Genomic DNA, 115,343 nt, shown 5'->3' with positions numbered 1-115,343 from the left:
AGGAACTTATAAATTGCATATCCGCTCCACACACCCGGGTATTCGTCAAGCCTATCGGGCTTATTGGTCCCCGGATCCGATGAGTAAGAAGCACCCCTGAATTTAGTACGATTGTTGATCATGACAGTAAAATCTAACCTTGGGTCGCGATTATTGTAAGGGTTATTTTTGTCATATAATGGAGATTTGTCAATCGTCGAGCCATCCATACATTCATAATCCTGTACAAGCTCATTGAAAGGAGAGTATTGGTGCCATCCTCCCCAAGTCTCAGGTGTTAGATATTGAAGTAAGGAATGACTATAAGTGTTTTGAATATACTGCATAGACATAATGACTTCATGGCTTAACTCACCTGCATTCAAAAATAATTCACGGTATCTTGGATCTATAACATAGTAACCAAAATTAATGATGGTTTGGTAACTTTGAGCAGCGTCCGTCCATTTTTTCTCTGCCATTTGTAAACGGCCAAGTATGGCCAAAGCCGAGGCAGCAGTCATGTGTCCCTGCTGCGAATCTGAAACACTGGGTGGCATAAGCACAGCGGCAGCCTTTAACTCGGTCTCGCAAAAGGCATATACGCCTGCCTGGTTAGTTTGCGTATTGCTGTTGGACTGCTCAACTGTTTGTACATGCTGTATCAACGGTATGTTGCCGAAATAGAGCGCGAGGTTGAAATAATTATAAGCCCTGATCGTACGCACTTCACCAATCATTACGTTTTTTGCGGTAGCGTCCATAGTCACACCGTCTATGTGATCCAGAAAATTATTACACTTGGTAATTTGATTATAGGCCCCAGAATAGTAGGAACCGACAAAACCATATGAAGCATTCAGGGTGCCGTCAGTAAAATGGTCTGGGATCGATTCTTTTTCCGAGCCATCACCTGCCATCAGATCGAGGTTTACCATTGAAGTACCTGCCCAGAAATTGTAACCGGTATATCCGGCTCCTGAATTATATACACCTGCAAGGGCCAGCTTTGCATCTGATGCTGATTTCCAAAAAGAAGCATCTGATAATGCGGATAAGGGCTGTTTATCTAAAAGATTTTTCTGACAGCTTGAAAATGAGCATGCAATAACTGCTGCTATAATTAACCATGTTTTGCTTCTGCCGAAGCAGAATTTAATATTTTTCATTTGTGTTGAATTAATGATTTAATAAAACAGCTTAAAATTTAAGGTTTAAACCAAAGGTGTATAATTTGGTAAGCGGGTAGTAGGAAGGCCCGTCATTATATCCTTGTGGCACTTCCGGATCAAATCCAGGGAAGAATTTTTTCCATGTATACAGGTTTTGCCCGCCTACAAATAGTCTTAAGCGTGCAACATGTAACTTTTGTAAAACGCCATTGCTGAATGAGTAACCTATTTGTGCATTCTTAAGTCTTACAAAGCTGGCGTCCCTGATAAAGAAAGTAGAAGACTGTACGTTTTCGCTTCCCTGGCTTAAATTGGTAATTTGCGGATATTTGGCATTTGAATTTGGATTGGCAGGAGTCCATGCATTATCAACCTGCCATTGCTGTATATTACCACCATTGTAATAAGCAAAAGTATTATAATAGCTTATTTGCCTTGAGAAACCGGCTAAGCCCTGAAACAGCGCCGATGCATCAAACCCTTTGTAAGAAGCATTTAATGTAAGGCCGAATGAGTATTTGGGATTAGTATTTGCAATGATTTTGCGATCGTTGGTGGCATCTACTTTACCATCGCCATCGAGGTCTTTAAAGCGGATTACTCCAGGTTTGCCGGCAATTGGCTGGGTTGGATAGCTGGCAACGTCGGCTGCATTGGTAAAGATACCATCAGCCACATAGCCGTAAATGGTATTAAGCGGTTGGCCAACAAATAAGCGGGCTCCTATATTTTGCTGTAAATCGCCGGCTATTTTAGTTACAATGCTTTTAGCATAGGAGAAATTAGGCGCTATGCTAAAATTAACCTGGCCAATATGGTCGCTGTATTTCAGATTGGCTTCAAAACCGGTATTGCGCATAGAGCCCGCGTTACTTGTCGGAGGATTTAAGCCCAGCGTAGCGGAAGCCGGTACCACATATAGGATCCCGGTTGTTACCTTATTGTAAAGTTCTATTGTTCCGCTAAGTTTGCCTTTAAATAAATCAAAATCCAAACCAATATCGCTGGTAGTAGTCGTTTCCCATTTGATATTTATATTAGAAAGATTTGTTAGCGCAGCCCCTGGAGCACTAACACCACCAAAAGTATAGTTTTGGCCAAGTGATATTAAGTTTTGGTAAGGATAATTTGGTACTGCCTGGTTACCTAAACTACCTGTTGAAGCACGGAATTTAAGCTGATCTATCCAGGTGAAATTGTCTTTAATAAATGATTCTTCAGATACTCTCCAACCTACTGAAACCGATGGAAAAAACGCGAACCGGTTAGATGTCGGAAACCGCGATGATCCGTCATTTCTAAAACTGGCTTCCACAAGGTATTTGCCTGCAAAATCATAATTAAACCTTCCAAAATAGGATTGCAAGGCATTTTGAGACCCCGAACCGCCATTTTGCTGATTTGTGGAAGCACCCACATCCAGTTGGTACAGTAAATTATTCGGGAAGTTATCCCGTGAGGCAGAGAAGCCCTGGTTAGCCTCATTTTCCTGCTGATAGCCGGCAAGAATAGAAAAATTGTGCTTTTTATAAGACCGGGCATATTTTAATATGGAGTTCAGGGTAACAATAGATCCGTCAGCGTTACTCTGGTTAAGGTTATTAGGCCCGATATAGGTATTTGCATCAAACTGAACTGTTGGATAGAAAGATTGAGATTGATTGTTATAGTATCGATAACCGGCCTGGCCACTCAAGGATAATCCTGGAACAATTGTCCAGGATAAACTAACGCTTCCTAAAAAGTTTTTGCTTGCAAATTTAGAGAAAGACGGGCTTGCCAACCAACCTTCGGGGCTAAAAGCGTCCTGGTGACCAAACGTACCGTCAGATTTTAAACCAGCGTAGGTATTTGGTTCACGGGCAGCATAACCAATAATACCGTTTATGCCGCCACCGGCACCAATTGGCTGTGTATTATTTTTAGAGAAGCCTGATAAATTAACCTTTAAAAGCAGGTTATCTTTCAGTTTACTATCAATATTCAGCAAAAAATTGTAGGTTTTGGCATTAGTTTCTGCCGTGATACCGTTCTGGTTACGGTAGGTTGTGGAGAACAAATAGGTGCTTTTCGCATCGCCGCCTGAAAAACTCAAATTGTGATCTGTTTGAAATCCGTTGCCAGAATTCAAAAGATTCTTTAAGTGATACACATTTGGAAAATTGTCGGGGTCTGCTCCACCCTGGTATTTTGCAACCGTTGCGTCTGACTGGCCGGTTAATTTCGCATAAGTTGCAGAACTAACAAATGTTGGCAGGTCGGTAGCGTTTTGCCATCCAAAATAATTATTGTAATTAATAGCCATTTTTCCACTCTGCCCACGTTTGGTTTCTACCAAAACAACGCCGTTAGATGCACGGCTACCATAAATAGCAGCGGCAGAGGCATCTTTTAAAATGGAAACGCTTTTGATATTATCAGGGTCAATATCATCTAACGAGCTAACAGCTAAACCATCCTGTAGGATAAGTGGCGCACTTCCGGCACCAAATGTACCGATACCGCGAATGGTAATACCGGCAGCATCGCCACCCGGACGGCCACCACCCTGTTGTATCTGAACACCGGTAACCAGGCCGCTGAGCACCTGCGATCCTGATGTGAATGGCCTGTTTTCGATATCTGCGGAGCTTGCGGTTGCTACGGAACCGGTGACGTTTACCTTCTTTTGTGTACCATAGCCCACAACAACAACGTCGTTTAAAGACTGATTCATCTCTTCAAGCACCACGTCAATATTCTTTTGATCATTTATAGGAACTTCTTTAGTAGCATAGCCTACTGATGTAAATACCAGTATGCCGCTATTTCCCAAAACCTTAATGGAATAGGCACCGTTGGAATTGGTTACAGCACCAGTAGACGTTCCTTTCAGTTTGACGGTAACTCCCGGTACCGGCTGCCCTTTTTTATCTGTTACCCTGCCCGTTATGACAATTTCATTTTTAGTTGTTGCCGGCGAGGGCTGCCTTTCTTTAATGATTATCGTATTCTTATCGAGAAATACATAAGTCACAGGCTGATCCTTAAAACAAGCATCTAAAACATCTTTTAAAGGCATGTCCTTAACAGAAAGTGAAACGGGCTTAGTTTCATTCAGCATGTCGCTGTCATACAAAAAATTATACCCGCTCTGCTTGCGCAGGTCCTTAAAAACGTTTTGTAATGAGGTGTTTTTTACATTTATACTGATTTGTTGTGCGTACGATGATGCGCTTACATGCAGACAGGTGGCTATCAATACGATGATGGTAAGTTTCATGACACACAGGAATTTATTTACCGCACAGGAATTCCACCTGTATGGAAATTCAATAGAATCTTTATACATTTGAATAGGGTTTATTAAAATTGGTTAGTCGATCAATTCATGATATATCCTTTAAATTGCCCGCAAAGGCATGCTGACCGGGAGCGCTACAACGCTTCCGGTTTTTATTTAGAAGATATAATGATTTTAATTGGAGATAAAAGTACAGTTATGGCATTACGGTAATCCTCCTTCCTTCAACATTAAAGTGAACAGATCCTGTTAATTCAAGTGCTTTCAGCACGGTTCCTACATTTTCGTAACGGGATACGGAACCGCCAAAATTTCTCCTCATCATCTTTTCGCTAAAAGCAACATCTACATCATACCATCTGGATATTTGCCTCATGATGGTTTCAATACTCTCATTGTTAAACGCAAAGAAGCCGTTTTTCCAGGCTGTTTCATCATCTACTTTTACATCCTTAACCTCAAACAATGAGCTTTGGTTATTTAAGACTCCCTGTTCGCCTGGTTTTAAAACTGCCTCGTGCCCATTCTTGAATAATCTTACCTTTCCTTCCAGCAGGGTGGTTTTGACCACTTTTTCGTTATCGTAAGCCATTACATTAAAATGTGTCCCCAGTACCTGCACTTCTAAGCCATTTACAACTACCTTAAAAGGTTTAGTTGCATTTTTTGCGACTTCGAAGTACGCTTCTCCTGATAACTCAACTTTTCGATCCTTTCCGGAAAAGCTAGTTGGATATTTCAGCGCAGTAGCAGCATTCAGCCATACCTTTGTTCCGTCGGATAACACGATTTGGTATTGCCCTCCGCGAGGTGTAGTAACTGTATTTTGATCCGGTTCATTAATGTCGGGTTTTTTATTGCCGGCAGTTCTATTGTCTTTGTACACCAGCAATCCTTCTTTGGTTTTACTGACCTGAACACCTGCTTGCGTGGCGATTTCCCCATTTTTTATATCGTTAAGCACAACAACAGATCCGCCGGCCATAGTTAGATAGGCTTTATTGCCGCCGGGGCGTATTATTGACTGGTTATGCCTGGCAATTAAAGGCGGATTATTTTTTGAATGGTATTGCAATTTCCATATTAACAATGCCGAAGAAACACAGACAAAGAGAACCGCGGCGATTTTCAACCAGAAAAAGACCGGAGCCCTTCCAATCTTTGTTTTTGATTGACTCCGTTTAAACTTGCTGTAAACATCAGCATATATAGCTTTCTCATTACCGAGATCTGGATCCCATTGGTCATCCGGAAGTATCATATTGTCCTGGTAGTTATCCAGCAATGCTTTTTCTTCTGCTGAACACGCTCCGGATAAATACTTTTCGTATAAAGACAGGTATTCCTCTTTGGTCATCGTGAAATGATAATTGTTGGGTGGCTTACAATCATTAAGTGTAGATTTAACAACCAATTTCACACACTTTTAATTTTATTTTTTTAGAGGTGAATGCTGCGGTTATAATTGATCGCATTATGCTATATTCTTACAACGTCCCGTACCATTAAGGTAACTAAAAATATGAGTGACGACTTTCAAATAGCAATTCCCTTTTAATGCATTTATCCGGCTTAAAAAGTTCAAGAGGAGATAAGAAATGTAAAGTTTTTATTAATTTTATCCAACCAATTATATGTCTAAAAAGCATCTTGAGGATTTTGAATTATGGGAGTTCATTCGTACAGGTAGCGAATCGGCTTTTGACGTGCTGTTTAAACGCTATTGGATAAGTATGTACAAATTAGCTTACAGCTATCTGAAGGATCCGGAGGTTAGCAAAGAAATTGTCCACGATGTTTTTATAAGCATTTGGAATAGAAAGGAAGACCTGGAGATCCACTCATTCCGTAACTTCCTGCTTACAGCTATCAGGTATGAAATATACAATCGTATGAGGTCTGCAAAATTGCAGGTCATTTACACTCCTGACTACGCAAATGCGGACTGTTTGTTTGATCAGAATTCTGGTGATGAGCGTATCCAGCAACAAGAATTGGAGCAAGATTTAAATCAATATCTGGAGCAACTACCCAAGCGGTGTAATCTCATTTTTCAGATGAGCAGGAATAAACATTTAACCAATGACGAAATCGCAACTATCCTGGGTGTATCTAAACGAACTGTAGATAATCAGCTTTCTTTAGCAGTAAAACATTTAAAAACCTGTTATAAAAGTCATTCAAAAACTGCTTTTATGGTCTTATTTGTATTGCTATCATCAGCAATATTTGAAGGGTTTAAATTTATCTTTGCATCTTAGAAATTATTTGATGATGCATTGTAAGCTCTTGTTTGCTAATGAGTTCATGCTGGAAGATTGTGGGGTAAATGACTGTACCATTATTATCTAATTACTGCGATATAGGTGTTGTTAGCTAAAATTGAGTATACAAAGCTAACTGCGAAACATTATTTATCGCCTAAGAATCTCGATGTCTTATGTATTGATTGAGATAACCTTTTTCTATGCCCATTTTTTTGCTTAACCGGTAGCCAATGGCTACATATGCCCTGTTTTGATCAAAAATTCGGCCGTTAACTTTGCTTTTATTCCGAGCATTAATAAAAACCTCATTTTGGAGGCTGATAAAAGGCCCTTGGGTAAAAAGGGTATCGTGCCTGAGGGAGATAACCGCACGTGCAAAATACCGGAAACGCTGCGCAAAATATTGATCGTTTCGCAAGGTAGTATTACCAACAAAACGCTGTTCCAGCCTCAAACGGTGTTGTAATATGGTTGCTTTACCCAGTTTTTGATTAACAATAAATTGCTCCCAGATCCTGCTCTCTGGCCGAAAAGTAGGCGCTCCGTCCGCATTTCTGCCATTGTTAGCAGCGTAGGCATATCCCAAAGCTGCTATTTTATTGTTTGCAAAGTAATAGTTAACAGATGGTCGCAGAAGGATGTTACGCAAATAGTCGTATTGATCGGCTGACCTGAATTGAGCATCAAATGATGCTCCCAGCGTTCGGAGAAACGCTGGGTTGAAATAATGCCCCCCAGCCCGAGACATGGCTCTCCTGCGCTGATAGTTTACAAGGCACCCAAAGAAAACTTAGCAATAAAAAGAATCTAAACTTCATTTTCATCGTCGGTAAGGCTTATTTAGATTTCTTTTCCGGAAGATCGTGCAGGGTTTCTTTTAAGAATTCTACTTTTCCGGTGTGAATATCATAAACGGCGCCTACGATCAGTATCTCGCCTTTTGAATATTTTTTATGCAAAATAGGATCTAAATTCCTGAGGGTATTTACCTGATCAATTACATTTTGTCTTACGGCATTATTCACTGGATCACCTGGCATGTGTGCAATCTTGGCTACAGCAGGTTTAATTTCATTTATTAAAGTAACTATGTGGCCGGGAACATCTTCTGGTCTTTGCACTGCAGCCGCCACAGCTCCACACTCAGTATGTCCTAAAACAACAATTAACCTGGTGTATAATTTTATTACCGCATACTCCATACTTCCATAAGAGGCTGCCGATGATACTTGCCCCGCCGTTCTGATAATAAATAAATCACCTACACCCTGGTCAAATACAATTTCATTTGGCACGCGTGAATCAGAACAGCTTACAATGGTTGCAAAAGGTTTTTGACCAAAGCCTAATTTTTTAATGGTTTCAGCATCCTGCCTCGGGCGGATGGATTTGTTTTCGACAAACCTTCTATTGCCTCCCATCAGCTTTTTTATAGCTACTCTTGGTTCAGTAAATGCCGAATCTCTATTTACAATATAGTGATCCGCCCGCCATTTTAAGGAGCCGGGAGCTGATTGATCATGCTTTTTGATGACGGCTGATGATTGTACGTTCTGTGCATCTGCAAAATAATGCAGCGTAAACAATGCAATGATTACAAGTAGTAATTTTTTCATTTAAATAGGTACTAAAAGAGATTTAATGTGTGTTTTTTGCTAGTTAGGCGAAGAAGTTTAAGGCTACACTTATACTATTGAATTGAGATAATTTAATCCTGAGTGTAGGTATCGATAATTGTAAGTACCGTAATTATTCAAATAGGAGAAAGTGTCTCGTGGACTGGAAAGAATGGTACTCAGCCTGCAATGAAATACCTGCGTAGTTTTTTTCAAAGATAAAGAGCATCCTTTTGAATGTTCTTTATCTTAAAAATCCATCATTATTGAATACATGGAAAAAATTATTTCCCCCAAAAGTTATCTTCCAGCTCCTGGTCATCAGAAAACAACCATACACCTGTTATCTTCCCTTTATTTACTTCAAAAAGGTCTATTCCTGTCATATCGATGTTCCGGTCCTCAATTGTACCGCTGAAGCGAACTGGCAGTGCGGCCATATTGCCGTTGACCATTAAATTGCCGTATGGCTTCAATTCAAAAGTTCCCTGGGTTGCTTCCATCATACCACCGAGCATTTTTCCGATCGCCTCGATTCCTGATTTTACTCCTGAAAATTTGTGGGATCCTGGTTGATGCCATTGTGCGTTGGGACTAAAGAATGAAAAGGCAAGGCCTACATCGCCTTTTCCTAAGGCCTCCAAATAAGCTGAAATTATTTCCTTTGGCATCATAATATTTGATTTTTTTTAATGTTTACTTTGCAAAGTAATGTGATATCTTACTTTTGCACAAGTACTTACTTACCGGTAAGGTACTTACCTATAGGTTAGATATATTGATAATCAAATGGAAGAAACTCCAAAAATAATCATGCAGTCGGATATAAACTGCCCGGTTAGAAAATCTTTAGTATTGTTGGGTGGCAAATGGACGTTGTTAATACTGTTCCAGATAAATGAAAGGACTATCAGGTACGGCGAGTTAAAAAGATGTATTCCTGGAATCAGTGAGAAGGTGCTAATTCACGAATTGAACGTCTTGGTGGCAAATGAATTTGTTGCTAAGAAGTCGTACGCGGAAGTTCCCCCAAGAGTTGAATACCGACTGACCGACAAAGGGTTGAATACTTTGCCAATCGTAGATCAACTTGCAGCTTTCGGACTGCATAACCTTTTCTGATATTTAATTTTTAATAGCTATATATCAATTTCATCGCTCCGCAAATCTCTTCTTATTTAACTTTGCCGATGTAAATTTACATGAGAAACACAGCGGGTACAGTTGGTTCCCCGATATAATTTTAACTAAATCACGCAAACTGAACGCGACAATTACTTTGAAACTAAGACTCGACACGGCTGACTGGTTTTTAAACGGCGTAATGATATTTAGGCACTAAAACTACGTTTGGCTTTTCTATATACAAGGCAGGTCTGTAAGTTACGGAAGTGCCCGGATCCGGAATGAAAAAACGGTGTCAAATTCAAATTCTATTTTAGGTGAATCTTGTGGAGTATACACGCCGAATGTGTTTGTTGGCGACGGGAGCAGACCTTATCAGAGAACTACAGAAATCCACGAAGCTCAAAGAGGATGTCAGTTATAGTTAAACCAAAACATATATTTTGCAAACAATTATAAATAACTATTTTCGTCGAGTCAATTGTAAACGAAACCAGTAAATTTCATTTTGGCGATTTTAATGATTCGTTTCAGTACACTTGTGATGTATTGAACGCAATTAAGATCGTAGTAATTATTGCCAAACCGGAAATAAAAGGCGACCTCTTTTATTCACTTTATGTTTAAAACTTTATAAGCCATGGCGTCCATTTACGGAGCTTTTGATGATCATCAACTTGCTGATCTTTTAACGTCAGATGATGAGGCTGCATTCGTTGAAATTTATGAACGCTATTGGAGTAAGCTTTATATAGTGGCACGAAACAGATTAAATGACTCCTGCGAAGCAGAAGAAGTCGTTCAAGATATATTTTACAGCCTTTGGCGGAATCGAAGGTCGTTCGAATTGATAAAGGGATTTGATAATTATTTTTTATCAGCAGTAAAGTTTGGCGTAATTAACCGGTTATCAAAAAAGGCCCGGCGAGTGACTTATTCTCAGGAGATTGCTGAAAGGGCATCAGAAATTGATGAAAGTACAACTCACCAGCTGGACTTACTTGACCTTCAACAACACATACAAGTATCTTTAAGCAGTTTACCTGACAAATGCAGGGAAATTTTCAACTTAAAGTACGTTCAGGGATATTCACAACGACAAATTGCCGAGGAACTGACAATTTCCGAAAAAACAGTAGAAGCTCATTTATCAAGGGCCCGTAAAAAGCTCAAGGGGACATTTTTTCATATCTCATTATTCCTTATCTCAATTTTTCTTTTGTTCTCGCAACAGTAATATTCAATACCTGCATGTAGGCAGCAATTTTTTTTTGCTGCATAGGGATTTGTGCCTTTGCTTTGTCTATATATAAAACGACATCTTTAATGGCTGCAAAGGAAAACCAGGAACGCATATGGGAACTTGCCAGGAAATGGCAGGATGATAGCATTACAGAAGACGAACGTAAGGAATTCAATGATTGGTATAAATCCTTTGATGACACCGGTATGCCCGATCTCCTGGGTGATAGCCCCGAGGCATTAAAGGAACGAATGCTTCGGTCTGTTATGAAAATGAAAAGCAATTCTGACGGGGCAGCTGCACAAACGACGTTTTTTTCTTATCGCGTTGCTGCCGCAGCAATTGTCCTTCTTTGCTTATCTGTCGGTGCATATTTATTTTTAAGGCCGTCAATAAAATACAGCGCTCACAAGATTGCTTTTATAAAAACCGATGCCAGTCCCGGGCGTAATAAAGCAATACTTACTTTATCAAACGGCGAAAAACTCGACCTTGATCAAGCGCAAAGCGGAATATTGGCCAGAGAAAAAAGCGCTATTGTCAAGAAGACAAAAGATGGGCGGTTAGCCTATAACAATACAGCTTTAGGAGCTGGCCTAAACAATGGCAAAATGTTATATAATACGGTAACTACGCCAAGGGCGGGACAATATCAAATTACACTGCCAGACGGATCGGATGTTTGGCTTAATGCCTGCTCGTCCATTAGTTTTCCGCTTGCTTTTGGGGAAAATGAGCGGCAAGTAAAAATAACGGGAGAGGCTTATTTCGAAGTTAAAAAAAATAAACATTTACCGTTCCGTGTAATCAGCAACAACCAAATAGTAGAAGTACTTGGTACACATTTCAACATTAACGCCTATGTAGATGAATCGGTTGTAACAACAACCTTACTCGAAGGATCGGTAAAGATATCTCAACTTAACCAGTCCGGCGCCAAGTTTCTTAAACCCGGGCAACAATCAACTATTCAACCCGGTAAAGCGGCTATTAATATACAACAAGTAGATACTGAAATTGCTGTTGCCTGGAAGAATGGTTATTTCCGCTTTGAACATGCTGACCTGCAATCATTGATGCGGCAGTTTTCCAGATGGTATGATGTTGATGTAAGTTATGAGGGCGCAATAAGTGATGATTTTTTTGAAGGGCAGATACCGCGAAGCTCCAAATTATCTGAAGCATTAAAAATATTGGAATTGGGAGATGTCCACTTTAAAATAAAAGACAAAAAATTAATAGTGCTGCCTTAAATGACCTTTTTAATCAAACAATTGTTAAACCAAAAGCTCAATGATATGAAGAAATAGCTATACAATTACCCACATGCCTAAAAAGAGCCGAAAGTGCTTCCAACACTTTCGGCTAATTACGTCGGGCCAGTCAAAAAACGAATCCATTACTAACCCAAGCTTAACAAAAGTATGAAATTTAAACTATGTGGCAAATTAGCTGCCATTGGGTGGATTTTTCCATCTAAAATCATTCTGGTGATGAAACTCACTACACTCCTTTTAATTATTGCCTGTGTGCAAGTATCCGCCAAAGGATACGCGCAAATGGTTACGCTCTCAGAAAAGAACATCCAAATAGCTGAAGTGTTTACCAAGCTGCATAAGCAAACCGGTTACAGTTTTTTTTACAAATACAAGTTTGTCAAAAATATAAGGGTATCTGTTGAATTACAGGATGTAAATATTGAACAAGCCCTAAACGCGATTTTAAAGGACCAGCCGCTCACCTATTCTATTGTCAATAAGACTGTGGTTTTAAAAAGAAAGGAAGGAACTGATGCTACAAAAGACATCGGTATTCCGCCTGTAACAATAAAAGGTAAAGTCCTCGATGAAAACGGAAAAACCTTGCCAGGCGTCACAATTAAAGTCAAGGGATCGAATACTGGGGTCGTCACCGATTCAGAGGGTTTATTTACGTTCACGGTTCCGGAACATGCTACCATTGTTGTATCCTTTATCGGGTATGAGTCGCAGGAAATTGCGTTAAACGGAGAACTAAACTTGACTGTCAAACTTACGCCTTCCCTTAAATCCCTCGATCAGGTTATCGTGATTGGCTATGGCGCTCAAAAGAAATCGGACATTACCGGCTCAGTTGCACGTGCCGATTTGGAGTCATTCAGACAATCGCCCAATACTAATTTAGTACAGTTGTTGCAAGGAACGGTGCCCGGTTTAAATATCGGACAGGTATCATCTGCGGGCCAGTCGCCTACGATTCAAATCAGAGGACAATCTACAATTTCCGGATCCCAAAATGTTTTGATTGTTCTGGACGGAATTGTTTATAGTGGCGATATATCAAGCATTAATCCAAATGACATCGCTTCCATCGATATCTTAAAGGATGCAAGCAGTAAAGCCATTTACGGTGCATCAGCAGCAAACGGCGTATTGTTGATCAGCACAAAAAAAGGGAAAGCAGGCAGCAAGCCGGTTATTAACTTTTCATCTTCCTATGCTACACAGAACCCAGCTAGCCAGTTACATCCTTTAGACAGGAATGAGTTTATACAAAAAGTAAAAGATATCAATTGGCGACAAGCTTATTTAGCGCCTGATTACCTTACACCAAATCCGGCCTTCGATCTCCGGTCAAAATTAGATGCTACGCAGGTATCGGGTTATGACAATGGAACCGATTACAATTGGTACAAAGCAGCCACTAATCCGGGCCTGTTGTATGACCAGCAGCTAAGTGTGAGTAACGCTACCGAAAAAACCAATTTTTTCATTTCCGGCGGCTATACCAAACAAAAAGGCTTTGTTATTAATGATCAGTTCAACAGGAAATCGGTAAGAATCAATCTGGAAACGAAAGTTTTCGATTGGCTTACTGTCGGAGCGCAGGCATTTACTTCACTAGCTGATTATTCCGGTAACCCACCAGATTTACGAAGCATCATGCTTTACAGTCCTTTGAACACTCCATACAGCCCTGCCGGAGCCATCAATTTGACACCCAATGCATCCATTAATAATCCCTTTTTAAGTACCTATGGAAGTGATTATAACCACAGAAATACACTGTCAGGTAATTTTTACGGGATTTTCAATATTCCTCAGGTTAAAGGACTTACCTATCGTTTGAACTATGGTAACGGATATTATTGGAATCAACATTACATGGCTAACCAATACTCCGCTAATTTTACAGGGGCGGTTTCAAAAGTTAATGATGCCACTTACGATTATACTTTGGACAACATTCTAAATTATAAACGAACTTTTGGTACTGATCATTCAATTGACTTAACCATGGTTTATGGCGCAAGAGAGCGTAAGTATGAAACCACATCTGCTTCAGGCGCGGGATACAACAATATATCGTTGGGTTATAATAGTTTACAACAAGGACTTATCCAGCAAATATCATCCAATGCTTATAGCGAGACTTATAATTATCAAACTGCCAGGCTGAGTTATGGCTATAAAAGCAAATACCTGTTAACATCTACGATCAGGAGGGATGGATTTTCCGGCTTTGCCAGTAATAAGAAATTTGGTGTTTTCCCATCAGTGGCAGCTGCATGGGTAGCCAGTAATGAGTCCTTTCTTAAAATCAACTGGCTTGATAATTTAAAGTTACGGGTGGGTTATGGCTCCAATGGCAATTTAACCAACCGTTATGCTTCTTTGGCTACTGTATCTCAGGGCGCTGCTTATGTTTTCGGCGATGCCGGCAGTACCTTATTTGGCCAACAGGTAGCTACATTAGCCAACAACAACCTATCATGGGAAACGACAACCGGTATTAACATTGGTGTAGATTTTTCGTTATTCAATGGACGGATAAGTGGGGCTGTGGATTACTACAATACCAATACCAATAATTTGCTTTTTAGTGTTAACATCCCTACAATTACAGGATTCTCGTCTATCAATACCAATGTTGGGGAAATAAATAATTCCGGTGCTGAATTTACATTAAATACAATAAACGTTAAAGTAAAGGATTTTCAATGGAGCACTGTACTAAATTATGCAACCAATAAAAACAAGATCAAAAAATTACTGGGCTCCGGTGACCTTGTATCCAGCAACCTGTTTATCGGACAACCTTTGGGTGCTATCTACAACTATAAAACCGATGGTTTATGGCAAATTGGAGAAACGCCCCCGGGCGGTTATTACACAGGCGGCAATAAGCTGGTGGATGTCAATGGCGATGGTAAAATAACATCAGATGACCGGGTAATTTTAGGGCATACCGAACCCGCTTACAGGTTTAGTATAGGCAATACGTTTTCTTATCAACAGTTTTCGTTATTTGTATTTATCAACTCTGTACAGGGTGGAAAAAATGGCTATTTGGGCTACAATAATCCATGGAGCGATGGTGGTATTCAGCAGGGAGATAATGCCATAAGAAATAACTGGTTTAAAGAAGTCAATTACTGGACACCTTCAAATCCAAATGCAACTTACCGCATCACGGGCAGTGTGCCTGCTATCGATCCAGGCATCTATCAGAATAGAAGCTTCGTAAGGCTCCAAGAGGTTTCACTCAGCTATAATTTCAGTAGCGCACTGATCAACAAAGTGGGAATAAAAAATCTGCGTGTTTTTCTGAGCGGTAAGAACCTTGCAACTTGGACGAAGTGGAAAGGATGGGACCCTGAAACCATCCAGGGCTTTGCTTATGGAGCATCCCCGGTTATTAAAGCGTATTCCGCAGGATTAAATGTTACCTTTTAATTATTAAAACATGAAAAATCTATATAAAATTTTGATGTGTACTGTGTTACTGAGTACAATATCATGTAAGAAGACATTCCTCGATGAAAAACCACTCGATTTTGCAAGTACGGTCAATTCATTTAGCACTTTAAAGGACTTTAACGCTTCTGTTTATAACTTATATAATTTAGTTCGTACCGAGTTTTATACTTACGATGAACAAAGTCCATTTGATTACATCTACGGATTGGACCTGGTATACGACGGCCAGCCAAGCGGCCCTCAGCGGTTTAGTGATTACGCGGTTTCAACCAATCCGAGTAATGGTTATTTAACAATCCATTGGACTAACCTCTATAAAATCATTTCAGAAGCGAACACCATTTTAAACAGGTTGCCATCCTCATCAGTAACTGGTGCGGATGCTAATATTGTTCAGGCGAATGCCAGGTTTTTTCGAGGTTTTGCCTATCGGACACTGGCCTATTTATACGGTGGGGTTCCGTTAGTGTTGAAGGAAGTGACTTCGCCTAAGACGGATTTCGTAAGGGCGAGTCAGGCTGATGTTTATAAACAAGTGATTGACGACCTGATGTTTGCCGCTGCCAACCTGCCGGCAATTTCGGCAGTGCAAGATGGCCAAATATCCAAAACGGCAGCTCAGCATTTGTTAGCTGAAGTTTATTTAGCCGCAGGGCAGTTTAATAATGCGGTTACAACGGCCAGTCTTGTAATCGATGATGGAAATATGGCTTTAATGAAAACAAGATTTGGGTCGCAAAGCGCAGACCCGGGAGATGTTTATTGGGATTTATTCAGGCCGAAGAACCAAAATCGTAGTTCGGGTAATAAAGAGGCTATCTGGGTAATTCAATTTGAAAACGATGTGCCGGGAGGCTCTTCATCCGCTACGTCTATTAACGGTAGCTACCGTTTGGAAAGACAGCACGCACCTTTAATCAGGGATCTTACATTAAGCGGTGGCGCAAAACCGTTTTTATGGCCGGTATCCGATTATACCGGTGGAAGGGGCATCGGCTGGGCCATTTCTACAAGATATTTTACCAATTCCATCTGGACCAGTGATTTTAGTAATGACATGAGAAACTCAAATTATAACTTTGTCCGGACTTTCACCTACAACGACCCGGCTAAACCCGCGTATTTTGGCCAGAACGTTTCGACAGAAAATCCGCCAGCGGGAGTTACCGTCCCAAGCAGGGCATTTTACGCCTATCAGTCCAAATGCACAACTCCGGGAAAACACCCGGATGGATTATTCATCAATAAGTCCACGTTTTTACTGAGTTCTGCAGCAGGCGGTACATATTGTAATCAATATATGTTTCGTCTGGCCGAGACCTATTTAATACGTGCCGAAGCATACCTCGGTGCCGGATCGTTGGAAAACGCTGCAAAAGATATAAATGTTGTCAGAGCGAGGGCAAATGCCTCACCCGTATTATCTTCTGCGGTCAATATTAATTACATATTAGATGAGCGGATGCGCGAATTAGGTGTTGAAGAAAAGCGACGGCTTACTCTGGCCCGGCTTAATCTGGTTTACGATAGGACCGTAAATGTAGCGCACAATCCGGTTGCTGCCAATATCAAACCAACCAACAATCTTTGGCCGATACCTCAAAGTGAAATAGAAAGAAACAAAGACGCCAAATTAATTCAAAATCCTGGCTATTAGTGTAATACTAAATAAAACAAAGCTTATTTTAAATGGATAATTTTAAGATAAAAATTAAGTATCTGACACTAATTGCATGCCTGTCCATAATGATTGGACAGGCATTTGCGCAGTCAGCTGTTCAGCCACTTCCATACATTCTGGACATGGTGCATAATAACCCCGGGGAAGTACCTTATGTAACAAAGTATAATGATCCGGTTTACATGAAATCGCAGGGTTTTAATGGAATGGTAACCCATTGGTTTGTCAATTGCGCCATTACTTATGATAATTACGAAAAAGGCATTGTTCCTGAAAATAGTAAAGAGCGGGAATGGATAATGGCGAAAGCTGCGGAAATCGATAAAAAGTTGAATGCCTGTAAAAAGGCCGGTATGTGTGTTTATCCATTTACCGACTTCATTGTTTTTCCAAAATCTTTGTGGACAAGATATGGCAGCGAAATAACGGGACAAGGTAAGGTAGCCGGGACTGGCGGCATGGACGAACGGTCGAGAAAGCCCGATATGCAAAGCAAAAGAACCCAGGATATGCTCCGTGCACAGATCGCCGGCATTTTTGAACGGTTTCCTCAACTGGACGGTTTGACACTTCGCTTTGGCGAAACATATTTACAGGATGCCCCTTACCATATGGGAGGCGGGCCTATACGTGATGGCAAGAGTGGTATAGAAGACCAGGTGACCTTGATAAACATTTTACGGGATGAGATTTGTGTAAAGCGCAATAAGAAGCTGTTTTATCGTACTTGGGATTTTGGATATAATTTCCATAATAACCCCGATTATTATCTGGCAGTTACCGATCTAATAAAACCGCATCCTAATTTAATTTTTGTCATTAAATATCAGCAGGACGATTTTCACCGCATGACACCATTTAATCCTACACTCGCCATCGGCAACCATGCACAAATAGTGGAGGCGCAATCAAGGATGGAAGCTTATGGGAAAGGTGCGCATCCGTATTATACGGCCAAAGGCGTAATAGACGGCTGGCCGGAGACGAAATATGAAATCGTTTTTGGGCGACACGAATTCAATGGAAAGCTTAACGATCCAGACAAACCGCGGGGAATAAAAGATATTTTGGGTAAAGGACTATTAAAAGGAGTAATGACATGGTCAAATGGAGGCGGATGGGACGGTCCGTATATCACTAATGAGTTATGGGCAGATTTGAATACATACGTGCTTTCGCAATGGGCGCAGCATCCCGAAAAGTCCGAAGAAGCCATCTTTTATGAGTTCGCTAAAAGGCTTGGGTTAACTGGTTATGAAGCCGATCTGTTCAGACAGTTAAATCTATTGACCATAGAAGGGGTGCGGAAAGGACAATTGAACAGTTATACGTCTAATGCCGTTTGGTGGAGTCGTGATCAATATTTTTCAGCGGCAGAAAACAAAAATATAGTCGATGAAATCATTAATAAAAAGAGAGAGAGAGAAATGTTGGCTGAAAAAGCAGAGGCTTCAGCCATATGGAGGCAGATTGAAGCGTTATCGAAACAAATCCATGTAAACAATGCAGCTGATCAGGAAGCTGTTGAAGTGTCCTGTACTTATGGCCGGATAAAATATGAACTGATCGAGCAGATGTGGATATTGATGATAGAAAACGGCATCGCAAAACGGAGCGGCAGTTTCAATATAGGGATAATTAAGCAGGCCATTAACCGTTACGACCATTTATGGTCGGAATGGAAGGCTCTAAAATCATCCAGTAAATATTGCGCTACTCTTTATACCGATTTGGCTTTTAGAAATCAGCAAAACGGAAGTATTGGAGAGCTGGTTGACAGTTTAAGAAAGGTTTTATGACGATCGTTATGTTTATGCTTATCGTATCAGCTTTAATATAGGGACACTGATACACGTTACACAGTTGATATTTAGTGAATTACTGAACTCCTTTATAAAACTCTGCCAAATAAACTTCTCGAGAAATTTATTTCAATTCAAAGAATATGGAATGGGTTTAATATCTGTTATTGCATTCCTCCGGTGTTAGTGACTTTAATGGTTTTTAAAAGACGATTTACTGATTTAAGGACGGGAGTCAATCTATCATTGGTTGCCTCCGACTATAGGGGGCTTTGAGTAATCCATTCAATTCGAACAGACATTTTCATAATTAAAAAGAATTGTTTTTCCCTTTTTTCGTATATTTGCATATAGCATTTGCAGCTATATACTTATAAATAAAATGTGGTGAGTAATTCGGTGAGTACGAAATTGAAAACAATTCAAGATATCAAATTAGCGCAGAAAATTAGGGTTAAAACAAATCCCTCCCTCTCCGCTTAACCAATTAAGGCCCGGCAATAGCTGGGCTTTGGTGTTTTATAACCTCGACAAAAAATCCGGATATGTTCTAAATCTCTTCGCCCATTTCAAAACACGTTGACAACAGCACATATAGACGTGAAAATCATTTAATATTAGCGGTTGCAGTCGGTGAGCTTTATGTTACACCGGTAAATGAAAAACATTTTCTTTTCCTACTTTAGCAGCAGCGCTTATTTTAGTGCATGTTATGGCGAAAATAAAAAATGCCCTTTCTTATTACACAGAAATCAACGATTTTCTGGCTTCTATTCCATGGCCCGCACGAACAACCGATCCAGACTTTTACTGTTTGAGGCTAAAACCCCTCGATCAGGATCTGCAGGTATACCGCCCGCCTTTTAAACGTTCATTTTACTTTTTCGCGCTGCTATCCAATTCCGGCAAGGTTGAGGTTAACTATGGCGATCAGACGGTTCATAACCCGGATTCCTATCTCGTTTTTCATTCTCCCAACCTTGTATATAGTTTTGCTCATAACAATGCCTTGAAGGGGTATATAATCTATTTTACGCAGGAGTGTTTCTCATTCTTCAAACCTGACTTCCATCAACAGTTCTCTTTATTCGACCCGCTGCATACTAACCTGTTCAAGTTTGACCACGCTGTATTTGACCACCTCGCACCACATTTTGAAGCTGTATTTACTTCTTATGAAAAATCGGCCAGGGAACAACATATTGAAGCAAAGATAAAGTTACTTGGCCTGCTCTATTACCTGGAAGACTTTGCGTTAGAAAACAAAAAGGATATTCCCCGGGCTACAGCGCAGCAAGTATTGTTGCGTAAATTTACTCAGTTGATTGATAACCACTACATCCATAAGCGCACCGTGCAGGAATACGCAGATCTGCTCTCTGTCACCGCTAACCATCTCTCCCGATCTGTAAAGCATGTTTCTGGCAAAAATGCGCTTACTTTTATTGCCGAACGCCTGGCCGGCGAAGCCAGATCGCTTATTCAATACACCGACTTTTCGGTCGCTGAAATTGCCTATCAACTCAACTTTTCAGACCCAACTAATTTTGGCAAATTCTTCAAAAAGCAGGCAGGTGTGTCGGCTTCAGAATTCCGGAAACGACGCAGGAATTAAATTGACCAGTTTATCCAAGTTTTCGACTAAATCGTCTGCATCAGTTTTAGTTTTTTTGTTCTCGCAATCGTTAACATTAAAAATTTAACTTTATGGACCATAATTCGGCTGTGGATGTTTACATAGCTAACTCAGAAGATTTTGCAAAACCGATCCTTGAGCATTTACGAAGGCTTATTCATGAAAATTGCCCGGGTGTTAAAGAAACAATAAAATGGAGCTTGCCTCATTTTGATTACAATGGTGACAATATGTGTGTAGCGGCTTCCTATAAAAATCATTGCTCTTTCACATTCCTGAAGGCGGAACTGATGACTGATCCGCGCCTAAAGGCGAATAAACACTTAAAGCCGGTCCAAAGATTTTTGGGTAAGATAACAAAGCTATCGGATCTGCCGCCTGATGATGAACTTATAGCTATGCTTAAAGAAGCCATACAGATAAACCAAAAAGGTATTAAAATAAAGAGAGAGAAGCCGGGATCTGATAAACCAAGGGTTTTGGAAATACCCGATTACCTGCTTGCCGCGTTAGCATCTAAGCCCGAAGCAAAAGAGATTTTTGAAAGTAAATCTAACTCTTTCCGCAAGGAGTATATTGTTTGGATTACCGATGCAAAAACCGACGAAACACGACAAAAAAGAATCAATGAAGCGTTAGAATGGATTGCTGAAGGAAAAGGCAGGTTTTGGAAACACCAAAAATAGACATTTAAGCGATTGCTCCTCAACGCCTGAGCGCCTCAATCATCCCTGCTGCGTTCTTATTTTCAGGATCGATTTCCAGTGCTTTTTTATAGTTAAGCAAAGCCTGTTCTTTATCATTCTTGCTTTGAAAAGCTTGCCCGATAAGTTCATATGCATAAGATTTATCTCCAGCCCTTGCAGGTAATTCGGCTGCCAGGCGGTAGATGCGGATGGCATCATCATAGTGCGCACGGCGGCCTACATATTTTCCGGTGCTAATGAGATCGCCTATCTCGAAGCTAAAATCATATTTGTCCTGATGATATGCTTTCAGTTCATGATAGTAAGCTAAACCGCTGTCAGCGCTGGTCAGCATCTTCTCCCTGATCTCCAGGTAAAAAGATTTCTTAGGCACGATTACCGGTTTGTTTTGCAGAACATTCATCAGTGCGGTTTTAAGTGGGAGCACTTTCATCTGCTGGTTATTTGTCATCATCACAATGGTGATGCTATCGGGCAGCCAGCTGTAAATAGTAGCCTCATAGTTGCTGTTGGAGCCCTGATGCTGATGCCAGATGAGTTTGCCATTCTCAAAACCGGTTGAACCCAGACTGCTTTCTCCGCCCGGAAAATTAACTGCCAGTTCGGCTAAAGATTTCTCTGACAAAATCCTGTAATGCTCCAGCGCTTGTGTCCATTTGTACAAATCGTCTATAGGCAGACGCACCCAACCGCTCATTACCTGGCCGTAAGGTGTATTTTGTCCGTTGTTGTCAAAAGCCTGCGCCATCCCCGGCGAACCTACAGGATAATCTACCACTGTATGGCTCATACCTGCCGGTTCAAAAATGTTTTTTGCCAGGAATTGGGCATAGCTATTTTTGCTAACCTTTTCAATAATGCGCATTTGCAGGTAAACATTGGCGTGATTGTAGATGTAACCGGTGCCCGGAGCAAGCGCAAGTTCTTTTACAGACCGGAGATAGTTATATAAGGCCGAATCTGTATCGCCTACTGTTGACTGCGGCAGCGGAATGCCGCTGGTATAATTAATAAGATGCCTGATCTTTACCTGCCTGGCCCAGCTCGGAAATTCGGGAAAATAGAGGGATAAGGGATCATCCAGCGAAAGCTTGCCCTTTTCTTTTAGTATCATGATACCCGCACCGTTAAACTCTTTGCTAACCGAACCGATATCAAACCGCAGGGAATCATGCAGCGGGGTAGTTTTGTTGCCGTTAGCAAAACCCAATGAATGGCGGTAAATGATATTGCCGCCCTTTGCAACCAGGATGTTGCCATTATAAATGCCTCGTTGATAGGCCAGCTGCATTACAGAATCTATACGTTGTGTTAAAGACTGGGCTTCGCTTAAAACAGCGTTCGTGCCGATAAGGAGCAGGATAATTAATCTCTTCATATGGTGAATTAAAGACGTTTCATTTTTCAAAACGTTACCGTTCTGCTCAACTTTCCGGATAAGTTTATATCAACATGTGTTGGGTTTTAAGTCATAAATATTTTGCGATTAAAGAGACAACTAAACTGCAAGCTATACCATCGCATCAGGCGGAGAGATACAAGCACAAAAAAAGCCGCCCACAAGCGTGGGCAGCTCCTCAATCAACTATTATCTGGTATCTCATTTTACATCCCAGAAGATCTTTGTTGTACGTGTATCTTTTGCTTTTACATCATTATAATGACTGTTAAGGCCAGTTTCGACACTTGGATATACTAAACGGGTTGGTGGCGTAGTGTAATTGGCCAACTTACCGGTGCTTGGGAAATTCAATACAGGATATTTTGTACGCCTGTATTCGCTCCAGGCCTGGGTGCCTTGCATAAAGCCAAAATGCGCCCATTTCTGTGTCCATATTTTGGCCAGCTTTTGGGCTTGCGTACCGGTATAAGCAACTGGGGCCGAACTTAGTAAAGTCGCAATATCAGCTGCGTTTAAAGTTGGTTTACTACCGGTACCTAAGCTGTTCAGATAAAAATAATAGTAAACAGACTGGCTAATCGCGGTTTCGTATGCTGCTTTAGCATCACCACCGCCCCAACGCTCAAAAGCCTCAGCTTTCAGGAAGTTAACTTCAGGCGCAGTTATTACGATACCCGGAAGTTTGTTATTGGTTAAGAAAGTGGTTGAATCAACTACTGAATATTTTGCAGCTTCGGTTGATGCCTGTTCGCTTGTAAAAGTTACAGGCATTGCCTGGTATGTTTTGTTGCCGTTTTTATCGTACAATACCGGGATTCTTGGATCATTAGCCGGTAACAATACGGTATTTAACAGGTAGTCCGGCGCATAGTTACTGCCACCTTCGGTAAGCGCGTTTTGTAACGACCCGGTGTAAGTAGTTAATGGTGTTAGTAAAACGTCAGTAGCCGCCGGGCTGTAAGCTGCAATGTTACCGCCATCAATCAATGGATACGATGTTGGATCAGCAAGCATTTTGGCTACTTCGGCTTTTGAACCAGCTTCATCATAAAAAGACATACGCATCAGCATACGTAAACGGATAGAGTTAGCATACCTTCTCCATTTATCAACACTTCCGCCTAACAAGATATCCTGTTGTGTAAATGCCTTGCTCGACTGGCCAGATAATGTAGCTGTTTTAAAATAGGTTGATGCAGCATCCAAACCTGCAATGAAACTTTTGTAAAGCGCTATCTGGTCATCAAATTTAGGATTTTTCACAGCAGCGCTTGTCTCAAGGCTTCCTGCCTCGCTGAATGGGATATCCCCCCAGCAATCAACCATTTCTGATGCCTGATCAAATAAAACCACCCGGGAAGCATTCATGAACACGTCATTAGCAGCCTTTTCAGCAGCCGCCATCTGGTTATAATTGACTTCCATGGTTCGATATAAAGCCATAACGCCGTTGGCCGAGCCATTTGGATGATAAAAATCCTCCCATCGGTTACCCATATAGCCATCATTAGGCTGATACACCGTATTTGTATTAGGCAGGAAACAGGTTTGTGAAAAATCCGCTGTTGCAGTTAATACAAATGTTCTGTAATGCCAGTATTCAGCCCTTACCCTGGTGTTGTTCAACATGCCAGTAAACATATAAGGAATAGTCACACGGGCTGTTTGTTCGGGGTTGTTAAATTTTTCGTCGATGCTTTTTTTGCAGCTACCCAATGATAATGCAAGCAAAAACGCGTATCCTATATTTTTAAAATTCTTTTTCATAATCAATGACTTATACTATTAAAAATTCGCGTTTAATGAGAATCCAAAACTCCTGGTAGCAGGTGATGAACCTTCATCAACACCTTGCCTATACCATGTGTCGCCAATAGGGGCTTCGGGATCAAGGTTTTTAAGCGTGCGGTATACGTACAGTAAGTTTCTTCCTACTAAAGAGATTCTTAAATTGTTCAGATGCAGCGCCTTGCTTACACTTACAGGCAACCTATATCCAAATACAAGTTCACGCAATTTTACGTAGTTGTTTTTAAACACCGCGTTTTCGTTTACAGAGTTTTCGCCCCAATCATAAGTATTCAGATAATATGAAGCGGCATCAACAATAGTGGTGTTTTTTTGTCCGTTTTCATTTACGCCTGGCAGTATAACACCATCATTATAGGTTTTACTGCCGCCTGGCGCAGTGCCTAAATGTTTATTGCCACTGCCATCAATGTAATACGCCAAACCACCATGGGCTGCATCACGATACTGTAAGGTACTTTCGTACATACCTGCAGCTGTACCGTATTTTAATGGGTTTGATACCATTTTACCGCCCCAACGATAATCAACCAACACATCAAGAGAGAAGCCTTTGTAGTTGAATGTGTTGGCAATACCACCTACAATTTTAGGTTGGATATTACCTACATTTACATATTTTGATTTGTCAATAGTATACAAACCATCGCCGTTTACAATCTTGTTGCCGTTAGCATCTTTAGCAACCGGGTAAACCAGGATATTACCTATAAGTTGGTTGGCCTCGGCTACTACTGCTAATGCAGACTGATCACCGTAGTAGAAGGTAAGCTTGTCAAATCCAGGAGCCAGGTTGTTTGTTTTAGAACGGTTTATAGCAAAGTTCAAACGAACATCCCAGTTAAACTTACCAGTAACAGGCTTACCGTTTAAAGCAACCTCAAAACCATTGCTATGTAAAGTAGCAGCATTTGCCAGTAAGTTGGCAGCCCCAGTAGATGGCGCAACATTTAACGCCATAATTACGTCTTTAACCTGATTACTGTAGTAAGTGAAATCAAAACCCAAACGGTCTCTCAGGAAACGGGTTTCCACGCCATATTCCTGCTCATATTTCATCTCAGGCTTTAATTGCAGGTTACCATAGGAAGACGCATAGGTTAGTTGTGTAACAGAACCGAGTTGCGTTTGCAATGATGATTGATTGTACAACACGTTTGCCACATACCTTGGCGCCCTGTTGCCAACCACACCATACGATGCCCTTAATTTTCCGTAGCTCATAAATTCAGGCATTTTAAACGCATCCGAAAATACAAAGCCCGCGTTTACTGATGGATAAAAATAGGTGTTGTTCTTTGTTGGAAGTGTTGAAGCCGACTCATTACGCGCAGTACCCTCTAAAAACAAATAATTTTTATAATTAAAGTTTAAGACACCAAAGAAAGCCTGACTTTTTAAAGCCCCACGGGTTGCGCTTGTATTTTGCACGCCGTATGAGTTTGATAAAGAAAAGAAGTTTTCGGTTACTAAACCGCCATTGGTCCCTGATGACTGATCACGGTAAGTTTCGCTGCGCGAGGTATAACCACCGCTAACAGACATACTCAGGTCTTTAGTCAATTTTGGCGAATAGGTTAATAATAAGTCGCCGTAAGTAATTGAATACTGAGCTTTGGAAACACCATAATAGCCCGTGCTTGAAGCACCATTAAATGCAGTTGGATACTCGTTATATTGTTGCGAGTCGGTGTTGCGACCGGTATAATCACTACCTATACGTCCACGGAACTTTACGTTTTTCAGCACATCCCAGTTTAAAGTAGCGCTGGTGATTAAACGGTTTTCAGTTTCATCCTCGCTGTTCTTTAACTGTGTCCAGAAAAAGTCCATAATATCCGCACCACTCATATTGTATTTGAAAGCCTCGGCCGGGTTCCTCGCTGCGTTGGCAAGGGTTACGTATTTATAACCTTCAGATGTTTGGTAGTTATCCAGCAATACATCTGCTTTTTCCGAACGGTTTAAGAAGCCACCAAAGTTGGCTAAAACGCGGCCCAACTGGTACGGGCGGTTATGAGTTAAAGTATTTACGTAGCTCGCAACGATATCTGCGCTGATCTTATTACTTAACTTAACAGTGGTATTTAAGTTAAACGAGTTTTTTTGTTGTTTTTGACCGCGCTGTATGCCTGTATAATCCAAACGGGTTGCAGATAAACGGTAGTTAATATTATCTGTTTGGTTTGAGATAGCGATGTTGGCGTTTGAGCTATAGCCTGTTTGGAACAGATCTTTGTAGTTATTAGGCTGTGGGCTGTAATCCCTGATCTCGCCATCCCACCATCTGATTTTCTGACCTTCCATTTTAGGGCCGAACTGCGCATATGAGCTAAAACGCGGCCTGTAACCGCTTGGCGAATTAGGATCAGCTAACCAACCATCTTCAGTAAAACCACCTGCAAGATTGGTAGCACGGTCATAGCCAGGGCCATAAACGTTTTGAAATTTTGGTGTAAAGGCTACCTGCTCGGCAGTACCTACATAGTTGAAATCAACACCAAGGCCTCTTGATCTTGAACCTTTTTTGGTAGTGATCACGATAGCGCCGCTCATAGCATCAGATCCGTAAAGCGCTGTAGCACTCGCGCCTTTTAACACGGTAAGGGTTTCGATATCCTGTGGGTTGATATCGAGGATACCGTTACCCCTGATCCGCTGATCAGACCAGTATCCACCATTATTTGAACCACCGGCACCTGCTTCGCTGTTGTTACGGATAATAACACCATCTACAACATACAGTGGTTGCGTGTTATAGTTAAGTGAGTTGATACCGCGGATCTGTACGTTTACCGCGCTGCTTGAACCACCCGGGGCCGTAGTGATCTTAACACCAGGAGCTTTACCGTACAATGCCGAAGCAAAGTTAGTATTACCGGCCTCAGTTAACTGCTTCGCTGTAATGGTGGTAGTAGCATAACCCAGGGATTTTTCCTGGCGTTTGATACCAAATGAGGTAACTACCACTTCATTTAATTCGCCTTTACCTGCAGCCAGTGTTACGTTGATCACAGCATTGTCGCCCACGGTAACTTCTTTTGGTGTATAGCCTACAGATGAAAATTTAAGCACTGCGCCTTTCGCCACTTTAATGCTGTATGCACCGTTTATGTTGGTTTGCACACCGGTTGTTGTGCCCACAACTAACACTGTTACACCCGGTAAAGGCCCTGCGTCATCGCGCACCACTCCCGTAACATTGGTTTGGGCAAATAAATTTGCCGAGATAAAAAGGGGCAGTAGCAGGACCACCCACCTTTTCAAGTTTAGATAAAATTGTTGCATGAAAATTGATTAATTGAGTTAAAAAAAGACCTTGAATATGTTTATGTAGGCTCAGAAATATTGGCCTGCGGATTAAGTTTATACAGATTTTCAATCACCGTGGTTACGCCTCCTAACAGTTGCGCGTTGTTGCCCAGGTTTGAAACCGCTAATTGGGTGTAGGTGGTTAAGTGGGGAATGCAGTGCTCGTTCATGGCCTGCTGAATGGGGCTGAGCCATAATTTACCGATAACGCTCCCCTTTCCGCTTAAAATAATACTTTCGGGATTCATTAAATGCAGCAATATGGCCAAGCCCTGACCAATAAAATAAGCTGCCTCGGCAATGATTTTTATTGCAAAGGCATCACCTTTAAGTGCTTCATCAATGATATTATCTGCCGATACGGTATCATATTTTAGGAGGCTGCTAACCTGCCCGTGTTTCAGGCCTTCAGCAGCTTTAGCTTCAATAGCCAGCAAAGAAGCTTCTGTTTCCAGGCAGCCCTGCTTACCGCATGAGCATAGCTTTCCGTTTTTATGAAGCGGCAAATGGCTAAACTCTCCCGCAAAACCACTGTGCCCTTTAAATATCTCTTTATTGATGATCATCCCCAAACCAACGCCCCAGCCCAGGTTGATGATCATGGAATTATTACGGGCAATAGGGAGCCCAAATTTTTGCTCGGCCAGGGCTATGGCCGTCGAGTCGTTTTCAATAAACACAGGTAGTCCGGCTTGTTTGGCAATGTAGGTTACCAATGTTTCTTCCGGAGCTTTAAGAAAGCTCAGGTTATTACCCAAAAACGCGTCAATAAACCCAGGCATGGTAATCCCTATAGCCAAAAATTTATCTTGTGGCAATCCTGAATTAACAACTACAGCTTTGATACAGGCTATCAATGAATGGATAGCATCCTTGTTATCGCCCAGTTTTAATTCAAACTCCTGCACCTCTCCCACAAACTCATTATTCATATTGACAATTACAATTCTTGTCAAAAACTGGTTCATAGCTACCGAAAGGATAAAACCGGTATCAGCTATCAATGAATAAGTTGCGGGCTTTCTGCCCCCGCTTGACGCCCTTATACCTACTTCCTTTACAATATCCAACTTCATCAAATCGGCTATCCCTTTGGTCACATAAGGAATGCTTCGGCCAGTATAAATACTCAGGTCGTTAAGGGAAGCTGTTTTACTGTAATACAGCCCTTTGATGAGGTCAATATGCTTAAGAAACATGCGGCAGGGGTTTATATCTGCATATTTAAATAAATTAATTTAATAAAGAAAGAAAACTTTTTATTTTTTTTAAAAAGTATCTTAATAGATTTATAAAAGCAATAATTACTTTTGAAAATGAGAAGAAATCTATCACGCCTTTTTATGGTATTTTTTACCATGTTATACAGTGGTTACGCGCAGGCGCAACACCGTGTAAATCCTGATGAGATCAAAGAAAAAATGCAATGGTTCGCCGATGGTAAGCTGGGCATATTTATTCATTACGGCATTTATTCTGTAAAAGGGATAGATGAAAGCTGGAGTTTTCATAACAAAAAGATCAGCTATCCTGATTATATGAACCAGCTAAAAGGCTTTACGGCAAATCAATATCATCCAGATGAGCTGGCGGAACTGATTAAAGAAAGCGGTGCGCGCTACGCAGTAATGACCACCAAACATCATGATGGTGTAGCTTTATGGAACAGCAAATACGGTCCGCTGAATGTAGTAAAAAAGACTCCCGCCAAAAAAGACCTGTTAAAACCGTTGTACGATGCCTTGCGTGCGCGTGGTGTAAAAGCAGGAGCTTACTTTTCGCTGATAGATTGGAGCCACGCCGATTATCCGGGCTTTTTGAAAGATAGCAGCAGGTACCAGGTTAATGCGCAGCCGGTGAAATGGGCAAAATATTTAACCTTTATGAACGGACAGCTGGATGAACTGGCCAAACAATATAACCCCGACCTTTGGTGGTTTGATGGCGATTGGGAACATAGTGCCCAAGAATGGAACGCACCAGCAGTGCGACAAAAACTGTTAAGCTACAATCCCAACGCGATCATAAACGGACGCTTGCAGGGTTTTGGCGATTATGATACCCCTGAGCAAAACTTCCCGGTATCAAGGCCTAATTACAAATGGTGGGAACTTTGCATGACTATCAATGACAACTGGGGCTATCAACCACAGGACACGAATTTTAAAACCCCTTATGAGATCATCAGCATTTTTACTGATGCCGTAAGCTGCGGTGGAAATTTACTACTGGATATTGGCCCTAAGGGCGATGGCAGTATCCCTCCGCAGGAAGTGAACATGCTTAAAGAACTGGGTGCATGGAACAAGAAAAACGGCGAAGGTGTTTTTAATACCATAGCAGGCATGCCACAAGGGCATTACTATGGTGCAAGTACCCTTTCAAAAGATTCGACCACTGTATACTTGTTTGTTCCGGCTAAAACAAGTGCGCCGGTATTGGTGAAAGGCTTAAAAAACAACATCAAAAAAATAACGGTTCTTGGGAGCGATACGCCGCTAACGTATAAAATCGTCGGCAAAATTTCATGGAGTGCGGTACCGGGCTTATTGTACATCCCAATTCCCGAAAGCCAGCAGGATAAATACATGTCGGTAATAAAAATTGAGCTTAACGGCAAGCTTGACCTTTATCATGGCAAAGGAGGATTTCTCACCAATGAGTAACAGGAAAGCGAAAGGCAGAAAGCCTAAAGCTTAAATATTCGTACGCCAGTTCTTTACTGATCCTGATATCAATTTATCAAAAGCCTGTAATCAATTGCAGGCTTTTGTTTTTTAATCTACTCTCAATCGGGCCCCAACCCACCATTCATTATGCGGATAAACCGTATCAGGAAAAAAAAATTAAATTTTTTTTTCCATTAAAACAGCTCCCCCAATCGCGAAGTGCCATTGCGGACAAAGCGTATCGACATCATCACATCTTGCTTTTAATCAATACTTTACAATAATTTTGTTTCATCAAACCAATTATCCGGCACCTTCTTAAAACAACGGTAAAACCTAATGCAAGGCAATAACACGCCTCGTAACCTTAAGCTTTTTGTTTTATAAGTTATGCCGGTGAAACCAATTGTAAATTAAAAACCAATTTATGAACAGCAAACCAAAAACTACCTTTGCAACCCTGCTGGGCCTGGCCTTTTTTGTGGCGTTATTTTTTTCTTATTGCACTAAAAAACAAGTCTCGCCGGCGGCGGCAAGCAACGATGCTACCTCACCGGCATTAAAAACCCAGGCTACCGGCTTTATCCATCCCGGCATTCTCAACACGCAGCAAACGCTTGATTATGTGGGGCAGCAAGCCAATTCAAATGATGCGAACCGGCTTGCGGCTTACCAGTTTGTACTCAACTATTGCAACAACCACAGCCCCAGCGGCGCCTACAAAGCCACTGTACAGGTTGCCGGCGGCGTTACCACGCCCGATGAAATTGCTTTTAAAGGCGATGCCTTGTTAAGCTATGCCCTGGCACTACGCTGGGCTAAAACCGGTAACGCTTCATATGCAACTACCGTAAAACAAATACTCGATGGCTGGGCCAATAGCTTTCAAAACTTCAGTGTAACCGGCTCACAGCCTAACCAGGCTTCGCTTGAAGCTTCATGGGCAGCGCCTACCTTTGCAGCAGCAGCCGAAATCATCAAATATTATATCCCGGCCAGTGGCGTTGGCGGCGGCTGGACTACAGCCGAAAATACCCAGTTTGTAAACTTTCTGAACAACATGAAAGATAATTACATCAATAACGTGCCCAACTTTAACAACAACTGGAACGTATCTGCCGGATATGCAAAAATGGCTATCGGTGTGTTTGAAGATAGCCAAACTGTATACCAAAACGGCATTACCGCTGTAAAAACTGTATTACCCAATGTAATTGCCTCAGATGGCTCGATGAACGGCGAGATCTGCGGATCGCACAATGATTATGTGCATTATCAGTACTCACTTACCGGATTGAGCTATGCCGCAAACATAGCAGGCATCCAGGGGGATTTGTCTATTTACTCGGCCAGCAGCAGTCGCCTGTTAACCGGGTTTAATTACCAATACAAGCTGATGCACGGGACAGTATCGCCGCCATGCTCACCTAACGGTAATGTAAACAACCCCATCTGGCCGGGAATTGAAGTGGCTAATCGTCATTACGGCACTACCGAAACCAGTTACATCGCCAGCAATTATGTATGCGACAGTAACGGCCTGCCTAATGGAGATATCGGTTTCCTATCCTGGACAAACTACACCCATAACAATGTGCCAACCACATTTTAATAAAGCATTCGCTTAATAAAAATTTTATCCCGGCCGCTCCGTTTATGACTGACCTCATTTAACGGAGCGGCTTTTTTTGCTTTATACAGATTGACTTCTGCATTAACGGTGAGGAGCATCCGCAAAATATATAACTGAAATTATTCCCGACATGCCGAAATTAACCCGGTCTGTTTTTGTATGGATCACTTATAATTATAAAGCTTAATCCGCTGGATCCCATATTCGCCCAACGGGATCCTTAAGTGCCTTCCCTGGTGATCTTCATCGCCATTTAAACGGCGTCCCGGCTGCCACTTTCCGTTAACAAATATCCCTTCGTCTACCTGTAAAATACCTGCACGTAGTCCATCTTTTACCGGCTTAAAACTGATGACCAAACCTGTGCCGGCTACATAAAACTCATCATTAGCCAAAGCTGTTATAATACCTCCGGTTAACGGCCAGTTTGCATCCTTTGCTTTGGGCGACCAGCCCAGGGCTAAATCATGCGAAACCGTGAGCATGTAATCGCCCATTTGCAGCCGTATGGTATCCGCATCCTTACTTAACAATACACCATCCATAGTTCCCTTGCGTTTAGCCTTACTAATCTCACCTGATAACTGATGAATGATATTATACGATTGGGAAAGTGGCTCTCCTGCCGTTATGCTATCGGTTTCGATAGAAAAAGGAGAAAAGCCCAGCGCTTTGTAATGGCCAATGGCATAAAAAGCTTTGGCATCCATTCCATCCTCAAAACGATGCTCGGGGATAAACAGGGCATTATCAGGCCGGGTATAACGGTCATTCCAGTACTTAAAGTTAGGGTTATAAAAATCGGGCGACAGCAAGTCAATATCCGGTGCTGCTGCTTTCCATACGTCAATCAAATGCGGCAAGGGGCCTGCAGAAGGGTACTGTCCCGGCTTTTTACCCGGAGCGTTAAGGGCTGCGTTCACATACATTGGCAGCGGGTAAACGGCCTTGCCTGCTTTAGCTACAGCGTTAGCGTATTCGGCAAAGTAACAGGCCATAAACAGCTCGTCGGTAGCCGGGCTTTTGCCAAAAACCGATTCCCAGTTACCAGAAGTTTTACTCCCTCCGGCCTGCCATATTTTTTGCATTTCGGGTACAAGCTTGTCTTTGTGCGAATTTAACCAGGAAATTAGCTTTGTCGGGACTTGCCGGTTAAAAGCTTCATCGGCCAGTTTCGAATGATCGCGGGCATCCGGCAGCATACCTATCTCATTTTCAACCTGCACCATCAGTACAGTGCGAAGCTTACTATCGGTTTGCTTAATATGCCGCATTAACACACTAAAAGCTTTAATATCTGCCTGCAAAGCATCTTTGGAGAACGGCGTAATAATCTCTTCAGCACCACCCACACTGTTGGCAACGCGCGGAAAACGGTTTTCATTGGTTTTAACCCAACCTGGCGCATAACAGCTCATGCTGTTTTTCCAGGTGCCAAACCAAAGCAGCACCAGTTTCATGTGGTACTGCCGGGCACTTTTAATCAAATCATCAACCAGTGTAAAATTAAATTTGCCCTCTTGTGGCTCCAATAGTTCCCAATAAACCGGCGCTATCACTGTGTTAAGGTGCATTTTTTGCAGTTTGGGCCAAATTGGGGTCATGTAGGCCGCGCTTGAGGCGCTCGAGTTTCCAAGTTCACCGCCTGTCATTAAGTACGGCGCTCCATCTACCAATAATTCAGCATTACCGCCATAATATTGTAAATGTGGTATTGCTTTTACGGTATTTTGTGCCTTAGGTTTAAAGGCTACCAAACAGCACAAAACAAATATCAATATGCGAGCCTTCATAACTCTTTTTGAATACGCGGATATAAAAAACAATCTTATCTGTTACTTACGTGCATACGCCCATGCCAAAGCCTTGAGCATGGTAACAGGTTTACCCGATAAATGAGTAACATCATCAATAATGATATGCTTAAAAACAAGATTTTCATAATGACGGCTTTCCAATAACGCCACCAATTGTTTGTTAGGCACAACCTGTCCCGGAGTTTCCAATCCGCCCACTTCCATAAATACATTTACGGGCAGGCTTTTATGTTTGGCTGCATATTGCTTTTCAGTTTCAAATACAGCTCCGTTACCATAACCCAATGCAGGACTGCCTATCAGGATATTTTTAAACAGCGTGGGCTTTTCAAACAAGGTGTAAGTAGCAAATAAGCCACCCATTGAATATCCATAAAGCGTACGGTTTGTAGGGTCTGCCTTTAAACCGGCATCTATCGCTGGGATCAATTCCTTCTCAATAAAAGCAAGGAATGCCGGCGCACCACCGCTTTCGGCCACATTGGGAAATGCAACCGGTGTGAAATCACGGTTACGTTTGTTGCCGGGCGTACCAATCAGGCCGCCATCGCCAATGGCCACCAATATAGGTTCAGGAATATGATATTCGGCCATCAATAGTCCCAAATACTCCAGCGACGGTGAAAAGTCGTTATCACCATCAACCACATACAATACCGGAAATTTTTGTTTGGCGGTATCATAGCCTGCCGGGTAATGAATATAAATATCATAATCATTACCGGCCAGTTCGGAGTGCATTTGCCGGTGTTCGGAGTTGGGGATAGTAACCGGCTTAACCTGCTGCGCAAAACCATGCGTCCCCAACAAATCAAGCAATAGCAGTAACAGGGTTAAAGCTTTAAGGATTTTCATATCGATGAGGTTACAAAAACGGATCGATCAGCTTGATAGAACCATCGGCATTATGCTGTAGTTCGGTTACCTTCACGTTGCGCAGGTGTGTTTTGCCCGATAGTTGGGTATCATGATAAAATATATACCATTTACCTTTTATCTCGATAATGGAGTGATGCGTTGTCCAGCCTTCCACCGGTTTCATAAATATGCCCTTATAAGTAAATGGCCCAAACGGACTATCACCTATCGCATAGCAAAGCAAATGCGTATCGCCGGTTGAATAAGTGAAGTAATATTTACCATTGTATTTATGCATCCATGAACCTTCAAAAAAGCGACGGTCGTGATCTTTGGTCAACAGCGGCTTGCCCAGGCTATCTAAAATAACCGCGTCTTTTACTGCACCATCAAAAGTTTTCATGTCGGGTTTTAACAGGGCTACTTTACAGCTTATCGCCGGGGCATCTTCCTGTTTTGAATCGGTTTTTGAGCCGTCTGCCTCATATTTCCCGGTAATCCAGCGCTGAAGTTGCCCGCCCCAGATGCCGCCGAAATACATATACGTTTTGCCGTCGGTATCGGTAAATACAGCGGGGTCAATACTGTAGCTGCCAGCTATTGGTTCAGGTTCGGCTTTGAACGGGCCAATCGGGCTTGCAGCAGTCGCCACGCCGATATGGAACACATCTTTTTTATCTTTTACCGGGAAGTACAGGTAATAGGTACCGTTTTTAAAAGCTACATCAGGCGCCCACAGCTGCCGACCAGCCCAGGGAATATCCTTGATATCAAGTGCCACACCATTATCTGTAACCTTGCCGCCAATACTATCCATCGACAGGATGTGATAATCTTTCATGGCAAAATGGTCGCCGTTATCATTTTCGGGAATACCCGCATCGATATCATGCGATGGATAGATATAAATTTTGCCGTTAAATACATGGGCCGATGGATCGGCCGTGTAAATGGAACTGATGAGCGGCTCGGAAAGATACTTTACTTTTTTGCCTGTATCTGCTTTTGTGCTATCGGCTGTATCAGCTGTTTTTTTTGTTGATGAATCACATGCGCTCAAAATGCACAGTGGTGCAAAAAGCGCGAGGATTAATTTTGCGGTGGTAAATTGCTTGTTCATCGGCATTTGGTTTATGGTGGTGATTAATTGGTCATGTAATTATTGCCCCCTATGCCCGGCACATAATAAAACTTCATTTTTTTATAATAGTCCAGCGGGTGCTGCGGCTTAGGGTAGATAGCCGGGACAGGCATTTTTGAAAATGTTTGGAAATATAAAACACAGGCATCGCGCCAGGTTATTGCCTCGCTTAACTGAACCTGCATCAGTTGTTTTACTTCCGTAAAACGTTCGGCATCTATCCTGCCCTGCATTTTATCCCAGGTAAGGCCCATTTGTTTAACAGAATCGGCCCCCATATAGTAATGATTAACCAGCTCATCCCACAATGACCTGCCCGAGCGCATTTTATAGGTCCAGTTTAAATGGTGAAACCATAGCAGGTATTCATCAGGGCAGGTTTGCAGGTTTTCCCAGTGTGCCTTAACTTCAGGTGCATATTGCGAGAGTGCATCGCTACCCGTGCCTGTACGGTCAAAGCCTATCCCTGCCGAATCGGCTTTATGGTAATAAGTGGCATTCCAATCAGGCCTGCCGGCATTATCAACCCAGGGACCGGGGCCATAATGAGTTGATACCCCCATAATATGGTGCAACCCGAGCGGCGTCATGTAATTAACTGTATTTTCCCTCGATTGCAGCATGAAGTTTTTTACTGGCGATACAAAGCTATCGTCATTAGTAAAAGTCATTTTGAGCCAGTCGCCGGCAATTACTGCCGGTGATTGACTGGGGTTCCAGGCCATACGGCCAAAGGCGTACCAGTTGGCCTGTGCAAATGGATGACCGCACCAGTTTAAATCAGTGCCAATATTAGCCACGCCCGCCATGCCGGTTATCAGTTTTTTGTTAAAATCACCCTTGATCACCCGCGCAACGGTTGTACCTTTTCCAGGCGTATATGTATCCGATTGCAGGCATTCAGCAAATAATGGCGCTTCATAAACCAGGTGCGTTGAAAAACCGAGATATTCCTGTGTTAACTGGAACTCCATCATCAGCGGGGTATTGGACATAGCACCAAACAATGGGTGAAATGGTTCTCTTGGCTGAAAATCTATCGGACCATTTTTTACCTGGATAATCACATTATCCCTAAACTTTCCATCAAAAGGTTTAAATTCATTATAGGCCTGCTTAAAGCGATCGTCGGGTACCTTATTATCATAAACAAAGGCACGCCACATCACTATGCCATGATGAGGAGCTAAAGCATCGGCGAGCATATTTGCTCCATCGGCATGGGTACGGCCATAGCTTTGCGGGCCGGGTTGTCCCTCCGAATTAGCCTTCACTAAAAACCCGCCGAAATCAGGGATGTAGCGATAAATTTCATCAGCCTTATCGGCCCACCATTTTTTTACCGCGGGATCAAGCGGATCGGCAGTTTTTAGGCCCCCCAGCTCAACCGGGCTGCTGAATTTTACCGACAGGTAAATCCTGATACCGTATATTCTGAATACCTTGGCCAGCGCCTGCACTTTTAACAAATATTGGGGCGAAAGGATCAGTGCATCGGCATTTACATTATTGACAACCGAGCCATTGATCCCTACCGAAGCATTGGCCCGCGCATAATCAATATAACGTTGGTCAACCACACCTGGCAGCTTGTGCCAGTTCCAAATGGATGAGCCCGCGTAGCCCCGCTCCACGGTACGGTTCAGGTTATCCCAGTGATCCAGTACCCGGTACATCATCCTCGGGTGATCTGAAAGATCAAGTTTATTAATAGATTGATTGGTTTGGATCAGCTTTAAAAAATTAAAAACACCGTACATAACCCCTGCATCGGTGTTAGCCGTTATGATGATACATTTCTTTTGATTGACAAGGGCAGTTTTGATAAGATACCCTTCGCTGCCGATGCTATCGTGGGCAGTTATCGAAAAAGCCTTTAGTGACCGCGGCGTACCTATTATAATAGTTTGCCCATTGGTTATGCTTTTAGTATCTCGTGGCTTTAGGGCCAGCATTCCATCAAGTCCAGTTAAGAGCTCGGTCCTTGCAGCTTTAAGCGGGTCAGACTGTGCCGGGAAGATCATGTTTTTCAACTGTTGCCTGTAAATGTTTGCCAGTTGCTTGTTGCTCACCTTATTATATTCAAGCCATAATTTATAGCCATTATCTGCATAAACTTTATTTATCGCCGCCATGAAAAGCAGCACCAGTAAACACACGTTCTTTAATGGATATTTGGCCATGGCGTTATTAATTCCAGCTTTATAAACCTGTAGGCGTTTATAAAAACACATAATTGATCTGTTGAAAAATTCATGAATGAAACGGGTAAATCCCGCTTCATTTAGTATGGTTTATAAAGTTTTAATTTTATGCAATCGATTGCAAGATAAAAACTTTTATGACTTTTAACAATAGGAATTTAATTATTGATTCCTTATTTAAGCTACCTTATTTATTGCAGCTATTGCTCGTCGTACAGTATGCGTTTAATCCCCATCTCCAATCCGCGTAACTCGGCCAGGCCCTTCAACCTGCCAATTACCGAATAACCGGGATAGGTATTATAATTAAAATCATCAAGTAGTTTATGCCCGTGATCAGGCCGCATGGGGATAGCTATATCGCTCCGGCCTGCATTTTTACGGGCTATCTGTTCATTGATAATGGCTTTCATCACGGCATACATATCAACGCTGCCTGTTAAATGATCGGCTTCATAAAAACTGCCATCCGACTGCCGGGCCACGTTGCGCAGGTGTAAAAAGTGGATCTTATCACCCAGGCGGCTTATAATTTCAGGAAGATCATTTTTGCCCGATGCACCTAACGAGCCGGTGCAAAGCGTGATACCATTGGCAACTGAAGGATAACTATTTACAATATCAGTAAGATCATTTAAGGACGATGCTACACGGGGCAGCCCCAGGATAGGAAACGGGGGATCATCAGGGTGGATACACATTTTAATGCCCAGTTTTTCGGCATATGGGATTATAGCCCGTAAAAAATAAAACAGGTTTTCCTTTAATGCTTGCGTGTTTACCTCACTGTATTTGTTAAGGTGTTCTTTAAACTCCGCAATGGTAAAAACCTCGTCTGTACCAGGTAAGCCGGCCAATATTGTATTGGTTAACAGCGTTCTGTCTTCGTCACTCAGCCCATCGAGGTAATGCTTTGCGGCTGCCTGTTGTTCGGTGGTAAATTCGTTAAAGGCATTCTCCCGTTCTAAAATATACAAGTCAAAGGCTGCTAAAGCCGAAGCGTTGTAAAGCAATGCAGAAGCACCGTTTGCTAACCGATAATCAAGATGCGTGCGGGTCCAGTCCAATACGGGCATAAAGTTGTAACACACCGTAAAGATTTCCTCCTGCGCTAAATTTTGCAGTGTTTGAATATAATTATCAATATACTGGTCACGTTCCGCACTACCAATTTTGATACTTTCATGAATATTCACACTCTCTACAACCGCCCAGTTAAAGCCCGCACTTTCAATTACCGCTTTCCGCTGCCTGATTGCTTCACTGTTCCAAACATCCCCGCAAGGTATATGATGAAGCGCGGTAACTATCCCGCTTGCTCCCGTTTGTTTTATTGCACTTAAAATTACCGGGTCGCCGGGGCCAAACCACCTGAAAGTTTGTTTTAAATCTGGTACCATATTATTTAAAAACGAATTGCTATCAACGCGATAAATTTATGCAATCGATTGCATAAATTTTAAATAATGTGTAATAATTTTATACTTTTATCCCTGAACAATCTGGCTGCGGTTATTACCGAACATGCAACATCGTTTATATATTTTAGATTAACTATATGCCGGACAGCGGAAAAGAGATAACCATATATGACATTGCCGAAAAATTAAAGGTTTCGGCAGCTACGGTTAGCCGTGCGCTTAAAGACCACCCGCGGGTTAATAAAAATACCAAAAAGAAGATTATCAAAGCAGCCGAAGAAATGGGTTACCGCTCCAATTCGTTCGCCAGCAATTTACGCCGTAAAAACAGCAACATCATCGGCGTTATTGTGCCGCGGCTCAACAGCAGTTTCATGTCGGATGTTATTGCAGGCATCGAAAAAGTGGTGAACGACAATAACTACAACCTCATCATCAGCCAGTCGTTAGAAACGATGAAGAAAGAGATCAGCAACGCCAGGGCCATGCTGAATAACCGGGTTGACGGCCTGTTGGTTTCATTAGCTTATGATACCACCAGCATTGAGCATTTTGAACCTTTTATCAAACGCAATATCCCGGTGCTTTTCTTCGACAGGATTTTTGAGCACGAGCAGTATCCGCAAATCTATATCGATAACTTCAAAGCCGCTTATGAGGTAACTAAGCACCTGCTTGAACAGGGCTGCAAACGGATAGTACATATTACCGGAAATCAGTTACGCAATGTTTACGCCGAACGCCTGCGCGGGTATAAAAAAGCTCTTGAAGAACACCAAATTGATTTTGATGGGCAATTGGTGATCATCAACGACCTGAGCGCTAAAGAAGCTGCGGTAGCGGCAGAAACCATTTTACAAATGGATCCGCTGCCCGATGGCATATTTACAGTTAATGATGTCAGTGCCGTTAGCTGTATACAAGTACTGAAAAAGGCAGGCATCAAAATTCCCGAACAGATAGCAGTTGCGGGCTTCAATAATGACCCGGCGGCCTGTGTGATTGAGCCCAATCTCACTACAGTAAATTATAAAGGCTATGAAATGGGTGAGGTTGCCGCCAATATGCTTATCAATCATTTGGCAAACAGGCAGGATCTGCAACAAACGCATAGCCTCATCCTCAGATCGGAATTGATAATACGTGAATCCTCCAGAAGAAAATAACTTAAAAAATCCATGAACTCAAAGACCAAACTTGCTATCGTAACCGGCGGTGCCTCGGGCCTTGGCCTTGCTACCACCAAAAAATTCACAGAGCAGGGCATCAAAACCATCATCATAGGCCGAGACGAGGCAAAACTTATTGCGGCAGTAACACAGCTTGGCGATCTTTGCAGTTACAGGCAATATGATCTGAGTGATACAACCGGTATACCGCAACTGGTAGCAGAAATAGAAGCTGAATTTGGCGCACCTGATATTTTGGTTAATAATGCCGGCATTAACCATAAAAAAGCTTTCGCCCAGGTAACCGATGAAGAGTTCGCCAGAGTGATCCAAACCAATCTTACTTCGGTATTTGCGATAAGCCGCGAGGTAGTAAAAATCATGTTGAAAGCTGGCAGTGGGAGCATAATTAACATCAGTTCGATGGCTGCACAATACGGCATACCGTATGTTATTGCCTATACCGCATCTAAAACCGCCATCGAAGGTATGACAAAAGCCATGGCTACCGAGCTTTCGCCGCAAGGCATCAGGGTTAACTGCGTTGCTCCGGGCTTTATAGCTACAGATATGTCGGCAAAGGCGCTGGATAATGATCCTGCCCGCAAGCAAAAAGTGATGGGCCGTACCCCAATGGGCAAATTAGGTGAACCTGCCGATGTGGCCGAAGCCGTTTATTATTTAGCGACAGATGCCGCCAAATATGTAACCGGGGTTGTTTTACAGGTTGATGGTGGTAATTCGATAGGGTTTTAATAAATTCGGCATGACGTGAAGGAGACGTCATTTCCCGCTTCCTGCTTTTCCATAATGCATCAATTTATTGGCCCAGGCGATAAAATATTTTACGTTTGGGGCATCGGTATGCCCACCATCATGCTGACGCCAGGCGAGCTCGCCGTTAAGCAAACCTGTATTAACCGGCGGCATTTTTTCGGTTTTATAATCGTTTGAAACGCCGAGGTCATTTGCACCAAGCAGTTTAAATACAGAACCCGCAGCCACAGTTGCCATGTAGCTCCCCTGCTGATCGAGCCATTTGGCGTCTCCTTGCCCGGGGATACCATAGCTTATAAAAGTATACCGCGGGGCACACAAGGCAATCAGCTCATGTGCATCTACTGGAAGGTCTTTCGCGGTTTTAGCACCGAATACAGCATCCGATGCGCCATATTTCATAAAGTTACCGGCCATCCAATAATATTCGCCACCGGTGAGGCTTTCAACCGCTTCCCCAAAGTTCCGGCGATGCAACTTGGCCCCTCCCTCACCCGACGAACCTATCAACCCCATGGCAAACCTTTGTTCAAAAGCAAGTGTTACCAGCGCTGCCTTTCCATAGCGGGAAACACCTTCAATACCTACATATTTGGCGTCAACCGCAGGTTCTGTTTCCAGGTAATCCAACGCGCGTGCCGCTCCCCACGACCAGGCACGTAAAGCTCCCCAATCCTCCGGCTTACGGGGCTGGCCTTTGTTCACCAAACCGATGATCCCTTTGGTTAAACCTTCCCCGTTATCCGCCTGGATAGACGACGGATCTATAAGTACATACCCCCATCCATTGGCAATTAGTTGCGTGGCAGTCGGTGGGTCGCCTTTCATCCCTGGAAAACCACCGGGACCAAAGGGAGATTGTTCGGCAATAGGATTATAAGCGGGATATTGCTCAAAAATAGTTTTAAACTCGGGATGTTCTTTTAAAAGAAGTTCTTTCAATGCAGCGTTGATTTTTTCCACATCAGCAGCGGGAGGCTGCGCCGGCGCCGGTAGCGCGCTTCGGCCAAACATCATCAATACCGGTACCGGTCCTTTGGTATTTGCGGGGAGCACTAAGGTCATTTCGATATTGACGTTGATAAGCGGATAAGCCGTATTATCAACATGGCCTATCAGTTGTTTGGCAATCACCGGATAAAAGCCAACCCGCTCTTTATCGGTTATTTTAACCGTCCAGGTTACCTTGGGTACATTAGCAGGGATGCGGCCATAAACCTCACGCTCCATATCCTCCACAATTTCGGGGCGGCGCTGTTTCCACCACATTTCGGCTGTAGTTACCTTTTTACCGTTCTTTAGGGCAAGGGCGTCAGGCAAATCAGGATAAGGGTTAGCCAGCGCTTCATCATAATTAGCATGATTAGGGGCCGATTCATCGCCGCTGGGTCCATTACGCAAGGTTTTAATTCCTAACTGCTTCATCATATACTGATGGTCCTGATCAGCAGTGAAGTTTACCGGGGCCGGGGTTTGCGCTTTCGCCGCAATGGCCCATGTGAGTAAGAAAAAGAAGGCAGTACTTTTCATCGCCCCTGGTTTCAAATTAGTTTATGGTTATTGCAGTTTACCGGTTTGGAAAGGTGATGCCGGCAAGCCTTCTTTATTATAAAGGTTCGCGCCATCCGGGTTATCGGCCCAGGCATACCTTACGTAAAGCGGTGCAGGGATTTTATCGCTCCAAACCAACACCTTACCTCCATTAATAATTGCCTTTGCCCAAACAAACTTTTTATCAGCCCCGGCGATGGCAAATTGTGACAGTTCCTCGCCATCAATAGCGACAAGCCCCGCACCTGTATTTTTAAAAGCAATCTCAATCTTATTCCCCTCAATTTTAGCCGATTGGTAAATCGGGCCGGATGGTACTACATTCACATCGCCATAAGCAACATTTTCGGCAGCGCGGGCAAGCCTCTCACCCACTGTTTTTTTATTAAGAGGGTGGATATCATTCCACTCGCCGGCATCAATGGTTACCGCCATACCAGTATTGGGCACTTCAAGGGCCTCAAGCTGACCGGCGCGTAATTGCGCCCAGTCGCTTTCTGTTGGCGAATACTGTACCTCGTTAAAGTTTGGAAGCTGGGCGTAAATAAAGGGAAGATTACCTTGTTGCCAGCGATTCCGCCAGTCGGCAATAAGAGCCTTTAACAAGGTTCCATATTCGGATGCGCGGCTGGAATTACTTTCGCCCTGATACCAAACTATACCTCTAATAGTATAATTGATAGCGGGCGCTACCATGGTGTTGTAAAGCCCGGTAGGTTCATTCTGGGCCGAAAATTCCGGTTTCATCCTAACGGGTTCAAACACCTGCCCAACTTTGTACTGCCAGTCGCCGCGAAGGTCGATGGTATCACCGGCTATTGCCAGGTAGTACCGTTTATCAGGCACAAAACCACCTTTGCCCGATGTATTGGTAATGCGAACCACAATAATATTTTTGCCCGGCTTTAATAAACCGGCGGGTACCGTGTAACGCCTTGGCGGATACTGATAGGTAATGTTCCCCACCTGTTTGCCGTTAACATAGGTTTGATCGGCATCTATTATCCTCCCTAAATACAGTTTGGACGCTTTACCCTGTACCGATGCGGGCAGTGTGATTTCTTTCCTGAACCATACCACGCCGTTCAGGCCTTTTACACCCTGATCGGCCCAGTAGCCTGGCAGCCAGAAACGGTGCCAGCTATGTGGCTTGTAGGTGGTATCATGCCATGGTTTAACCTCATTTAAGCCTTTATCTGCGTTAAGCGGTTCCACTGGTTCCGGGTGTTTTTTCAACACGCTGTCCATAAATGCCGTATTGCTGAACCGGGCAATCCTGTTATGATATGATTGAATGTTTTTTAAGCCCTCGCTGCTGACCCAGGCCTCAATAGGTGTACCGCCTACGCTTGAGTTGATGATGCCTATGGGCACATGATATTTTTGATAAAGCTGTTTAGCGAAAAACCATGATGCGGCACCAAAACCTAAAACAGTTACAGAATCTGCCTTAACCCATTTACCAGGTAACAGATCTGAGTGTTGCCTGGTTACGTCAGACTCCGTTTTAACGAAAAAATTCCTGATCTGCGGATAATTGGCTTTTGCTATTTCATCAGGATATTTTTCCTTAACCCGCTCCATAGGCAAAACCATATTCGATTGCCCCGAACAAAACCATACATCGCCAATTAAAATGTCCCGGATAGTAATACGATTATTACCGGTGATTTCCATAGTATACGGCCCCCCGGCTTTCATTGGCTGAAGGGCAATTTTCCAGGAACCGCTTTCGTCAGTAACGGTGCGGTATGTTTTATGCTGAAAATTAACGGTGATCTTTTCGCTTGCATCGGCCCATCCCCAGATCTTTACTTTGGCATCGCGCTGTAATACCATGCCATCGACAACCAGTTGCGGCAGGCGCACTATTCCATAACACGGTAATATTAAACAAGCGAACAGCGCGACAAGTAATAGCTTCACCGACCCCATAACTCCGAAATATTTATTGATGGTTTATTTGACTAAGTAACAAATAAAAAAAGATTTGCGCAATCGATTGCACAAATCTTTTTTATTTTAATTCCTGATTAGTCAGTAAATGATCATAAATGTGCTCATAGTCCTTCAATGCAGTAGCAATGAACATTTTTTTGTTTAAAATCGCATTTATCAAAACCGGCAGATGGCTAAAACAAGAAATATCAAACCAGAGCAAAAGATTTCGTTCAGAGAGCGCTTGTCGGCATTAAGCAATCTCCCGGATTTTTTCAGGCTGGTATGGCAAAGCAGTCCGGGTAAAACAACAGCAAGCTTTTTGTTACGCATTATGCGTTCGGCCATGCCGGTTGCCTTGTTGTACGTAGGTAAGCTGATCATAGACCAGGTGGTATTGCTCAACCACCACGGCGGAAGCCAGCATGAATTATGGAAACTGGTTATCATTGAATTTTTGCTGGCTGTGGCAACCGACGGCCTAAACCGGATGATCAGCCTGATGGACAACCTGCTGGGTGATCTTTTTGCTAACTATACCTCCATGCGCATTATGCGTCATGCGGCCACGCTGGACCTGGAACAGTTTGAAGATTCTGTTTTTTATGATAAGTTGGAGCGGGCCCGGCAGCAAACCGTTGGGCGTACCATACTTTTATCACAGGTAATGAGCCAGATCCAGGATTTTATATCCATAGCTTTCCTGCTTACTGGCTTACTGACTTTGAACCCATGGCTGATCCTCTTGCTGCTCATATCAATCATCCCTTCGTTTCTGGGCGAAAGCTATTTTAATAGCCAGAATTACGCACTTACGAGGAGCCAAACACCTGAAAGACGAGAGCTGGATTATGTACGCTACCTGGGCGCTAGCGATGAAACAGCTAAGGAAGTCAAGATCTTTGGCCTGTCTGATTTTATTATTAACCGCTTTAAAACGTTATCAGATAAATTTTATGCCGATAACAGCAAACTGGCCGTACGGCGTTCGGCCTGGGGTACCTTCTTTTCTGTCTTAGGCAGTGTTGGCTACTATGCCGCGTATGGTTTTATTATTTATCAAACTGTTACGGGCAAGTCTTCTGTAGGTACGCTTACTTTCCTGGCGGGCTCATTCCGGCAATTGAGCAGCCTGATGGAAAATTCGCTGAACCGGTTTACATCAGTTTCACAGGGTGCTATCTACCTCAACGATTTCCATGAGTTTTTTGAGATCAAACCAAAGATCAAAGTTGCTGCTTCTCCTTTACCATTTCCAAACCCAATAAAGCAAGGGTTTACTTTTGAGGATGTGGGATTTAAATATAACAATGCCGAATCATGGGCCAACAGGCACCTGAACTTCACCCTGCACCCCGGCGAAAAGATTGCGCTGGTAGGCGAGAACGGAGCAGGCAAGACTACGCTTGTAAAACTACTGGCCCGCTTATATGACCCAACAGAAGGGCGCATCCTGCTGGATGGTGCAGATTTGAGGGATTATGACCTCACGGACCTCCGGTTAAACCTGGGCATTATTTTCCAGGATTATATTCGTTACCAGATGAGCTTTTCGCAGAATATTGCGGCAGGAAACATTGATGAGCAGGACAATACCGAACTAATCCGTAAAGCTGCCCAGGAAAGCCTTGCAGACGCGCTTGCAGCCAAACTTCCGCTGGGATACGAGCAATGGCTGGGCAGGCGGTTTAACGAAGGTGTTGAATTATCGGGCGGCGAATGGCAGAAAGTTGCACTGGCAAGAGCCTATATGAAAGATGCACAGGTGCTCATCCTTGACGAGCCAACTGCAGCGCTCGATGCCCGGGCGGAATATGAGGTATTTCAGCGCTTTTCATCATTAACCCAGGGTAAATCGGCTGTGCTTATTTCACACCGGTTTTCAACAGCAAGGCTTGCTGACAGGATCATCGTGTTAGAAAAAGGCAAGATCCTTGAAGCAGGCACACATCAGGAACTCATGGCTAACAACGGCCGTTATGCCGAATTATTTAGCTTGCAGGCTGCGGGATATCAGTAAGGGATGATATTTAAGCAAACATCCTTTGGGCTTTGAAGAAGAAATGACAAAAGATGGCCCGTCACCCTGAGCTTGTCGAAGGGTCGCGCGCAGAGGCCAGCCCACCATGCTTCGAGGGCCTCAGCATGACACCCCTTTTTAAGTGTCATGAGAGAGATGAAAGCACCATCTTCGCCCTGTATAGCAACTCCACTTATCGAAAAACCCTTTCGCCACCGCTCATAACAACCATGCTTATATCTACAACTTCCTTTGCCCGCTCATTTTAGCAACAACCAGGTTGCCCACTTTATTTCCCTGAATAATACCATTATCAATAGCATCCATAAAATGAATACCACCCCAAAACCTGGATATAGCAGCTTCTTTAGCAGCCTGGGTAAACGAACTGAAATGCCTTGGCGGGATACCATAATTTACTTCCACATCATCGGTATATTTAAACTTATCGCCGAAATAATGCGTAAGAATAACTGCTGCAGTCGTTGAAACCACCGAATGCCCGCTGATATATTCCGGAAACGGAGGGGTTTGCAACAAGGGTTTCCAATGCGGGTCTATATACCTGCGGATGGCCGTTTCGGGCCTGATGCGGTTGGTGCGGTATTTATCTTCCCAGCAGCAAATAAAACCATCCAGCAGGCCTATGGCTACAGCGGTATTGATCTGCACCGTTTTAGAGAAACCGGTTTTGGCCTGCTTACAGGCAATAGCCGTTATCCCCATCCAGTGTGCTCCCGGCGAAATCTTTTTTAGACCGATAAGCATGTGCCCGTCATTTTGAACGGCAAAAGGGTTACAATCCCAAAAATTGGCAATATCTTTTTCTTCCTGCTTTAAAGCATTGCCACTTTTGGCGTAGCTCATCTGCAGGTATTTATAAAAAGCTGAGTTTTTATCCGTTGAAAATGGAATGGGCGCATCAGGCACAAATTGTGCGGCCGAATCAAGCGTCATAGGCCGGATAGTGTTAAAATAAGGCTCAACCGGCAACATGTAAGCAGGCGGGGTCAGGTCCCAGCTACCGGGTGTTTGCTTAAGCTTATAGCGTGGATAGTTACTTATTTTCCGGTAACCATCGGCCCTGGCATAAGCCAGGATCTGTTTACTGATTGTTTTGGCATAGCTTTTTGAACTGTCGATAACCTCGCTGCTGAAGCCAATATTTTTGCACGAATCAATAAAGGAAGACTCGTAGCCCAGCATCAACGTACCCGATGGTAACAGCTTGGCGGCTGTTTCAAACATGGCGAGCACCGCACTTAGCTGATAATTATAACTGGTATTTTGTTTGGGGTGTTTGATATCCGGATATTGATTCAATACACCGCGCATACTATGGATCTGTTTGTCGTTTTCGGCAACTACCTCATACCCGGCAAGGCAGGTATAAGCAAAAAAACGGGCGGCCAATGGCGGGTTAGTAACATCATGGATCATTACGCTGGTCATATGGCCAACAACTTTGCTCACGTCCTGGTTGGTTAGTTCGGGTTGCTTTTTCGGGCTGCAGCTTATCATCGCAAATAAGCCAGAGGCAGGTATTAGCATTAACAGTTTTTTCATTGCCTTTGTATTATTGCTTGTATGCCTTTAGTTTGCCCTTATCAAGGGCAAACAGTAAAACATTATTTAATGGAAGCACGCTCCTGACATCTCCCCTGATGTTAAAGCCCGATTGCTGCTGGTTTATGTATTGGTAATTACCCCTGCCATCCCCCTTAAGCAATACGCCATAGTTAGCATCATATTTACCGAAACGGATGCGGGCCTTGTTGATGTTGCCGCAAAGCAAAAGATCCTCCTTGCCATCATGATCGTAATCAAATGAAGTAATGGTAAAAACCGGCGAATACTGGGCCTGTAAGGGTAATACCGCCTGTTTTAATTTTCCTTGTGCATTACTGATAAAACATGCTGTAGCCAGTTCATTGGCTGTCAGTTTTTTTACATCTTTCATTTCTTCGGCAGTAAAGATCTTGTCTATTGTAGCATCGGCATAGCTTTTATAATCGGGGAACCGGCTGCGCATGACACTCATCTGGTCAAGCAATTCATCACGGCTTACAAAGGGGTAACTTTTATGCTGAATGTAAAAACAAAGCATCGGGTCAACGGAGCCGTTATCATCAAAATCTTTATAAAACATCTCCGCAGGCTCGGCATCGCTTGCTTTACATTGCGTATTTAAACCAATGTTTCCGGCTATAACATCCGGATGGCCGTCATGGTTGATGTCGCTTACCTGTAAACAGTTCCACCAGCCGGCATATTTTTTATCAAAGTATTTTGTTGTGGCATCGGTTAGCTTAGTGCCGCTATTTTCAAAAACCGTGATCGGCATCCATTCGCCGGCCAGCACCAGGTCGGGCTTTTTATCACCGTTCATGTCAACCCAGGCAGCATCGGTCACCATCCCTATATTTTTTAACGCCGGGTTATATTTTGCGGTTTCATTAGTAAAATGCCCCTTGCCATCATTGATCAAAATATAGCTTTCGGGCGCTTCGGGATATTGCCCCGGGATTACCCTGCCGCCAACAAACAGATCTGGAAAACCATCACCATTGATATCGGTTGCTTTTACACAGCTTTTACTGCTCATCATTTTGGGCAAAGCTCCATTAGCTTTGCTGAAGTTTCCTTTACCATCGTTAATGTATAACCTGTCCTGCAGCAGCGCGTCATCCGGTTTATAATCGGCATAGCCACCAGAGGCTGCATACAGGTCGGGCTTACCATCGCCATTGGCATCAAAAAATAAAGCTGCGGCATCGGTACTGTTTTTATCGGCTTCAAAGGCGGCAAGAGCTTTGCTGATAAATTTCCCATCCTTTTGCTGCAGGTGCAAAACACCGGCTTTGCCATCATGCGCGCCGGTGTAAATATCCTCAAGCCCATCGCCATTTGCATCGCCTTTGGTAAGGATGGAACCCGAAAATGATATCGAATTAACCATTAATGGCTGCCGTTTAAAATCATTGGTGGTATTATCGCTTTCGCTGCCTGCGATAGGGGCAGGTACCTCTTTAAATATTGGATTGATCTGTTTTTGTACAGGACTGCCATCTGTGGCGTCCTTTTCATTTAAAACAACCTGTTTGTCAGCTTTTACTTTTTGAAGCACCTGCGATTTGCCGCTTTGCCAGGTAATCCTTAATGAATCTACCTGCTTATCTTTTCCCAATCCAAAGTGCAGTACTGTTGACACGGTTGACTGGTAACCACGGTTTGGCATCTGCTCCAGGTATTGTGTTTTATTGCCCGAATAAATGCTCACCTTAGCACCTACTCCCTGCGTGTTTGCCCCATTGCCATTTAATTTTACAGCTAAATAATGGTTGTCATTTTGTTTAGCCGCCTGGTTTTCATAAACAAAAGCAGGCTGATTGATATTATTTACCACCAGGTCAAGGTCACCGTCATTATCCAGATCGGCATAAGCGGCGCCGTTACTGTTTGATGGCAGCGTTATGCCCCATTGCTCGCTTGTATTGGTAAATGTGGTATTGCCATTATTTTTAAACAGGTAACTTTTCATTTGCGATGATGGCATCTGGCTTACAATATCCAGGAGGTCCTGCCGCATTACGCGCCTGTCTTTAAGGTTATCGCCCATAAACTTTAAAAAGTCCATGTTGGTATAGTCGCGGGTATAACCGTTACTTACAAACAGGTCTTTCCAGCCATCATTATCATAATCGGCAAAAAGGGGCGACCAGCTCCAATCCGTATTGGAGATGCCTGCCAGCTGTCCTATCTCGCTAAACGAGTTATTGCCGTTATTGATCTGCAGCATATTACGCATATACTGATAATAAAAGCCTACCCTCAGGTTCAGGTCGAAGGCTTCATAATTATCAATACCGAACAGCAGTTTTTGCCGCTTGTTATCTTCGGGAAGCATATCCAGGGTGTAGATATCGGGTTTGCCGTCATTATTAATATCGGCTACATCATTCCCCATAGAGTAAAACGAGCTATGGCCTATTTGTTTCTGGAGCTCATCGGCAAAACTGCCCCTGCCATTATTAATGTACAACCTGTCGGGAATACTATAATCATTGGATACATAGATATCCGGCCATCCATCGCCGTTAATATCGGCGATACCTGCTGCAAGGCCGTATGATAGCGGTGTATTGATAATGCCTGCACCGACGGTAACGTCAGTAAAATGATTATTGTCATTCCGCAGCAGCCTGATCCCCGATTCGTTATCCCTTTTGGCCGACATCTCCTTAACAAAGGCATCATCCATAATACTGATCCGGCCTGGGTTGTGGTTAATTAACAACAGGTCGAGATCACCGTCCCGGTCATAATCAAAAAAGTATGCCTGTGTACTGAATGATGGGAAATCAAGGCCAAAATCAGCGGTCTGGTCTTTAAACATGGGAACTCCTGCGGCATTGTTCCCCTGGTTTATAAACAGTTGGTTAACCCGCTTCCCGGCCCGTACTTTACCCGAATAACATATGTATATATCCAGCTTACCGTCACCGTTAACATCGGCCATGGTTACACCTGTTTTCCAGGGACCGGGCCTGCCTGCTACTCCGGCATCAGCAGTGATATCCTTAAACTGCATATTGCCCTGGTTCAGGTACAATTTATTATCGGTCATATTGCCGGTAAAATAAAGGTCCTGCAGGCCATCGCCGTTTAAGTCTCCAACTGCCACGCCACCACCATTATAAAAATACTCGTACATCAGCACGTTGGTGTTCAATCCTTCGGTTAAGGTATTGGCAAAATCAACATGGGTTTGTTCCGGCTGCAACAGTTTAAACAAGGGTTGTTGTGAGTTGGCAGAGGGCTCATGACTGCACCCTGCAAATAACATCAGCGTACATACAGCAGGAAACATCAAAAACGATCGTTCTTTTCGCGTTTTAAGCGGGAGGGGGAACCGGAATATCTTCATTGTGGTTTATTGTGGCTGCGATAAATAGGCATCGCAAATTTGATGTCAATATAACAATTATTCTACATGCAAAGCATTTTTAGAAAAATCGCTTTAAGAAGCTATATATAGTGACTCTGCAAATTGGAATTGCCCTTATTTATCCTATGATAAAGCCAAAGCGTATCATGATCCTCCTATTCAAGGGGCAGCCGAATATGATATTGTTTACTAATGCTGTCATAAGTAGCCATATGCGCATTAGTATTCCCCTGTTTATCAACAAAGGTTTCGCCCCAGCTAAAGGGCTCCCAAATAAAAGTGCCTTTAACTTTATTACCAGGTAATGAAAAAGCTATATCATTTACCTCGCGTTTGCGCTGCGAATATTCCACCACTATCACATCCTGTTTATAACGGGCGGTGAGGTCGGTAAGGTTGTTGCGTAAACTATCCGGTGTGCCATGCCACTCGGGATAATATGATTGGCCAATGATATCGAAATTAACGCCGCGTTTGAGCATGTTATCTACAAAGTATCTTGATTCTGCATTTTGTCCGCCGCAGGCAATATGCAGCATTACCCTGATATTGCTGCTCACGCTTTTGACACAGTTAATGCCAGCCTTTAAAAAGCCAGCCAGGGTATCCAGGTTTTTGACACGGCCGTTGGGCCATAAAATGCCGTGGTTAATTTCGTTACCTACCTGCACCATATCGGGCAGCGTGCCCTGCTTTTTTAGGGCCAGCAAGGTAAGCCGGGTAAATGCCTTTATAGAATCCTGCAGTTGCTGGTTGTTGAGCCTTTTCCAGACGGCGGGTTTGTATTGCTTACCGGGATCAGCCCAGTTATCACTGTAATGAAAATCAAGTAAAAAGCCCATTCCGGCTTCTTTAATACGCAGGGCCATCTTTTTGGTATCTTCCAAACCACAATAGCCTTTTGCCGAGTACCCGCTATCGGCCTTAGGATTATTGAATATACGAAGCCGTACATAGTTAAAGCCATGATCTTTCAAAATGGTGAAAGGGTCCTTGTTTACGCCGTTATCATAAAACTTATGCCCCTCAGCTTCCAACTGCGGGATAAATGAAATATCGGCGCCCATGATCTGCTTAAACTTAAGCGGAACGTTTTTGGCCGGCGAATATTTGTAGGACGATAAAGCCCCGGTGCATACCAGGCTAATTGCTATTGATAGCAGTTTGTTTATTTTAATTTTCATGTACCCCGCTTTGATAATCAAAAATACATAGTATATTAATCATAGCCCGGTAAAGGTTATCGAAATTAACCTACATCAACAAAATTCACACGCACATTATTTAATTTCATATCGTAAAAGGAATTGCCATTAATGGCGCCAAATGCAATTATTATGGATTTCACAGCCTATCAGCAGCTATTTTTCGATATTTTGAACAGCCCTAATCCGCCGGCTCCGTACGACAATCCGGATTATTTAAATTATACAAAGCTCAATTGGTCGCGCCAGCAGCGCTGGCTAAAGGTTGGCGTACTGAACCCGGATCTGACAAATGCCATCGAAAAGATCAGTAAACCACAATTATGGACGGTTATTACCGAGGCCTGGTGCGGCGATGCTTCGCATACCATCCCGTTCCTGCATCGCCTTTCGGAACTAAACCCGCTTATTAAAGTTGATTATCAGCTAAGGGATTCGCCGCCATTTTTGATTGAAAGTTACCTTACCAATGGCACCCGGTCAATCCCCAAGATCATTATTGCAGATGAACGCAATCAAGACCTTGCGACATGGGGGCCACGACCGGCCGAATGCCAGCGATTATACCTGCAAATGGTGAAAGACTATATTGAAATGAGCGAAAAAAAGATAGCATTGCAGAAATGGTATAACGAGGATAAAGGTGAAAGTTTTCAGTTGGAGTTTTTAGATATTATTAACCAGATAATATGATTCTGGCAAAAAAGTATTCTTCAAATAACTAAGAATTACTTAGAGGCTGTTTAAAAATGAGAAATATTCATTGCCGTTGGTTTTAACCAACGGTAAAAAGCTGAAAAGTGGCTTGGCTTTAGCCCAATTGTGCAAAAGGATTTTGGCTGAAGCCCCTTTATTATTACTCATTATTCCGTTGGTTAAAACCAACGGCAATGATTTTAATATGATACATAAATAATTCGAATCAAATTTAAACAGCTTCTTAGAGATAAAAAGTCGTCATTGCGAGGTACGAAGCAATCCCCGATTTACAGAGTCGACCTGTATAGCTTGGGATTGCTTCGTACCTTATAATGACGTGATTGTAAGTTATTGATTATTAAATATATTTTTCTTGATGGATTTTATAACATGGGCGTTGCCTGCGGCCCGGGCTTTCCGTTGCAAGTCCTCGCCTTTCCAGCCCGCAACCCCTTTGCGCGCTCCGGGCTTTACACTGCAATCCCTAACGCGGCCCACGCGCAACACCGTTAAAATATATTTTACATGTCATTACTTTTTTTTCCAGGGTTTCCCTGATGGGTACTCGCAATTCTTTATATCATATTACTATTTTACTTTAAGTTCTTTGCCCGCTATATCTTCCCAGCGGTAATAGTGAAAAGTTTTATCGGTACTCATTACCACAAAAATGCCATGTTTAAAGGTATCATTTAAAGGAGTAGCAGTTACGTCACTGCCATCACTTTGTCTTGCGGCTACGTTTGCTATCTTCAGCAACTTGTGTTCAAAAGGGTTTGCTTTGGTACCTTCCCTGCTGAAAACCTGGAAACGGTTGGCACCCTGATCGGATACCAGAATGTAACCTGTTGTATCGCTCAACTTATAAATCGAGATCCCTTCATGATCGGCTTTAAAACCCGAAGTACCGAAGATCGCCAGTTCCTGGTCTCCTTTTTCAGGGTCGGCATAATACTGGCGAACGCCTACCTGTTCGTCTGAATAGTAGATGTATCCCAGCTCATTATCAACAGCAATTGATTCAATTTCTTTTTTGCCACTGTATTTGCCAAACTTACGTACCAAGGTAGCTTTTACATTACCAGTGCCATCATCCTCAAGCAGATACTGCCAGATATAGCCACCGGTTTGCGGGCCATTTTTGCGACCTGCGATGGCATACATTTTTCCATCTTTTGCAGTATAGATGGAGATACCCATTAAATCCCGGTATTCAAAGCCGGTTTCGCCAACAAAGGCATCGATACCGCCATTATCTACGGGTTTCATATCAGGCAATGAATAGATCCGCAGTTTATGGGTCATGCGTTCGGTGGTAATAGCAATATCGGTGGGCTTGCCGCCAAGCATTAAACCATAGGCCAGGTCAACGTTGTTTGGCCGCTTTAAGCCACGAACAACCTTATCCTTAATGATCTTGCCCTGTAGGTCGAATACATAAAGAGCACCTTCGCTGTTTTTATCAGTGCCGATGATCAGGCTTTTAGCCGGATCAGCCGGGTTGATCCATATTGCCGGATCGTCGGTATCATACAGTACAGGTTCGGTAACAACTACCGGTTTTATTTCGGGTGCTGTGCTGCCCGGGATGGTAAGCCCTTTGTTGCCTATCTGGCTTTGGCCGCAGGCGGTATTACCTATGGCAACAGCAAGTAGTACAAATGTTAATTTGCTCAGTTTATTCATCTTTTATTATTAATAAAAAAATGATCCTGCAGAAGTATGCAGGATCATTGCCATGAGTTAATTTATTTTGCTCCGAAAGCGCCGATGTAATTAGCCGGGGCAGGAGATACGTAATTTATCCCGTTTACGGTGATACCCGCAGCATGGTGACGGGTGAAGTTGGTTATACCATGATTTAAAGCAGGAGAACCGCTTTGCAAATGAAAATCCCAGTTTACATCATAAACTGCGTTCAGTACCGGGGTAGATTCAGGATAGTTCACAAATTTAGGATCGTTATCGCCTGCTTTTGTGCCTCTGACCTCATTAACACCACCAATAATATCTTTTGATGGCTGAAACTGGTTTACCGTAGTTTGATCGTAGCCGTAGTAAAGGTTATTGCTGATCACGGTACGTTTATCTTCAGTTGATTTGGTGTCGCGTTTGATACCAAAACGGGTGTTTGCAAACAGGTTGTTGTAAATATCGGCATGTACGTTGTTTTCCAGCCAGATAGAACCGCCCTTTGCCGATGGCCTGCGCCAGCCGGTATTTACCATGGTGTTATTATAACAGATGATGTAAGCCTGCGGCGTACGGTCGCCCGAGTTTGATAACTTCAGTGCATTGGTATTGGCGCTGTAAACCAGGTTAAAGCCAACATCAGCCAAACAGCCTGATTTAAAGTTCATGGCCTCGCCTCCAGTTATCCCTGTAGTATAAAAAGTATTGTTGGCAAAAATGATCTTACCACCCTCAATATAAGTACAATCTTCCTGAAAATTACGCACAGTTGAGTTTACTACAATCAGTTTACCATTCACATTTGAAAACCACAATGCAGGCAAATTTTCACCAGCGGCAGCTTTATAAAGACCTTGTTTTACCGAAGTTGAAGCATCAGATGTAGTGTTACCGCCATACTCTAAAATAGTATGATCGAGCACCAATTCGGCGCAGGTTTTAGCGGCAAGGATACCGCCCCACATTTTACCGAATTTTTTGGCCTCGGTACGATATGCCGGGTTTACGGTTATCCTAACCGGGTTTTCGGCGGTACCTAATGAGTACAGATTCCCTTTTACTATAAATTCAGGTTTAGCAATGGTATCCATCAATACGGTTACACCCTCTTCAATAGTAAGTGATTTACCTTCGGGAATAATAATATCACCCTTAATGATCTGCGTGCTGCCTTTAGCCCAAACGCCAGATACTTCACCGCTTGCCGATCCATCGTTTGAGCTGGTATCAACATCAAGGTTAGCTTTCCTGCAACTGCTAAAGGCTATGGCCGATAACAGCACTGCCGCGAATATTTGTTTTAGTTTCATTATAATGCCTTTTATTTATGGTTGATAAATTATTTTAAAGTTTGTATCGAACACCAATCAGGTAAGTTTGCTTATAGTAGTCGCTGCGGATTAAGGTTTGCCCGTTTGCTACGATGTTATCATCTTTCAGCGTAGCGTTTTCAGGGTTGGTACCTTTCAGGAACAACTTAGCCGGTGTGTTAAGCAGGTTGCCCGCTTTGATAAATACGCTCAGGTTGTTTTTAAAACGTTTTTCGGCTGATGCATCCATCTGGATAAAGCCGCGCTGCCAAAGGTCATTATTCACAAACTGCGATACAGTGTTGATGCGCGGACCGGTATAAGCTCCGGCAATTTGTGCATCCCAACCCTTCTTAGTGTCTTTATATAATAATGACAGGTTGGCGATATGCTCTGACTGACCATATAAAGGTCTGGTTTGATTTACCGTAGTCAGGTGGGTATCACCATTTACATCGGCGATATAAGTATCTTTGATGGTAGTGATGCGAGAATGGGTATAAGTATAATTGCCTTTTACGCCAAACTTGTTAAAAAACTTAACCAAATCAAGCTCTAATCCATAGTTTTTAGCTGTACCGAAATTGCCCGGAACATAATAAGTATCCTGGCCGCGTGTAGCATCCGCCTGGAAACTATACTCTATCGGGTCCTTAATCTGTTTGTAAAACGCGCCGGCTAAAAATTGCATGCTTGCGTCAGGGAAAAGTTCATATCTTAAATCGTAATTATCTGCAATAGCATGTTTCAGATCGGCATTACCACGTTCGTCATAATCCTCACCCGGCCTGGTTCCTGGTATAATCTCATAAAAACCAGGTCTGTTAATCGATTTGAAATAAGAGGCATGCAGTTGCTGTTTATCGGTTAAAAAGTATTTGAGCGTTAGGCTTGGCAATACATCAGTGTATGTTTGATTACCCGTAGGGCGTGGTTCACCCTGGGGGAAAAGCATGTGATAACCCTGATTAGTGTGCTCAACGCGTGCACCACCAACTACCTGAATAGTTTTTGTAGTAAATTTAAACATACCATAGCCGGCACCTATCTTTTCAGATGCATCATTAGTTAATGAATTGGCAACTGCACCCGCCTGATTTGTAACGTTAAAATTCAGTTGGGTGTAATTCGTAAAATCGGTACCATACAATGCGCCTGGATTGGCGGCAGCAAGGTTATAATTGTTATAGAAACTGCTGCGCTCTTTATCGCGGTATAAACCACCAGCAGAGAAATCGACATTAACACCGCCAATTGGTGCGGTATAGGTGAGGTCTAAATAACCTGCTTTATCTTCGTCTGTATTGCGTTCCCAGCGGTGGGTAAGCGAAGTACCGTTAGTGAGATATGTGCGCCTGTCGACAAAGTTTTCGCGTACACCATTAAGGCTGATGGTGGTATTATTAGGCACTTCGTTTTCGGCCGAAGAATAAACCGCCGACCATTGTACCTTAAGTTTATCGTTAAACAATTTATGATCCCCACGCAGCGTTCCGCTGTAAATTTGTTGCTCGGTAAAACGGCTGCGGGTTGAATACCCTAACTGAGCATTTCCTTTATCCGGGTCGTAATCAGTTGAAAAACTGGTGGATTTTTCGTCGCGGACCTGGATACTGGTTAAGTTAACATAGGTATTAAAAAAGCTCAGTTTATTGCGGCTATCTAACAGGTAATCAATTTTTGAAAATAAGCCGTAACGTTTTTGCTGTTCAGAATATTCCCTGTCATCCCGGCTTGTAACCGCGGCATACTCAGCCGTTGGATTTACTTTAGTGTTGTAGAATACACTGTTGCTACCCCGATAGGTATTTTGATAACTACCGGCTACCAACACACCCAATTTGTTATTAAAAAAGCGCTGACCTAATGATAAGCTACCAATAAGGTTTGGCGCAGGGTGTTTAAGCGAATAGTTTAAAGTTCCGGTACCAAAATCAGCCTGAGTTGCCTGGTAAGTTTTACCATTGAGTTCATAAGGCGATTTGTGGTTAATGCTTGAATAATCATAGCTCATAAACTTACGATCCAATAGCAGCTGACTGTAACCGCCCGCAATGTTAGCGTTAATTTCAAAACCCTCAGGGGCATCCTTCATCACCATGTTAACCACGCCCCCAACAGCGTCGCCTTCCAGGTTTGGGGTAAGGGTTTTATATACCTCTAACCTTGATAAAAGGTCTGAAGGGAAAATATCAAGCGGTACATAACGGTATTTGTTATCAGGGCTTGGTATTTTAACACCGTTTACCAGGGTATAATTATAGCGTTTATCCATACCACGTAAAATGGCATATTGGCCATCGCCGTTTGTGTTACGTTCAACCGATACACCTGATACGCGGGAGATCACATTAGCCACTGTTAAATCGGGAGATACTTCAATAGCCCTGCCCGATACGATGTTCATTACCTGTGTGGCCTGCTGCTCAATTCGGCGGGCAGTCCTTTCGGTTGATCCGTTCTTTTGAGATACAACACTGATTTCCTGTAATTGCTTATTCGACTCCTCGAGGTATATTTTCAGATGCGGGCTGTCTTCTTTAGTTATTTCAACCTGTTGCGTTGCTGTGGTATACAAGATGTAAGATACCCTAACAGTGTAAGAGCCTTTTGGTACGTCCTTTAATTCAAACGAGCCGTCCAGCCCGGTGGTAGTAGCAATCTTCGTTCGGTCGAGGCTCACGGTAGCACCTACCATAGGTTCGCCGGTTTTGCGGTCATAAACATGACCTTTTAACTTTGTTGCGTTAGCGGCGGTAACGCACAAAAGCATGAACAAGAATGTTTGTAAGTATTTTTTCATTTTGCGACGATTAATGCAATTGTGATTTGCTTTTTTGACGGCGCAAAAGTGTTTAAACCCACAATACATCTGCTAAAATATGCCGTTACAAAAAGGAAACAGCGTTACACGGGGCGTATACGCAACAGCAACTAAAAAATACAATTAATTGATTTTCAATAAAATAATTAAAACAAAAACCTCCATTATCATTCAGTTACCGTTACATTAAACTAATGTTAAGCCCCAAAAAATGAAGAAATTAACAATAACCAACTTATAGGGCCTGTATAAAAGTGGTAAGATTTTCGCCCTGGTCAATGTTGAGTTTCTTGCGTAAACGGTAACGGGCAACCCGTAAACTATCAATAGAGATGCCCAACAAACCGGCAATATCCTTCGAATCCATGTTGACTTTAAGCAGGGCTATCAAACGCAGATCTGTTGAGGTAAGATCTGTACTGCGTTGTTTCAGCTTTTCAAAAAAGCTTTGGTGAACTTGTTCAAAAGCTACCGTAAACTCTTTCCAGTGCTGCTCGTGATTAAAGCTTTGATTTATTTGCTGGATAATTTGCTGCATCTGCCGCTTCTGATCACGCTTATCTTCTTTCACCATATCCTGCAACGTATTGCGCATGCTCTCTAACAACTGGTTATTCTTGATCAGGTTTAAGGTGTGCGATGACAGCTCCTGCCCTTTAAGTTCCAGCTGTTGTTTAAGGCTTTCCTCTTCCAGTTGTTTATTCTTGAGCTCCAGCTCCATCAAATCGCGTTGGGCTTCAAAAATCGACCGGTTTTGCTCGGCCAGGACACGCTGGTCGCGTATTTTGAGGCGTTGCCTGCTGAAGGTTACAAAACCGAGAACGACAAGCAACAGGGAAATGGTAACGCCGGCAATGGTAACTATCTGGTTAGTTTTCCGGATGTTATTGAGCCGGGTAATTTCATCGCTCTTTTTATCCATATCATACAACACCTGCAAAAATGAAGTTTGCTTAATGCTCTCCCTCGAATACACCTCAAGCGAGTATTTACGGCTCAATTCAAGGTAATGATAGGCGCTATCCATCCGGTTAAGCAGTTGATACGACTTACCGAGGTCACGACAGGAAGCAGCTAACTGGTACAGGTTTCCTGTGTTTAATGACAGCGCATAAGCCTTGCGCGATTGCCGGATCCCTTCTTCATATTTACCGGTTTTCCGCAAAATATCGCCAATGTTATTGATCACCTCAATACTGGCAACTTCATTATTGTACTTGTTATAAATCTCTAATGATTTTCTGAAGCAGGAATATGATGAATCATAATTGGCCAGATCCTCATGGATACTGCCAAGGTTCTCGTATATTTTTGCTTGCCCATAATCATCTCCTATGCGCTGATAGCGGTTTAGCGCCAGGCGCTGGTAATAAAAGGAGCTGTCATACTTATGATGCTTTTCATACAAATGCCCTATCGCTCCAAAGATCTCGGCCTGGCCTTTTTTGTTGTTGGTTGCTTTGTAAAGATTGAGTGCCTTGTTATATAACTGAAATGACTTGTCAGGCTGCCTGTTGTAATAATACAAGATGCCCATCTTGCCCCAATTGTCGGCCAATAAATCCTTGTTGCCTACTTGCGCGAATACCTTATCGGCGTGTAAATAAAAATCAAGGGCTTGCGCGTAATGCCCCTGGTCAAAACAGATCTGCCCCATTTGCTGCAGACTCAAGCCGGCGGTAAGATTATCATTATCCTGAACAGCATCGGCGTGGAGTTTTTTCAGAATGATAAGCACCGAATCGGGATGTTGCTGTGAGAGCAATTGAAGCTGCTGAAACCGGTCGGTTTTGTTTGATTGTGCCTGTGCCGCTGTACCAGATATTAATACAAACAGGTAAAATGTTAATTGAATAAGCCTGGTGTAGAGTTTAATCATATCTGAAAACTAAGCGGATTGTCATTGCAAAGAAATCTTCTTCTGATACCTGCGTACGAAAAGACAAACAAAAGAAGCATTTCAATATGAACTTAATGTTAACTAACAATCGTGTGTTAACTATTTTACATTCATATAATCTGCAGCGGAAGTTTTTTCAATTCCTTCCTTCGGGAGGGGCGTGGTGGGAATGCGTAGTGGCAGGGAGGGGTTTATCCGCTATTTAAAAGGAGTAGGCAAGGCAATGAAACCCCTCCCTACACCCTCCCAGGGGAGGGAATCACACAACCCGACGCTTTTATTTCTTTCAAACAAATGAGACCAGCAAGCACTTTTACTCGTCGTCCTGAGTTTCTTTCAGCTCATCCTCTTTTTTGCCTTTGCCCAAATGGATAATAGGTTTATCCTGGGTACCGGTGATAGTCATCGGGATGCCGAAGATACCGAAGGGCGGCAGCCCCAGCCTGAATTTCAGGTTCAGTTTGCCATCCAAACCCACCTGTCCTTCAAATCTCGGCCTGAAACCTGCAATCCGCATTTTGGTACGTTCTATAGTCATGATGTTATTGGCTATAGTACTTTTGATATCAACCTTTTTTACATCGCCGTGGCCAACACTGTCATGACCGGTTTGCTTGCCAACCGCACTTAATAATTTCAATCCGTATACTTTTACTTGTTTTACAGAAAGTACGCCACCGCCTTTTAATGATGGGTAAACCGGTTTCATATCGCTGTTAAGCTTACCCGCAAGCTTATAATCTAAAGATACAATACCTTGTACATGCTCGGCCGAAGTTGCCATATCATGAAATAACTTAATTTCGCGGTAGGCCCTCTGAATATCAAACTCTTTCGCGTTGATGTGATAATCAAAAAATGCTTTTTGCGGATTGATGCTGCCATAAGTGGCGTCCATCACTACAGGGGCACCTATCAGGCTGAAACCAGTTTGCTTAAGTACGATCTGCCCGTTGGTAACATTCATTGCGCCTTTTGCGTCGCTGATATCCAGTCCGTTATATTTAACTTTTTTTACATCAGCAGCAAAATTAAGATCAAGATTGGAGGGCACCAATATCACACCCGATGATTTGGTTGGTTTGGCAGATGCAGGCACACCTGCAAAAGCCATAAAATCATCGGCAATGATCAAATCGCTCTTCAAATTAAACTCACCTTTTAACGGCGAATTTGGTTGCATGGCATAGCCTATTACATTGGATAAAGCACCGTCAAGCACTACTATTGATTTACCATAGTTAGCCTTAAACTGATCAAACTTCATTTTATCCTGGTTAAAGCTGAATACGCCGTTGGTGATAAAAAATGGTTTCGGGAACAGTTCGGTAGTAAGTTTGATATTTTTTACCTTCATACTGCCCGAATTATCCAGCTTATCATAACGACCGCTGGTTGCATCGCTTTGCTTTCCTTTCAGTTTAAAGTTGGTGCTTACAAAACCATTTACATCATATCCTTTTATGGCAAATACTTTATAAATTTTACCAAGGTCAAGGCTACCTCGAGAAGTTACGTTATAATCAAGGTCGTCAAAATTGCGGAGGTTGGCCCTCAGTAAAAATGGCTGGCCTTCAAAATTGAAGGATACCGGTTTAATATCCACCTTAAGCCCTTTTAGCGAGCCGGTGTTGTTAAAAATATTTACGCTAACCTGTACATTTTGCATAGGGTGCGGATAGTATTTGGTTTGGATATATCCGTTTTTCAGGTTGATCTCCGCATTGGTAACCGGGAAGATGCGCCGGGCCGGAATATACCTGCCTTTACTTTGCAGGTTAGCATCAAAATCACCGCGGAAATCAATACTATCAACCGGGTAAAACTGCCTGATATCATCTAAATGGAATTTAGCATTCAACCCGGCATCAATCAATGCACCAGCCTTATTGCTTAATTTTAGATAGCCTTTGATGTAATTATTAAGTGCATTAATGTTCAGGTTGCGCACATCCACAGTGGCATTGGCAATGTTATGATCCGGACAAGCGGCATCCAGGTCAAAACTGATATTGTTGATAGACTGCGGCAGCTTGCTGTATTTAAAATAGCCATTTCTGAAAGTTGACCTGAGTTTAAATTGGGGAATACTGGTTATCACGGTATCGACCTTTTGCCTTAGTCCAGTTTTCCTGATGCCGGTGGTGTACTTACCTTCGGCCAGTAAATGCAAACCATATCTTCCTTTTACCTGGAATGGTTTAATGCCAAAAACCTTGTACCATTGCTCCAGGTCAATTTCGGTATTCACTTTAGCATAAATGTATGGCGATTTGATTCCCTTTAATTTCAGTACCGAACCAAAGTAGTCCTTACCAATATTGAAATAAACTGAATCAATATTAATTTTTAAACTGTCGGGGTTGAGGCCAGGCAAACTGGCATCCATATTCAGGTACAGGTTTTTAACCGGCGCGGGGGTACTTTTGTTAACGATGGAACCGTCGCGCACTTTCATGCTGATACCCAGGTTAGGCATAATATTTTTTGAGGCGATGTACTTTCCGCTCAGATCAAGCTGGATGATGCCATTACCGCTGATATCCATGTTATCAACATACTTGGCATATTCATCCGGAATGGCGGTAAAAACATCGCCAAGATCATTTTGATCACTCCTGATCTTGAAATCCATATCATAGCCATCTTTCAAAAACTCAAACCTACCCTTAAATTTAACCGGGAGCTTGTTAATAAGCAGGTCGTTTTTTTGAAATGCGAAGGCCAATGATTTGGTATTGATACTGGTAACGAGGTCGGCATTTACTTTTTTCTTGAGCACGTAGGCCTTATTGCCGTAATAAAAATCTACCGAAGCAGCATCAACATGACTATAAAGGTCAAAGATGTCTTTGCTTAAATCGCCGCTGCCTTTATAGTTAAGTTCCCGCGCGTTGATCTGCATGGGCAGTGAGCGGTCGTCATAAACCAGGTGGCTTTTGTCTATCAAAATCTGTTCAATCCCTAATGATGCGCTTGCGGTATCCGCTTTATTATCCTGTTTAGGTGGAGATGATTTGTAAACATTGTAATTGGCTTTACCGGCACTGTCAACCTGGATGTTGATCAACGCATGATCAAGATAGATCTTATTTACATTGATTTTGCTTTTAAACACCGAAGAAAGATCTATAGCCAGCGAAATTTCCTTAGCCGAAATTAGTGTATCATCCTGAAAAGGTATGCTGCCATTCAATACAAAATCATTCAGTGTAAGCGTTAACGACGGGAACTTTTTAAAGAATGATAAGCGCGTACTCGAAAACGAAAGCTTGCTGTTTACGCTGCCGGCGGCCCATTGCTTTATTTTCTGAGTCACTGTTTCGGGAAAAAGATAAGGTAACAGGAACATCAACAGCAATAAACTAACAACGGTGATGGCGCTTATTTTAAGCGTTTTAACCAATATTTTTTTTAAGGGGAGCGGCATAGAAATTATTATAGCTAACGAAGCATGAAAGTAATCATAAAACCTAATTATTAAGTATCAAATTATGATGATTGTAATGTTAGGGAAAGATGAGGGAGGGGGGTAAAAAACCGATTAACAAGCTTGATTTATCTGTGATTGTCGATATATGGTTTAACAGCAATCCCTTCTTTTTCTTTTAATTTAACTAAGAAGCCTGTTTCAAAATCAGATACCATTTGTCTAACTCCGATGCCCTCTATTCCATACCCCCCTAATTTGTAATTATTTTTATCGTGGATCCCAATTAGTTTGACTATTGTACTTCGTATGCCTTCGTTGTCTTTTTCTCCACATTTTAAATTGTATTCTATATCTGAGTTCGAATTTCTTATCTCAAGATTCATATAAATTCCATAGCCGTTTTGCTTATTTCCAGTCGTATCTGTTATTTTAAAGAGTATTTCCGAATCAGCCGCCGCATATTTTTGCATTCCCAATAAAAAGCTATTGACATTACCAAAGAATACATACTTTTTTATCGGTGGGATGGTAGAGCTTACACCAGCAACGAAATAAATACAAGTGCCGATAAATCCCATTAGGGCTAATCCTAATATAACAATTATTACTCTCCGCATTAAAATTGATTTAGTCGTTTATCTTTTGTGGTGGAGTCAGATCTAAATGTATAAAAATATACCAGAACAAAAAAAGGAGCCTGCTATGCAGACTCCTTTTCCAATTATTAAAGTTGGTGGCTTTACTTAGCCGCCAACTTATCCCTTAAAGTTTTCATATAATAACCGCCAATCACACTACGCGCCTGGAAGCCTACCATTTTACCATTGGTAGTTTCATGCCAGTCGCTTAGTGGTACGCGCGATGAAGTTTCGGTAGCAAATTTGTAAACCGGAGCAACTAAAGCGTTGAAATCAGCTCTATTATCGGCCATAGATGCAGTCCAAAGGATCCAATCGCTTTTTGTGTAGGTTTTACGGCTATCAAGCGGCAAACCAAACTCTTTTTGGTGTGCTAAATAGTATTTAAGCTCGGTATCATACACTTTTTGAGGGAATAATTTCAAACCCAACACTTTATCCCAAACCATGTTGTATTTCTGGCTCCAGGTATCTTTGCTGTCAAACACCAGGCCGTAGTGGTCGCCGGCATTGGCTTTTTCTTCCCATTTTTTGGCCATATCTTTAGCCATCGCTTTGTACTTTTTAGCGGTTGCGGCATCACCTAACATACCTGCTAATTCGCCGTAGGCGTCAATGGCTACAATAGCTTTTACCGATAAGTTGGCATTATGCGCCAGGTGACCGGCAAAATCATCAGTACACAATTGGCTACCCGGATCAAAGCCTGATTTGGCAAGGTATTCAGTCCAGATGGTTAATGTTTTCCAGTGCTTTTTAGCGTAGTTGGCATTGCCTTCAACTTTCGCTAAAGCAGCGTTAAGGATGATCATGTTGCCGCTTTCTTCAACCGGCATATCTTCACCATAAGTTTGGCCGTTTGCCAATGGGTAGGTGCCCAAATCGTGCGATGAATAAGGTTTGTTCCATTTACCGCTTTCGCTGAAATAGAAGATGCCGTTCATCATGCCTTTCAACAAATCAGGATTGTATAGCAGGTACATTGGAGCCGAAGGGTAAGTAATGTCAACCGTGTTGATTGAGCCATTGCTAAAGTTCTCTTTAGATAAGAATAACAATTCGCCCTCCGGGCTTTTAACTACCTGGTGCGCGGCAATACTTTGACGATAAGCCATTACACATAACTTAGCATATTTTTCACCACCGGCTTTAACCGCGTCGGCCCAGATCTTAGCATCTGTTTTTACACAAGTGCCCATCACTTTAGCGTAGGCTTTGGTAGCATCGCTCAGTACGCCTTCAATAGTAGCACCCGGGGTATTCCTCCACCATGGTCTTAAATTGGTTTTGAAGTATTGGATAGCATAGATGTCATCATACCCAACCGAAATAAATTTAGATACCGGCGCAGCAGTCACTTTACCAAATGGTAATACTGTGCTTAACATGAATTGTTTACCAGTAACCGTAGCTTCACCTTTTTGGGCGCCCAGGAATGATGAAACAGCATCACCTTCGGGAGTGATGTATTGTTTAGCTCCGGCGGTTGACGAAGCAACATAAACATAGCCCCAGTCAATACGCAGGTTATCACCTTTTTTCTGTAATACCGGTTGTTCCACAGTGCCGGCTTTTAACAGCTTAAGGCCGTTCTGACTGTATTTTGATACCGTAACTTCCTGTGATGGTGTATTTACAGCCAGATTGCTTGATACCCCCTGATAGATCTGAACATCATGAGCTTTCCCATCGGTTGATTTCAATTGGTAAGTGATGTATGATACCGGGGTGGTAAGTAATTTCAAATCGCCCATAACCAATGGCGAAGTGAACGTAACTTTCAGGTTTACCTCACCTGCTTTAAAGTTATATACGGTTTGGGTAGCTGTAACTTTAACGCTGGTTTGCTCAGCCAGTTTAACGGCTTCGTCATCCTTGCTCAACACTTCTTCAGCAAGACCGGCATCAATAAACGAGCCGCCACCGGTGTTTTTACAATGGATAGCCAAAACGTTTTCGCCTGCTTTCAGATTCGATTTTGCACTGGCAGGCAATGCAACAGTTTCAAAATCGCCATTAGCACCACCTTCGGCAGCAATCCGCTGGCCGTTCAGGTATACTTCGGCTTCATCATCATGATAAATTTTCAGCATTAAACGGCCTTTCGGTAATTCGGCAATATTGAATTTGCGACGAACCCAAATGTCTTTACCTCTCCATTCGGTGCCTTTGCTTGCACGTTCATCGCCAAATGGCGCAGCGCTGCTTTTCCAGGCCTGATCATTAAAGCCCGGTTTTTCCCAACCTGCTGCCGGGGCAGTTTCGGCCAGGTATTGGCTGTTGTACGATTTTTCGTCGGTAGCTGCTAAAATGGTTTTATAATTAACGGCCGATGCGCCCATAAAACGGTAGTAATTGCCATCAACCTTAATGAGGCCCAGTAACGATTGGTCTTTCCCGGTCCAGTGTTTGGTGGTTGATTCATTTAACTTATCGGTGTTTGACCAGATGCTGAAATAAGTGTTGTGCGTGATCAGCGGATAAGACGGCATCTTATCTTGTGCCAGCGCTGTTTGTGCAACAAACGATGCTGCCAGTCCGGAAACAAGCAAGTACGTTTTTTTAAAAATGCGGTTCATAAACTACGTTTTACTTTTGGTTTTAATTTATTGTTGGTTTTTTTATTATTTACTCTTATTTCCAGGCTTTGGAAAAACCTGGTGCGTATTTGCCCAGATATGCCAAAGGCTATCCAGTTGGTGCACTTTTTCCGGGTATTTCGATTTCAGATCGGCAGTTTCGGTTTTATCCCGCGACAGATCGTACAAATGCCAGGTAGTATCATTACTCAGCGATACCAGCTTCCAGTTTCCTGAACGCGCATACCTCGCGCCGAAGTGCTCGTTAAACAAATCCTCATGACCCGGAGCATATTTTCCTTTAAAGCTTGGCACCAGGCTGATACCTGTAGTCGGTGGAATGTTGTACCCCTTATATGTTTTAGGATATTTGGCCCCGGCCAGCTCAACAAAAGTGCTCATGAAATCCATCACATGGCCCACATGGTCATTAAAGCCACCTCTATTAGCAGTAATTCCCTTTGGCCAAAAGGCGATCATCGGTGTATGGATACCACCTTCATATGATTCGGCTTTCCAATATTCATACGGCGTGTTGGCTACGTTTGCCCAATGCGGCCCGATTGACGAATAAGTAGTCTCCGGGCCCGGCAAAGCTTCTTTCTTTGTGGCATAAACAATTTTCCGTCCGTCGCGGGTTTCGTTAGGGCGGTCAAAACCCGGGCCATAAGCAGCGCAGTTTTCGGCACTTGCCCCATTGTCCGACAGGAAAACGATAAGCGTGTTATCCAGCTGACCCGTTTCTTTCAGCGTTTTAACAATGCGGCCAATACCCTGGTCCATCCTGTCGATCATAGCGGCATGAACAGCCATAGCCATGGCGTCCCATTCTTTATCAGGATTGTTTTCCCATTGCAGATCACCTTTCCAGCGATCTGACAGCTTTGTTTTTGCAGGGTCGATAAGGCCAAGCTGCACCATCTTTTTGTATCTCGCTTCGCGGATTGCCTGCCAGCCCGCTTTGTAGGTGTCTTTATATTTGGCAATATCCTCTGGCTTTGCCATCAGCGGCCAGTGCGGTGCATTTTCGGCAACGTACAAAAAGAACGGCTTTAACGATTTAGCGTAGCCTTTGATATAAGCTACCGCTGTATCGTTAATAGCATCTGTATGATAGTAGTTTTTGGGGACGGTTTTAATGGGCTTAGTACCGCTAACCAAACTAAAAGGATCGTAAAAATCGACCACGCCCCAAATGGTTCCAAAAAATTTCTCGAACCCGCGGCTGGTTGGGTACTGGCTAATGGGCGAAAAATCGCCAAAATCTTTATGATGGTTTAACCAGGCCATCTGGTCCTGCGCGTTAGGCTGCCCGTTGGTGTTGGACACATGCCACTTTCCCGACATGGCGGTATGGTAACCTGCGGATTTCAAGACTTCGGCAAGGGTTACTGCATTTTCTGTGATATGACCAAGGTAACCGGGTTCGTCTTCGGCGTCGGTCATTTTGCCTATGCCTGCCTGCTGATTGTATAAGCCGGTAAGTAAAGATGCTCTTGTTGGGCAGCAACGCGATGTGTTATAGAATTGCCTGTAGCGGATACCATTTTGAGCAAGGTAATTGATGTTGGGGGTATTCACCTCACCGCCATAACAGCCCAGATCAGAAAAACCCATATCATCGGCCAGGATCACGATAATATTCGGGCGTCTCCTTGCCTGCTCAGGTTGCTTCACGACTTTAGTTTGCCACGCAACTGAAACAAGCGCTATTGCACCGGCACCAACTAAACCGGCATATAGTTTATATTTATTCATAGGTGATCAAAATACCTGCGCCAGTTCGGTTAAATTTACGTTTTAATAAAGCAGGAAGGTTAAAAAATGACCGAGGCTTTTATGCCTGAACATATAGCACTACGGACAGTTTTACACATTCCAAATTAAAGCAATCATTTTACACAAAACGGCTCAATCATTGGTAAAATCGTATCATTTTTGTGATGAATTTTTAAATTAACCGTAAGGCATATGAGCTTATATACATCACTCTCCGAAAGACTAAAAACCCAGCATCTTACCATAGAACAATTGGTTGCCTATATAAGCAACGATAAATTAATTACGCCACCGGTACCCGGCAAATGGAGCGCTTTAGATAACATAGCCCACCTGGCCCGGTACCAGAAAATATTTACAGACCGTATACACCTGATATTGAATAAAGATACGCCTGTTTTTGATCGTTACACCGGAGATCTCGATCCTGAGTTTATACCTTTCAAATCAATGGGTTTAAGAGAACTGCTGGACATGATAAATACGGACAGGACAACAATTATCGATCTGTTGTCGGGGCTTAGCGACAGCGAATTATCGTGCATTGGCGTACATCCTAAATATGGCAGGCTAACCATCTTAAAATGGGCCGAGTTTTTTGTATTACATGAGGCCCATCATTTATTCACTATTTTTCAGTTGGTTAACGGTACCGAATAATTTTATCTAACAAAAAAGGCAGCCCAATGAGCTGCCTGTGGTTTCCATTGAAAATTTTTATTTACTGTGCCAGCTTAACCTCAACACGACGGTTAAGTACACGGCCATCTTCGGTAGTGTTATCAGCTATCGGTTTGCTTTCGCCCCAGCCTTTTACAGTAAGGTTATCGCCATTAACACCGCTGTTTACCAGGTACAATTTTACAGAGTTTGCTCTATCTACAGATAACGACATGTTATGCTCGGCAGTACCTTCGGCAGAAGCATTGCCATTTAAAACGAATTTCGCCGACGGGTCTTTTTTCAGTTCTTTAACAATATGATCTAAAGTTTGGTACGAAGCAGTTTTTAACACTGCTGAGTTAAACTCAAACTGGATATTGCTGAAATTATAATCTGGTTTCTCCGGTGCAGGAGCAGGTGCCGGCGGAGGGGTTGGCGCCGGTTTTGGTGCGGGCGGAGGGGTTGCAGCTTGTTGTGTTGGCTGGGCCGGTGGCGGTGTTTGCACAACCGCTTTTTTGGTTTTGCAGGCTTGGGTAGTGATAGCTAAAACAGCTATTGCAAGAGCTAATAAAGGTGTTTTTAGAGTTTTCATATCTAATGATTTGCGTAAACATAAAAAACGTTGGCATAATGTTTATAGTGCCTAACCATAATTTTATGGCTGGATAACGCTTTTTACATACTGATGTAGATTATTTAATCAATAGTTATGCCATTTGCCTGGAGAACCTGCAAATCCTAATGAAGAATAAATGCGCTAAGCGTTTTTTACTTCAACGTTGTCGTGAAAAAACGCCTCCACCAATCCCCTACACACCAAAAACAATTATCCACTATGCTTATCTTGTCGGCACCATTATAAACCATCGCCATGAAAAAATTATTTGCTGCAATTTTAATTGCTGTTACAACCTTAACGCAATTTGCTTTTACGCCCCTACAATCAAAACCAGATAAATCTCCGGTAGAAAAAGCTGCAGAACAAACTCTCAAAAAGCAAATAATGACCGAGGCCGCCTGGGCCATGCAACAGCAGCCGGTTACAGTTACAGCGTCATCTTCACCCAGGAGTGCGGGCGGTAAACACGACTTTTTTTCGGAAGCCGATTATTTCTGGCCTGATCCCAAAAATCCCGACGGGCCTTACATCAACCGCGATGGCATGACCAACCCGGATAACTTTGTAGAACACCGCAAAGCCATGATCCGCTTTAGTAAGATCATCGGCGCCCTGGCATCGGCCTATAAAATAACCGGAGATGTAAAATATGTTAAACAGGCTGTAATCCACCTTAAAGCCTGGTTTATTGGTTCCGAAACGTTGATGAACCCAAGTCTTTGGTTCGCCCAGGCAGTTAAGGGACAGTTCACCGGCCGTAATTATGGTATCATCGATACTATTCACCTGATGGAAGTTGCGCAAGGCATTATCGTTATGGAAAAAGCCATGGACGCCGAAACTACAGCCGCTGTTAAAAAATGGTTTACCGATTATACCAACTGGCTCATGACCAGTAAACCCGGCATCCAGGAAAGGGATGTTAAAAACAACCACGCCACCTGCTGGGCTATGCAGGTAGCCTCCTTTGCCAAACTTTGCAAAAATGAAGTAGTACTCGATTCGATTCGCGTGCGATACAAAACGATATTGCTCCCCCGCCAAATGGGTACCGACGGCAGCTTCCCCTTAGAGATGGCTCGTACCAAACCCTATGGCTACTCTATTTTTAACCTCGATGCCATGACCATGCTGTGCCAGATCCTTTCAAGCCCGCAGGATAATTTATGGAACTTTGAAACACCGGATGGCAAATCCATCAAAAAAGGAATAAGTTATCTATATCCTTTCGTGGCAGATAAAAGTAAATGGACTTTAAAACCCGACGTAATGTACTGGGACAACTGGCCAATTGCGCAGCCTTTCCTGCTGTTTGGCGCTAATGCCTACCATGAAAAAGTGTGGTTAACAACCTGGCAAAAACTGGATCATAATCCTCAGGTTGAAGAAGTTATCCGAAATTTACCCATCAGGCACCCGCTCATCTGGTTTTAATCGGGTAAGCGACTTCCCCCATCAGCGCTTTTTCCTGTCTATAATAATATATAAACTGTGAGTTAAGCGTATCATCAAAATATTTTTTTGTCGGGAAGGCAAGTTTTCTCCGTATATCATCACACTACAAAAGCACTACCACGCTTGTGATCGAATCGTATTGAGGTTATTATAAGGTATTTATAATAAGATGTTTATATAATTTTACCAATACAAACATCTATTATACCTATTAACGCGCCTTTCTTGGTATTAGTATATGATATTCATAAGTATCATGAATTTGGTTAACAGGTTTGTGTTTTATTGCCCGGCTTATTTATAAACCAAATAATACATCTAAAACCATTTAACAAATTAACTTATGAGATCGAAACTTAACTCTTACCTCCTTGGCCTGATCCTGGCTGCGCTCGCAGTGCTATCATCCTGTAAAAAGGATAACATGAACCAGTTTAAAACCGGCAGCGATTCAAACACCGATAATAGCAGCAAGCTGGTTACTGTTAACAATGCCGTACCTATTGCCTCATTTAAAGTAATAGGCTACCTGCCCAGCTGGCAGGGCGATGTGAATACGGTACAATACAGCAAACTAACCCATATTAATTACGCTTTTCTTACCCCCAACAACACCGGGGGGCTAAACCCGCTCGATAACCTTTCAAAGTTCACCACCCTGGTATCAAATGCGCACAGTCATAATGTTAAAGTAATGATATCTGTTGGCGGTGGTGGCGGCGGAGATGCCTTCCATCCTATTGTAGCCAATGCCGGTTACCGTACCACTTTTGTTAATAATATGGTTAACTTTTGTAACCAGTACAATGTTGATGGCGTGGATATCGACTGGGAGTTCCCATCGGCAGGTACCGAAACCAATAACTTTTATTTATTACTGCAGGAACTATCAACTGCCATGCATAACAGCGGCAGGTTATGTACCATCGCCTCCATCTCGGTTGGGGCTACTTACGTTACCAGCAATATGTTCTCTATCCTTGATTGGATCAACATCATGGATTATGACGACAACAACTTCCAGCACTCTACCTACCAATCGGCAGTTGATTGCTTAAGCTACTGGGCCGGCCGTGGCTTACCGGTTGCCAAAACCATACTGGGCGTTCCATTTTATGCAAGAGATAACCGGTACGATTATTCGACCATGAACTATGTTGATGTTTTATCTATAGGCGGTAGCCCCAACTCAGATACCTTTCAAACTTTTGGCTATAATGGCATCCCAACCATTAAAAGCAAAACCACCTTGGCACTTAACCAGGCAGGGGGCATGATGATCTGGGATTTGGGCGGCGACGCTTCAGGTGCCAACTCCCTGCTTTCGGCCATGAACACTATTATTACCGGCGGTACTACCAATCCTCCGCCAACTCCTCCAATAGGTACAGTAATATCGCTTAAAGGCTTCAACGGCAAATATGTAAGCGGCGAAAACGGCACGCAGGCTATGACCTGCACCCGCACCACTGCCGGCGACTGGGAACATTTCACTGTTCTTGACGCAGGCAACGGCAAAATCTACCTGCGCAGCATGGGTAAATATGTATCATCAGAAAACGGCACACAAGCCATCACCTGTAACCGCACCACGCCAAGCGACTGGGAAAAATTTGACTGGATAGTTACCACCGACGGAAAAATAACGTTACGCGGCAACAACGGCAAATTCATTTCCAGCGAAAACGGAACACAGGCCATGACCTGTAACCGGGCTACCGCATCGGGCTGGGAAGCATTTGGGTTGAATCAGTAAAACTATTAACTGCTTATACCAAAGGCCGGGGCTATGATTTTAGTATCATAGCCCCGGCTGTTTTCAGAGGATTGGTATATTCTTTTAATGTATTTTACTTCGCAAACCTCGGCAGCAGGTTAGTCGCGGCACCCATCATTTTTATTTTGTAGCGATAACCCCCTCCAAAAGAATCCTCCTCTTTTAAAAACTCATGATTTTTTTTACTGATCCAGTAGGTCTCGGTAAAATGGCGGCCATTGTAATCGCTTTCGTTATATAGCTTCCAGCAATCAACTTTGTTACCATCCAATGTAGTAATTAACTCGCTGCCTGTTACTTTGTATAAAACATAAAGCGGTGCAGGGATCCCGGCCTCATAAAAGGGGATAGCAAAACTTTTGCCTTCGGCAAGCGGTAACATCTCAAAGGTTTCAATGTCTAAATTCCAATTAAAGTTGGCGAAGGTAAAATCAAGCTTAAAATTCTTAGCCTCGTTATTGGCAACGGTGTCGGCACTTATTACTTTATCGGCAGCCCAGTTAAAGGCCTTTGTTTTTTTGCCGATGGTTTCTGAATGATAAATCGGCGCGAAATCAGGTACTTTATTAACGGAATAAATGGAACGGTATGATAAGCTATCGCTGCCATACCAGTGTTGGGTTATAGTAAATACCTTTTCACCGTTACGGGTTTCGAGGTTTATATCACGCAGCCAAAGCCAAAATTTCAGGCTCCGGTTGTCCTTTGTATTTTGAAAATACACAAGGTATTGCTTTAACCCGGGTTTAAGCGCCGATGTAAGCAGGCGTTTGTCTTTTACACGGATGGTATCAGTTTGAGCAAATACTTTAGGCGTATGCGATAGCAGCAGCAACAAGCTAAGGCTTACGGCTACTAATTTTTCGGCTAATTGTTCGGTTTTCATGATAATTTGATGGTTTGATAAGGATGCATTTCTGTTAACAATTCAAAACTGCCTTTTATCAACCATCCGATGAAACCGGTTAAACCATTGCCGCGTTCTTTTTAGCCTACTACTGTATTTATTCAATAATATACCTGAAGACCAACTTATTGAACATTTAGTGCCATTTATTGAATAAATGCCGGCAACTATTTAAAACCGGCATCCACAAACAAAAAGCTTAGTAATTTTAAAAATGCAACTATTTAAAACCCGCCCTTCCATTACACAACTCCAGCTCTTGATATGGTTAGCGGTGTCGCTGTTACTGTTTTTTTCTTATCTGCCGATGGATGGAGCAGGCCAATCGGCTGTTTATACCATTGTTAACACTACGTTTTACGCAGCTATCATATATGGTAACATCCTCTTCCTGTATCCTGTATTTTACCAAAAAGAAAAATATATTTGGTATGTATTACTTGTCATCATTTTTTTAGTGGCAACGGGTGTGCTCCGGGGTTATTCAACCCTGCTTATTTATAATACCTTTTTTGCAAAAACACCAGAGCATATCAGTCAAAAAGCCATCATTAATTACGTTTCGGGCGGAGTGCTCATTTTCATTATGAGCCTGATCTTTCGCATAGCAATAGCTTATTTTAAGCTGAAGCAGCAAACGGAAGAGATTATGATTCAAAAAAGCCAGGCCGAACTAAACCTGCTTAAATCACAAGTGCAACCGCACTTTTTGTTCAATACACTTAATAATATTTATTACGAAGCTTACCGTGAGGCTCCCCGTACCGCGGCATTAATTGAGCGGCTTTCGGACATTATGCGCTATTTTGTTGATGAAAGCCCCAAGGATGATGTAGCCATCGGCACCGAAGTACAGTTTATTGAAAACTATATCGCATTAGAAAAAATCAGGATCAGGCATGAGGTGGTTGTTTTTTTTGAAAAGAATTTCAATTCGGATCTGCGCATCCCGCCTATGCTGCTCATGACTTTTGTAGAGAATATTTTTAAGCACGGCATCGACAAATCGAGCGAACAAAACCTTATTGGTATATCTTTGGTTCAGCAGGGTGATTATCTCTTTTTTAAAACCAACAATGCTATCCATACCGAAGTAGCAAGCAAACGCGCTGCCGGTTTCGGCATTGTCAACTTAACCAAAAGGCTAACCATGCTGTACGGTTCAAATTTTGACCTGAAAATTGATAAAAGTAACAACACCTTTGCCGCGTTTTTAAAGATCCCGATAGCATGAATTTAAGCTGTATCATAATTGATGACGAACCTAACGCGGTTAACCTGCTGGAGATCCTGGTGCAGCAAAGTACGCAGTGGCAGCTTAAAGCCAAATGTTATAACGCGCTTGAGGCACTGGCTTTTTTAAAAACCAATAAGGTTGATTTTATTTTCTTGGATATCAACATGCCGCAATTAACGGGCATGGAGCTGGCAGGCTTGCTTCCACCGCAAACCAAAATTGTGTTTACTACTGCCTATTCAGAATATGCTGCCGAAAGCTATACCTATCAAACTATTGATTATCTGCTGAAACCAATCACACTGAAACGCTTCCTGGCAGCCATGCAAAAGATTGAAGCGTATTTTGGCAAGTCCGAACCGGTGATGCAACAAACCCCGGTTAATGAGGGCTATTTCTTTATAAAATCGGGCAAGGTGTTACGCAGGATCCTACTGGACGAGATCTTATACTTTGAAGGCGAAAAGGAATATGTACGGCTTGTTACCAGCCAGGAACAGCTATTAATTTACCGCAGGCTCAAGGATATTGAAGAGCAGCTTTCGGCCCCCTTTGTGCGGGTACACAACTCTTATATTGTAAATACCAAACAACTGGTAAAAATTCAGGACAACCATATTTATATTGCGGATAAACACATCCCTGTAAGCGAAAAATTTAAAGATAGTTTTATGAAGCTTATTAATAGAAGGATATTTTAAATCTTACATGAACATCCTTATTAACCAATCCAGACTTACGAAGTTTCAAAAACTTCGTAAGTCTTCAAAGGCCTCGCGTTAAAATCTGTCAAATTTTCATATTCAGTACAACAGTAATCGATGAATTTACGATACCGTAATCTCGCCTCTCAAATCCGTTTCCAGCCATTCTTTTACCTGCAAGGGATCATCGCTTTGGCCCAGCAGGTACATCATTTTGGTAACAGCCGATTCAAAAGTCATGTCATAGCCGTTGGCTACGCCGATATCTTTGAGGTGTTTGCTGGTTTCGTAACGGCCGAGTTCAACCGTACCTACCTTACATTGCGAAATATCAAGGATTACCTTACCGCTGTCGATAGCGTTTTTAAGCAAATCAATAAACCAACTGTCGGTTGTGGTATTACCGGCCCCAAAGGTTTCCATTACTATACCCCGCACATCGGCGCTTAAAATGTTCTCAACCACTTTAGGGCTTATGCCCGGGTATAACTTCAATACGCCCACATCATTCACCAGGTTATTGTGTACAATTAACGAGCTTTCGTCTTCAGGCAGCCTGATATCGTTCGCACTAAAGCGTAAATGAACGCCCGATTCGGCCAATATAGGATAGTTTGGCGAGCGGAAAGCCTCAAACTTTGATGAATTATATTTAAAAGCCCTGTTACCACGGAACAGTTTATAGTCAAAATAGATACAAACCTCGGGCACGCGGGCGCGGTCATTCTTTTTAGCTTTAGCTATTTCAATAGCCGTCATCAGGTTTTCCTTTGCATCAGTACGGATGGCGCTTATCGGCAATTGCGAGCCTGTGAAAATAATGGGCTTGCCTAAGTTTTCTAACATAAAACTTAATGCCGACGCGGTATATGCCATCGTATCCGAGCCGTGCAAAATCACAAAACCATCATTATCATGATAGTTTGACTGGATCAAACCGGCCAGCTCGCTCCAGATTTCAGGGTTCATGTTTGATGAATCAATGATCTCATCAAACGAGTGTACTTTGATACGGCAGTTAAGCTTTTCAAGCTCGGGCACGTTATCCATTATCTGCTCAAAGTTGATAGGCTTGAGCACCTTTGTAACCGGATCACTCATCATACCTATTGTCCCTCCAGTATAGATGATCAAAATTTGGCTCATTAATTAAGTTTATGCTGTATATAAATATTAAACAATTTTAAATTCCGAATACAAGCCTGGAATTTTCGGTAGTGACCTCTGCCACTTTTTCAAGGCTTGTTTGGTGAAGCTCTGCTACCTTTTGGGCTATATATACCAGGTACGAGCTTTCGTTAGGTTTACCCCTGAACGGAACAGGCGTAAGGTACGGAGAATCTGTTTCTAAAACGATATGTTTAAGGTCAATTTCCGGTATTACTTTATCAAGCCCCGAGTTTTTGTAGGTAACTACCCCACCTATGCCCAGGTAAAAATTAAGGTCGATCACTTTTTGGGCTTGCTCAACAGTACCTCCAAAACAATGAAAAATACCCCGTAACTTTTCATCCGCTTCCTGCTTCAGCACCTCATATACCTCATCAAATGCATCGCGACAGTGGATCACAATGGCCAGATCAAGGCTTTTGGCCCAGTTGATCTGTTTTACAAACGCATCTACCTGTTCCTTTAAATGCGTTTTATCCCAATACAGGTCAATACCTATCTCGCCGATGGCATAGATCTTATTTTGCTGATGGGCATTCATGATGGCCGAAAGTTCTTCTTCCCAATTCTCCTTTACATCACAAGGGTGTAAGCCCAGCATCGGGTAGCAATATTGAGGATACTCCTTCGCCAAACCATAAACCAACGGAACGGAAGCCGCATCAACATTGGGTAAAAATAAACGGGTAATGTTATTATCGATACAACGCTGCATTAACGCGGCGCGTTTTTCAGGAATGGTTTCGTAGTATTGATGGGTGTGCGTGTCGGTTAAAACCATGCTGCAAAAATAAACCTTGAATACTTAATAACGAATTTATAGCGGTAAAGTATCGATACTTCAATTAATTACCTGACGACTACCAACAAAAAACCTCCCGCTTTTGGCGAGAGGTTTCTTCTATCAGTTCTTTTTAGCGGCCGGTTTCTTTGTGCCGGCTTTTTTTAGTGGAGCTTTACCAGCAGCCGGTTTCGGGGTAACCGCGGCATGTTTGCCTGGTTTTACTTTTACCAGTTCGATATCGAATACCAATGTGCTGTATCCGGGGATTTCGGATCCGTAAGGACGTTCGCCGTAGGCAAGATTTGAAGGAATGATAAATGTTGCTTTTGAACCTTCATTTAATAAAAGCAAACCTTCATCCCAACCTGATATTACCCTGTGCTCGCCTAAAACAACGCTTATAGGCTCATACGGACGACCTGGTTGTTGTATACCCGCCGCTTTGGCGTTAGCTTCAATACTGGTATCAAACAGTTTACCGTTAAGCAACTTTCCGGTATAATTTACCAGCACGGTATCGCCGTTAAGTGGCTTTCTTTTGGTTGTTGGGCTGGTTATCACGTATTTTAAGCCTGAAGCTGTAGTAACAGGTTTAAGACCATGTGCCGTAATATAGCTTTCTCTGTCGGCTGTTTCAGCTTGTTTTAGTTTTTCAAGGCCTGCATTCCTTTCGGCAATGGCATCATTTAACGATTGAACCTTCTCTATCTTTAAAATAAAAGTAAGAAAGCTGCCTTTAGGTAAAAATGGCGGACGGGCTTCTTCATGACCAACAAATACCGAATCGGTTGGAATTTTAACCAGGGCACTGTCTTTTGCTGCAAGCAGCGGGAATATTTCCATCAGGTCGCCTACATTTTGCGAGGCCTGCACCTGGGCTTGTACGGGATGCCCTGCCTTATAACTACTGAACAGTACTGAATCTTTATCGGTTTTCTGGATAAAGTTAAAAGTAAGCACATCGTTGATCTTAGCTTTGTTGCCCGGGTTAGCAGTATAGATCTGGTAAAGCGCGCCTTTAGCGGTTTTCTGCAAACCAACCGTTTGCGCACCTGCATTTAAAGCAAGCGCGGAAAGCGCCGGCAATAAAAAAGAAAAAATATGTTTTTTCATAAGTTATAAATAAAAAAGCCTTTCCTGTTTTAAGCAGGAAAGGCTTTGTAAAACATGATAACTATTTAGTCGTCGGGGTTGGCATTTGCATTTGCGGTGCAACCGGTTTTGGTGCATTTGGATTTGGGTGGATGATATTTACCAGCTCAACTTCAAATACAAGCGGCGTATAAGGCTGCATTTGCTGGCTTCCCTGATCGCCATAACCTAATGATGATGGAATAACCAACATCGCTTTAGTCCCTTTATTAAACAATTGAAAAGCTTCGTCCCAGCCTTTGATCACTTTACCTTCACCTACCGGAATGCGAATAGGTTGATAAGGGTTCATTGGGTTGATCTGCATCTTTTCTTTTACAGCTACCGCTTTAACACTTGTTTCCAAAACTTTGCCAGTAACAAGCCTCAAAGTATAATTAATTACTGCTGTATCACCTACTGCTACGTTAGCACCACTGCCTGGTGTAGTAACTGCATAATTTAAGCCTGATGCAGTTTTTACAAATTTCAGGTCTTTATGTGCATCCAGGTAACCCTGGATCTTAGCAGGCTCTTTACCTTTAAGGGCGTCGGTTTGACCTTTCATGTATTGGGTAACGCGATCGCGGAAAACTTGCTCGGTAAGTGCGCCTTTAGCAACTACCTTTTCAATTTTAATAGTATAAACCAGGTATTTACCTTTAAAGCCCGGCGGGCGTTGCTGACCGCCTTTAAATACCGAATCAGCAGCAATTTTAAAGGTGGCGCTATCACCTTCGCCCAATAATGCTAAGCCAGAAACAATATCACCTTTGGTTTGAGGTTTAGGCATCAGCGTTGGTATAGGCTGGCCGTTATCATAAGAGTTATTGATAATTGAATCCTTATCGGTTTTGAGGATCATGTTCAGTGTCATAAAGTCACCTTCCTTAACTTTAGGATTGCCTTTTGAGGTGTGGATATTATAAAGCAAGCCACCTTCGCCTTGCTTAAACCCACCGTTGCAACTTGCAAATCCAATAGCCGCAAGTGACAGAAACATCAGTTTTCTTTTCATCATTACTTTTTTACTGTATTAATAGTTTTTTATATTCGGGTAAAATTTGTTTAAATTGTTGTATAACCTGTTCAAGGCTATCCTCAGAATGACCACCGGCCGCATTGCGGTGACCGCCGCCATTAAAGTATTTTTTGCAAATCTCGTTGGCCGGGAACTCGCCTTTTGAGCGTAATGAAAGTTTTACCCTGTCGCTTCGTTCAACTATGAAAGCAGCCAAACGGATGCTTGCCATCGATAATGCATAATTTACCACACCTTCTGTGTCGCCTGTTTCAACATCAAAACGTTCCAGGTCATGTTTGTTAACTGCAATTATAGCTGTATTAAATTCGGGCAACACCTCCAGGCAATTAGCCAGGCAATGGCCTAAAAAGCGCAGCCTGTTTTCAGATGCGCTATTATACACCAACTCATGAATGCGCCAGTTAACCGCACCGGCATCTATCAAATCGGCAACTATGCGATGAACTCCGGATGTAGTGTTGGGAAGCCTGAATGAAGCCGAATCGGTCATAATACCTGTATAAAGGCAGGTTGCCACATCCTTATTTACAAGTTCTTTGTGGTGAAGCTCGTTTACTATAAAATCATATACCAACTGCGCAGTAGCACAGGCATTGATATCCCAGTGCCTGTAATCGTCAAAATCGGCAGGCTCCAGGTGATGATCGACCATGATCTTATAGGCATTACTCTCGCCAACCAGCTCGCCCATGTCATTGATACGACTCAGCGCATTAAAGTCGAGGCAAAATATAAGTTTCGCATCTGCTATCAGGGCGGCAGCTTCTTCGCGGTGCTCGGTATAAATAATAACATTCTCGTTACCCGGCAGCCAGCTTAAAAAGTCAGGATAATCTGTAGGGGCAATAACCCTGGCATGATGGCCCTGCTGTATCAAATAATTATATAAGCCTAATGACGAACCCATAGCATCACCATCAGGTTTATGATGGGTAGTGATCACTATTTTTTGAGGTTTCGTTAAAAGGTCAGTAAGCGAAGCTAAATCTAACATCAATTCTTAAAAAAGAGTTGCAAAGCTAAATAAATAAATGAAATACAAACCATCTAATTTAATTCAAAAAGCTTTATCTTACAGTAACAAAAGCCTATTTTTGCCGCAAATTTTAAATGTTATCATAAGCATCAGTAAGCTTATATTTTAAAACTAACGTAACAAAGGCATTTAATCTATTAATAACCCAAAAAAGAAACAATTATTTCAATGAAAAACAACAGAACATTTACCATGATAAAGCCTGATGCCGTTGCAGACGGGCATATCGGTGCTATTTTAGACATTATTACCAAAAACGGCTTTAAAATCGTGGCGCTTAAATACACTAAATTATCTGCCGAAAAAGCGGGCCAGTTTTATGAAGTGCACAAAGAACGTCCTTTTTATAATGGATTGGTTGAATTTATGTCATCGGGCCCTATTGTAGCAGCTATTCTTGAAAAAGACAACGCTATTGCCGAATTCCGTAAACTGATCGGGGCCACTAACCCGGCCGATGCCGCTGAAGGTACCATCCGTAACCTGTATGCAAGATCAATTGGTGAAAATGCCGTTCATGGCTCAGACTCTGACGAGAATGCCGACATTGAAGGAAGCTTCTTTTTCTCGGCTTTTGAAAGGTTTTAAGTAACTTATTTCGGGTGTAATTACGTAAACTAAAAGTTACGCCCGAAATTTTTACGTTTTTTTTGTAATTATGGTTACATCTTTTGTAACTTTACAATATTCACCTAAACAATATTACATATTTTAATCAACCAATAATATCACAAAACATGAAACCATTATTCAAATACATATTTTACGTACTTATATTGGTAATGTTGGTTATTGGATCACTAATGCTTTACAGAACACACCCCGAAGCCCAGCTCGCGCTTATCATTCCCGGTCTGTTCATTCTTGCTTATTCAAAGCTTACGGATGATATCAAATTAAAGCATAACAGCTTACGCATGCTTAGAGGAAGATAATTTCCTCAACAAGCACACTTTTAGCTTCGTTATTTATCTTTTCAATTATCTGGCTGCGCATCAGCATCAATTCATTTTTTATTACTGACGATTCTATCCGCAGGAATAATTTCTTATCGCGCACAAATAACTCTTTGGTGCGATTGGCTACTGATTTGCCTACCAGGTCGGGCCAGGCAGTAATTACACCGGTTTCGTCAAAACGCCGCTTGATCTTATACACATTAAGCATTTGCTCAATAGCTTCCTTAAGTGTTTTGTCGTTGGTTTTACGCATCAATCGCTCCTCCCTTTACTTTAAATAGTTTAACAGGTACCCCTATTTTATTAAAAACGCTTCCAACACGTTCAACCCCTGTATCGGTTATAAAAACCTGGCCAAAATCGTTGTTGGATACCATTTGCATTAATTTGGTAACCCGGCCATCATCAAGTTTGTCAAAAATATCATCAAGCAAAAGCAGGGGTTTAAATCCTTTTTGCTGGTATAAAAAAGTATATTGAGCAAGTTTAAGGGCAATTAAAAATGACTTTTGCTGTCCCTGCGACCCAAACTTTTTCATGGCCATACCATGGATATTGAATTGCAGATCATCTTTGTGAATGCCCGCCGTGGTACGCTCCAACGCCCTGTCACGGTCAAAACTCTTTTTTAATAAATTATTTAAATCATCGGCAAGCAGTTGCGATTCATACACGAGGTCAACATGCTCGGCATTATCGCTCAAAAAACTGTAATGCTTATTAAATATAGTAACAAAACCCTCCATAAAGGCACGGCGCCTTTCAAAAATTCGATTGCCCGAAGCGTTCAGTTGCTCATCAATCACTTCAAACAAGCCGGCATCATATCGCCCTGTATCCGCTACCTGCTTTAAAAGCGCGTTACGATTGGTAAGAATTTTATTATAAACAATCAGTTCATCCAGATAATGATTATCTGTTTGCGATATCACATTATCGATAAACTTTCGGCGCTCTTCGCTACCTTCGGTTATGATACTGGTATCATTTGGTGATATCATTACCAGCGGTAACAGTCCGATATGATCAGCCAGGCGCTGATAATCTTTTTTATTGCGCTTAAACTGTTTCTTTTGATTACGCTTTACAGAACAGGCAACAGCTTCGGGCTGATTGTTTTTATTAAAGATGCCGGTGATGATAAAAAAATCGGTACCCTGTTTAATCTGCTGGCTGTCTATCGGGTTAAAATAGCTTTTACATAACGACAGGTAATGAATAGCATCAAGCAAATTGGTTTTGCCGGCGCCATTATTACCTGTAAAAGCGTTAACCCCCTCGCTGAAAACCAGTTCGGCTTCATCGTAATTTTTAAAGTTAATAACTGACAGCTGTTGCAGGTGCATGGGATGGCAAAGTTACGTTTTTTTGAGTTGTTCATGGTTCATGGTTAATAGTTCATAGTAATCTTTAAATCTATTAAGCATTAACATCCTTTTTAACGTGTAAAGAAGCTACCAGCGGCTATGAACCATGAACTATTAACCATGAACCACTCTCTTTAAAGATTTAATACAAAAGGTATTGCCAGTAAATTTGAAAACCGTATTTTTGCAAACTTAATTTTAGAACAACAATGTCAAAAACCCAGGCGAACACCAAAATTGCAGCACCAGAAAACAATTTTGGTCAGAGTGGCAAATTTGTACGCGAGAACCAGAAAAGCTTACTATTTATTGTAGGGGCTATTATTGCCCTTATTGCTATTTATTTCATTTACATTAAATTATACTTAGGTCCACGTGAAGTTACTGCCGCTAACCAAATGTACAAAGCGCAGGATTTTTGGCAGCAAAAAAACTGGGACAAAGCCATTAAAGGCGATGCCGGTTTCCCTGGTTTTGAAAAGATCATCAGCGATTACAGCAATACCAAAGCTGCTAACCTTGCTTATTTTTACTTAGGTACAGCTTATTTAAATAAAGGTGACTACCGCAAAGCAATTGATAACCTAACCAATTACCGCGGCGACGATAACATGGTAGCAGCCGAGGCTTTTGGCAGCACAGGCGACGCTTATGTTGAACTGAAAGATTACGAAAAAGCAGAAACTTATTTCAGCAAAGCTGCTGATAAAGCAAAGAATAAATTTTTATCGCCGCTTTACCTTAAGAAGTTAGGTTTAACTTATGAGGCTCAAAAAAACAATAAAGAAGCTGCTGAAGCTTATAAAAGAATAAAAACCGAATATCCTGAAAGCGCTGAGGCTCAAAATATCGACGAGTATATAGCCCGCGCCGAAGCAAAACAATAATTTTAATATCGGATTTGAGAATTTCGATTTCGGATTTATCAGGTTTTAAATACCTTTAAATTCGGAATCGATTTTTTTTATAAGCAGATTTTGATCGTCGATCACAAGGCTTAACAAATCCGAAATCGAACCTTCGAAATTCCCAAATCCGAAATCAAATGGCTACCCATCTTAAAAACCTTTCCGACTTTTCGAATACCGAAATACCATCAGCAGCACCGTACCGCTTCGGTATAGTTGTGGCCGAATGGAATGCCGAAATTACTAATGCGCTTTACCAGGGTGCATACAAAAGCCTGATAAGCAATGGCGCACTGGCCGAAAACATTTTTTCATACCAGGTACCGGGCAGCTTTGAACTTACATCGGGAGCAGAGCTGTTATTAAAAAAAGGCAACCTTGATGCTGTAATTTGCCTGGGATGTGTAATACAGGGCGAAACAAGGCATTTTGATTTTATTTGCAACGCGGTAGCAAACGGAGTAAGTAATGTTGCCGTAAAATACTCAAAACCTGTTATATTTGGTGTTTTAACTACTGATAATCAGCAACAGGCCATTGACAGGGCCGGCGGTAAACATGGTAATAAAGGCGACGAAGCGGCCATCACGGCCATTAAAATGGCAGCCCTTGCTGAAACATTAAACAGTTAAAATCCGTTAAAGCAATTAATTTTAGCTCAATATGAAAAAATTAGTTTATATAGCACTTATAGCCGCGGCAGTTGCAACAGCATCATCCTGCTCAAATAAATTATGCCCGGCTTACGGTTCATATCCTAAAACAGGCCGTTAACAGTTAATTGTCATTTTTAAACCTGTTTAAACACACTACACAGTTTTTGTGTTATAATTACGTTATAGCATTTTAACTATTAATAATATGAACTGGATTTCGTTGGAGACGGCCGATCAGCTAATGGCGATCAAACAACAAGAAGGCTATAGCCTTATATTTAAACATAGCACACGCTGCTCCATCAGCATGATGGCCAAAAGGCGTTTTGAGCTTGACTGGGATAATCTTCCCGAAAATATGCCCCTTTACTTTTTAGACCTGATCAAATACCGCGACCTGTCAAACCAGGTAGCGCAATTGTTCCAGGTACACCACGAATCGCCCCAACTGTTACTCATTAAAAATGGTGAATGCATTCTTGACCAGTCTCACAGCGGCATCTCCGTTGACGAAACTTTAGAAGTGCTGATTTAGATTTTGTTCATGGATCATAGTTCATGGTTCATGGGTTCATAAAGTATTTTTAGTATTAATTACGTTGCTGCAAATGCTGATGATCATTTTGCAGTCATTTGCTGCTACTATGAACTATGAACCATTCCCCATCAACTAAATATTTAACTACATTTGTACCATGATTGAATTGCCGGTAGTTCCTGCTGTTAGCCAGCCTGTACGTAAGCCTGATTGGCTTAGGGTTAAGCTTCCTACAGGAAAAGAATATGCTCACGTACGCAGCCTTGTTGATACTCATAAACTGCATACCATATGCGAAAGCGGTAACTGCCCTAATATGGGAGAGTGCTGGGGTGCCGGCACGGCCACTTTCATGATCCTTGGTAATATTTGCACCCGTTCGTGCTCGTTTTGTGCCGTTGCAACCGGCAGGCCTTTAGCTGTTGATGTTGATGAGCCAAACCGCGTAGCAACTTCTGTAAAACTAATGCAGGTAAAACATTGCGTTATTACGTCCGTCGATCGTGATGATTTGAAAGACGGCGGTTCCATTATCTGGGCCGAAACCATCAATGCCATTCGCCGTGAAAGCCCCGATACTACTTTAGAAACCCTGCTGCCCGATTTTAAAGGCAACTGGGATAACCTTGCCCGCGTTTTGGAAACCAGGCCCGAAGTTGTATCACACAACCTGGAAACTGTAAGGCGCCTTACCAAAGAGGTGCGGATCCAGGCAAAATATGACCGCAGTCTTGAAGCCCTGAAACATATTTCGGAAGCAGGCTTGCGTACAAAATCAGGCATTATGCTTGGCTTGGGCGAAACCGAGGAGGATGTTTTAGAAGCAATGGATGATTTGCTGGCTGCAGGTGTTCATATACTTACGCTGGGGCAGTATTTACAGCCTACACGTAACCATCATCCGGTGATTGACTGGATCCATCCCGATCAATTTGCACGTTATAAGGAATTTGGCCTTCAAAAAGGGTTCAGGTATGTTGAAAGCGGGCCGCTGGTGCGCTCATCTTACCATGCAGAAAAACACTTGTTTGAAATGTGATAATTCCTTTATATCTTCATCGGGTTGAGTAAGAAACGAAAAATATCGATGTCGGAAGAAGAACTGGTGTTATCATTGCGGCACCGGGAAAAAATTGCCGTCGAAGCTTTATATGATATGTATTCGGCCTCCTTATTCGGGGTAATATCACGCATTATAAATGACACCACTATAGCCGAAGATGTTTTACAGGAAACTTTTGTAAAAATCTGGCATTCCTTTTCAAGCTACAATATTGAAAAAGGCCGTTTATTTACCTGGATGGTTAATATCGCGCGCAACCTTGCAATAGATAAGACCAGATCGAAAGATTTTAAGAATCAGAATAAAAACCAGGATATTGAAAATAACGTAACTTTCATTGACGAGCAGAGAAACACGGTTTATAAACCTGAGTTAATGGGTGTTAAAAATTTAGTGCAAACACTAAAACCCGAGCAAAAACTGATCATCGAGCTGGTTTATTTTAAAGGCTATACCCATGTGGAAGCTGCCGAAGAATTGGGCATTCCGTTGGGTACCGTTAAAACCCGGTTAAGAATGGGTATCCAGGAACTCAGAAAACATTTTAATTGAAGTGGAAGATTTAAAAGCATATATTGAAACAGGGATACTGGAGCTTTACGTATTGGGGGATGTTACCCCTGCCGAAAAGCTACAGGTTGAAGAACTGGCTTCAAAGCATCCCGGTATTAGGGCTGAGCTTAACGAAATTGAACGCTCAATGGAACTGTATGCCGGAGAAAACGCGATTGAACCATCTGAACATTTACGCAGCCGTATATTAGGAAGCTTACTTACTAATTTTGGCGACGATAATGACTTTCCTACACAAACCCATACCGAACGGGAAAAAGTTGTGACTACACGGCCACCCGACAAACAAAAAGAAATTAATTTTTATAAATATGCATTTGCCGCATGCCTTGTTTTATTGTTAGCAAGCGCGGTGGCTTTGTATAATCTTTACAACCGCCTTAATGATACCAATACCCGTCTAAATGCTATGCAGTTGCAAAACCAGCATTTTAGCACTACCGTTAGCGCAAAGGACAACGAGCTGAGCCTTTTAAGAGATACCTCATATAAATTGATCCGCCTGAAAGGAACTAAAAAATCGCCTGAGTCGGTGATGACCGTAGCCTTTAGCCCATCCAAACAAAAAGTGGTGATTGACCTGGAAGGCCTTAAATTGCCTGCAAATGACCAGGCTCATCAATACCAGCTTTGGGCACTGGTAGGCGGTAAACCTGTTGATCTGGGTGTATTTGACGCCACGGCAGATTCAAGCGGATTCAAAAATATGAAAGCCATAGCCTCGGCCGATGCCTTCGCGGTAACGCTTGAGCCAAGAGGTGGTAGTCCAAGTCCTACACTATCACAAATGGTGGTAATGGGCAAATTTTAAAGCGAAAAAGGCCTCCCAAGGCTCAATAATGATTAAAAGCTTACATTTTTCGGGAATAAATCCGAAAAAATGTAAGCTTTTCGATTTTTATACGTTAATTACTTGTATTTTGTGTAAACCTAAACTACACTGGTTTAATAATTTAACATTTTTTTAACGAAAACCAAAACCAATTATTAGTTTTTTTGTAACTAATAGGAACGTGCAAACGTCTTATGATTAGTTAGGACATAAACGAGAACCAGTGAACCTGATAAACCTAACTCCCGGATTTGAGTATTTAGTTCTTTATAAGATCAGTTAATAGTTAATTAAAACGGCTGTATGATACTTGCAGCCGTTTTTTTATGCCCTTAACTTTGCCATAGTAACAGGCAATTGCGTAATGAGCTTACCGGGTAAAACAACATGCATCCGGTTTGGCAATGCGAGTTCATCGCCGGCCTTACCGTGAATGTAGGCACCAATGATGCAAGCCTGATCCGGCGGATACTTTTGCCCAAGCAACGCAGCTATTACGCCGGTAAGTACATCGCCCATACCTCCGCTTGCCATAGCAGCATTTCCTGATGAGTTAAAATAAGCTTTGCCATTGGGTGTAGCGACGATGGTGTAATCATTTTTCAGCAGGACACACAAGTTTAACTCCTTTGCCTTTTTTATAGCGGTTTGCAGCCGCTGCCACCAACTGGTATGTTCGCCAAAAAGCCTGTCAAACTCTTTCATGTGCGGGGTTAAGATGCTTCCCGCGGGTAGCTGAGTTAATAATGTCTTATTTTCTGCAATCAGGTTTAACGCGTCGGCATCAATAACCAACGGTTGTTTATAGTTTTTGATGATTGCTTTTAATAATGTTAAAGCCTCAGCATCTTTGCCTAAACCAGGTCCCACAGCTATCGAACTAAATTTATCCCATTCAATATCAGGCAGTTTATCACCGTTCCTGACTATGGCCATAATCTCGGGCTGATAACTGTTTAATGCGGTTAAACCACTTTCGGGGATGCAGGCGGTTGTCAGGCCGGCCCCTGCGTGTGCTGCAGCTGATGAACTTAATAGCGCCGCTCCCATGGTTTTTGCCTGCCCTGCAATAATCAGCACATGACCAAATGTGCCTTTATTGCTGAAACGATGACGTGGTTTTAGTATTTGTCTCACGTCCTTTTCTTCAACAAGCTGGTACGGTGAATTTAACGACTGGATAAATTTTTCATTAATGCCAATATTCACGGCCTCCCAGCAATTGATATAAGGTGCCGATTCCGGTAACAGGAAATTGATTTTAGGCTGCTGAAAAGTAATTACAAGGTCGGCTTTTATTGCAATGGTATCCCTGGCTACCTCCCCTTCCGAAAAAAAACCTGTGGGTACATCAACAGCAACAACTGTTCGGCCCAAATCATTAATGAACTTAACCAGCCGTTCATAATTGCCGGTGAGCGGTTTGTTCAAGCCGCTGCCAAGCAGGGCGTCAATAATTACCGGGCTGCTATCCGCCGGGATCTCTTCATCTTTGGCAAGTTCTTTTATAGATACGCAAGTTTGTTTTAGCCTTTCAAAATTGATGTTAAAATCCTCCGATGCCTTATCAGAAAACCGGGCTATTACAACGTTGAGCCTATTATAATGATGATCACATAAAATACGCGCAATGGCAAGCCCGTCGCCGCCATTATTCCCTGTACCACAGTAAAAAGTTATCGGCTCGTTTTTATCGGGGAAACGGTTAACGAACCAACCCACAAAAGCTTTTGAGGCACGTTCCATCAAATCAATAGAAGCAACAGGTTCATTAGCGATAGTATAAGCATCGCCCTCGCGAATTTGTTCGGCAATTAATAAAGGAAGCATATATCCTAAAGTAAGGATTTAATGGTTTTGTTTTAAGAGAAATTATTGGCAGAGATACCGAACTGCGGAACAAATAACAATATCCAAAAATCTGGCTGCAAAATTTATTTTAACAGAAGGACTGGCAAGCTGTTTTACAATATTTAAGTGCCCGTTTACGGGACTTTAGTTTATTAGAAATGTGGGTATTTAACATCTTTTTTGATTTCATATTAGTTGCATTTATAATCCAGCCTTGCGAAATATTTGAATAGATAAAATCAATATTTATTACCTTTACATAGCATTTATCTATATTACATGACTATCACACAACTGGAGTATATTGTGGCTGTTGATACTTATCGCAGCTTTGTTTTGGCAGCCGAAAAATGTTTTGTTACCCAACCAACATTAAGTATGCAGGTACAAAAACTGGAGGATACGCTTGGCGTTAAGATCTTTGACCGAAGCAAACAACCCGTTGTGCCTACCGAAATAGGGATTGAAATAATTACCCAGGCACGTGTAATGCTGTCTGAGAGCGAAAAGATCAAGGAAATTATATCCGACAGGCAAAAGGAACTATCGGGCGAATTACGGGTAGGCATTATCCCTACCGTTTCACCCTACATATTACCCAAAATCATCCATGGCTTTATTGAAAAATATCCGCAGGTAAAACTGATTGTATGGGAACAAACTACCGAAGAGATCATTCAACAGCTAAAACTTGGTATGCTTGACTGCGGCATCCTTTCTACCCCGCTTCATGAAAACAACCTTACCGAAATCCCTGTATTTTATGAAAATTTTGTAGCCTATGTATCCAAAAACAGCAAACTTTCTAAAAAGAAAAATATTGTGCCGGATGATATAGATATGGAGGAGATCTGGATCCTGAACGAAGGCCATTGTATGCGCGAGCAGGTTTTAAATATTTGCCAGCGACGGAAATCAACCCGTGGCTTTCAGCATTTTGAATACAATACCGGCAGCGTTGAAACCCTAAAACGCATGGTCGACCAAAATAACGGGGCTACCATCCTCCCCGAGTTGGCTCTGTCTGAGCTTACCGAAAAGCAACTGGACAAGGTGCGCTATTTTAAATCACCCGAACCTGCCCGTGAGGTAAGCATTGTGATACAGCGCAACTTTTTAAAACGCCGCATGATTGAAGCACTAAAAGCTGAAATCCTGGAATTTGTACCAAAGCGGATGAAAAGCAAAAAGAAAAAGGAAGTGATGGATATTTAGTAATTGCTTATCTATCTACCAGACTCACGAAGTTTCGGGGACTTCGCAAGTCTTCATTAGATGATGACAGCCTTCAGGATCATAGAAGGAACCCGTTTACATGATTCTTAAATTTAACTACTCTTTTTCTGAATAATTTCGGTGGTATTGCTTTGACAATCCCTTACCGGATTAGCAATTTTCCATTCTTATATCCGCAAGCATCTGAACAACAGGCACATTAAGTGTACTATTTAGATTTATTATAAATAATTTGCATTATAACACCTGCCTGACTACTTTTGCGCTATTATTTATATTTAGTCTAAATAAAATGGATCAACCCAAACCATCATTCTCAAAAATCTTTTCACTTTCATTTATAGTGCTACTTATAGGCACCATCCCGGCCCTTGCCCAGCAAGCCAGAGGCATCCTTAAAGGTAAAATTGTCACCATAAAAAATGGGCCTGCCGAAAACGTTTCGGCAGTACTTAAAGGCACCAGGTACGGTACCATAACCGATGAAAACGGCTTATTTGAAATTAAAGCCCCGCAAGGAGATTATACACTTGTAGTATCTGAAGTTGGCACAAAAGGACAGGAAAAACCAGTAACCGTAACAGCCGGGCAAACAACTGTGTTGCCTGTTATTACTGTTGATCATACTATTCATGGTTTGCAGGAAGTAAATATAAATGCTAATAAAACCAATAAATTTAAACGTTCACGAAGCGAGGATGTTGCCAAAATGCCTTTAAGCAACCTCGAAAACCCACAAGTTTATAATACCATAAGCAGCCAATTGATGCAGGAACAATTGATATTTTCTGTTGATGATGCTATAAAAAATGCCCCTGGGATCCAAAAAATGTGGGAAGCTACCGGTCGTGGCGGCGATGGCGGCGCTTATTATAATAGCAGGGGCTTTATTGTACAAAGTACCATGCGTAACGGCATTGCAGGGATTATAACTAATGGCATTGACGCGGCTAACATCGACAGGATTGAGATTATTAAAGGCCCCTCTGCTACTTTATTCGGAAGTTCTTTAACCTCATATGGCGGCCTGATCAACCGTGTTACCAAGAAACCTTATGATACATTTGGCGGAGAAGTAAGCTTATCTGGCGGCAATTTTGGTTTTTACCGGGGCAGCGCCGATATTAACACCCCGCTCGATAAAGATAAAAAGATACTCTTCCGTTTAAATACTGCTTTTAATCATGACGGTAGTTTCCAAAACAACGGCTTTTCGCGGAATGTGGTTATTGACCCAAGCATTGTTTATAAGGCTTCCGACAGGTTAACCATTAGTGCCGATGCTGAATTGTCATATGGCACCAATATCGGAAAATCTATTTTCTTTTTCCCTTACGGACAAACCATTGATGCCCTGGGCTACAGTCGTGCCGATCAGCTCAAGCTCGACTACAAACAAAGCTATCATGGAAATGACCTGACTCAAACGTCACAAAACAGGAATTTTTATGGCGAAGTAAAATACAAGATCTCCAACGCCTGGACAACACGTACCAACCTGAGCCTCACCCATAGCTATTCGAACGGCTTTGGCCCTTACTACTACCTGTTGCCAGGCGATTCTATTTCCCGTAACGATCAGTCAACCCGCAAAAGTAAAGATGACATGATCGAGATCCAGCAAAACTTTAACGGCGACTTCAAAATAGGTAAATTCCGTAACCGGTTTGTAGGCGGCCTGGACTTCTTCAGGGAAAACTCGCAGCAATATTTTTTTGGCAGTACGCTCGATACTATATCTGTAACCGGCAATCAAAACTACCGCAATTTCAACAAAGCGGCTATGGACGCCCTTTATGCTACCGGCATTTATGGTTTTACCTACCCTTCCATGTTTAAACGGAATACCTACAGCGCTTATATCTCTGATGTGTTTAATATTACGGATCAACTGATAGCATCGGCAGGTTTACGCGTAGACAGGTTTGACAACAAAGGCAACTATGACCCAACAACTCAAACCACATCCGGGGCATATAAGCAAACCGCCTTTTCGCCAAAATTTGGTTTGGTTTACCAACCCGTTAAAGACCACATATCGCTGTTTGCCAATTATCAAAACAGCTTTAACAACAAAACCGGTACTACCGAAAACAACCAACCGCTTAAGCCTGAGCAAGCCAATCAAATTGAAGGTGGCGTAAAACTTGATCTCTTCGATGGTAAATTGAGCGGCACGGTAAGTTACTATGATATCAAAGTGAAAAATATCGTACGTCCTTCCACCATAAATCCCATTCTTTCGGTACAGGACGGAACCCAATACAGCAAAGGTTTTGAAGCCGAAGTAATAGCCAACCCAATAATTGGCCTTAACATCGTAGCAGGTTTTTCATATAATGATTCAAAGCTTACCAAAAGCGCCGATGCAGGCGTTGAAGGTCTTCGGCCAGCAACCGCCTCATCGCCATATCTGGCAAATTTTTGGATAAGCTACAAATTTCATCAAGGTGCAGTGAAAGGTTTTGGTCTGGGTTTCGGCGGCAACTATGCCAGCGATAATAAGATCGTAAACAGCCGGGCCATTGGGGTATTTACCCTGCCGGCTTACACCGTATTAGGAGCATCAGCATTTTATGATACTAATAAATACCGGTTTGGCGCTAAGCTTGACAACCTTACCAATGAAAAATACTGGATAGGTTACACCACCATTAACCCTCAAAAACTAAGAAGTTTTGCATTAAGCGCAACCTATAAATTTTAAAACAGCCATTAAATAAAAAGCAGGAGTGTATTACAGTTCCTGCTTTAAGTTAACAACCCTATCATTCCTGTTAATCCTGAATAAAATGTCCAAATCCATACACTCTTTCTGTAAGCTTCCTCCTCTTTTATTATGTGCGGTTTTGCTGCTCTTCAACATACCCGCGCTGGCCGAGGTAAAACCCGGCACCATAACCGGCACAATCACGACTGCCGATGGCCAAACCGTTCCCGGTGTAACCGTAAGCCTTAAAGGTAATGGCATATCCGCAGGCACGGTTACCAGCGAAAGCGGAAGGTTTACCTTTAACAAGGTAAAACCGGGCAGCTACACCATTAAAGTAACGTTTGTGGGCCTGGCTTCTGAAGAAAAAGCAGTTGAACTGGCCGATGGACAACGCGTTACCGTAAACTTTATGCTGCGCGAAAACGCCAACCAAATTGGTGAGGTCTTAATTTCGGGCAGGAAACAAAAATATAAGATCGACGACCCCTCACCCAGCCTGAGGTTAAACGAGCCTTTACTTGAAGTGGCACAAAATATCCAGGTGGTATCTTCCGACCAGATCAAGGACCAGCAGATCTTTAACATGCTCGAAGGCGTATCGCGCAATGTGAGCGGCTTAACCATGCAGGAGCATTGGGGCAATTATGCCCGTGTAAATGCCCGTGGCGACAGGCTTGCACCTTTCCGCAACGGTATGAACATCGAAGCTACCTGGGGCCCGCTAACCGAGGATATGTCATTTGTTGACAGGATTGAATTTGTAAAAGGCCCTGCTGCATTCATGCTGGCCAACGGCAACCCCTCGGGTTTTTATAACGTAGTTACCAAAAAGCCTACCGGCACTACCAGCCAGGTATTCAGTTTTACTGCAGGCAGTTTTAACAGCTACCGTGCCACTGCCGATTTTGACGGCGTACTTACTAAAAACGGTAAACTGCAATACCGCCTCAACCTGATGGGCCAGCTTTCAAAATCATGGCGCCCGTATGATTTTACCAACCGTACGGCTATCGCTCCCGTATTACGCTACAAATTCGACAGCAAAAATACCCTCACTGCCGAGTATACCTACCAGTACCAGCGCATGAATGCCTTTGGTACCGCCTACCTGTTCTCCACTGATGGCTATGCAACACTGCCGCGCAACTTTACTAACGCGCCTTCAAATTCGCCATCATCGGGCATCCGGGACCAAAGTGCGTTTTTAACTTATGAGCATACCTTTAACAGCAAGTGGAAAGTTACCGCGCAGGGTGCTTATTTTTATTATAAGCAAACGGCATATAGCTATTGGATAAACAGCATCAGCAGCAACGGCGATGTTGACCGTAACCTTGGTTTATGGGATGCTGTTAACAAAAACAAATTTGCCCAGGCTTTTTTAAACGGCGAATTTAATACAGGCAAAGTTGTTCACCGCCTGTTAAGCGGCCTTGATATTGGCGACAAGTACTATATTCCGGATTATTTTCAATCAGGCTCACTTGATCCTGATCCCGCAAACCCTTTCAATATCCACAATCCAAATAATGGCCCTGTTACTTTACCTGTGTTTGATAGATCGGTGCCACTTAGCGAACGTGGTAAAAACGCTGTAAATACCGAAAAATATCAATCAATTTATGTACAGGATGAGTTGGGCTTTTTTGATCAGAAATTGCGTTTAACTGTAGCTGGTCGTTACACCCATGCCACTACAACCGATCCTTATGCCGGCGATACCAAAGGGCATAAATTTACGCCCCGTTTTGGGTTAAGTGTTAACATTGATCCTACTACAACTGCTTATGCGGTATATGATCAATCATTTGTGCCGCAAACAGGTAAAATATACGGCGGCCAAAAAGTTAAGCCTATTACAGGCAACAACATGGAGCTTGGTTTAAAACGCGACTGGTTTGATGGAAAGTGGAATACTACCTTATCTGCTTACCAGATCCTTAAAAACAACCAGTTGGTAACCGACCCCGACAAACATGGTGAATCTGCAGCAAATTACGTTTTGCAATTAGGTCAAACTAAAACAAAAGGTGTTGAATTTGATGCCCGCGGCGAAATCATAACCGGCCTCAGCCTGATGGTTAACTATGCTTATACCGATTCGAAGATTTCTAAAGATACCGACCCTGCAAATGTTGGCAATCCTGTTCCCGGCTTTGCAAAACATGTTACCAATGCCTGGTTAACATACCGTTTACAGCACGGCAGCTTAAAAGGTTTGGGCTTTTCAACCGGATATCAGTGGCAGCTTGACCGCCTGCCATGGAGCCTCGGCACAGGCACTTCTGATCTGCCAAACTACTTCCGTTTAGATGCAGGCGCATCCTACCAGATCAAGAAGATGAGTTTTGCGTTAAATGTAAATAACGTGCTTAACAAATACCTTTATTCAGGCGGTCATGAGGGGTTGAGCACCGACGGCAAAACTGTTTACAGCTGGCAGGCAGAAGCACCAACAAACGTACGTTTAAGTATCGGTTACAAATTTTAATGAATGACACCTTTTAAAAAAACACTGTTGTTTATACATCGCTGGCTTGGATTTATATCCGGGCTGGTGGTATTTATAGTAAGTATAACCGGCTGTATCTTTTGCTTTCAGGACGAGATCCAGGATGCGATACACAGTTACCGTAAGGTTGAGGTACAAGCTAAACCCTACATAGCACCATCAATACTTAAAGCCGAAGCACTGAAAGGCCGTAAAGGCGCTACGGCCAGTTATGTTTACTATTACGGTATCGGTCGCCCTGCGGGGGTGTTGGTAACGGACAAGAAAGAGGGCCTCCTTTTTGTATATCTGAATCCTTATACAGGTAAGATCACCCATACCGAAAGCCCCGCTTCAAACTTTTTTATTATTGTTGAATATATTCACCTATACCTGTTGCTCCCGGCTAATATCGGCACCCTGGTAGTAGGCATATCGGTGATAATTTTTGTGGTGCTGATGATCACCGGCATAATACTCTGGTGGCCCAAACGTAAAAGCGACCGTAAACGCAGCTTCACTATTAAGTGGGGTGGCCGCTGGCGCCGTGTTAATTACGACTTGCATAACGTTTTGGGCTTTTATGCCACCAGCGTGGCCATCATATTGGCCATAACAGGTCTGTCAATATCATTTGACTGGATGCGTGAAGCTATTTACACAGCCGCTAATTTGGGCAAAGCGCATCCCGAAGAAAAGGTAGTTTTCAAGTCCGATTCGTTGTTGAATGGTAAAATGGATACCACCCAGGTTATCAACAAAGCATATTTATCAGCCAAAGCCGCCTCGCCAAATGCCGAAATGTTTTTAATTTATGACGATGCTGCTAAAGCCGGTGCCATAGGCGTAACCGCATACGCACAGGCCCTGCACTACTATAAAAGTGATAGCTATTCTTTCGATAAATACACCGGCAAATTATTGAACCGTACCGCGCATGAACAAAAAAGTGCCGGCATGAAAATGAATAACATGAACTATGATGTTCACGTAGGGCAAATCTTAGGCCTTCCCGGTAAGACCATTGCTTTTTTGGCCAGTTTGATTTGTGCAAGCTTGCCAATCACCGGCTTTATCATCTGGCTCGGCAAACGCAAAAAATCCAAATCAAAAAAGGTAAAAACGGTGGTGCACAGAAGGACGGTAAGGCAGCATTTGCCAACCGACCGTTGATTTTTGATACACTGATTACGTTGATTATTCTTTCGCTTCCTGGTATAACTCCCCTTTTAGGGGGCTGGGGGGCCAATAACCACCTCATCATCCAGCGGATGCCCGGTGCAGGTCAAGATCCATCCTTGTGCAAGGTCCGCTTCAGTAAGTACATCATTCTTCACCATTTCAACTTTACCGCCGGTGCATTTAACCATGCAGGTAGAGCATATTCCTCCCCGGCAGCTATAAGGTAATGGGATATTGTTTTGCAGGGCGGCCTGCAGTATGGATTGGTTTTCGCCTACTACAATATCGTGCAGCTCGCCCCGGTATTTTATTTTGATGTTTTTAGGTGGAAAGTTAGTAAAGCTGCTTGTTACGGCAACTGTTTCGAGCACAAAATTTTCGCGGCGGATCTTTACCTGATCAATCCCCATATACACCAGGTCGAACCGGATCATTCGCATAAAAGCAAACGGGCCACAAAGGTAAAACTCAGCATTTGCCAGGTTGAAGTTGGCGTATTGCTTCACCAGCTTTTCTACCTTATCGGGGTTGAGTCGGTTACCTTCGCTGCTAAGCAGGTAAATGATTGTCAACCTTTCGGGGTATTCGGCTGCCAGTTTACCCAGCTCGTTTTTGAATAAAATGGAAGCAGCATTTTGATTACTATAGATGAGAACCAACCTGCTTTTACCCTCCCGGTTCAAAATATATTTCAGTTGCGAAAATATGGGGGTAATGCCGCTGCCGCCCGCAAATAAAAACAGATCCTTTCCCTGCTGATGGTCACTGATGATAAAACGGCCGGCGGGAGCTAATGCTGTTAACTCATCGCCCTCCTTTATTTTGGTGAGCATAAAACGGGAGATTTCACCATTGGTAATGCGCTTGATAGTTATTGAAAGGTATGGTTCATCGGGCGATGAGCTTAACGAATACGAGCGCCTGATCTCTTCCTGCCTATGGTTAAATATCAGTGTGATGAACTGCCCTGCTGTATAAGGGATAAGATTACCATCAATACTACTCAAATAAAATGTAGCCGTATCTGGGGTTTCCCATTTTATGCGTTCAACTTTTAGTTTTAAAATCTCTTCGGTCATCAATTGGTGGCGCTATTGTTTATCTGCAAGCATTTTGCGGATAACGCTGTTCTTTTTGCCGTAAGTATAGTAGATAACCAAACCAATTGCAAGCCAAATGACCAAACGCAACCAGGTATCGCCGGGTAGAAACGTCATCATGGCAAAACAGGTCAGGATACCCAACACCGGCACCAATGGCACAAGGGGTGTTTTAAACGGCCGGTGAATATCAGGCTGCTGCTTTCGTAAAATAAGCACACCGGCGCAAACCATAACAAATGCAAGCAGGGTACCAATGCTGGTCATTTCACCAACCACGCGTATCGGAACAAATGCGGCAAAGAGGGCTATAAAAGCGCAAAGCATAATATTCGATTTCCAGGGTGTGCGAAATTTGGGATGCACTTCCGAAAAAACCTTAGGCAGCAAACCATCTTTCGACATAGAGAAAAACACACGCGATTGGCCTAACAGGTCCACCAAAATCACCGAGGTATAACCTATTAAAATAGCCAGCACAATAGCTTTACTCAACCACTGGTAATGCGTTTTTTCAATGGCGATGGCAACCGGTGCGCCCGAGCCTATAAATTCCTTATAATTGGCCATGCCGGTCATTACGTGCGCAAATACAATAAAAAGTACCGTACAGATCAGCAGGGAGCCGATGATCCCGATAGGCATATTGCGCTGCGGGTTTTTGGCCTCCTGCGCCGCAGTTGATACAGCATCAAACCCAATAAATACAAAAAACACTAATCCCGCCCCTCTCAATATGCCCGACCAGCCATAATCACCCCAAACACCGGTATTTTGCGGAATATAGGGGTGATAGTTTTGCGGGTTAATAAATGACCACCCAACTGCGATAAACACCAACACCACGCCCACTTTCAAAGTTACAATAATGGCATTAACCAATGCCGAACCTTTTGTACCCCGGATAATGATACTGGTAACCAAAATTACAATGAGCGCAGCGGGCAAATTGATGATCCCGTTAATGATATCACCATTTGCTGCTTTTGCAGTTTCAAAAGGCGAAAGTGTAAGCTGTGGAGGCAAATACAGATCAAACCAGGATAAAAACTTAGTAAGGTATTGCGACCAGCTGATGGCCACTGTTGCTGCGCCAACGGCATATTCAAGCGCAAGGTCCCAGCCTATGATCCATGCAAAAAGCTCGCCCATGGTAGCATACGAATAGGTGTAAGCGCTCCCCGCAACAGGTATCATGGCCGAAAACTCGGCATAGCAAAGGGCAGCAAAAGCGCAGCCAACAGCAGCAATTAAAAAAGAAATAGTTACCGCAGGGCCCGAATGCTGGCCCGCCGCTATACCGGTTAAGGAAAATAAACCGGCCCCTATAATGATGCCTATCCCAATTAAAATAAGGTTAACGGGCCCAAGCGAGCGTTTTAATGAATGTTCCCCTTCCTCCTTCGATTCGCGGAGCAGGGTTTCTATGGGCTTTTTGATCATGATATAAAAAAGTCCACAAAGTTAGTAGATTATTGCAGGGATTAAGCGTGGGTGTATAATTGGGAGGTAAATAAATAAACTTCTCGGGCTCGTTACAAACGGGCGCAAAGGTTATGAAGTAAAACAGAAGCGGCAGGACCATCAGATCCTGCCGCTTTAAATTTAGAAGCTTAAATAATATTAAGCGGTTGCTTTTGCGTAAAGTTCGGCAACGTGGTTCCAGTTGATCACATTCCAGATAGCTGCTAAGTAATCCGGACGACGGTTTTGATATTTCAGGTAGTAAGCATGCTCCCAAACGTCGATACCTAAAATTGGGGTACCTTTAACTTCAGCGATGTCCATTAATGGGTTATCCTGGTTAGGAGTTGAAGTTATAGCTAATTTTTTATCAGCAGTAACAATTAACCATGCCCAGCCAGAACCAAAACGGGTTGCACCGGCTTCAGATACTTTAGTTTTGAAATCGGCAAATGAACCGAAAGTGCTTTTGATAGCATCAGCTAAAGCGCCTGTAGGCTCGCCGCCACCGTTTGGTGATAACAAGGTCCAGAACAAGGTATGGTTGTAGTGGCCACCGCCATTGTTACGCACAGCAGCGGGGAATTTAGAGATATTTTTAATGATATCGTCGATATTGCTTTCAGCCTCAGGCTTACCTTCCAAAGCTTTGTTTAAGTTGGTAACATAAGCCTGGTGGTGTTTGCCATGGTGAATTTCCATGGTCAGTTTATCAATGTGCGGTTCCAGAGCATCAGTAGCGTAGGATAACGCCGGTAGGGTAAATGCCATAATTTTAGTTGTTTATTTTAAAGTTTACTGTTTGTTGTGACGTAACAAATATAAGCGTTGACGGAACTATTTGTTCTAAATAATTGTCATGTTTTCTTTAGTTCATAGTTAATGGTTCATGGATCATAGCTTATATAGCTATTTTTATTACCATGAACTATGATCCATGAACCATCAACCCTACTTCCGCTTACTTTTAAAAAAATCTTTCACCAACTGGCTGCATTCAGCTTCGCGGATACCGCCGGTGATCACTGTTTTGGGATGGGTTATTTTTTGGTTGATGCGGCCGAACCCGAGTTTGTTATCATAGGCCCCAAAAACGATCTTACTTACCTGGAACCAGTATGAAGCCCCGGCACACATTACGCAGGGCTCCATAGTAACGTACAGCGTACAGCCTTGCAGGTATTTACCTCCAATTAAATTAGCGGCCGCAGTAAGGGCCTGCATTTCGGCATGGGCCGATACATCGTTAAGCCGTTCGGTAAGATTGTGCCCTTTTCCTATAATGCGGCCATTGTAAACCACAATTGCCCCAATCGGAATCTCATCCTCCTCCAATGCATAGCGGGCTTCTTTTAACGCTTCGCCCATAAAATATTCATCGGGCGATATAGAGGCCTCATCCTCGAAACTGATATATCTCATTTAAATAAGTTTGCTGCCGTTTGGCACAGGCTTTTCAACAGCGGTTAACACAATGTCTCCGTTCTCATCGGCAAAGCCGGTAACCAGGAACTCCGACATGAAATTGGCGATCTGCTTTTTAGGGAAATTTGTTACACCCACTATCTGCCGGCCAACCAATTCTTCCTTGGTGTAATGCTTCGTGATTTGTGCGCTCGACCACCGGATGCCGAAAGTGCCAAAATCAACCCTCACTTTAAAAGCCGGCTTACGGGCTTCGGGGAAATCAATTGCCTCCAATACAGTGCCTACACGCAGTTCTACTTTTTCAAAATCATGCCAGGTGATGGTTTCCATACGGGCAAAGGTAAAAAAATATGTCTCTCGCTCTTCTCCAAAAGCTGCCCTTGCCCCAATTTTAAGTAAAGGGTTTGATATCGGCATTGGTGAACAAAATTAATGCGTCATGTATCATGAACTGATGAGTTATAATAATGAAACGCGACAATTCTGCTCATGGGGCCGAATGTAAAAGCCCTGTTCCAAGCCGCTTAGGCTTAGCCATTGCCTCTAACACTCTCAATTAATATTCGTCCCGTCCTTCACCTCATCGCTGGCATTTTTAAGAATGATATCGTTGGCCTTCAGGTTTCCAAACACTTCGGTTGAGTCATGTCTGGATAATCCTTCCTTTATATCAATTAATGCTGCCTTGCCGTCTTTTACAGCTATTACATATTCCCTCTCGGTTGACCGGATGATGGCATTGTTGGGCACTAACAACGATTTGGCGCCCGAAAGCATCGGGATCTTTACTTCGGCATACATCCCCGGTTTTAGTATTCCATTTTGGTTTTGTACGTCTATTTCAATAGCTTCAGAACGCATACTCCCTAAAGCATTGGCCGAGCGACTGATTTTGGCTGTTTGTTCCTGCCCCGGCATAGCATTAAAAGTGAATTTTACCTGCTGCTTTAAGTCAACTTTGTCTACGAAATCTTCGGGGATGTAAACCTCTAAACGCAGCTTGCGGGTATCCTGCAAAATAAGCATAGGCAGGTCTGTACCTTTACCCGGGGCTACCAAAGCTCCCGGAGATACATTACGCTGAATGATCATGCCATCAAACGGTGCACGAATGTTCAGGTAATCCTGCATGGTGCGTACAGATGCCACGATCGAGCTTTCTGAGCGGGCCATTGCGTCATCAGCTTTCATTTTTGCTAAAGCGTTATCCAATTCAAGCGGCGACACCGAACCGGGCTCTTTCGCAGCCTCTTTTAAACGCTGATACTTTTCCTTACTTGCAACAGCATTTTCCTTAGCTTGCATATACCGCGAATCCGCAGCCTGCAGTTGCGATTCCATTTCCGGCGCTTCTAAGGTTACCAGTAATTGTCCCTTTTTAACCAAAGTACCACGGTCAACAAAAACGGTTTTTACAAACCCGTTTACTTTCGGAAACAGGTTTACCTCGTTATAGGGCTTTAACTGGCCCGGAAGGCGGGCTTCGCTTGACAGTGCTTTTTCCGACACTTTGCCGGTTTCATATCCGCTTGCTTTTTGGGTGGTTTTTTTGGTTTCTGTGAGGTCCACCGGCTTTTGATTGCCTGCACATGCGGCCATCAGGCTGATACTGCTTAACAGTACAATATATTTTAGTTTCATAATATTAGCTATTGGAGGTTTCAAGTTGTTGAGGTTCATTAACATTTACGTCCTTCATTAAGGACGGTGAATCATAAGTGGTTTTTTGCTGTACCCAGGCAAATACTTGCGGTAGTATAAACAGCGCGGCTAATGTTGAGGCAAATAAGCCGCCTATCACAGCGCGGCCCAAAGGTGCGGTTTGCTCGCCGGCTTCACCCATCCCTGATGCCATCGGGATCATACCTGCCATCATGGCCAAACTGGTCATGAGGATTGGTCTTAACCTGATGGACGCACTGGTAATGGCTGCCCTTGTAGAGTCTTTATAATCCAGTCTCAGGGCTTCAGCATTGGTTACGATCAGGATGGCGTTTGCCACCGATACCCCTGTAGACATGATCATGCCCATGTAACTTTGCAGGTTAAGTGTTGAACCGGTAAGCAGTAATGCTGTTAGCGATCCCAATATTACTGCCGGTACGGTAGATAGTACTGTAAGGGATAATTTAAACGATTGGTAGTTAGCGGCCAGCAATAAAAAGATCACCAAAATGGCAAACATCAAACCGTTCTGCAAGCTGTCGAGCGTTTCTGTCAATAAGCTCGACATACCCTTAACTTCAGCAATCAGGCCTTTAGGCGGTGCCCCGACAGATTTGATAACCTGCTGCACCGCGGCAGTAGCGGTGCCCAAATCCTTCTTGTAAATATTGGCGCTCACGGTTAAGAAGCGGCGCGGACCGGTACGGTCATATTCACCAGGAACGTAATTAACCTTAAAGCTGGCGATATCACCCAGTACAGGTGTACTTTGGCCTTTCACCAGTGGGATCTCTTTCAACTCATCCATTGTATTCATCACATACTCTGGAATTTGCACCTGTACCTGGTAGGTATAGGCCGATTTATCATCCAACCAAAGGTTTTTCTCGGTAAAACGGCTTGATGATGTACTTGCGGTGACCGAGCGGGCAACATCTTTAATATCCAGGCCCAATTGAGCAGCTTTCAACCTGTCGAGCGTTATTGCCACCACCGGAAACTTTAAAGGCTGACTGATCTGCACATCCCTCAGGTAGCTGATCTTTTTAAGTCCGGCCAAAACTTTGTTCGAGTAACCTTCTATCTGCGCCATATCCTTACCCGCCACCCTTATTTCGATAGGTGTGGATGCACCCTGGCTCATGATCTTTTCGGTCATGTCGATAGGTTCAAAAGTGATGCGGAGATCGGGCATGCGCGATGCTATGTTTTTACGGAGCGCATCTTTAAGCTCATCCATATTGATGTGGTAATCTTCATCAAGGTTAACCTGTAATACCGCTTCATGTGTACCGGTATTAAATACATAAAGATTGCTGGTACCATAGCTGCTTGGCACTATGCCCACATAGCCAGATGTAATTGCCACGTGATGATTAACCGTGTTGTCGATGATCTGCAAAACCTGTTTCAGCCCGTCTTCCGTACGTTCAAGTCTTGTGCCATCCGGCTCTTTGATCCTGATCTGAAACTGGCCGTTGTTGAGCTTCGGCATCATATCTTTTCCAATGGTAACAAAGCAAACACCGGCCAGTCCCAAAACAACCACGAGATAAACAGGCACAATTAGTTTTTTGTTATGCATCCAGCGTTCAATGATGTGTATAAAACGGATCTTTATCCGTTCAAACAGGTCATTCTTTTCGGGATGTTTTTGCTCCTGTTGCAGGTGATGGTTTACCTGCCCTTCTTCGGGCCGGTCTAAAGCTTCGCCGGCATGAGCATGCAATTTCCCATGTTCATAATGCTGATAGGTTTCGGCTTTGATAAGCCAGTTTGATAAAATAGGCACTAGTGTTTGCGCTATGATGTACGATACGATCATCGTTAAGCCAATAGATAGCGACAGGGGTAAAAACATCGCTTTAGGCACGCCGTTCATCATAAACGATGGCGCGAATACTGCAAGGATACACAGCAGGATGAGCAATAGGGGGAACGAGATTTCCTGGCACGCATCATAAATAGCCTGTGCTTTGCTTTTGCCCATCTCCAGGTGCTGGTGAATATTTTCGATGGTTACTGTAGCCTGGTCAACCAAAATGCCTATGGCGAGGGCAAGCCCGCTCAATGTCATGATATTGATGGTTTGGCCGAATAAGCCTAAAAGTAATACACCTAACAAAATAGATACCGGGATAGTAATTACCACGATCAAACTACTTCGCCAGTCGCGCAAAAACAATAATACCATCAGGCCGGTGAGCAATGCGCCCAGACCGCCTTCTGTCATAAGGCTCTTTACCGCGTTTATCACAAATATGGATTGATCAAACTCATACGAGATTTTAACGTCATCGGGTAAAAGGCCCTGAATTTCCGGAATCTTCTTTTTCAAAGCCTGTACCACGCTCCAGGTACTGGCATCGGCGGTTTTTACTACCGGCAAATAAACAGAGCGCTTGCCATTGATCAGCGCATAATCAACCGTAACGTCGGTAGCATCGGCAACACGGGCAACATCTTTTACCAAAATGGGTACGCCGTTTTTGGTAACTACGGGGATATTGCCAAATTCATCTGTTTGGCTGATCAGCGTATTAACCGTAGTTACAAACATCGTGTTGCCTAACCTTAAATTACCCGAAGGCGACATCACATTGAACTTAGCCAACGCGCTTACTACCTCATCGGGCGTCAAGCCGTAACTTCTTAATTTGTTTGGATCAACGTTTAAGGTGATGGACCTGGCGTTTGAACCAAACGGCGGCGGGGCCGATAAGCCGGGAACAGTAGCAAACATAGGCCTCACTTTAGTAGCAGCCATATCATAAATATCCTTCAGGCTGCGATTGGGGGCGGATAGTACCAATTGCCCAACGGGCAACGATGAAGCATCAAACCTTACAACCTGCGGCGGCAGTGCTCCCGGCGGGAAAAAGCTCATTACGCGGCTTACCTGCAAAGCCACCTGGGCCTGTGCTTCGGCCATGTCTGTACTCTCGTAAAAGCTCAGCTTAACCATAGTTAAACCCTGGATGTTTTTACTGGTAATACTTTTGATGCCGTTCACATACAGAAACTGGTCTTGCAAACGGGTTGAAAAGAAACCCTCCATTTGCTGCGGCGACATACCGCCATATGATTCAATAACATAAATGGTGGGCAGGTTTAATTTTGGGAAAATATCTATCGGTATTTTTATAGCACTAAGCACTGCAAAGATGAGCAGGCTCAAGGTAACCACCACCGTTGTGATGGGCCGTTTAAGTGCGGATGTGACCATTGACATAGCTAAATTATTTTAAAAGGTTTAATACAGTATTTACCTGGTTGCCGGTAACGGCCTGCTGGAACAGGGCATTTGAATAGGCATATTTGGCCTGTACATAGTCAGTTTCGGCGCGGTAAAGGATATTGAGCGCGGCGTTAAGCTCAATGATATCGGTTAGCCCATTTTTGTATAATGACAACTTTTGCCGGTACCCATCAGAAGCCGCTTTAAGCTGATGAGGGATCTCAACCAGGCGTTCGCGGGCGGTTTGCAGCTCTACGCCCGACCGGTTTGCATTGACCGCCAGCAATTGCTTTTGCTCTTCCAGCTTTTTCCGGGAGTAATCGGTATTGGCACGTTGTGTCCGTAATTTTAACTGGCGGCGACGGATATCAAACAGGTTATAGGAAACACCTATACCTACCAGGTAATTATTCCTGTCGAACCCCCATCCGCTGCTGAGGCTGTTAAAACGGTCGTTAGCATCAACACTTGATCCCCTGCCCCAAACGGCGCCTTCCAATAATATTTTAGGATTGTAGCTTTTTTTGACGAGTGTTTCCCGCTGCAAACTGTTTTGATATACCGATTTATAATAATTGATCAAAGGATGATCGGTGGTGTCGATCACCAAAGGGTCGAGGCCGGTTGCGGTATTGATAAGATTTGTTTCGGCAGCAGTATCGGGTACTATTGTCTGATAGGGTAAGCCGCTGACAGCCGAAAGCTGTAACTGTACCTGCTTCACCTGGTTGTTCAGTTCGATATAGTTCAAACGGGCTTTTGACAGTTCGGCCTCCGCAATGCTGGTATCAACGCCTGCCCTTACCCCACTTTTGGCGAGCGACTGTACCGACCGACGGATCTCCTGGTTGCGTTTTATGTTCCGCGCCTGGATGGTGAGAAAGTTTTCCAGTTCCGTTAGGAGCAGGTAATTGCCAATGGCGTAAGCCTGCAACTGATATTTGGAATCAGCAAACTGGTTTTGCTGTACCTGAATATCAGAGTTGGCTACTTTATTTTGAGCACCATAGGCACCAAAATTGTAGATCTCCCAGTCGAGCGCGGCTACCCCAACGTTGGCTGAAACGGTGGTGGTATTGCTTTCCGGCCGTACCCCCCTGGAGTTGGAAGGAATGATACCAAAGCCGAAGTATGGGCCTGCAACATTGTTATTGGTCCCATAATCTGCCTGGTAATTTAGTTTCAGGTTAGGGAGCCAGCTACTCCTGGTTTCAGCGGCCTGGGCTTGCCTAACCGCTATAGCTGCTGAATCGGTTAGCAATGTGGGTGCGTTTCGGTTTACGCTGTTGAGCAGCGTTTTTAAGCTTACCGGTGTGTTACCTTGTTGCTGCGCATAAGTACAGGCTGTTATTAGCAGGCCTATAAACAGGCAGCAGAACTTCTTTGAAATTCGCATATCTTGATGTACGGAATATGCTTACCGGGAAATGCCCGCACACTAATCGCTACAGATCAGTAAGTACTGCAAAAAATGCCGGTAAACGATGGATAATTAATTGAAAAAATGATCGATGATGTATCTAAAGGCAGAGCGCCTTTAATCATTCAAATCAAATGCGAAAAGTGCAAAGGGAAAGATAGGAGTATCGATACCCGGGTATAATCCTGAAGTTTCGGATTAATGGCTTCGGATTTAATTTCCATAGCTGCAATGCAAAAAACAACAGGATAAAACTGCCTATAACAGCGCTGATCAAATCGGTAACAGACTTTTTCTCCTCAAGGGTTGATTTGTCTGGTCTTTGAACGTAGCTTGATTCGCTGAAGCTGCTGTGCAGGTTCTCCATCTTTCGTTTAAAAACCGAATTGAATCCTGTTGAACGTGTAGGGCCTGGTTGCGTCAAGCGGGGAAGGAAAAAAACATGACTGCTCGCGATGACCAAATAAAAGGCCATTACCGATAATATCCGCAACGATCTCAAAAATTCAGTATTTCGCTTATTCAACATATTGCTTATGTTGTACAAAAATGAAAAAAATAACCTAATTGTTTTGCAAAAGTATTGTTGCATTTATATTCTGCATACCGGGATGAGGAAACTTCACTACTATTAAGTCAAGGTAGCCCCCCGCCAGGTAATTGTCTTGCCCTCCGGAGGTTCTAAGTAACGTTTTCTTTTATTAAACATGAGCGAACCAAGAACCAACTAACAACAGGAGTGCGGTTGCATCAACCCTGGCGAACTGCGGCTTTATTAACTAAAGTGTGCCATTTCGAAAGCTTATTCATCAGCTCATCCAGTTTTACAGGCTTACTCAGGTAATCATTCATACCGGCCTGCAAACAATCCTGTTCATCGCCGGCCATGGCGTTGGCTGTTAATGCAATGATAACAGGCTGCTTAATGTCGTCTTTGCGGATTACACGGGTTGCTTCAAGCCCATCCATAACAGGCATCTGCATATCCATTAAAATAAGCCCGTAATCGTTTTTGTACAGGGCCTCTATTGCTTCGAGCCCGTTTTGGGCCATACCCGGCTTATAGCCCATTTTGTTTAAAATGTGTTTAATAACGTGCTGGTTAACCTCATTATCTTCGGCAATAAGGATATTGAAGGGATATTTATCACTAAAATCAACCGAGAGCTTGCTCTTAGTTTGTTTATCATCGTTTTGGACCGATTTATTCCTGAGCGCCATAAAAACCTGTTTGCCCAGTACCTGTTGTTTTATCGGCTTGCTCATAACTGAGGTAAACAGCATTCGCTGATCTTTTATAAATTCTTCGCCAACCGAGCTTAGCAGTATAATAGGAATGTGGCTGTACCCTTCCCTGATGATGCGGGCCAGCATAACCCCATCCATAACGGGCATGTTCATGTCGGTTATAACCAGGTCAATGTCTTTGTTTCTCTGCAGGATCACTAAAGCCTCGGCGGCAGACTCTGCCGGTACCGATTTAAGGTTCCAGTTTTCAAACTGGCGGTTTAAAATAGACAGGTTGGTATGGTTGTCATCAACTATAAGGATCTTTTTGCCGCGCAGTTCCTCAAGATCAAAACTGGCAGGCTGCCGGTGGGAAATCTCGCCGGGATAGGCGTTTATGGTAAAGAAAAACCTGGTACCGGCACCGGGCTCACTTTCAACGCCTATACTGCCGCCCATTAGCGCAACAAGCTTTTGGCAAATAGCCAAGCCTAAACCGGTGCCCCCGTATTTGCGCGTAGTAGATGAATCGACCTGCGAAAATGCCTTGAACAGCCGGTGCAGCTTATCATGCGGAATGCCTATGCCTGTATCCCAAACATCAAATCTTAATTTCAGCAAGCCATCAGATTGTTTGTCAACACAGCTAACCTTAATACCAACCTCACCTTTCTCCGTAAATTTTATGGCGTTGCTTACCAGGTTTATAAGTACTTGTTTAAGCCGCAGCGGATCGCCGATGATACCCGGAGATATATCTTCGGCAATTTCATAAACCAGGTCGAGCCCCAATTGTCCGCCTTTAATGGCAAACATATCCATCACATCTTCAATACACTGTCGCAGGTTAAAATCATCCTGTTCAAGATCAAGACTCCCTGCTTCTATCTTTGAAAAATCAAGAATGTTATTGATCACATGGATGAGCGTTTCGCCGCAGCTGATGATGGTTTCGTTAAACATACGCTGCTCATCGTTAAGCTCAGTTTCATTCAATAAAGCCGACATCCCGATAACCCCGTTCATAGGCGTACGGATTTCGTGGCTCATGGTGGCCAGGAAAATACTTTTTTCCTGATTAGCCTGATCAGCCGCGAGGCGTGCCTTTTGAAGTTCCTGGTTTGAATAGTTTAGTTCCTGGTTTGCAGCTGCCAAAACCTCTTCATTATGTTTACGCTCGAGCGATAACTGAGCTTCCCGCTGCAGATCGGCCATTTGCAGGGTTTGTACTATTCTTAGTTCGTTATACTTGCGCAACTGATAGGCCCAAAGTCCGCATATGAACATGATAACCCCGGTAAGCAACACATGTATGGTAAACGTTTGAAGATCAAAGTAATTGAGCTGGGTAAAAAATATGCCGCCATAGCCAATATCCTGCATATAGCTGAAAACAGCATGGTGTACAATAACAACTAAAAGCAATGGCAATTGTAGCCTCCAGTTTTGGTAGGTGATCAGCAGCGCACTCGAAATAAAAGCAAAAAAGTGCATCTCAAACAAGCCGTGCATCTGGTAAATATACTGGGCCATAAAAATACCTAATACAGCTGCCAGCACATATTGGTATAAGGAAGAATTAGGCAGGGCTATTTTAGCAGTATAGTACGCCAACAGGCACAGGCCGCCAACGCCAAAGGCAATAAGCCATGTATCATAAAAATAGGCCAATGCTAAACCAACTACAAAATGCACAGGCAGGAAATAATCCATCAACCTGTCTGAGCGGTCTTTGATCTCGGTTTGAAAATTAATGTTTTGAACTATGTCTGCGGTCACAATGATTGATATTTAGGGGTAATATTAATTATGACAGTCGGGCAGTCGACAGCCGTATGAGGTTAATGCAAGTTTATTAAATGTTAGGCGTGTATTGTCGTTCAGTAAACCGTTGATCGCTACTTTGGCGAAGCTTGTTTTTTCATCGGTACAGTAACGGCTTATGTTATAATTGCCGCGGTAATACAGCTTGCTGCCTGTATCAATAAGGGCAGCCTGGGGTGTTGAGTAAACCCCGCAGGCCTCAGCAACCGAGGGATCAAATATAACGGGGAGTTTCATCCCAAACTTGTCCTGGATTTCGCTTTCGGTGAAGTGTTTACTGCTCATGATCACGATGGCAAAATTCACCTGTCTGTGATATTGCTGGGCAATAGCCTTAAACTGTTTGATATTAAATCTTGAACAGGGACAATCCGGATTAAAAAAATGCAGGAACAGCGGTTTACTGCGATCCTGGTAGTGCCTGGGGTTGATGGACACTATCGTACCCTGCTTTACTGCTTTATAGTTTTCGGGTACAGGAGTAGGCAACTGGTATTGCAGCTCATTATACCAAAACAAAGCGCCAACAGCGATTAAAAGTATCACGAGCCAACCAATAACTAACGTTTTTTTCATTGTACCAAAGGTTGGCATACTTCAACAGAACAACTGAAAATCAGCACAAAACCATTTGTAAAAATAATTATTTTTAGTGTATAAAAAACACTTTTCCGGCATTTTAAACATACAGGTTTTAATTTAACCGTTGGCTAACCCCCTCCTTAATCTTTAATTAAGCAAACGAATAGCCATTCAGTTATTTGACAGCCTGTTTTTTTCTTCTTTCGGTTAGGTAACGACGCAGGGGGATATCGTAACCTATCATAACCAGGTAAGCAAATGTAACTAATACAACTAATCCGGGTATAATGATATATGCCAGGTGAACAGCATCGGGTTTATTTGCCGCATAATAATTACCAAACATCCACATTCCTGCATAATGGGTCATGTATAAAGGATAAGAGATACTCCCCGAAAAAACACATATTTTACGTAAGCTGTTGTTAAGAACAGCGCCTGCTCCCAGCGAAACCATTAACGGGAAATAAATTATAACTATAAAAGGCTCGGTAAGCCAGTTCCATGTTGAGAACGGAGACAGGAAAGCCAGCATCAATAAAATAGAAAGACCGATAAAACCAAGCTTATTTTTGACGATAAGGTTATAACGGTAAACCAGCAAACCAGCAGTAAAAGAATAAGCTATACGTACACCTCCATCCCAGAAAGTTCCGCCGCTCCAGCCGCCCATTAAATTACCTGAGTGAGCTGCCACATAGCAAATACCTACAGCAGAAATTGCAGCAAGGACAATCAGGTAGCGCCGCTGAAGGCGACAAAGCACAAGTGCATAAACAATGTTAGCTACATATTCCCAAAACAATGACCAAGCAGGTGCATTAAACCCAAACAAGTTAAAATACCGTTCATTCATTGTCGGGTTAGGAATCATTAATATGGAGCTGAGAAATAATAGTAGTATACTGCCCGCACTACGGGCTATGGGTTGGGCATTAAATGGATCAAATATAAACCCTAACAAGCCCAATACCGAGCCAAAAACAACAAGCGGGTGCAGCCTGATCAACCTCGATTTGAAAAATTCCTTTATGCCCATTTTGCCGATCCTGTCGTCATAAGCATAACCAATTACGAAGCCCGACAGGCAAAAGAAAAAATCAACCGCTAAAAAGCCATGACCTATAAAATCCTTGCTGTAGTCGGAATAAGCAATCTCCATAAAATGGAAAGTAACAACTGCAATAGCTGCTATGCCCCGAAGGCCGTCAAGAATTTCAAAATGCTGTTTGGTTTTAAGGATGGCGGGGCTTAGTTTTTCCATGCACTATATCGATTTACCTATATGCCGGTAAAGAAAGGAAAATTTAACCGTATGTTCAAACTATGCGCTTAACAGCCAAACTGGGTGAGGTGATGGTCAATATGTTTATAGAACATATTGCTCCATTCGGTAATGGTTAAGGAGCCAAACGAATGCGACTCGCGGCCATCAAAAGCTTTTTCGCCCAGCTGCTGTGTTTTTTGGATGTAGGCTATCAACCGGGCTTTTTCGGTATTGAAATCCCTTTCGCCGGTAATAAGAAATGCAGGCGCTGTAGGGTTGTTGTGTTTATATGGAATTTCGCTCACCACCTTGTTTTTAACCAGCATTTTCAGGATGAGTTTCATGAACAAGCCGGGTTTGGGGTGCTTATCTTCATACACCATTTCGTACGTTACACAGCAGTGTGCCAACATTTGTGCTACGTTCATTTTACCCCACCTCGGTGAGGTTTACGGCGTGAGCTTGTTGATCCGGCTGATTACATCATCAGCTACCTCTGCAGTGAAAATATTGGGTAAGGCCATGAGGGAAAGATAGGTATTTTTATACAGAGACGTATTATATGTATATGTAGTTAAACCGGAAAATCTGCGAAGCGGGCGATGCATTAGATGCCGCCCAACAAAAATTCCCGATATGAATTCCGATCTTATAAAAAATAAAAAATATTTTTCATTTTGTCCAATCTGCTAAGCACGGTTGTCATTGGGTTTTAACAACATAAATTTAAAACAAAATGGAACAGAGAATCAGCATGTGGGAAAAAGGCCAAAATGCCTTAAAACCATTATTCGGTATTAATACTTATCTTAAAAAGTCGCCCCTTGAGTTATCCCTTCGTGAGTTGGTAAATTTCAGGGTATCACAGATCAATAAATGCGCTTATTGTCTTGACATGCACTATAAAGATGCACGTGCCAAAGGCGAAACTGAACAACGTTTATACGGCCTGAGCGCCTGGGAAGAATCGCCTTATTATACCGATCGTGAAAGGGCCGCCTTTGCCTGGGCCGAAGCCGTTACCGCCTGCCATGTAACCGACGAAGTGTACAACATAGCCAAGGCGCAGTTTAGTGATGAAGAACTGATAGACCTTACGCTGTCCGTTACCACCATTAACACCTGGAACCGCATCAACCTATCGTTCCCAAATACGCCCGGCACATACCAGGTTGGCCAGTTTGCATAAACAGCTTATATTAACGCCATTAAAACATAGCCTTATGAATGAATTTTTGTTAGTGATCCACAGG

At 42.9% G+C, this 115,343-nt stretch carries 85 protein-coding genes (2 of these 85 cut by a window edge); 34 read left to right on the top strand and 51 right to left on the bottom strand.

Features of this window, described 5'->3' with window-relative positions:
• The 3 genes from IEX80_RS23050 to IEX80_RS23040 form a co-directional block, all read right to left on the bottom strand.
• Nucleotides 1-1,148, bottom strand: the 5' portion of a protein-coding gene (locus IEX80_RS23050) for a RagB/SusD family nutrient uptake outer membrane protein (RefSeq protein ID WP_188834290.1). It extends 493 nt beyond the left edge of the window; 1,148 of the gene's 1,641 nt are visible here — the first part of the coding sequence; it begins with the start codon at nt 1,146-1,148; its stop codon lies off the left edge, out of view.
• A 31-nt stretch (nt 1,149-1,179) separates the two neighbouring features.
• Entirely contained in the window at nt 1,180-4,482 is a 3,303-nt protein-coding gene (locus IEX80_RS23045; protein ID WP_188834289.1) for a TonB-dependent receptor, read from the bottom strand.
• A gap of 148 nt (nt 4,483-4,630) precedes the next feature.
• The gene (locus tag IEX80_RS23040; protein WP_188834288.1) at nt 4,631-5,791 is read right to left on the bottom strand and encodes a FecR family protein; all 1,161 of its coding nucleotides are present in this window, start codon (nt 5,789-5,791) and stop codon (nt 4,631-4,633) included.
• Between the two features lie 277 nt (nt 5,792-6,068).
• Between IEX80_RS23040 and IEX80_RS23035 the strand changes: the two genes are divergently transcribed.
• A complete protein-coding gene (locus tag IEX80_RS23035) occupies nt 6,069-6,695 on the top strand; it encodes an RNA polymerase sigma factor (protein WP_188834287.1) in 627 nt (208 codons plus the stop codon).
• Nucleotides 6,696-6,855: 160 nt separating this feature from the next.
• Here the strand turns inward: IEX80_RS23035 and IEX80_RS23030 are convergent, their stop codons facing one another.
• The 3 genes from IEX80_RS23030 to IEX80_RS23020 form a co-directional block, all read right to left on the bottom strand.
• Nucleotides 6,856-7,449, bottom strand: a complete 594-nt coding sequence (locus IEX80_RS23030; protein ID WP_188834286.1) for a DUF2490 domain-containing protein — start codon at nt 7,447-7,449, stop codon at nt 6,856-6,858.
• 88 nt (nt 7,450-7,537) lie between these two features.
• A complete protein-coding gene (locus IEX80_RS23025) occupies nt 7,538-8,317 on the bottom strand; it encodes a carbonic anhydrase (RefSeq protein WP_229701735.1) in 780 nt (259 codons plus the stop codon).
• 284 nt (nt 8,318-8,601) lie between these two features.
• Entirely contained in the window at nt 8,602-8,991 is a 390-nt protein-coding gene (locus IEX80_RS23020) for a nuclear transport factor 2 family protein (RefSeq protein WP_188834285.1), read from the bottom strand.
• 115 nt (nt 8,992-9,106) lie between these two features.
• Here IEX80_RS23020 and IEX80_RS23015 point away from each other — a divergent pair, with 115 nt between their 5' ends.
• The 8 genes from IEX80_RS23015 to IEX80_RS22980 all read left to right on the top strand — a co-directional run bounded on the left by IEX80_RS23015 (nt 9,107) and on the right by IEX80_RS22980 (nt 21,229).
• Nucleotides 9,107-9,439: a winged helix-turn-helix transcriptional regulator gene (locus tag IEX80_RS23015; protein ID WP_229701733.1), complete on the top strand. Its 333-nt coding sequence runs from the start codon at nt 9,107-9,109 to the stop codon at nt 9,437-9,439.
• 643 nt (nt 9,440-10,082) lie between these two features.
• Nucleotides 10,083-10,679 (top strand): RNA polymerase sigma factor, encoded by a 597-nt coding sequence (locus IEX80_RS23010; protein WP_188834284.1) that lies wholly within the window; start codon nt 10,083-10,085, stop codon nt 10,677-10,679.
• An 89-nt stretch (nt 10,680-10,768) separates the two neighbouring features.
• Entirely contained in the window at nt 10,769-11,938 is a 1,170-nt protein-coding gene (locus IEX80_RS23005) for a FecR family protein (RefSeq protein ID WP_188834283.1), read from the top strand.
• Between the two features lie 171 nt (nt 11,939-12,109).
• Nucleotides 12,110-15,400: a TonB-dependent receptor gene (locus tag IEX80_RS23000; RefSeq protein ID WP_188834282.1), complete on the top strand. Its 3,291-nt coding sequence runs from the start codon at nt 12,110-12,112 to the stop codon at nt 15,398-15,400.
• 10 nt (nt 15,401-15,410) lie between these two features.
• A complete protein-coding gene (locus IEX80_RS22995; protein WP_188834281.1) occupies nt 15,411-17,081 on the top strand; it encodes a RagB/SusD family nutrient uptake outer membrane protein in 1,671 nt (556 codons plus the stop codon).
• An 89-nt stretch (nt 17,082-17,170) separates the two neighbouring features.
• The gene (locus tag IEX80_RS22990) at nt 17,171-18,904 is read left to right on the top strand and encodes a hypothetical protein (RefSeq protein ID WP_188834280.1); all 1,734 of its coding nucleotides are present in this window, start codon (nt 17,171-17,173) and stop codon (nt 18,902-18,904) included.
• A 715-nt stretch (nt 18,905-19,619) separates the two neighbouring features.
• Nucleotides 19,620-20,522 carry a helix-turn-helix domain-containing protein gene (locus IEX80_RS22985; protein ID WP_188834279.1) on the top strand — a complete coding sequence of 301 codons (903 nt, stop codon included), beginning with the start codon at nt 19,620-19,622 and terminating at the stop codon, nt 20,520-20,522.
• 92 nt (nt 20,523-20,614) lie between these two features.
• Nucleotides 20,615-21,229: a YdeI/OmpD-associated family protein gene (locus IEX80_RS22980; RefSeq protein ID WP_188834278.1), complete on the top strand. Its 615-nt coding sequence runs from the start codon at nt 20,615-20,617 to the stop codon at nt 21,227-21,229.
• 19 nt (nt 21,230-21,248) lie between these two features.
• Here IEX80_RS22980 and IEX80_RS22975 read toward each other — a convergent pair whose 3' ends face one another.
• The 4 genes from IEX80_RS22975 to IEX80_RS22960 form a co-directional block, all read right to left on the bottom strand.
• Nucleotides 21,249-22,628 (bottom strand): serine hydrolase domain-containing protein, encoded by a 1,380-nt coding sequence (locus tag IEX80_RS22975; protein ID WP_090530855.1) that lies wholly within the window; start codon nt 22,626-22,628, stop codon nt 21,249-21,251.
• Between the two features lie 222 nt (nt 22,629-22,850).
• On the bottom strand, nt 22,851-24,419 hold the full coding sequence (locus IEX80_RS22970) for a SusD/RagB family nutrient-binding outer membrane lipoprotein (RefSeq protein ID WP_188834277.1): 1,569 nt from the start codon (nt 24,417-24,419) through the stop codon (nt 22,851-22,853).
• 18 nt (nt 24,420-24,437) lie between these two features.
• Nucleotides 24,438-27,749, bottom strand: coding sequence for a SusC/RagA family TonB-linked outer membrane protein (locus tag IEX80_RS22965; protein ID WP_188834276.1), 3,312 nt, complete (start codon nt 27,747-27,749; stop codon nt 24,438-24,440).
• A 41-nt stretch (nt 27,750-27,790) separates the two neighbouring features.
• Nucleotides 27,791-28,972, bottom strand: coding sequence for an ROK family protein (locus IEX80_RS22960; RefSeq protein ID WP_188834275.1), 1,182 nt, complete (start codon nt 28,970-28,972; stop codon nt 27,791-27,793).
• 117 nt (nt 28,973-29,089) lie between these two features.
• Here IEX80_RS22960 and IEX80_RS22955 point away from each other — a divergent pair, with 117 nt between their 5' ends.
• Nucleotides 29,090-30,439: an alpha-L-fucosidase gene (locus IEX80_RS22955; protein ID WP_188834274.1), complete on the top strand. Its 1,350-nt coding sequence runs from the start codon at nt 29,090-29,092 to the stop codon at nt 30,437-30,439.
• 430 nt (nt 30,440-30,869) lie between these two features.
• A complete protein-coding gene (locus IEX80_RS22950; RefSeq protein WP_188834273.1) occupies nt 30,870-32,054 on the top strand; it encodes an alginate lyase family protein in 1,185 nt (394 codons plus the stop codon).
• Nucleotides 32,055-32,239: 185 nt separating this feature from the next.
• Here the strand turns inward: IEX80_RS22950 and IEX80_RS22945 are convergent, their stop codons facing one another.
• From IEX80_RS22945 to uxuA, 5 genes are all read right to left on the bottom strand, one after another.
• Nucleotides 32,240-33,868, bottom strand: coding sequence for a GH35 family beta-galactosidase (locus IEX80_RS22945; protein ID WP_188834272.1), 1,629 nt, complete (start codon nt 33,866-33,868; stop codon nt 32,240-32,242).
• 42 nt (nt 33,869-33,910) lie between these two features.
• A complete protein-coding gene (locus tag IEX80_RS22940) occupies nt 33,911-34,747 on the bottom strand; it encodes an alpha/beta hydrolase (protein WP_176625501.1) in 837 nt (278 codons plus the stop codon).
• A gap of 10 nt (nt 34,748-34,757) precedes the next feature.
• Nucleotides 34,758-35,870, bottom strand: coding sequence for a glycoside hydrolase family 43 protein (locus IEX80_RS22935; protein ID WP_188834271.1), 1,113 nt, complete (start codon nt 35,868-35,870; stop codon nt 34,758-34,760).
• Between the two features lie 23 nt (nt 35,871-35,893).
• Nucleotides 35,894-38,074 carry an alpha-glucuronidase family glycosyl hydrolase gene (locus IEX80_RS22930; protein ID WP_188834270.1) on the bottom strand — a complete coding sequence of 727 codons (2,181 nt, stop codon included), beginning with the start codon at nt 38,072-38,074 and terminating at the stop codon, nt 35,894-35,896.
• Between the two features lie 221 nt (nt 38,075-38,295).
• Nucleotides 38,296-39,495: a mannonate dehydratase gene (uxuA, locus tag IEX80_RS22925; protein WP_188834269.1), complete on the bottom strand. Its 1,200-nt coding sequence runs from the start codon at nt 39,493-39,495 to the stop codon at nt 38,296-38,298.
• A 158-nt stretch (nt 39,496-39,653) separates the two neighbouring features.
• On the opposite strand from uxuA, the gene IEX80_RS22920 reads away from it, so the two are divergent.
• Nucleotides 39,654-40,682, top strand: a complete 1,029-nt coding sequence (locus IEX80_RS22920) for a LacI family DNA-binding transcriptional regulator (protein ID WP_188834268.1) — start codon at nt 39,654-39,656, stop codon at nt 40,680-40,682.
• Between the two features lie 12 nt (nt 40,683-40,694).
• Nucleotides 40,695-41,441 carry an SDR family NAD(P)-dependent oxidoreductase gene (locus IEX80_RS22915; RefSeq protein WP_188834267.1) on the top strand — a complete coding sequence of 249 codons (747 nt, stop codon included), beginning with the start codon at nt 40,695-40,697 and terminating at the stop codon, nt 41,439-41,441.
• Between the two features lie 27 nt (nt 41,442-41,468).
• On the opposite strand, the gene IEX80_RS22910 is transcribed toward IEX80_RS22915, so the two are convergent.
• The gene (locus tag IEX80_RS22910) at nt 41,469-42,992 is read right to left on the bottom strand and encodes a glucuronyl esterase domain-containing protein (protein WP_188834266.1); all 1,524 of its coding nucleotides are present in this window, start codon (nt 42,990-42,992) and stop codon (nt 41,469-41,471) included.
• Between the two features lie 27 nt (nt 42,993-43,019).
• Nucleotides 43,020-44,882 carry a sialate O-acetylesterase gene (locus IEX80_RS22905; RefSeq protein ID WP_229701731.1) on the bottom strand — a complete coding sequence of 621 codons (1,863 nt, stop codon included), beginning with the start codon at nt 44,880-44,882 and terminating at the stop codon, nt 43,020-43,022.
• Between the two features lie 259 nt (nt 44,883-45,141).
• On the opposite strand from IEX80_RS22905, the gene IEX80_RS22900 reads away from it, so the two are divergent.
• Complete coding sequence (locus tag IEX80_RS22900) at nt 45,142-46,971, top strand: ABC transporter ATP-binding protein (protein WP_188834264.1); 1,830 nt, start codon at nt 45,142-45,144, stop codon at nt 46,969-46,971.
• Between the two features lie 240 nt (nt 46,972-47,211).
• Here the strand turns inward: IEX80_RS22900 and IEX80_RS22895 are convergent, their stop codons facing one another.
• From IEX80_RS22895 to IEX80_RS22885, 3 genes are all read right to left on the bottom strand, one after another.
• A complete protein-coding gene (locus IEX80_RS22895; RefSeq protein ID WP_188834263.1) occupies nt 47,212-48,537 on the bottom strand; it encodes a vanadium-dependent haloperoxidase in 1,326 nt (441 codons plus the stop codon).
• 10 nt (nt 48,538-48,547) lie between these two features.
• Nucleotides 48,548-51,898: a VCBS repeat-containing protein gene (locus IEX80_RS22890; RefSeq protein ID WP_229701730.1), complete on the bottom strand. Its 3,351-nt coding sequence runs from the start codon at nt 51,896-51,898 to the stop codon at nt 48,548-48,550.
• 176 nt (nt 51,899-52,074) lie between these two features.
• The gene (locus IEX80_RS22885) at nt 52,075-53,103 is read right to left on the bottom strand and encodes a glycoside hydrolase family 53 protein (RefSeq protein WP_188834262.1); all 1,029 of its coding nucleotides are present in this window, start codon (nt 53,101-53,103) and stop codon (nt 52,075-52,077) included.
• Nucleotides 53,104-53,256: 153 nt separating this feature from the next.
• Here IEX80_RS22885 and IEX80_RS22880 point away from each other — a divergent pair, with 153 nt between their 5' ends.
• Nucleotides 53,257-53,817: a thioredoxin family protein gene (locus tag IEX80_RS22880; RefSeq protein ID WP_188834261.1), complete on the top strand. Its 561-nt coding sequence runs from the start codon at nt 53,257-53,259 to the stop codon at nt 53,815-53,817.
• A 39-nt stretch (nt 53,818-53,856) separates the two neighbouring features.
• Here the strand turns inward: IEX80_RS22880 and IEX80_RS27945 are convergent, their stop codons facing one another.
• From IEX80_RS27945 to IEX80_RS22840, 9 genes are all read right to left on the bottom strand, one after another.
• Nucleotides 53,857-53,988 (bottom strand): hypothetical protein, encoded by a 132-nt coding sequence (locus IEX80_RS27945; RefSeq protein WP_262892462.1) that lies wholly within the window; start codon nt 53,986-53,988, stop codon nt 53,857-53,859.
• Between the two features lie 423 nt (nt 53,989-54,411).
• Nucleotides 54,412-55,509 (bottom strand): phytase, encoded by a 1,098-nt coding sequence (locus IEX80_RS22875; protein WP_188834260.1) that lies wholly within the window; start codon nt 55,507-55,509, stop codon nt 54,412-54,414.
• Nucleotides 55,510-55,571: 62 nt separating this feature from the next.
• Entirely contained in the window at nt 55,572-56,825 is a 1,254-nt protein-coding gene (locus IEX80_RS22870) for a right-handed parallel beta-helix repeat-containing protein (RefSeq protein WP_188834259.1), read from the bottom strand.
• 34 nt (nt 56,826-56,859) lie between these two features.
• The gene (locus IEX80_RS22865) at nt 56,860-59,628 is read right to left on the bottom strand and encodes a TonB-dependent receptor (RefSeq protein ID WP_188834258.1); all 2,769 of its coding nucleotides are present in this window, start codon (nt 59,626-59,628) and stop codon (nt 56,860-56,862) included.
• A 256-nt stretch (nt 59,629-59,884) separates the two neighbouring features.
• The gene (locus IEX80_RS22860; RefSeq protein ID WP_188834257.1) at nt 59,885-61,528 is read right to left on the bottom strand and encodes a tetratricopeptide repeat protein; all 1,644 of its coding nucleotides are present in this window, start codon (nt 61,526-61,528) and stop codon (nt 59,885-59,887) included.
• 334 nt (nt 61,529-61,862) lie between these two features.
• The gene (locus tag IEX80_RS22855) at nt 61,863-64,979 is read right to left on the bottom strand and encodes an AsmA family protein (protein WP_188834256.1); all 3,117 of its coding nucleotides are present in this window, start codon (nt 64,977-64,979) and stop codon (nt 61,863-61,865) included.
• Between the two features lie 128 nt (nt 64,980-65,107).
• A complete protein-coding gene (locus IEX80_RS22850) occupies nt 65,108-65,599 on the bottom strand; it encodes a hypothetical protein (RefSeq protein ID WP_139160010.1) in 492 nt (163 codons plus the stop codon).
• A 122-nt stretch (nt 65,600-65,721) separates the two neighbouring features.
• A complete protein-coding gene (locus IEX80_RS22845; RefSeq protein WP_188834255.1) occupies nt 65,722-68,199 on the bottom strand; it encodes a glutaminase family protein in 2,478 nt (825 codons plus the stop codon).
• A gap of 45 nt (nt 68,200-68,244) precedes the next feature.
• Complete coding sequence (locus tag IEX80_RS22840) at nt 68,245-69,957, bottom strand: arylsulfatase (RefSeq protein ID WP_188834254.1); 1,713 nt, start codon at nt 69,955-69,957, stop codon at nt 68,245-68,247.
• A 213-nt stretch (nt 69,958-70,170) separates the two neighbouring features.
• On the opposite strand from IEX80_RS22840, the gene IEX80_RS22835 reads away from it, so the two are divergent.
• Nucleotides 70,171-70,638, top strand: a complete 468-nt coding sequence (locus IEX80_RS22835; protein ID WP_090530930.1) for a DinB family protein — start codon at nt 70,171-70,173, stop codon at nt 70,636-70,638.
• A 61-nt stretch (nt 70,639-70,699) separates the two neighbouring features.
• Here the strand turns inward: IEX80_RS22835 and IEX80_RS22830 are convergent, their stop codons facing one another.
• Nucleotides 70,700-71,233: an OmpA family protein gene (locus IEX80_RS22830; protein ID WP_090530934.1), complete on the bottom strand. Its 534-nt coding sequence runs from the start codon at nt 71,231-71,233 to the stop codon at nt 70,700-70,702.
• Nucleotides 71,234-71,512: 279 nt separating this feature from the next.
• Here IEX80_RS22830 and IEX80_RS22825 point away from each other — a divergent pair, with 279 nt between their 5' ends.
• On the top strand, nt 71,513-72,694 hold the full coding sequence (locus IEX80_RS22825; protein ID WP_176625540.1) for an alginate lyase family protein: 1,182 nt from the start codon (nt 71,513-71,515) through the stop codon (nt 72,692-72,694).
• Nucleotides 72,695-73,058: 364 nt separating this feature from the next.
• Nucleotides 73,059-74,471: a glycosyl hydrolase family 18 protein gene (locus tag IEX80_RS22820; RefSeq protein ID WP_188834253.1), complete on the top strand. Its 1,413-nt coding sequence runs from the start codon at nt 73,059-73,061 to the stop codon at nt 74,469-74,471.
• Between the two features lie 94 nt (nt 74,472-74,565).
• Here the strand turns inward: IEX80_RS22820 and IEX80_RS22815 are convergent, their stop codons facing one another.
• Nucleotides 74,566-75,378: a DUF3108 domain-containing protein gene (locus IEX80_RS22815; RefSeq protein ID WP_176625544.1), complete on the bottom strand. Its 813-nt coding sequence runs from the start codon at nt 75,376-75,378 to the stop codon at nt 74,566-74,568.
• A gap of 235 nt (nt 75,379-75,613) precedes the next feature.
• Here IEX80_RS22815 and IEX80_RS22810 point away from each other — a divergent pair, with 235 nt between their 5' ends.
• Together IEX80_RS22810 and IEX80_RS22805 are read left to right on the top strand one after the other, a co-directional pair.
• Nucleotides 75,614-76,633 carry a sensor histidine kinase gene (locus tag IEX80_RS22810; protein WP_176625546.1) on the top strand — a complete coding sequence of 340 codons (1,020 nt, stop codon included), beginning with the start codon at nt 75,614-75,616 and terminating at the stop codon, nt 76,631-76,633.
• Nucleotides 76,630-77,337: a LytR/AlgR family response regulator transcription factor gene (locus IEX80_RS22805; RefSeq protein ID WP_090530952.1), complete on the top strand. Its 708-nt coding sequence runs from the start codon at nt 76,630-76,632 to the stop codon at nt 77,335-77,337. The genes IEX80_RS22810 and IEX80_RS22805 overlap by 4 nt, the downstream gene beginning before the upstream one ends.
• A 126-nt stretch (nt 77,338-77,463) precedes the next feature.
• On the opposite strand, the gene IEX80_RS22800 is transcribed toward IEX80_RS22805, so the two are convergent.
• From IEX80_RS22800 to IEX80_RS22780, 5 genes are all read right to left on the bottom strand, one after another.
• Complete coding sequence (locus tag IEX80_RS22800; protein WP_090530955.1) at nt 77,464-78,486, bottom strand: asparaginase; 1,023 nt, start codon at nt 78,484-78,486, stop codon at nt 77,464-77,466.
• Between the two features lie 37 nt (nt 78,487-78,523).
• Nucleotides 78,524-79,291 (bottom strand): TatD family hydrolase, encoded by a 768-nt coding sequence (locus IEX80_RS22795; RefSeq protein ID WP_188834252.1) that lies wholly within the window; start codon nt 79,289-79,291, stop codon nt 78,524-78,526.
• 123 nt (nt 79,292-79,414) lie between these two features.
• A complete protein-coding gene (locus tag IEX80_RS22790; RefSeq protein WP_188834251.1) occupies nt 79,415-80,407 on the bottom strand; it encodes an FKBP-type peptidyl-prolyl cis-trans isomerase in 993 nt (330 codons plus the stop codon).
• Nucleotides 80,408-80,468: 61 nt separating this feature from the next.
• On the bottom strand, nt 80,469-81,446 hold the full coding sequence (locus tag IEX80_RS22785) for an FKBP-type peptidyl-prolyl cis-trans isomerase (RefSeq protein WP_090530965.1): 978 nt from the start codon (nt 81,444-81,446) through the stop codon (nt 80,469-80,471).
• Nucleotides 81,447-81,453: 7 nt separating this feature from the next.
• A complete protein-coding gene (locus IEX80_RS22780; protein WP_188834250.1) occupies nt 81,454-82,464 on the bottom strand; it encodes a DHH family phosphoesterase in 1,011 nt (336 codons plus the stop codon).
• A gap of 210 nt (nt 82,465-82,674) precedes the next feature.
• Between IEX80_RS22780 and IEX80_RS22775 the strand changes: the two genes are divergently transcribed.
• Together IEX80_RS22775 and IEX80_RS22770 are read left to right on the top strand one after the other, a co-directional pair.
• Nucleotides 82,675-83,094, top strand: coding sequence for a nucleoside-diphosphate kinase (locus tag IEX80_RS22775; protein ID WP_188834249.1), 420 nt, complete (start codon nt 82,675-82,677; stop codon nt 83,092-83,094).
• A 149-nt stretch (nt 83,095-83,243) separates the two neighbouring features.
• Nucleotides 83,244-83,441, top strand: coding sequence for a hypothetical protein (locus IEX80_RS22770; protein WP_090530973.1), 198 nt, complete (start codon nt 83,244-83,246; stop codon nt 83,439-83,441).
• On the opposite strand, the gene IEX80_RS22765 is transcribed toward IEX80_RS22770, so the two are convergent.
• On the bottom strand, nt 83,428-83,718 hold the full coding sequence (locus IEX80_RS22765) for a DciA family protein (protein ID WP_090530976.1): 291 nt from the start codon (nt 83,716-83,718) through the stop codon (nt 83,428-83,430). The two genes, IEX80_RS22770 and IEX80_RS22765, sit on opposite strands and share 14 nt — an antisense overlap.
• Nucleotides 83,711-84,811, bottom strand: a complete 1,101-nt coding sequence (gene recF, locus IEX80_RS22760; protein WP_090530979.1) for a DNA replication/repair protein RecF — start codon at nt 84,809-84,811, stop codon at nt 83,711-83,713. The genes IEX80_RS22765 and recF overlap by 8 nt, the downstream gene beginning before the upstream one ends.
• A gap of 230 nt (nt 84,812-85,041) precedes the next feature.
• Between recF and IEX80_RS22755 the strand changes: the two genes are divergently transcribed.
• The 6 genes from IEX80_RS22755 (at nt 85,042) to IEX80_RS22730 (ending at nt 89,381) form a co-directional block, all read left to right on the top strand.
• A complete protein-coding gene (locus tag IEX80_RS22755; protein WP_090530982.1) occupies nt 85,042-85,719 on the top strand; it encodes a tetratricopeptide repeat protein in 678 nt (225 codons plus the stop codon).
• A 158-nt stretch (nt 85,720-85,877) separates the two neighbouring features.
• On the top strand, nt 85,878-86,372 hold the full coding sequence (gene ribH, locus IEX80_RS22750) for a 6,7-dimethyl-8-ribityllumazine synthase (RefSeq protein WP_176625556.1): 495 nt from the start codon (nt 85,878-85,880) through the stop codon (nt 86,370-86,372).
• 229 nt (nt 86,373-86,601) lie between these two features.
• The gene (ytxJ, locus tag IEX80_RS22745) at nt 86,602-86,931 is read left to right on the top strand and encodes a bacillithiol system redox-active protein YtxJ (protein ID WP_090530987.1); all 330 of its coding nucleotides are present in this window, start codon (nt 86,602-86,604) and stop codon (nt 86,929-86,931) included.
• Nucleotides 86,932-87,091: 160 nt separating this feature from the next.
• The gene (gene lipA, locus IEX80_RS22740; RefSeq protein WP_090530990.1) at nt 87,092-87,973 is read left to right on the top strand and encodes a lipoyl synthase; all 882 of its coding nucleotides are present in this window, start codon (nt 87,092-87,094) and stop codon (nt 87,971-87,973) included.
• Between the two features lie 48 nt (nt 87,974-88,021).
• Nucleotides 88,022-88,549 carry an RNA polymerase sigma factor gene (locus tag IEX80_RS22735; protein WP_308421705.1) on the top strand — a complete coding sequence of 176 codons (528 nt, stop codon included), beginning with the start codon at nt 88,022-88,024 and terminating at the stop codon, nt 88,547-88,549.
• A 1-nt stretch (nt 88,550) separates the two neighbouring features.
• On the top strand, nt 88,551-89,381 hold the full coding sequence (locus IEX80_RS22730) for an anti-sigma factor (protein ID WP_188834247.1): 831 nt from the start codon (nt 88,551-88,553) through the stop codon (nt 89,379-89,381).
• Between the two features lie 345 nt (nt 89,382-89,726).
• Here the strand turns inward: IEX80_RS22730 and IEX80_RS22725 are convergent, their stop codons facing one another.
• A complete protein-coding gene (locus tag IEX80_RS22725; protein ID WP_188834246.1) occupies nt 89,727-91,232 on the bottom strand; it encodes an NAD(P)H-hydrate dehydratase in 1,506 nt (501 codons plus the stop codon).
• Nucleotides 91,233-91,532: 300 nt separating this feature from the next.
• Here IEX80_RS22725 and IEX80_RS22720 point away from each other — a divergent pair, with 300 nt between their 5' ends.
• The 4 genes from IEX80_RS22720 (at nt 91,533) to IEX80_RS22705 (ending at nt 98,866) form a co-directional block, all read left to right on the top strand.
• Nucleotides 91,533-92,468 (top strand): hydrogen peroxide-inducible genes activator, encoded by a 936-nt coding sequence (locus IEX80_RS22720; RefSeq protein WP_090531001.1) that lies wholly within the window; start codon nt 91,533-91,535, stop codon nt 92,466-92,468.
• Nucleotides 92,469-92,781: 313 nt separating this feature from the next.
• The gene (locus tag IEX80_RS22715) at nt 92,782-95,196 is read left to right on the top strand and encodes a TonB-dependent receptor (RefSeq protein ID WP_188834245.1); all 2,415 of its coding nucleotides are present in this window, start codon (nt 92,782-92,784) and stop codon (nt 95,194-95,196) included.
• A gap of 85 nt (nt 95,197-95,281) precedes the next feature.
• Entirely contained in the window at nt 95,282-97,693 is a 2,412-nt protein-coding gene (locus IEX80_RS22710; RefSeq protein WP_091172774.1) for a TonB-dependent receptor, read from the top strand.
• Nucleotides 97,694-97,696: 3 nt separating this feature from the next.
• Nucleotides 97,697-98,866, top strand: a complete 1,170-nt coding sequence (locus IEX80_RS22705; RefSeq protein WP_091172776.1) for a PepSY-associated TM helix domain-containing protein — start codon at nt 97,697-97,699, stop codon at nt 98,864-98,866.
• A gap of 56 nt (nt 98,867-98,922) precedes the next feature.
• Here the strand turns inward: IEX80_RS22705 and IEX80_RS22700 are convergent, their stop codons facing one another.
• The 12 genes from IEX80_RS22700 to IEX80_RS22645 all read right to left on the bottom strand — a co-directional run bounded on the left by IEX80_RS22700 (nt 98,923) and on the right by IEX80_RS22645 (nt 114,518).
• Entirely contained in the window at nt 98,923-99,954 is a 1,032-nt protein-coding gene (locus IEX80_RS22700; RefSeq protein ID WP_188834244.1) for a ferredoxin--NADP reductase, read from the bottom strand.
• 12 nt (nt 99,955-99,966) lie between these two features.
• Nucleotides 99,967-101,418: an amino acid permease gene (locus IEX80_RS22695; RefSeq protein ID WP_188834243.1), complete on the bottom strand. Its 1,452-nt coding sequence runs from the start codon at nt 101,416-101,418 to the stop codon at nt 99,967-99,969.
• Nucleotides 101,419-101,598: 180 nt separating this feature from the next.
• The gene (locus tag IEX80_RS22690) at nt 101,599-102,210 is read right to left on the bottom strand and encodes a superoxide dismutase (protein WP_090531021.1); all 612 of its coding nucleotides are present in this window, start codon (nt 102,208-102,210) and stop codon (nt 101,599-101,601) included.
• Between the two features lie 180 nt (nt 102,211-102,390).
• Entirely contained in the window at nt 102,391-102,861 is a 471-nt protein-coding gene (locus IEX80_RS22685; protein ID WP_176844544.1) for a nucleoside deaminase, read from the bottom strand.
• A complete protein-coding gene (locus IEX80_RS22680; protein WP_090531024.1) occupies nt 102,862-103,197 on the bottom strand; it encodes a tRNA-binding protein in 336 nt (111 codons plus the stop codon). It lies immediately after the preceding gene.
• 222 nt (nt 103,198-103,419) lie between these two features.
• Complete coding sequence (locus IEX80_RS22675) at nt 103,420-104,508, bottom strand: efflux RND transporter periplasmic adaptor subunit (RefSeq protein ID WP_176625570.1); 1,089 nt, start codon at nt 104,506-104,508, stop codon at nt 103,420-103,422.
• Nucleotides 104,509-104,512: 4 nt separating this feature from the next.
• The gene (locus IEX80_RS22670; protein WP_188834242.1) at nt 104,513-107,764 is read right to left on the bottom strand and encodes an efflux RND transporter permease subunit; all 3,252 of its coding nucleotides are present in this window, start codon (nt 107,762-107,764) and stop codon (nt 104,513-104,515) included.
• A gap of 7 nt (nt 107,765-107,771) precedes the next feature.
• Nucleotides 107,772-109,166 carry a TolC family protein gene (locus IEX80_RS22665; protein ID WP_188834241.1) on the bottom strand — a complete coding sequence of 465 codons (1,395 nt, stop codon included), beginning with the start codon at nt 109,164-109,166 and terminating at the stop codon, nt 107,772-107,774.
• A 774-nt stretch (nt 109,167-109,940) separates the two neighbouring features.
• A complete protein-coding gene (locus tag IEX80_RS22660) occupies nt 109,941-112,196 on the bottom strand; it encodes a response regulator (protein ID WP_188834240.1) in 2,256 nt (751 codons plus the stop codon).
• Between the two features lie 24 nt (nt 112,197-112,220).
• Complete coding sequence (locus IEX80_RS22655; protein WP_090531366.1) at nt 112,221-112,817, bottom strand: DUF6436 domain-containing protein; 597 nt, start codon at nt 112,815-112,817, stop codon at nt 112,221-112,223.
• Between the two features lie 181 nt (nt 112,818-112,998).
• On the bottom strand, nt 112,999-114,087 hold the full coding sequence (locus IEX80_RS22650; RefSeq protein WP_188834239.1) for an acyltransferase family protein: 1,089 nt from the start codon (nt 114,085-114,087) through the stop codon (nt 112,999-113,001).
• Between the two features lie 68 nt (nt 114,088-114,155).
• Nucleotides 114,156-114,518, bottom strand: coding sequence for a DUF1569 domain-containing protein (locus IEX80_RS22645; RefSeq protein WP_229701728.1), 363 nt, complete (start codon nt 114,516-114,518; stop codon nt 114,156-114,158).
• 308 nt (nt 114,519-114,826) lie between these two features.
• On the opposite strand from IEX80_RS22645, the gene IEX80_RS22640 reads away from it, so the two are divergent.
• Together IEX80_RS22640 and IEX80_RS22635 are read left to right on the top strand one after the other, a co-directional pair.
• Entirely contained in the window at nt 114,827-115,279 is a 453-nt protein-coding gene (locus IEX80_RS22640) for a carboxymuconolactone decarboxylase family protein (RefSeq protein ID WP_090531050.1), read from the top strand.
• A 34-nt stretch (nt 115,280-115,313) separates the two neighbouring features.
• Nucleotides 115,314-115,343: the start of a YciI family protein gene (locus IEX80_RS22635; RefSeq protein WP_090531052.1), read on the top strand. Its footprint extends 315 nt past the window's final position; 30 of the gene's 345 nt are visible here — the first part of the coding sequence; its start codon is at nt 115,314-115,316; its stop codon lies off the right edge, out of view.

It is taken from the genome of Mucilaginibacter rubeus (genome assembly GCF_014643835.1).
Taxonomy (GTDB): Bacteria; Bacteroidota; Bacteroidia; order Sphingobacteriales; family Sphingobacteriaceae; genus Mucilaginibacter; species Mucilaginibacter rubeus.
The sequence above is the reverse complement of the archived record's forward strand: the minus strand, read 5'-3'. Positions and strand labels throughout refer to the sequence as shown.

Bases quoted from the DNA above. Each gene is read 5' to 3' on its own strand.
- IEX80_RS23045 (WP_188834289.1), bottom strand. From the start codon at position 4,482: ATGTATAAAGATTCTATTGAATTTCCATACAGGTGGAATTCCTGTGCG.
- IEX80_RS23040 (WP_188834288.1), bottom strand. From the start codon at position 5,791: ATGACCAAAGAGGAATACCTGTCTTTATACGAAAAGTATTTATCCGGA.
- IEX80_RS23035 (WP_188834287.1), top strand. From the start codon at position 6,069: ATGTCTAAAAAGCATCTTGAGGATTTTGAATTATGGGAGTTCATTCGT.
- IEX80_RS23030 (WP_188834286.1), bottom strand. From the start codon at position 7,449: ATGTCTCGGGCTGGGGGGCATTATTTCAACCCAGCGTTTCTCCGAACG.
- IEX80_RS23025 (WP_229701735.1), bottom strand. From the start codon at position 8,317: ATGAAAAAATTACTACTTGTAATCATTGCATTGTTTACGCTGCATTAT.
- IEX80_RS23020 (WP_188834285.1), bottom strand. From the start codon at position 8,991: ATGATGCCAAAGGAAATAATTTCAGCTTATTTGGAGGCCTTAGGAAAA.
- IEX80_RS23015 (WP_229701733.1), top strand. From the start codon at position 9,107: ATGGAAGAAACTCCAAAAATAATCATGCAGTCGGATATAAACTGCCCG.
- IEX80_RS23010 (WP_188834284.1), top strand. From the start codon at position 10,083: ATGGCGTCCATTTACGGAGCTTTTGATGATCATCAACTTGCTGATCTT.
- IEX80_RS23005 (WP_188834283.1), top strand. From the start codon at position 10,769: ATGGCTGCAAAGGAAAACCAGGAACGCATATGGGAACTTGCCAGGAAA.
- IEX80_RS23000 (WP_188834282.1), top strand. From the start codon at position 12,110: ATGAAATTTAAACTATGTGGCAAATTAGCTGCCATTGGGTGGATTTTT.
- IEX80_RS22995 (WP_188834281.1), top strand. From the start codon at position 15,411: ATGAAAAATCTATATAAAATTTTGATGTGTACTGTGTTACTGAGTACA.
- IEX80_RS22990 (WP_188834280.1), top strand. From the start codon at position 17,171: ATGATTGGACAGGCATTTGCGCAGTCAGCTGTTCAGCCACTTCCATAC.
- IEX80_RS22985 (WP_188834279.1), top strand. From the start codon at position 19,620: ATGGCGAAAATAAAAAATGCCCTTTCTTATTACACAGAAATCAACGAT.
- IEX80_RS22980 (WP_188834278.1), top strand. From the start codon at position 20,615: ATGGACCATAATTCGGCTGTGGATGTTTACATAGCTAACTCAGAAGAT.
- IEX80_RS22975 (WP_090530855.1), bottom strand. From the start codon at position 22,628: ATGAAGAGATTAATTATCCTGCTCCTTATCGGCACGAACGCTGTTTTA.
- IEX80_RS22970 (WP_188834277.1), bottom strand. From the start codon at position 24,419: ATGAAAAAGAATTTTAAAAATATAGGATACGCGTTTTTGCTTGCATTA.
- IEX80_RS22965 (WP_188834276.1), bottom strand. From the start codon at position 27,749: ATGCAACAATTTTATCTAAACTTGAAAAGGTGGGTGGTCCTGCTACTG.
- IEX80_RS22960 (WP_188834275.1), bottom strand. From the start codon at position 28,972: ATGTTTCTTAAGCATATTGACCTCATCAAAGGGCTGTATTACAGTAAA.
- IEX80_RS22955 (WP_188834274.1), top strand. From the start codon at position 29,090: ATGAGAAGAAATCTATCACGCCTTTTTATGGTATTTTTTACCATGTTA.
- IEX80_RS22950 (WP_188834273.1), top strand. From the start codon at position 30,870: ATGAACAGCAAACCAAAAACTACCTTTGCAACCCTGCTGGGCCTGGCC.
- IEX80_RS22945 (WP_188834272.1), bottom strand. From the start codon at position 33,868: ATGAAGGCTCGCATATTGATATTTGTTTTGTGCTGTTTGGTAGCCTTT.
- IEX80_RS22940 (WP_176625501.1), bottom strand. From the start codon at position 34,747: ATGAAAATCCTTAAAGCTTTAACCCTGTTACTGCTATTGCTTGATTTG.
- IEX80_RS22935 (WP_188834271.1), bottom strand. From the start codon at position 35,870: ATGAACAAGCAATTTACCACCGCAAAATTAATCCTCGCGCTTTTTGCA.
- IEX80_RS22930 (WP_188834270.1), bottom strand. From the start codon at position 38,074: ATGGCCAAATATCCATTAAAGAACGTGTGTTTACTGGTGCTGCTTTTC.
- uxuA (WP_188834269.1), bottom strand. From the start codon at position 39,495: ATGGTACCAGATTTAAAACAAACTTTCAGGTGGTTTGGCCCCGGCGAC.
- IEX80_RS22920 (WP_188834268.1), top strand. From the start codon at position 39,654: ATGCCGGACAGCGGAAAAGAGATAACCATATATGACATTGCCGAAAAA.
- IEX80_RS22915 (WP_188834267.1), top strand. From the start codon at position 40,695: ATGAACTCAAAGACCAAACTTGCTATCGTAACCGGCGGTGCCTCGGGC.
- IEX80_RS22910 (WP_188834266.1), bottom strand. From the start codon at position 42,992: ATGAAAAGTACTGCCTTCTTTTTCTTACTCACATGGGCCATTGCGGCG.
- IEX80_RS22900 (WP_188834264.1), top strand. From the start codon at position 45,142: ATGGCTAAAACAAGAAATATCAAACCAGAGCAAAAGATTTCGTTCAGA.
- IEX80_RS22895 (WP_188834263.1), bottom strand. From the start codon at position 48,537: ATGAAAAAACTGTTAATGCTAATACCTGCCTCTGGCTTATTTGCGATG.
- IEX80_RS22890 (WP_229701730.1), bottom strand. From the start codon at position 51,898: ATGAAGATATTCCGGTTCCCCCTCCCGCTTAAAACGCGAAAAGAACGA.
- IEX80_RS22885 (WP_188834262.1), bottom strand. From the start codon at position 53,103: ATGAAAATTAAAATAAACAAACTGCTATCAATAGCAATTAGCCTGGTA.
- IEX80_RS22880 (WP_188834261.1), top strand. From the start codon at position 53,257: ATGGATTTCACAGCCTATCAGCAGCTATTTTTCGATATTTTGAACAGC.
- IEX80_RS27945 (WP_262892462.1), bottom strand. From the start codon at position 53,988: ATGAGTAATAATAAAGGGGCTTCAGCCAAAATCCTTTTGCACAATTGG.
- IEX80_RS22875 (WP_188834260.1), bottom strand. From the start codon at position 55,509: ATGAATAAACTGAGCAAATTAACATTTGTACTACTTGCTGTTGCCATA.
- IEX80_RS22870 (WP_188834259.1), bottom strand. From the start codon at position 56,825: ATGAAACTAAAACAAATATTCGCGGCAGTGCTGTTATCGGCCATAGCC.
- IEX80_RS22865 (WP_188834258.1), bottom strand. From the start codon at position 59,628: ATGAAAAAATACTTACAAACATTCTTGTTCATGCTTTTGTGCGTTACC.
- IEX80_RS22860 (WP_188834257.1), bottom strand. From the start codon at position 61,528: ATGATTAAACTCTACACCAGGCTTATTCAATTAACATTTTACCTGTTT.
- IEX80_RS22855 (WP_188834256.1), bottom strand. From the start codon at position 64,979: ATGCCGCTCCCCTTAAAAAAAATATTGGTTAAAACGCTTAAAATAAGC.
- IEX80_RS22850 (WP_139160010.1), bottom strand. From the start codon at position 65,599: ATGCGGAGAGTAATAATTGTTATATTAGGATTAGCCCTAATGGGATTT.
- IEX80_RS22845 (WP_188834255.1), bottom strand. From the start codon at position 68,199: ATGAACCGCATTTTTAAAAAAACGTACTTGCTTGTTTCCGGACTGGCA.
- IEX80_RS22840 (WP_188834254.1), bottom strand. From the start codon at position 69,957: ATGAATAAATATAAACTATATGCCGGTTTAGTTGGTGCCGGTGCAATA.
- IEX80_RS22835 (WP_090530930.1), top strand. From the start codon at position 70,171: ATGAGCTTATATACATCACTCTCCGAAAGACTAAAAACCCAGCATCTT.
- IEX80_RS22830 (WP_090530934.1), bottom strand. From the start codon at position 71,233: ATGAAAACTCTAAAAACACCTTTATTAGCTCTTGCAATAGCTGTTTTA.
- IEX80_RS22825 (WP_176625540.1), top strand. From the start codon at position 71,513: ATGAAAAAATTATTTGCTGCAATTTTAATTGCTGTTACAACCTTAACG.
- IEX80_RS22820 (WP_188834253.1), top strand. From the start codon at position 73,059: ATGAGATCGAAACTTAACTCTTACCTCCTTGGCCTGATCCTGGCTGCG.
- IEX80_RS22815 (WP_176625544.1), bottom strand. From the start codon at position 75,378: ATGAAAACCGAACAATTAGCCGAAAAATTAGTAGCCGTAAGCCTTAGC.
- IEX80_RS22810 (WP_176625546.1), top strand. From the start codon at position 75,614: ATGCAACTATTTAAAACCCGCCCTTCCATTACACAACTCCAGCTCTTG.
- IEX80_RS22805 (WP_090530952.1), top strand. From the start codon at position 76,630: ATGAATTTAAGCTGTATCATAATTGATGACGAACCTAACGCGGTTAAC.
- IEX80_RS22800 (WP_090530955.1), bottom strand. From the start codon at position 78,486: ATGAGCCAAATTTTGATCATCTATACTGGAGGGACAATAGGTATGATG.
- IEX80_RS22795 (WP_188834252.1), bottom strand. From the start codon at position 79,291: ATGGTTTTAACCGACACGCACACCCATCAATACTACGAAACCATTCCT.
- IEX80_RS22790 (WP_188834251.1), bottom strand. From the start codon at position 80,407: ATGAAAAAACATATTTTTTCTTTTTTATTGCCGGCGCTTTCCGCGCTT.
- IEX80_RS22785 (WP_090530965.1), bottom strand. From the start codon at position 81,446: ATGATGAAAAGAAAACTGATGTTTCTGTCACTTGCGGCTATTGGATTT.
- IEX80_RS22780 (WP_188834250.1), bottom strand. From the start codon at position 82,464: ATGTTAGATTTAGCTTCGCTTACTGACCTTTTAACGAAACCTCAAAAA.
- IEX80_RS22775 (WP_188834249.1), top strand. From the start codon at position 82,675: ATGAAAAACAACAGAACATTTACCATGATAAAGCCTGATGCCGTTGCA.
- IEX80_RS22770 (WP_090530973.1), top strand. From the start codon at position 83,244: ATGAAACCATTATTCAAATACATATTTTACGTACTTATATTGGTAATG.
- IEX80_RS22765 (WP_090530976.1), bottom strand. From the start codon at position 83,718: ATGCGTAAAACCAACGACAAAACACTTAAGGAAGCTATTGAGCAAATG.
- recF (WP_090530979.1), bottom strand. From the start codon at position 84,811: ATGCACCTGCAACAGCTGTCAGTTATTAACTTTAAAAATTACGATGAA.
- IEX80_RS22755 (WP_090530982.1), top strand. From the start codon at position 85,042: ATGTCAAAAACCCAGGCGAACACCAAAATTGCAGCACCAGAAAACAAT.
- ribH (WP_176625556.1), top strand. From the start codon at position 85,878: ATGGCTACCCATCTTAAAAACCTTTCCGACTTTTCGAATACCGAAATA.
- ytxJ (WP_090530987.1), top strand. From the start codon at position 86,602: ATGAACTGGATTTCGTTGGAGACGGCCGATCAGCTAATGGCGATCAAA.
- lipA (WP_090530990.1), top strand. From the start codon at position 87,092: ATGATTGAATTGCCGGTAGTTCCTGCTGTTAGCCAGCCTGTACGTAAG.
- IEX80_RS22735 (WP_308421705.1), top strand. From the start codon at position 88,022: ATGTCGGAAGAAGAACTGGTGTTATCATTGCGGCACCGGGAAAAAATT.
- IEX80_RS22725 (WP_188834246.1), bottom strand. From the start codon at position 91,232: ATGCTTCCTTTATTAATTGCCGAACAAATTCGCGAGGGCGATGCTTAT.
- IEX80_RS22720 (WP_090531001.1), top strand. From the start codon at position 91,533: ATGACTATCACACAACTGGAGTATATTGTGGCTGTTGATACTTATCGC.
- IEX80_RS22715 (WP_188834245.1), top strand. From the start codon at position 92,782: ATGGATCAACCCAAACCATCATTCTCAAAAATCTTTTCACTTTCATTT.
- IEX80_RS22710 (WP_091172774.1), top strand. From the start codon at position 95,282: ATGTCCAAATCCATACACTCTTTCTGTAAGCTTCCTCCTCTTTTATTA.
- IEX80_RS22705 (WP_091172776.1), top strand. From the start codon at position 97,697: ATGACACCTTTTAAAAAAACACTGTTGTTTATACATCGCTGGCTTGGA.
- IEX80_RS22700 (WP_188834244.1), bottom strand. From the start codon at position 99,954: ATGACCGAAGAGATTTTAAAACTAAAAGTTGAACGCATAAAATGGGAA.
- IEX80_RS22695 (WP_188834243.1), bottom strand. From the start codon at position 101,418: ATGATCAAAAAGCCCATAGAAACCCTGCTCCGCGAATCGAAGGAGGAA.
- IEX80_RS22690 (WP_090531021.1), bottom strand. From the start codon at position 102,210: ATGGCATTTACCCTACCGGCGTTATCCTACGCTACTGATGCTCTGGAA.
- IEX80_RS22685 (WP_176844544.1), bottom strand. From the start codon at position 102,861: ATGAGATATATCAGTTTCGAGGATGAGGCCTCTATATCGCCCGATGAA.
- IEX80_RS22680 (WP_090531024.1), bottom strand. From the start codon at position 103,197: ATGGAAACCATCACCTGGCATGATTTTGAAAAAGTAGAACTGCGTGTA.
- IEX80_RS22675 (WP_176625570.1), bottom strand. From the start codon at position 104,508: ATGAAACTAAAATATATTGTACTGTTAAGCAGTATCAGCCTGATGGCC.
- IEX80_RS22670 (WP_188834242.1), bottom strand. From the start codon at position 107,764: ATGTCAATGGTCACATCCGCACTTAAACGGCCCATCACAACGGTGGTG.
- IEX80_RS22665 (WP_188834241.1), bottom strand. From the start codon at position 109,166: ATGCGAATTTCAAAGAAGTTCTGCTGCCTGTTTATAGGCCTGCTAATA.
- IEX80_RS22655 (WP_090531366.1), bottom strand. From the start codon at position 112,817: ATGAAAAAAACGTTAGTTATTGGTTGGCTCGTGATACTTTTAATCGCT.
- IEX80_RS22650 (WP_188834239.1), bottom strand. From the start codon at position 114,087: ATGGAAAAACTAAGCCCCGCCATCCTTAAAACCAAACAGCATTTTGAA.
- IEX80_RS22645 (WP_229701728.1), bottom strand. From the start codon at position 114,518: ATGAACGTAGCACAAATGTTGGCACACTGCTGTGTAACGTACGAAATG.
- IEX80_RS22640 (WP_090531050.1), top strand. From the start codon at position 114,827: ATGGAACAGAGAATCAGCATGTGGGAAAAAGGCCAAAATGCCTTAAAA.